Source organism: Niastella caeni (genome assembly GCF_004834005.1).
In the GTDB taxonomy this organism is placed as follows: Bacteria; Bacteroidota; Bacteroidia; order Chitinophagales; family Chitinophagaceae; genus Niastella; species Niastella caeni.
On the sequence record NZ_STFF01000014.1, the window covers coordinates 57672 to 160760 of the forward strand.

A 103089-nucleotide genomic window follows, 5' to 3' on the forward strand; every position below is an offset into this window, starting at 1 on the left:
AGCACGTCTTCCACTGTTTTTTCACGGCCGGTCAATTGTACGGGCTTCGTCAATTCCACTACCGACGAGCTATAGCTGATCAATACGCCGGGCTGGCGGTTAAGAGCGGTTAATAATTCTCCGGTGGTTCCACTCTTTTGTTGGAGTGAAACCTGTATTTTGAGCATGGATTGCCCATAACAGGCAGTATTAAATACGAGTAACAGAATGAATAGCCGCATGTTGCTATTTTTTATAGTGATGCGGTAAAAGGCTCCCGGTTGTGCAGCCGCTTTAACGCACACTAATTTTGTAATGCTGGTTATCTGTTTTTTTAATCTGGTAAGATGTAATAAGCGATAGGTCTCTTAGTACTGTCGTCAAGGGCTGGTTGTTGAATGTTACGGTTACCGTGGTATTGGCTATTTGTGCTGAATCCTGCTTGGCCAATTCAATATGCACATTGTAATAGTTACTCAGGGCAGCCGCTACCTGTTGCAGTGGTGTATTTTTAAACACCAGTTGTTTCGAATGCCAGGCATTGAAATTCTCATCAGTATTTACCTGTTTCTGTAAACGGTCCTGGATAAATACCGCTCTTTCACCTGCGCCTACATATACTTTGTTGCTCGTATCGCGTAAGGCATTGAACCGTACCAAACCTGTTTTTACGATCAGTTGCACGGAGTCACTGCCTGAAATAACCGAAAAACTGGTTCCTACCACTGTTACGCTGGTAACATCGGCCGTAATAATAAACGGTTGGGTTGTATTATGCATTACATCAAAAAATGCTTCCCCGGTCAGGATCACCTCACGTTTATTTTTACTGAAATGCGCCGGGTATTGCAGCGTGGCCCCTTTGCGCAGGGATACCTGGCTACCATCTTCCAGTTGTATGGTTTTAACGGCAACATCTGCTACTATGGTTTGCATACTATTTTCAGGACCGGTCATCCACCAAATAAGCAATACAATTACCAGGCAGGCGGCAATGGCTGCTATTCGGCCCAATGTGAACACCCGCGTTAGGCCCCTGGCCGGTGGCTGCAGTTGCAATGCCACCGATTGAAGCGCGCCTTCGGTATCAAATTCGATTTCTTCCGGTTCACCTGTTTCAAGCCATAGCTTTTGCAGTAACCGGTAATCGTTTTGATTGTCCTCACTGGCGTTGCGCCATTGCTGTATTGCCGCGGCTTCAGCTTCGGTTACATGACCGCTGAAATGTTTGGCCAGCAGATTATATATGTCTTCACTCATACCTGAAAATTTGGTAGCCGGTGATTATAACCATGAAGACGACCCAACCTGAACCTTGTACCAGCTATTGCTTACCGCATAAAAATTCCAATTTCAACATCTCTTCCGTTGTTATCTGTTTCTTCTTTGTACAAGACCAGCGTAGTAGTGGTCAGTTTCCTGATGGTATAACGCTCACCATCAACTTTTATAATAGAATCGGTTACCCATTCATAATCATATACTTCTTCATCTACACCCGTTGCCACGGTTTGGTAAGAATACACCTGGTTATCATTTTTAAAGACGACCGAATCGCCCGGTTCACCCGGTGTTTCTTCATGCGCCTTTAAAACATTCACCGGCTGGTAAAATTCGTCAATGGTTTTTTCAAGTTGCCATTTTCCCAGCAATAAGGCCTTGTTTGTGTTTGGTTGTAATGAATCTTCCCGCTCGCATGCCACCATCATAATCAATGATACACAAATTGTAATAGTCTGTAATTTTTTCATAATTGTACCTTTTAAGTTTTTAAATAACCGACTGTTATTGATGAAGAGACGCAGCGGATTTTTAAAACCCCTATCCGGTACAGAAATTTTTTTAAGTTCCGTATATCAGGTACAATAAAACGATATACGGTATGTTGTTCTGCCTTGCATAATCCCGCAAAATGCGCAGGGCCTTGCCCATCTGGTTCTCAACGGTTTTAACCGACAATCCCAATTCACTGGCAATTTGCTGGTAGGTTAAGCCGCCAAACCGGCTAAGTTTGAATATGACCAGGCATTGCGGTGGCAATAAGGCCAGCGCTTTATTAACAAGTTTTTTTATTTCGTCTTTATCTTCCTGCGAGGTGTCGGGTACTGCAGCCAGTTGCAGCTCATCGGGGTCTGTGGTAACCTGGCCGGCCTGTTTGCGTAATAATGAAATACAGCCATTTTTGGTAGCGGTAAGTAAATAAAATCTTACCTGGCTGGTATTAATTACTTCGGGTTGATTTTTCCATAATTTGATAAATACATCCTGCACTACATCCTCCGCATTCTGCCGGTTCTTTAAAATGGAATAAGCATAATTGGCCAATGCATTGTAATGTGCCCTGAAGAGGGCTTCAAATGTTGCATATGCGTGGCTGTTGGTTGGCATCCAGGTCAGTTAATCGGCTACAAAGTATAGTAAATTACAGTAACTAAAAAAAAGCTGCCCATTCTGGTTTATAAGCTTGCGGTCACACGTTCTGGCCTAAAAATTTATCAAATTTTTTGAATGAACCCATTTTTAATGCGATCAGGCAACCAAACGACTTTTTAGCCAATTGGCTGCCTGATTAAAATGAACGTGATTTGGTTGTGTGTTAAGGCTTATCTTTTCCCTCCACTAAAAATTTACGTAGGTTCTCCAGCAAGGCATCGGAAGTACTGGAGTTGGTAAAAAGCGCGTACCCCATTTTCAGGTCTTTATTTACTTCAAACTTGCATTTGAAATCGCCGTTATTACCCCCATGGCCAAATGTTTTACCAAAGGGCGTTTCCCTTATTGTAAATGCAATATATAATGAGCGGTTGTATAAACGGCATGCCAGCGATCTGGTAGAAATTGGAGTCCCGGCGTTGATTTTTATCTACACACTTATTGCCTTAATTAACACACTTATTGCCAAAATTGCACATTTATCAAATTGTTTTATAAATGCATGTCGGGTTATTTACATTCGTCCCTATTAAACAAACCAACACTACTAATATGAGATTATTTACGCGCTTATCAATAGCCGCTTTCTCTGTAATTACTTTTCAAACTGTACAGGCGCAATGGGGTATGAGTAACGGTTGTGCTTATACATCCTATACAGCCGGTATAGGCAACTCTTCTCCTAAAAACAAGTTAGACGTTTTTACTTCTGCCCATGTATTTACGACCAGGCTTTGGTCCTATAAGCCGTTTTCCGGCCTTACCCTGCAAAATAACAGTTCAAGATCGTTGGGCATGCATTTCGGATCGGATGGAGCCAGTGGTATGGGCACAAATTCCCTGCGGTTCGGATTGTATGATGTGAGTAATCCTGCTCTTGGTCCAGACGATGGATGGTTATCAAATCCATTAATATTCGATATGGATGCACCTAATAGTTCTATAGTGCTGGATGAATCGGGTTTTGTGGGTTTTGGTACTTTTCTCCCCCAGGCAAGGTTAAGCCTTGGCGCAAATGGAGCCGGTAAAAAAATTCTTGTTTATGATAATGGCGCAGGAAGTGTGCAGGCAGGTTTTGGTGTAGATATGGCTCCTGGTACTACCGGTCGTGAATTATCTGTGTTTACCAGTACCAGCGATAATACAAATGGATGCATTTCCTTTGGCAAACGCCTTGAAAGTAACGGTACTTATACAGAACTTATGAAGATCCTGGGAAATGGTAGTGTTGGTATTGGGACCAGTGATCCCAAAACTTACAAGCTGGCGGTGAATGGATCTGCTATTTTTACTTTGGTAAAAGTAAAAGCAGCAGCTACTCCCTGGCCTGATTATGTATTTCATAGTACATATAGTTTGCGACCATTGAGCGAATTGGAACAATATATCAAAAAAAATCATCACCTGCCCGAAGTTCCTTCTGCTACGGAAGTGGAGAAAAACGGTTTGGATCTGGGCGATAACCAGGCTGTTCTTTTAAAAAAAATTGAGGAACTGACCTTGTATGCCATCGAGCAGGATAAAAGACTGGAAGAACAAAACAAAAAGCAGGAGGCGCAAAATGAAAAGCTGGCGCTTTTGGAAAAAAAGCTGAATGAATTGCTGGCTGAAAATGATAAACTGAAGACTAGTTCGAAATAATTTTTGCACAAAACAGCCAGTGCTGAATAAATTGTAAAAAGGCCTATAGAACATTGTTCAGTGGGCCTTTTTATTTGGTTGAAATGGCATCGTTACATTTTCAATTTCCCTTCAATGGAATCATCCATTGTTTTACCGGTTGCTGCCCCGGCAATCATTTTTAAAAATGCGATGGCTTTGCCATGTTTGGTATCCCAAAAAAACCTTATAAAATCGTTCAACAAATATGCCGCGTGAATGGCCCGGCTATTTGTGGAGGATTTCAGCCAGATGGCCAGGTATAAATTTTGAACGTAGCATATACATGCAAAAAAATAAAACCCAAAAGGCAGACCTGAATGATCAGGTCCATAGCGAGTTTGAAACCAGTATTGGAAATAATTTCGATGTTGTACGCGAAGAAGGGGAGAAAAGAGACAAGAAAAAGGATGAAGCAGGGCCGCTCAATCAGTTGCCGGATGAAGATGCTGTTAAAAATGAAGAAGTTGCAGGGGAACACCTGCCAAAGATGGATGCTGATGAAAAAAGTTGACAGGTTAACAAGTTAATAGGTTGACAAGTTAACAAATAATTAGTGGGCTGAGCCTGAGGATTACCTTGTGTACCTGTGAGCCTGTTAACTTTTCTAACTTAACTTCGCCACTCAAATTCCTGCGGTTGAAACATCTAAAAGCGCTTAATCAGTATTTCTGGAAATACCGGTACCGGTTGTGTTTAGGTATTCTCTTTATCATTATTTCCAACTACTTCGCCGTACTGGCCCCCCAGGTCACCGGCTATGTGTTCGATGTGGTGCAACGGGCTTTTGGCATTGAACCTAAGAAGTCGGCCGTTCAATACGACTGGCTGGTGAACCAGTTCATTCATTTTGCCGAACAAAACAGGACCATTTCCGTGATCGCTCTTTGCGGTATCACCATCCTGGTGCTGGCACTCATCCGCGGCATTTTTATGTTCCTTATGCGGCAGACAATCATTGTCATGAGCCGCCATATTGAGTACGATCAAAAGAACGCCATCTTTAAACAATACCTTACCCTCGATACCAATTTTTATAAAACCCACAGTACCGGCGACCTCATGAACCGCATGGCTGAAGACGTAAGCCGGGTAAGAATGTTCACCGGTCCGGCCATTATGTATTTTATTAACCTGGTGTCGTTGATCTCACTGTCGGTTTATTATATGGTAAAGAAAGATGCGCTGCTCACCCTGTACGTGTTAGCGCCATTACCCATTTTGGCCGTAACTATATATGTAGTAAATACTATTATTAATAAAAAGAGTGAACGGATCCAGGCATTATTAAGTGATCTTACTACCAATGCCCAGGAATCGTATTCCGGTATCAGGGTAATCAAGTCGTTTGTGCAGGAAAAGGCCATGTTCGAATTCTTTGATAAGAACAGCGAGGAATATAAGACCAACGCCATTGCGCTGGCCAAAACGGAAGCGCTGTATTTTCCTTCCATGACCTTGCTCATTGGTCTTAGTACCTTGCTTACCATCATGATAGGCGGCATTTACGCCATTTACGGCGAGCATAAAATTGGTATGAGCACCATTGCCGAGTTTGTGATGTATATTAATATGCTCACCTTCCCGGTTGGCGCTATCGGGTGGACGGCCAGCATGATACAACGTGCGGCCGCTTCGCAAAAGCGCATTAACGAATTCCTGCATACCGATCCGGTTATTGTTAATCCGCCCAACCCCATTAAGCCTGCTTTGCAGGGCAGCATTGTTTTTGATAATGTTGATTTTGTTTACCCCAATACCGGAATTCAGGCGTTGACGCATTTCAACCTGCATATTAAGAAAGGGCAGAAGATTGCCATCATCGGTCATACCGGCAGTGGTAAAACCACCATTGCGCAATTGTTATTACGCATGTACGATCCTTCGGTGGGTAATATCAGCATCGATGGCACCGACCTGCGTCAAATGGACCTGCAGGAACTGCGCCGCCAGATCAGCTATGTGCCGCAAGACGTTTTCCTGTTCAGCGATACCATTAATAATAACATCCTGTTTAGCCCGGGCGGGAATACCAATTCAGAAACTGTAACCAGGGCGGCCCGTTATGCCAGTGTGGAAAGAGAAATAGAAGGTTTTCACGACAGATACGACACCATGGTAGGGGAGCGGGGTGTTACGCTTAGCGGCGGACAAAAGCAACGTATTTCCATTGCCCGCGCGCTGGCCAAAGACCCGCAGATCGTGGTGTTCGACGATTGCCTGAGCGCCGTTGACGCCCGCACCGAAAAGGAGATCCTCGGTAACTTAAGTATATATCTTCAACATAAAACCGCGATCATAATTACCCATCGCATATTCACCCTTTTTGATTTTGACACCATTGTTGTGCTCGATGAAGGCAAGATTGTTGAGACCGGAACACATAACGAATTATTATCATTGAATGGTTATTATGCGTATTTATACGAACAACAGCTTCAGCAGGAGCGGGAAGAAAGCTAAATCGAGTCACAAATGGGGATAATTAAGGGAAATTACTTCGTAAAATGCTAATGAAATTTTGTTGATTCTAAAACAATATTATATTTGTAACGCTTTTTTTTGTGAAAATTTGATAATTGTTAACTGCAAAACTTAAATGACTGTGGCGTACGAAAACAACGACAAACGTATGGAAAGCGTTTATAGCAAACGCATAAGAGCTGGGAAAAGAAGAACCTACTTCTTTGATGTGAGGGCTACCCGTGGAAATGACTACTACATTACCATTACGGAAAGCCGCAAAAAATTCAACGAAAACGGGTACGACAGGCACAAGATCTTCTTGTACAAGGAAGATTTCAACAAATTCTTAAAGGCATTGACTGAAGCGGTAGATTATGTTAAGACTGAATTGATGCCCAATTTTGATTTTGACGCCTATAACCACGATCAAGTTGCAGAAAACGATATCGATGATATTGCCGCTGAAGCTGTTGCTCCAACCCCGGCTTTACAGGTAAACACCGCTTCGAGCAATGGTGCTGGTTCAGCCGCTGATGCTGGTGAAGAAGTTGATAAATGGTAATTCATATAAAGCTATTATGATCTAGCAAGCTCCCGAAAGGAGCTTTTTTTTATTTTAAGGCAGTGAAGGTTTATGGGTGAAGCATCTCTTAAGTATGGTTCATTTTTGAATTAGTCACCGGTTTCCGGTTCCCGGGCTCTTAGAGCATATGCTGTTTGCCCATAATCAACCTGTAATTAATTTGAACCCCGGTAACTGGTACCTGGTAACCGGTAACTGAAGTAACTGGCAACTACAACCGTAATTATTATACCTATAACTAACTTCACTTTTCTTGTCATAAACCCCATATCCATTGTATTAAACCAGGTTGTCGTGATTTCCTGTCAAAATAAGCACCAATCGGGTTGATTCTTATGCCTTTATTGCACTGGCATTAAACTTGACATATATGGCAATTGCCTTCAATTCATGGTATTTTAAGCAAGAGTATGTTATTTTGTCACAGATAAACTTAGAAAGATTCGTTCCATGAACAAATTTTCATTATGCCCCTGGCAATGAAAATTCATTCATGGTAAGAGCCATCTGGCCTAAAAAAATTAATAATCACAGATGAAAGAAGCGAAAATATTATTCACGCCAGAAGATGAAATGGACTTTATTCCTATTATCCCTCTCAATGAGAATGAAGGAGATAACAGCGCCGATATAGTCATTCCGTCGGAATTGGCCTTGTTGCCATTGCGGAATACTGTATTGTTCCCTGGTGTAGTTCTGCCTATAACCGTGGGGCGCGATAAAAGCATAAAAGCCGTAAATGACGCCTATAAAGCTGACAAACTGGTTGGCGTTATAGCGCAAAAAGACAGTAATGTAGAAGATCCTGCCATTACCGACCTGGAAGATATTGGAACCGTTGCCAAGATCATTAAAATGATCAAAATGCCTGATGGCGGCACCACCGTTATCATTCAGGGTAAACGCCGGTTCAAGGTCTCTGCGATCACCACCGAAGAGCCTTATTTCAAAGCCCGGGTAGAATTGCTGGAAGAAGATGAAGCTCCCAAGAACGAAGATTTTAATGCCTATGTAGCGAATATCAAGGAACTGGCCGGGCAAATCATTCAGCTTTCGCCCAATATTCCTTCCGAAGCTTCCATCATTTTACGCAATATTGAAAACCCGTCCTTTCTTATTCATTTCATATCCAGCAATTTAAATACTGACCTGGTAGAAAAGCAGAAGCTGCTGGAATTGAATAATATCGAAACCCGGGCCGATCTGTTAATGAAACTGCTGCAACGCGAATTGCAGTTTGCCGAGCTAAAGAATAAGGTTACTACCAAAACCAAGACCGAGCTCGATAAACAACAGCGCGAGTATTTTCTGCAACAGCAAATGAAGAGTATCAAGGAAGAGCTGGGCGGCGATACCAACGAGCGCGAAATAAAGGAAATGCAGAAGAGGGCGGAAGCCAAGAAATGGCCCGAATCTGCCAAAGAAATGTTTAAAAAGGGGATTGAAAAGCTGGAGCGTATGCACCCCAGCACGCCCGATTACTCTGTGGTGTACAATCACCTCGACCTCATGCTCGACCTGCCCTGGCAGGAATGTACAGAGGACCAGTACGATCTGAAGAAAGCGAAAAAGGTGCTCGACCATGACCATTACGGTATGGAAAAAGTAAAAGAACGCCTGCTCGAATACCTGGCCGTACTGAAGTTGAAGGGTGATATGAAAAGCCCCATTCTTTGCTTTGTAGGCCCTCCGGGTATTGGTAAAACCTCTCTGGGCCGCAGCATTGCAACGGCTATTCAACGTAAATACGGCCGTGTGAGCCTGGGCGGTTTGCACGATGAAAGTGAAATTCGCGGTCACCGTAAAACCTATATCGGTGCCATGCCCGGCCGTATCGTTCAAATGATCCGCAAACTCAAATCATCGAACCCCGTCCTCATTCTCGATGAAATTGATAAAGTAGGGAACGATTTCCGGGGCGACCCGTCCTCAGCCCTGCTCGAAGTGCTTGACCCAGAGCAAAACAACTCCTTTTACGATAATTACCTCGAACTGGAATATGACCTTAGCAAGGTATTGTTCATTGCTACGGCGAATGATATCAATAACATTCAACCTGCATTGCGCGACCGGCTCGAGATCATTAACCTGAGCGGGTATGCGGTGGAAGAAAAAGTGCAGATCGCGAAAAGGCACCTGGTGCCCAAGCAAAAAGAAGCGCATGGGTTGAAGAAGTTAGATTTTAAAATAGGCGATACCGTATTGCAAAAGATCATTCAGGATTATACCCGGGAAAGTGGCGTACGTGAGCTGGACCGTTACCTGGCTTCCATCATGCGGTATGAAGCAAAAGAATATGCAATAAAAGAGCAGGTAAAAAGCACGTTAACCGAACGCGATATAGAGAAGATCCTGGGCAAGCCAAAATATAACAACGAAATATATAAGGTAGCCAACATTCCCGGTGTGTCTATAGGATTGGCCTGGACGTATGTAGGCGGTGATATTCTGTTTATGGAAACCAGCCTGAGCGATGGCAAAGGCGATCTGAAACTGACCGGTAACCTGGGCAATGTGATGAAGGAAAGCGCTACTACCGCGTTAACTTACCTGCAATCCAATGCTAAAAAGGTAGGCATTGATAATAGTTTGTTTGAGAAGAAAAGTATTCATGTGCACGTGCCCGAAGGCGCGGTACCGAAAGATGGTCCCAGTGCAGGTATCACTATCATGACCTCCATTGCATCGGCGTTAACCGGTAAACGGGTAAAACCATATCTGGCTATGACGGGTGAGATCACCCTGCGCGGTCAGGTGTTGCCGGTAGGGGGTATTAAAGAGAAAGTTTTGGCAGCCCGCCGCGCCGGTTTAAAAGAAATTGTTCTTTGCTGGCAGAATGAACGCGACATTAAAGAAATTGATACCGCATTTATCAAGGGCTTAACCTTTCACTATGTAAAGACCATGCAGCAGGTGTTGGAAATTGCGTTGGGCTAAGCTAAACGCTTAACGCAAAATGCAATTGCCAGAAGCCCTGCGTCCTTTAATAGGATTTTAATGTATTCTTTTCTGAACATCATTGAACAAATAGATATTGAACCCTGTTAATAATTATTCAACCGAGATTTTTTTTCATGTTGGTTGTTTTAAGGGTTAAAGAAATTCCTCCATGTCAATGGAGGAATTTTCGTTTATACAGGTCGCCTGTTCCCGGTTGCCAGGCATTAAGGTCCAGCATTTCCGCCAATAGTCAAGCAGTCAATTATTTCAGTCGGGTAACCGGCACCCGGTAACCGGCAACTAGTTTTTTTTAGCTATTTTCGTCAGGCGTGTCAAGACGACTGTATATATTACTTTTTTTATTTATCCTTGCCCGAACTCATGCACAAACATTGGGCGGCAGTACGGTTTATAACTTTTTACAACTTTCCAATACACCCCAGTTGACCGCTTTAGGCGGGATTAACATTTCCAATCAAACCGCTGATATTGGCCTGGCCTTTAACAATCCGGCTTTATTACGTGCTGCCATGCACACCCATACCTCCATGGTGTTTAATTCGTTTTATGCGGGTATAAAGAACTATCACGTGATGGCAGGGTTTCGCAATGAACCCCTTAAGACCACGTTTGCGGCAGGGGTTAACTATTTCAGTTATGGTTCCATGGCCGAAACAGATATTTCGGGTAACGTATTGGGCAATATGCGTCCTTCCGATTATGTAGTACAGGTAAGCGCCGCCCGTCAATATGGGGAGCGCTGGCATTATGGCGTAACGGCCAAGTTCATTCATTCTTCGTATGGTATCTATCGTTCTTCAGGGGTGGCCATGGATGCGGGTATTACCTACTTCGATTCGGCCCATTTGTGGCAGGCATCCCTGGTTGCCAAAAACATGGGGGCGCAGCTAAAGCGGTATGCCGGCAGCAGCGCGGGCGATCTGCCGTTCGACCTGCAATTGGGTATTTCAAAACGCCTGGCACATGCGCCGGTACAGTTCTCGCTTACACTATTTCAGTTGCACCGTTTTGATACTCGTTATAATGACACTTTATTTACAAACGAATTAGGCGGGGCGCAGGATAGCAAGGAAAAAAAATATATATTTGACAAGTTTTTCAGACATGTTATACTGGCCGTGCAGTTATACGTTGGTGATAAAGTTGAAATAACTGCCGGTTATAATTACCTCCGCCGCAAAGAATTAAATATAACGAACGCCGGCAACGGATTAAACGGTTTTTCAATGGGTGTAGGCGTTTTGTTTAAAAAAATCCAGATCCGCTACGCGAGGAGTTATTATCAAAATAACTCTTCATATAACCAATTCGGCTTAAACCTCAGGCTAAACGATTATTTCGGCTCAGGCGGGCTTTTTAACACCGCAGGAAATAAGTAATTGTTTCCCCTTAATTATTATTAACCGCTTTCCTTAAAGTTTTAAAATTTAAGGGATATGGAATGTTGTTTATCCCACAAAATCAGTAATCTTAATTTTTGCCATTAATTAAACCTTTTCTTAATGATCAAAGTGATTATAGCAGATGATCACAAACTGGTACGGGAGGCCTGGAACCTGCTGCTCAGCAGGGATAAACGGCTTTCTATTATTGCCATATGCGAGAACGGATTCCAGGTTATTGAAGCCTGTAAGACGCTTTCGCCAGATGTTGTTTTGATGGATATCAACATGGAGCCAATTAGTGGTATCGACGCTACCAAGGCTATCCGTGAATTTACCGATGACATCCGCATCATCGGCATTTCGGTTCATACCGATCTTCCTTATGTAAATGCCCTGATGCATGCGGGCGCTAATGGTTATGTTACCAAAAACTCTTCCGGTGAAGAAATGATAAGAGCTATTATGCTGGTGATGGATGGACAGCAGTATTTCTGTAAAGAGATTGTTGATATTTTGGGGGCGGTGTGAGGGGAAAGCAGCTGCAAGCTCCACGCAATACAGCTGAAAGCAAAAAACTGTAAGCTTAAAGCAAATGCAAAACTTACTTAAATAATAAAGTCCGAAGCCAGTTTTTTCTGTTGACTTCGGACTTTTGTATTTCTTACCTCTTACTTCGCAATGCTATTATCCAACAAGTTCTTTCTCTTCTTTAAAAGCTTCTCTCGGAGTCAACCCCAACAAATCAAACATCGCTTTGTCTTCATCGAAAGAAGGGTTGGGCGTGGTCAATAACTTCTCACCGGTAAAGATGGAATTAGCCCCGGCCATAAAGCACAATGCCTGGTCAGAAACGCTCATGGTTGCGCGGCCTGCACTTAAGCGAACCATCGCTTTAGGCATTAAGATGCGGGCCGTAGCGATCATCTTCACCATATCCCATACATCTACCTGCTGATTATTTTCCAATGGGGTGCCGGCTACCGGTACCAGTGCATTAATGGGCACGCTTTCAGGATGTTCGGGCATGGTGCTCAGCGTATGCAGCATTTTAATTCGGTCGGCATGTGTTTCGCCCAATCCCACAATACCACCGCAGCAAACAGAGATACCGGCTTTGCGCACGTTATCAAGCGTATCGAGGCGGTCGTTATAGGTGCGGGTTGAAATAATTTCTTTATAGTATTCTTTAGACGTATCTAAGTTATGATTGTAGGCATATAAACCGGCATCGGCCAGTTTTTGGGCTTGTGATTCGGTGAGCATACCCAGCGTACAGCACACTTCCATGCCCATTTCATTTACGCCCTTCACCATGTCTATAACGCGGTCGAAATCGCGGTTATCCCTTACTTCACGCCAGGCGGCGCCCATGCAAAAACGGGTTGAACCGGCGGCCTTTGCTTTGGCAGCGTATTCCAACACCTGGTCTTTTTGCATTAATGCATGTACATTAACACCTGTATTATATCGGGCTGCCTGGGGGCAATAGGCGCAGTCTTCAGAACAGCCTCCGGTTTTTATGGAAAGCAGCGTACAAACCTGTACTTCGCCGGTGTTATTATACTGCCGGTGAGCGCTGGCAGCACGATAAATGAGGTCGAGCAGCGGAGAATTATAAATTTCCTGTATTTCTTCAATTGTCCAGTCGTTTCTGATCATGCTGTTTTCAATTAATTAATGGCGAATATACACCGTTGAATCTTTTAATAAAGGTAGGGGTGCATTAAAATATTTTCGCAAAATAACCCGAAAAGTATTAACGGAAGAAATACTGTCGTACAAACCGGTATACTGCTGATCGGGAAAATATATAGCATTTAAGTTGCTGAATTCCAGTTGTTTCAGGTTTTTAGGAAATTCACGGTACCCATGATCGCTTTGAATGATGATGACCCGCGGGCGGTTGCCCGGCTTTAGTAATTGGGTTACAATATTTCTGATCACGGTGTTCGTATGCTTTAGTTGGGAAAGATAGCTTGCCTTTTTATAACTGTTGTTATGCCAGGTTGAATCAGGAGTTAAGTGCCCGGTACTGTCGAATAAATAAGGTTTGTGCGGCAACATAAAATGGGAATATACAAATGCCGGTTTTTTGTGTTGCTGACCGGCAATCTGCATTAATTGCTTGTATGTGTTTTGTAGCTGTTGCAAACTCAACCGGCTGTTTGCGGTATTTTCTTCAATAAAACGGCTGCTGTTAAAAGTTAATTGTTTAATGCCAGCCTGCCAGCCAATATCATTTATCAGACGTGATGGTAAAGTGGGGCTCATCAAAATCGCTTTCTTATTGCTCAGATAACTGATGCTTTGACGCGGCTTATCACCAGGTATAGGAAAAAAAGATTGATTTATGATGGTATAACCTAATTGCTGAAACAAACGGCACACCGGGTTGTTTTTAATGGTTTTTATTCCCTCGCAATATAACAGCAAATCAATTTTTTGATCAAATGCACGTTGGTGGTAGTCCATATTCAGTATACTGCCTATGGAAAAAGACGTATAATTATAATTGCTTTTTGCGTGGGCGACATTGTAAAATCCATGGGTGCGAAAAAATGAATCCAAAGCACTGTTGTCGTATTGCCAAAAATGTTGTAACGCATCCGAACCAGCATATCCATCAAAGACAATATAATGCACATCTGGTTTTATACAACTATCGCATGGGGGCAGTTGCGGCAGATCGCCGTTCGATTGATGAAGTGCAGTGAATGTTTTCTCAGGAAGCGTTTTTATCACCAATTGTATGCATTCCACTATTACCAATATGATCAGCAGCGTATTTAAATACAGAAAGAACCGGTATGGCGGCGCCTTCTTTTTCCGGCTGGAAATAAATAGAAAGACACCGATGGCAACTATTAATGGCAACAGGTATTTGTAATGAGCTAAAAACGGAATGTATTTCTCAATAAATAAGTAGATAGTGGAAAAAAAGAAATAAACAATTTCCAGGTAAAAGAAGGTCATGGCATATTGTACCCACGATGCCTTAATATAACGAATGGCAAGAAACAATAACACGGGCAAGCCAAGCATCCATGCTGTTACTGGTATAAACAGATCCTTCAGCGTAAGCATGGGGTAATACTCCGTTACCATGTGCAGTAAATAGAATACAGGTAAGAGTATCAGAAACAAACTGCTTTTACCAAGCCTTTCTTGTATATTTTGAATGATCTTCATGGGTTGTTTATCGGAAAGCTGGTTACCGTTTTCTTCGCATCCTGTATAAAATGCGGTGAGTGCCAGGTACAGGTACCTGTTCGATAATATCGAAATGCGTAGAGAAATAACGCTCAAAATGCGACTGATCGTAGTCTACAAAGGTATCAGGCCTGCTTTTCAGCATCTGCTGCACTTTTTCATCTTCTTTTGGTACAAATTCAATGATGAGTTCAGGGGCAATACTATTGAAATAGTCAGCCAGTACAGGTAATGAAATGTTTTTACCAATAACCAGGTGATGAACGAGCGCCAGGGCTGCTACCAGGTCAGTCTTGATTCGATCGTGAAAAGCGGCGCGTTCCTGGTTGTTGAAACCGATCGCGGGGGAGGGGTTGGCAATATCCAGGATCAGCGGCAGAATGTTGTCGATGTTATTTTTCTTCACCTCCTGGTACAGTCTCGAAATACAGCGGTTATCTGCATCGGTGGCAATCACCTGCATCTGGTAGCTCGCAAATAACCTGGAGAAATAACCATCATTGGCGCCAAGGTCCAGCACGCTACGGGCTTTGCTGTTTTGGCAAAACGCCCGTACGATCTTGTCTTTCTCCTGCAGGTAATCCTTGCTCAGGATCGTATCCTCATAATAATTGCTCCACGTGGTTTTATACGTTTTATTATTTGGGAAATTGGCAATGATGTTGGTCAAATGGCTGATCACATCCAGCAGCTTCTTTTTACTAAAAGCTGCGGTGTGTTTGTTAGCCGCCCTTGTACTGGTTGAGGTGGTGTGCTGCAGGTACACATGCAACCACACGCCCAGGCTCAGGCGGCTTTTAAGTGGCAATAGCTTGGCTATAAAGTCAACCGGTATGCCATCGATATAAGTGCTGAGTATTCTTTGTATATCGCTTTTTAAGTAATGCTCCAGGTATAAGGGAAACAAAAAACATTGACAGAACTGGCGGTAGGCGATCCAGGGTTGTTTTGGATCGTACGTATCGAACGACAGGGTGTCGATGAAGATTGGCCGCCCTTTATGAAATTGAATGTTATACGGTGTGGCGTCTTTGAGTATCATGCCATGCTGTAAAGATGTTTTCAGCACAGTAAGGGTAAGCAAAGCTGCATCCTGCAACTGTTCAAAACACCATTCGTATGGGTAAGAAATAGTTTGAAGCCGTTCGGGCAACAGGGTAGTGTACCATTCCTGCGAATTGGTCATATTTTCGACCACCTCTACATGGGGAATTAGCCGTTGTTGGCTTAGCAGTTGTTTGTACAGGCCGGATTCCATCAACTGGCGGTATTGCGCAGCATAGTACTGATTTACCTGCCGGTAAATTTTCCCTTCTGCTTCAAATACATAACCCGAGGGATCTTTAAATGATGAAGGATGACGTGTATAGCTTGTCATTTAGTAATATCTTCCCCCTCTGCATCCTCTTTTTTAGGCTTCCAGAAAAATGCTTTGATTCTCCACCAGATGTTTTTGAAATAGAACAAAGCCCCTACGATAGCGGCAATGATCATCTGTATCAGATAACTGCCACTACCGGGATCAACGTATAATAAAAAGATATTAGTGAACACCGACAAATTTTAAAAATAAAAGTAAATAAGAAAATGGTAGGTAAAAAATATTGTTTATTTTATTGATTTTTAGAAATTAAAAGAGCTATTTTGCCCGTTGGCAGGTGCTCATATTGCCGCTTTTTGTATGGTCAGGAATAAGCGATTTATACTTTGTTTAATACTATTTCTTTTAGTAGCCGCTTTGAATTTTATTGCCAGAAAAGAAATGGACTTTTCCTATGCCGTTGTGCCGGGTTATAATCACCTGTATGATTTGAATGAGCAAATAAGAATAACCCGTTTCACTCATAACGATCACCGTTCGGTTTCTATTGCCTTTAGCGGAAGTGCCATAAAAAAAGTAAACGAGTTTAAGGTTTATCATAACAATGTTTTACTCACTGAGGTTAAAGCCCCGGAGCTTACATTTCAACCATTGCCGGGTGGAAGGAAATATTATATCAAGGTTAATGATCTGCCCGGCGATGTAATTATTGAAATGGACCATACGCCCGATTCTGTATACAGAAAGGCGGGAAATTCAGGCGGCGGAGCTTTTGAAGTAACCGGTTCAAACATTCCCATTGAATCAGGACATACTTATAGCGTTAATGACTGGGCATTGACTTTTGATGATTTTAACAGCGAGGCCGACAATAAAGAGGCGGCGCTTTATTTAAAGGATTCAATGAATATAATGCCTGATGACAGTTCGGCAGAACGGGTTTTAAAAATAACCCATTTTGTTTTGCAAAGAGTTAAAGGCATGGATGGTGTTCCTAATGATGCTTTGTTTACGTTATCACCGGTTAACCAGTTAAAGTATGTTCAGGCAGGAAAATCAAAATTATGGTGTGGCAACTATACATCAATATTCGCATTTTTTGCCTGTAAAGCAGGGGTTCCTGTGCGCCTTGTCAGTTGCGGAGATGGCATAAATGGCAATATCTCTACTGGGGGGCACGTCTTTGCTGAAGTATGGTTGAAAGAAATTAACCGCTGGTCGTACGTTGATCTTTTGGCAAGAACAGTATCAATAAAAAAAGGCGATCAGTTTTTAAATGTGATCGATGTATCCCGTTTGTTGAAATACCCTGGTGATGATCCTGACCTGGTGGCGGCTTATTTTGATGGAGATAGCATAGTGCAGAAGCCATTTAGCCAGGTAGCTCATACGGCCCGGTATTATTTTCACAAAGACAATTCGTTCAGGTTCTATTTTAACGATTTCCTAAAAAGGCAAATCCCTAAAAATTTGCTTGAACGGGGAAAAAAGATCTTTTATACCAGGCCGTATTATGCTATGTATGGAGACAATCTTGCGATTGGACAATCGCAATTTATGTTCAGAATAATTACCACTTACGGGCTATTCTTATTGCTGGCGCTCTGTTTGTTTTTCGGCTTCAAAAGCTTCAGAAAACATAAAGCTGCCATCAAATAGTCGCCTCATTACTATTACAAATAGCTCAGATTTGTTTTAGGCGTTAGCGTTAATAAAGTCTCGTACATTAATTGAATGGTTTTCTCTATATCGCTTTTGTGCAGCATTTCAACAGTAGTATGCATGTAGCGTAATGGAATAGAGATCAAAACAGATGGGCAACCGTCGTTGGCATAGGCGAAGGAGTCGGTGTCGGTGCCTGTGCTGCGCGAAACCGTGCGCATTTGTACGGGTATATTTTTCTTTTCCGCTACGTCCTGTACCAGGTTCAGCAGCTTGTTATGCACGGCCGGACCAAAAGCCAGCGAAGGCCCTTTCCCGCAACTTACATCCCCTTCAATGATCTTATTGATCATGGGCGTATAGGTGTCGTGCGTAACATCAGTTATGATGGCCACATTGGGTTTTATGCGGCGGGCAATCATTTCTGCACCGCGTAAACCAACTTCTTCCTGCACGGCATTAACTACGTATAAACCAAAAGGTAATTGCTTTTTGTTTTCTTTCAACAGCCTGGCCACTTCAGCGATCATAAATCCGCCAACACGATTGTCAAAGGCGCGGCCAATTAAATAATCATAAGCCAGCTCATCAAAACCGTCCTGGTAGGTAACCACGGCGCCGACATGAATGCCCAGTTCTTCAACTTCTTTTTTCGAGCGTGCACCGCTGTCGAGGAACAGGTTTTCCACTTTGGGTTGCGGGTCTTTTGCATCGGGGTTATGTAACCGGGTATGAATAGCCGGCCAGCCAAAAACGGCTTTTACCGGTCCTTTCTTCCCATGAATAAATACCCGTTGTCCGGGCGCTATAATATGATCAACACCGCCATTGCGCTTCAGGTACACCAGCCCTTCCGGTGTGATGTAGTTTACAAACCAACTGATTTCATCAGCATGGGCTTCAATAACCACTTTAAACTCGGCTTTAGGATTGATGATACCCACTGCCGTGCCGTAAGGGTCAACAAAAGTGGTGTCAACCAGCGGAGTTATATAGTCTAACCATAATTTCTGTCCGCTGCTTTCAAAGCCAACAGGCGAAGGGGTATTGATATAGGTCTTAAGGAATTTATATGATTTTTCCGGGAGTGTGGAGGCAGCAGGAGCGGTCGATTTACTTTTAGCCATATTTACTGTATTAAAAGGTAAAACCCTGTTCTATATATGATAAAATTATTGATTTAATTGGCGCAAAACTACTTATTTGGAATGAATATAGTCAATAGCGACGAAAACATCATTAATCCATCCAGTACAAAGTAGTACAGGTAGTCGCTAAAATTCTTTTTAGCCAGGGGATATAATGCGGCTACAATAGCCCCGGGAATAAGCAATAGAACAATGGTTGCCGCAGAAAGTTGGTAGAAATATAACCCGATTGTGCTTACTGTAAACCCGAGTAACGAAAGCGCAAACAGGTTGTTGATGCCTCTTTCGTTAAAATAGGTGATCATGCTGCGAATACCCGCTTTTTTATCATAATCCCGGTCGCGGTAATCGAAAATGATGCAAATGGCATAAATCAACAGGAAACGGCTTAAACAAAATAACAAGGCTGCTTCGTTCCAGTGATGGTTGTCAATGGCAATGGGAAGAAAAGTGGTTACATACATCCATACAAAGGCCAGGAACAGCGTTTTGCCAACAGCGATCCTGCTAAGCCAGGCAAAAGGGCCAAATTGCAATTTGGGGGCAGAATAGAGAAAGGTAAGCAGTACTGCGCCACTCAGCCAGAACCAGTGTGCTATAAAATGAAAGAAATACCAGGCTGAAACCACGGCGCCAATTGCGGTCAATACCAGGTGCAGGGTTTTATGTTGTTGTGTCCATTGCACCCGCGCGTTTTCGCTGGTTGCGTTGGCGCTCAGGTACCAGTGAAAGTTATAACTGCAAAGGGTAGAAGCGAATACAAAAACCAGGTAACCGGTATAGTCGTACTGCAAATGAAGCAATTGGTTACATTGAACTACCATCAGCAAGGCACAACCGGCAATAAAACAACTGGTGAACAGGAACCAATCAAATAAATATTTAATCATCCTTCAGCCGGGAATTCAAACAGTGCTAATTAAACCGTTCTACAACAATATTGTCGGTAATTACGGTATCGCCTACGTTACCGCTTTTATCTTTCAGCACGATCTTGAAATTTAAGGTGTCTGGTTCTCTGTCATTGGGAGCGCCCGGTTGATTCCTGGCTTTTTGAGCGGTTACCAGGTATTCATTGTAAGTAAGGGTTATTTTGATGTCGCCTTTTGTTTTTTCGGGAAAATCAGGCAATTTAAAGGGCAGGTAAAAGTTGTTTAGTACCGGTACCTGAACGCTGTTGAGCCGTGATTTTATTAAAAAAATAGAATCAACATCCCCTTGTTTATCTGTGAACTCCAGTTCCATTACCATACTGCTTTGCAGGGGAACCTGGGTTGGAGTGATAGATTTTATTGTAACAGAAGGAGCGTCCTGGAACTTATCTTTGCTGCAGGCGACAAACAGTATCAGGGAAAGGGCGCTATATAAAACAAGCTTTTGCATATGTTTTAATTATCGTGTACAAATTTATAAGCCAAAAGTCTGTAATTAATTTATGATTTGTGAAATAGAAGATAAAATTTTTACCGTTGAACAGGCTGATTTTGAACAATTGGCGCTCGACGTTTTCCAATTCCAATACAATAATAATGCTATTTATCAGCATTACGTAAATGCGCTGTCAATAGTTGGGTCAAATGTGCGGTCTATTGACCAGATCCCCTTTTTACCCATCCGTTTTTTTAAGACTACCGACATAAAAACCACTGTTTTTGAACCGGAAGCCGTTTTTGAGAGCAGCGGCACCACCCAAACCGTAAACAGCCGGCATTATGTAAAAGATCTGAATATGTACCGCCGCAGTTTTTTACAGGCCTGGGAGCAGTTTTATGGACCTGTTACCGACTGGTGTGTTATCGGGTTATTGCCTGCTTACCTCGAACGCCAGAACTCTTCGCTGGTGGTAATGGTCAATGAAATGATCAAACTCAGCCGGCACGCCCACAGCGGATTTTATTTATATGAACATGAGAAGCTGGCGGCCGTTTTACAGGAACTTGAAAAGCAGGGACAGAAAACCATATTAATCGGCGTTACATTCGGCCTGCTCGATTTTGCAGAGAAATATCCCATGCCGTTACAACATACTGTAGTAATGGAAACTGGTGGCATGAAAGGCCGCCGCCGGGAAATGACAAGGGAAGAAGTGCACTTGTTGCTAACGACAGCCTTTCAAACCCATGCTATTCATTCAGAGTATGGCATGACCGAACTGTTATCACAAGCCTATTCATACGGGGATGGTGTTTTTAATTGTCCGCCCTGGATGAAAGTATTGGTGCGGCAGGATGATGATCCGCTCGATGTTCGGTTATCCGGCAGCGGTGTAATAAATGTAATTGACCTGGCTAATTTATATTCCTGTTCTTTTATTGCTACCGATGATGTAGGCATTGTTACAGCCGATGGAAGTTTTGAGGTGTTGGGGAGGGTTGATACGAGCGATATCCGTGGATGTAATTTGTTAATTGCCGGGGTGTAGATTTTAACAGCTCGTAATGCAACGATCGTACCTTGTTAACAGTCAAAAGAAAAAAAACGTATGAAGAAGATATTCTTTGTTTTGCTTGCATTGCCAATTTTTGCGTTTAAATGTAGTAAGAAGAATACCAGGGATGGTTATCTTGAGGGCAAGGTAATACGGGCTTCCTGTGCCAGCCTGGTGGTACAGGTATTGAATGACGATACCGTTGGTGAAGATGGTTGGAAGGACATGAAGAACAACAACGCTGTTTATGATAATGTGTTTTCAGTTACCAACGCATGTAAGGTCGCTGATAAATTAAGCGCTGGTACAACCTTTTATTTTAAAGTTACTCAACCGGTACCAAATGATTGTGTGTATTGTATGATGTTTGATGCGCCGCCAAATGCGAAATATGACATCACTGATATTTCCGTAACAGGAAAATAAATTGCCATCCCCGAACGTACAAAGGTGTGCCATGCTATTAAAAGTGTGGCACACCTTTGTTGTTAATGTTCATGTTAATATGAAGTTATTTTTGTAACTTCAGGAACTGCCCGTTTTAATCAAATACATTTATGGAGATCAAAGTAACTCACGGCTTTAAAATAGAAGCCGGCCAGGATCGCTTTAATGAGAAAGTAACTTTTTTAGGCGGAACATATGAATGTAAAGTGTCAGCCAATGATAGCCGGGGAGGTATTTGTGTGTACGATACTTTCAATATGGATAAAGAAGGACCGCCATTTCATTTTCACTATACGCAGGATGAGTGGTGTTACATCCTGGAAGGTGAATTTGTTTTCAAGGTAGGCGATGATATTTTTAATGCCAAAGCAGGCGATGCTGTTTTTGCACCCCGGCAAATTCCCCACACGTATTCAAGGGTCAGTGAAACAAACGGCAGAATACTCCTGGTATTTCAACCAGCCGGCACCATGGATGAATTCTTTCAGCAGGCCGGTCAGTTGCCCAACGGTACGTTACGTGATTTTGAACGATTGTACCGCATTCATGGCATGGAAATAGTTGGCCCGCCGTTGAAGTTTGAATAAAAGCCATTCCCTAACCTTCTCCGATGGAGTGGAGAAAACCCATATTACCGATAAGCAACAGGAAGTAAACCTGTACAGGAAATGGTGCTTTGTTTTTGATGGCTTTCAAAAGCCAGTTCAATCAGGCGGATCGTGTTATAACCATGTTCTATTCTTTCCCGCACCGGCTTTTTGTTTACAATGCTTTCCTGTAAATTTTTATAATACGCGGCATAATCGCCTTTGAGAGAAGGGTAGCGCTCACGAATTATTTTTCCCGCTACTTCTGTATGCAGTATGCCATAAATGTCTTCTTTTTCTTTCCCCCAATCTTCGCCAACAGGTAAAGCGCCTGCACGCAGCAGGGTTTCCTGTGGGTCTTCGCCCGATTTTACAAATGATCCGTGGGTACCATGAATTAAATAACGCGGTCCGGGTTCGCGCACCAACATACCGGCTTGCAGTATCACTTTCAAAAAACCATAATCAAGCCGCAGGTCAAAATAATCATCAACTCTGGCATGCTGGCGTTGCTTGCGAATATCTGCTGCTATTGTGTTGGGTAGGCCAAACAAGTACAATACCTGGTCAAGCAGGTGCGGACCAAGATCGAACAAAATGCCACTGCCAGGTAATTCATGTTCGCGCCAAGCCTGGGGGCGCGCTTCTGCGCGATAGCGATCGTAATGTCCTTCAAAAGTGTGTACTTCGCCCAACAGTTTTTTATCGAGGACTTCCTGGATGGTCAAAAAATCACTTACATAGCGGCGGTTCTGGTAAACGCTCAATACTTTTCCGGAGCGATGACCGATATCGGCCAATTGTTTGGCTTCAGCCGATGTATTGGTGACTGGCTTTTCCAATACCACATGCTTGCCGGCTTCCAGTGCAGCTTTTGCGTAGGGGAAATGCGTTTCATTGGGCGTAGTGATCACTACCAGGTCGATGGCATCATTTTGCAACAGCTCATCAATGCTTCTAACCACCTGAACATCGGGAAACTTCTCCTTCGACTCCTGTTTATGTCGTTCTACTACGCTTACTAATTTATAATTGGGGTTGGTAGAGATAAACGGGGCATGAAATACTTTTGCTGAAATACCGAAGCCAACGAGGCCAACTTTGATAGTATTCATGAGGAATTTTTCTTATAATGTATCATTTGTGAATTTAATATCAGTTTATGGTTTGTGGTTTATGGTTTGTTGTTCTTTTATTCGGGATAAATAATAGTAATCAATCTTCACGACTATTCTGCATTCCTTATCAGGAGCTAAGCACCAGTCTGCGGGCTTGCGTATAGAGCAAACCACAAACAACAAACCGCAAACTACAAACTAATCGTTCTGTTCCTGGCCACAATCTTCCACTCGCCACTAACCTTTCCGTTTTCAACGGTATAAGCGCTGTCGTACAAGGCTACGGTGGGGCAAACATGATGCGGGATGCCGTACAACACATCGCCAGGTTGATAGCCATGGCCTTCGCCTGCATGCAATACAAGGTGCTCTTCACTTTGCGAAACAGGTTGCAGGTTCGGTGCATCGAGGAAGTAAACCCGTTTGCTGATATCGTTTTCTGCGGCTATTGACTTATGACCGAGGTCAACACAAATATGGGTAGAATTGGGTAATGAAATAACACGCGTTACCACCAATGCTGCCGGATGAAAGGGTTGCTCCGTGCATTGATCGAGATAGCTTTGGTCCCAGAAAACAAATGTACCCGGACTGCATTCCACCCCAGCGCGTTTGGCATGAACGGGAAAGCTGGGCGTTCCGCCGGCAATGATCTTTATATCTGAATAGCCTGTCGATTGCAATGTTTTTTGCATGGCTTCTACTTTGGCAAATGCTTCATTACTGGCAGTTCTGCGTTCTTCCAACGTGCCGCGGGTATGTCCATCGTAGGCATGCAACCCCATCATCGCTAAACCGCTTGCCTGCGCACAATATTTATATAAGGCAACAGCTTGCTCCCCGGGTGCAATGCCGGTTCGGTTCTGTCCAACATTCAGATCGATATAAACGGAAATGGTAGCACCTGCAGCTACAAACTCACGGGCAATAGCCTCGGCGCTGGTTGTATTGTCAATAAGACAGGCAAAATGAGTACTGGGATATTGTTGCGTCAACTGAACAAAGCGTTGTAGTTTGGGGCCGATAGGCTGATAAGCCAGTAACACATCGGATGCTCCACACATGGCCAGCATTTCTGCTTCTGCAATCGTAGCGCATTTGAATTTGTTGATGCCGGCAGCCAGCATTAGTTGCGTTACTTCTTTTGTTTTATGGGTTTTTGCATGTGGGCGCAGTCGCTGCGGATCATCGATCATGCGCTTGATCGTATAAATGTTTTCTTTTACCCGTTCAGGATATATGACCAGGGCCGGAGAATCCAGTTCATCGATGTTCTCAATGAGATACCATTTTTTTTGCATTAGAGTTTGTTTGGATGGCGACCAAAGGTAATAAATGTGCAGAACCGGCTTTAAATAAAGATATCCATGATCAAAACGCCGATAAGCCCCGCCACCGAAACGATCGTTTCCATCATCGACCAGGATCGAATGGTATCCTTTATACTGAGGTTGAAGTATTCTTTGTACATCCAGAATCCCGAATCGTTCACATGCGAAAACAACAAGCTGCCTGCGCCGATCGATAACACCATCAGGTTAGGATTGACATGCATTTGGGGAATGACCGGTCCAATGATACCAGCGGCTGTTAAGCCGGCTACAGTAGCTGAGCCAACACATATCCTGATCATGCCGGCTATTACCCAACCCAGGATCAGCGGATGTATCTGCCATCCTTTTATGCTTTCGGCAATCGTCATACTTACGCCACTGTCGGTAAATACCTGTTTCAAAACACCTGCCCCTGCCACTATCAATAAGATCAGGGCTACATCCTTAACAGCTTCTCCATAAATGTCCATGATCGCTTTCATAGACCTCCCAGTGTGAAGGCCTAAAGTATATGTGGCAATCAGCAGCGAAAGCAACATCACCATATTGGGATCGCTTATAAAAAGAACGAATTGTTGTGAAGTGCCTGACAAAGGAATAACAAGGGGAATGATTGTGGTGATGGTTATCAGCAAAACGGGCAGCAGGGCTGTTAAAAAACTATTTGCGGCATTGGGCAACTGGTCGGCAGCGAATTGTTTGGGTTGAAAAGTTTGTAAGGGGGTACTGCGAATATGCTTCAGCGTTTTTGAGAATAATGGTCCGGCAATAATGATGGAAGGAATGGCCAGGATAATGCCATATAACAGCGTTAGCCCCATATTGGCTTTTAACTGTGTTACCAGGGCAGTAGGCGAGGGATGCGGCGGTAAAAAGCCATGGGTTACCGATAAAGCGGCCAGCATGGGCAAGCCGATATATACCGCTGGCAATTTATATTGGTAAACTACCGAAAAGATCAGCGGCACCATTAACACAAAGCCCACATTGTAATAAAGTGGTATGCCAACCACAAAACCGGTTACCATTAAAGCCCATTGCAAATGTTTTTGACCAAATGTGCGCATGAGCACCTGGGTGATCTTTTGTGCAGCGCCGCTGTCGGCTACCAGTTTACCCAGCATGGCGCCCAGTCCGATGGTAATAACGAGCGAGCCAAGCATTTCCCCAATGCCTTTTTGTACGGTGGCCGGAATTTTATCCATCGGTATGCCCAGCAAAATAGCTGCTTTTATAGATACGATCAAAAATGCCAGAAAGGGATTGAGTTTTGCCCAGGATATAAGCAAGACCAACGCTATGATGCAAGACAGGACTATTAATAATGTACTCATGGTGAATGGACGATGGTTGTAATGGTACCGGTTAAACGAATTCCCCATTGAGGGGTTTTATTTTCCCCGTACTAATATACCTAAAAAGATGTAAAGGCTCCGCGAAATGAAAAATTAGGAATGAAGAACAGAGGAATCCCTGCCTTTTCTTAATTTGGTGTTATGGATTCGATTACGCATATAGTATTAGGCGCTTGTATTGGTGAGCTTTTTATTGGTAAAAAAGCCGGCCGGCGGGCCTTGTTGATGGGCGCGGTGGCGCAGAGTTTGCCCGATATTGATTTTGTTGCTTCTTTCTGGATGTCGCCTACCCGCGACCTGATCGCGCATCGCGGCATTACCCATTCCTTATTGTTCGTATTGCTCGTTACCCCTTTATTGGCCTGGCTGGCCGACCGGTGGCGACGGCCGCATAATATTACTTTTTCTACCTGGCTTTGGTTTTTTGCAGTGGAGTTATTGACGCATTTGACGTTAGACAGCTTCAATGCCTATGGTACCGGTTTGCTGGAACCCTTCTCGCGCCGCCGGTATGCCATGCATGCCATGTTCGTGGCCGATCCGTTGTTTACTATTGTGCCTACGATTGTTGCCATTGCCTTGTTGTTCATGAAATCGGACTACAAAAGAAGACGCTGGACGGTCTTTGCCATCGGCTGGTGCTTTTTCTATTTGGCCATCGATGTATTTAATAAAGCCATTGTGGAGGGCGCCGTAAAACGCGTAACCAAACAGCATAATATTGAATACCGCCGGTATTTTATTACACCAACACCGTTGAATAACCTGTTATGGTATGTGGTGCTGGAAGATGACAAGGGCTACCATATCGGTTACAGGTCGGTGTTCGATACTAAGTCAAATATTGATTTCGCCTATTTCAAACGCAACGATTCATTGTTGAATCCCGTAAAGGACCTTGAAGAATTAAAAGACCTGTTTATCTTCTCGCAGGGGTTTTATACTATTGAAAAGGAGGATAATGTCCTAGTGTTCAACGATCTTAGGTTTGGTCAGCGGGTAGGCTGGTATAAACCCAATGCTACATTTGTTTTTCATTACTATCTGCAACGGCCTTATGACAATAACCTGGTGGTGCAGCGGGGCCGTTTTGCCAATTGGGACAAAGCGGCGTTTCTTTCTATGCTTCATAGAATTAAGGGAGAGTGATCGATGGTGAATGGTGATACAAACTAAACTATCGTTGTTTAAAATAGAAAGTAAATAAATAAAATATAATACGTACGAGCCAGTAGGAGCAGTATTGAATGGCCCGTTGAAAGAGATTGTATTTTTTATTGTAGTCTTCCTCCGTTACCTGCACACAATCATTTGCCATAATGGATTCCAGTTGCTGCTGCACATGGGTGGCAAATTCCGCATCATTTACATCAATGTTCAGTTCCACACTGGCATAGGCGCTAATGTCATTTACATTATAGGAGCCAATGGTAACCCATTTATTATCCCGCGTGGCCAGTTTACCATGTAATATCGATTTGGAATATTCATAGAGTTTGATATTGCGTTTCAGTAACCAGCGGTACATATACCGTTCGGCATGTTTGGCCAATGGAACATCCGATTTTTCCGCTACAATAACGCTGATATCGATTTTACGTTTGGCAGCTCTCGATAAATGATGCCTGATAATAGTGCCGGGTAAAAAATAGCCCGACATGATGACCACCTTCGATGTGGCTTTTTTCAACATCTCAATATAACTCCGCGAGATCTGGTTCTTCCTTTTTACCCAATCGTTTCGCCGGATGCGAACGGGGCTGTTCCCGGTAGTGGGTATCTCAGGAAGTTCATGCCGCAGGCTTCTTTTTAAAGCTATCTGACCAGGGCGGGCCCACACATTGATACATATTTTATGCAATTCAGCCGCAATCGATCCTTCCATATATAAAGCCCAGTCAAGCCAGGCGGGGTTGTTGTCGGTATCATTGTACCGGTTGCTTATATTGATGCCGCCTATCAATCCATAATAACCGTCCACCACCAGTACTTTATGGTGCATGCGGCGGCCAAAATAAAAGTGTTCGCTTTTTAACAGGGGTTCGAAAAAGCGGAAATGTACACCGTTCGATTGCAGTTCTTTTATAAACGCGGGCGACAATTCTTTTGAAGCATAGCCATCGGTCAACAGGTACACTTTCACGCCTCGTTTGGCAGCTTCCATTAAAGCGGAAGCGACCATTCTTCCGGTTTCGTCATCTTCATAAATGTACACCTGCAGGTGTACAGTATGTTGCGCCTGATCGATCAGCCGGGTAAGAACAGTGAAATACTCCTTTCCACCCCTGACCAGTTTGACTTTATTTTGCTGAACGTATGAGGATTGTTTTTTTAAACCGCGCAACATAGCGCCAAGCTACAAAAATATTTCAAGCGGCGTAGAAGTGCAATGCAATAAGCTGGTATGATTATTTTTTACCTGGATGGATTGTTATGATCCGTTTGGAGATAGTGAAGGTAACACCTCCGGTGTATTCGAGCATTTGCAGCACTTTTGTTATGTCCGACTCCCGTTGAACTTCTCCACTGAAATGTAAAGAGGGAACTCCGGGTTCGTATACAACATCCATATCGTACCACCGGGCCAGTTCGTTCATGACCATTTTCAGCGAGGTATTGCGGAAAACGAACTCGCCGTTCTTCCAGGCTATTTCCTGTTTTACATCTGCCTCTTCAACGGTAACGGTGCTATCGGACGCAACGAGTTTTTTACCGGGCGTTAGCAGCTTGCTTTGGTTATTCCGGTTTACTTTTACCAGGCCTTCCACAACGGTTGTTTGTGAACGATTGTCTTCTTTGTAAGCAGAAATATTAAATGAAGTGCCTATTGCCTGCACTTCCATATTATCTACGTTTACAGTGAATGATTTTTTTACCCCTGTATTGGGCATGGTTGCAGTTGCTACTTCAAAGTAAGCCTCGCCGGTAAGAACTACCCGGCGGTCGTTGGTGGTAAAATGAACTGGGAACTGAAGGGTTGAAGCGGAGTTCAACCATACTTTGGAGCCATCTTCCAAAACTACCTGGTACTCGCCGCCGCGGGGAGTACGAAGGGTATTAAGTCCGGATGTGGTTTCAGCGGCGCCAGATAATTTATAAACGAGTTCACCATTTTGGTTTTTAAGAATAGCAACATTCCCTTGTTGGGCAATATTACCATCATTCATTTCATTGAGTACGACGTTTGACCCATCGGCCAGGATCAACACTGCTTTTTTTGTATCGGGTTGTGCGCCCGGAGATTTTTTTTGTGCAACAATAGCGGATCTGGGCTTAGGCTTTTCCGCAGTATTTGTATTTAATGCAAAATAAGTAATACCACCTGCCACCACCAATAGCACCGCGGCAACCATATATGGCCAGATCCTGAAGTATACCCGTGTGCGGGTTACTTCAGGGGAGAAGAGCTTTTGCGCTAACTTTTCATAAGCCTGGTTATGGTCATAGGTCTGCAATTCATTGAGGTCGTAGCCCAGTTTTTCTTCATCCATCAAATCTTCATATAATAAAAAGTTATCACCATCCTCCTGAAGCCAGGTATCCAGCTCCTGCCGTTGATCAACGGTCAGTTTATCCTGCATATCCCTGACAATGAGAGAGGCGATGTGTGACGCTTTTTCTATTTGATGTTCTTTCATAAGACTAAGTTTACTTCTTAAATATGGCAAGCTAAAGGTCCGGATTTCCTCCACAACAATTGCCGGCTGCTACAAATACGCCCACCAGAAATGGTGTTGCATATTGCTATTATTGTAAGAACAACAATTGTTGTGATTTGTACTAAAGGGTTTGGATAAATTTTTAATGAATTCACAGGTTTGCAAAATATTATTCAATAATTGGGTAGGAATGCTAATGGTATAGCTATAATACCTGGGGTTTACGTTAATATATTCGTAAAGTCCTGGTAGGTTGCAGGGATGGTTTTGCCGGCTTCCTGGTGTTTACTACTAATCGGTACGATGAATGCATGTAGCCGGTTTGAAATAGACACCCCTCTAATATTATAAAACAAATTATGTTTACGTTTGGCCTAAACAAAATTGAAAAAATGTAAAAGGATATGATTGTAATCAAGCAAAGTATAGATATTGTTAATATGAACAGGTTAGAATTGACCAGATTGGGGTATTTGGGGAGAGAAGAAAAAGCCGAAAGCTATCGGAGCGAGTAGCTGGTGGGGAGGGAAGAAAGTGGCGTAGGGAAAGCGAGTGGTAAGTGGCGAGTGGCTAGTAGGGTGAAGAAAGTTATTGAGTTAATGGGTTTGTAAGTTGGTTGAAAGGGGAGTAGCGAGTAGGGGGGAGGAAGAAAGTTAATGAGTTAGTGGGGTTCGTAAGTTGGGTGAAAGGGAAAGCGAGTGGTAAGTGGCGAGTGGCTAGTAGAGTGAAGAAAGTTATTGAGTTAATGGGTTTGTAAGTTGGGTGAAAGGGAAAGCGAGTGGTAAGTGGCGAGTGGCTAGTAGAGTGAAGAAAGTTATTGAGTTAGTGGGGTTCGTAAGTTGGTTGAAAGGGAAAGTGAGTAGGAAGTTGCGAGTGGCGAGTAGGGGGAGGAAGAAAGTTATTGAGTTAATGGGTTTGTAAGTTGGGTGAAAGGGAAAGTGAGTAGGAAGTAGCGAGTGGCGAGTAGGGGGGATGAAAGTTTTTGAGTTAGTGGGTTTGTAAGTTGGTTGAAAGGGAAAGTGAGTAGGAAGTAGCGAGTGGCGAGTAGGGTGAAGAAAGTTATTGAGTTAATGGGTTTGTAAGTTGGGTGAAAGGGGGAGTAGGGGAGGAAGAGGGTCCTTTATTTTGTGAGTCTATAAGTGAGTGAAAGTTGAAGAGCTGATAGTAAGTAGAGGGTGGCGAGCAAGAAGGGAAAGCAATAGACAAATAGAAGTAACTATTGCCCGATCGCTGGTAACTGGTAACTGGTAAAAAAAGAAAAGCCGGGTAAGACTACCCGGCCGTGGGGGATTCCTGCGCCTCTTCTGTACCAGGAAGAGGGATAATTGATGCACATGAGGAATGCGAATGAGAAAAAAACTACCTAAAGTTTAGGATATAATAATGTATTGAAACCATACCAGGCAATTACTGCCTATACGGATAGACGTAACTAAACAATAAAAAGCTAATCAGAAATCCTTTGGAAATTTTTACTACTAATGAGGAGCCTGCAGATACTTGTTGTTCTTAAATACACATATATGTTTTGCGTATTTAAAGGATGGAGGTTTAATACTTGCCTAAGAAGGCGGGTAATAAGGGTAATAAATTTATAGAGATGTTCTTAGTTTTTAAAAAAAAGGGAGAGTAGAAACACTCCCTTGTAGTGACCCAACCAAACAGTCACATGAGATTCCCGCTCGACGCTCCGTCCTTCTCGTCTGGCTGAAAGAACGAAAAGTGCGGATGTATAACATCGGGCGGACAAAAAAGGCCTTTTGTAAAGGCTAACTGTTCATTTATTGTTCAGGGTTAATTTAGAAGCAATTCACACCAGCATACACATACCCGATACGTTATACTACCAGGTTGGTACCTCCCAACTTCTTTTAACCCCTAGCACTTGTAAACAATCATTTCACCATAAACAGCTATTTTACTTCTTATTTACTGTTACACGGGCTTCATCTGAATTCGTACAACAGTTGCTGTATGATCTTAAATATTATTTAATAAAATTGCCAAAGTGTTTTAAATGGCTATACTTTAATAGCAATACTCATTAAATCTATTTAAGTGTAAAGAGCTTTTTATATCCCGCACGGCCGAATAAGTAATTATCAGTTTAGTATTAAAACAACTTTTCGTGCCTTTATTACTATTCCAAATGAAAAAAAATTTAATAAATTTCTATAAATGGGTATTTACACCTATTTGTGGGTTGCAATTTTGCTGAAAACTGATGTTTAGGCAGGTAATTGCAGGTTTTGGCAGTTGTCGGAGGTGGCCCTTAAGATGGTACATAGTATGAGGAAAGTCATTAAATCGCGGTCGCGAAGCTTTATTTTTAATAATTGTATGGCCCTTGCCTTTTGATTTTTAACGGTATGCACCGATATCTGCAGCAGATCTGCTATTTCCTGGTTTTTTAATCCTTCCAGGTATCCCAGCTTTAATACTTTACCGCATTGTTCGGGCAGGTTATCAATTTCTTTCATTATTTCCTTCAACACTTCGGCCCTTATCATTTCATTCAAAACAAATTCTTCTTTTTCGCCCGTTATATAAGCCAGTTGCTTTTTACTCAGTGAATCGCGTTTGGCTTGCTTTAAATGATTGAGGCAGGCATTGCGTACGGTGATGTACATAAATGCCTTTATGTTCTGCAGGCTTTCAAAGTCGGTTCGCTTATGCCATAATTTTATAAAAGATTCACCAACAATATCTTCTGCGGCGGCTCTGTCGGTCAGCAGCCGATCGGCAAATAAACATAAAGGATTATAGAACTGCTTTAACAGCGATTGTAAAGCATCGGGATCTCCTTGCTGGAAAGATTCAATGATTTCATTGCTCAACGGAAGTGAACGCATTAGGACGATTGTTTTTTGCTAACCTAGATAATAAAAGTTCGATTAATTTACAATGAGTTACGGTAAATAATAAACGCATTACGGATATGGCATGCTTATTCTTTGTTTCTGGTTATCAGGTTGCAATTCCATGGGGATTCCGGGTAAAAATTCGATAAAATAAGATAAGGTGTAAGTTGAGATGCAGTTATTGCCGGAGAATATGGCAAAACTACCGAAAGCGATTTATGCGTCTAATGTACTGAATAAATTGAAAGCAAACACAACAAGTATAGATTAAGGTGAAAAAACAGCTATAAGCTTCAAGCCGTAAGCTGCAAGCGAATACACGCTGCAAGCCTCACGCGAATACAAATATGGCTGCAAGCTGCAGCTCCGAAAGCTAAAAGCAAATACAAATAAAACTAACAGCCATCAGGCAAAAACAATATTGCCTAACAAATTAAACGCCTTTGTTTTGCTCGTGGTGTATAGATATTTATTTTTTCTGGCAAAAATCGTGCAGAGGTAACGTGGAGATCTTCTTCGGTTTAGTCCTTGTGCTTTGTGCTTTCTTTGGCTTTAGCGTGAAGCGTGCGGCGTTCAGCGTGTAGCATATCTTCCGGCTTTGCTTTCAGTCTTGAGCTTTCAGCATTAGGCTTTGGCGTGCAGCGTGTAGCGTGCGGCTTGAGCGTATCTTCCGGCTTTGCTTTCAGCTTACAGCTTTTAGCTTGCAGCCTTCTCCCTACAGCTTACAACTAACTACGTCTATAATTTTTACTGCACTAATTAGTGGGTGTAAAGTGTTCAACACAAAATTGAATTCCTGGTTGATCATTACTGAAGGGACTTTTAGTAACAGGCATTCCTGATTCAATAATAATTCGGAACCCATATCCCGGCTTTTATTATTATGCGGTCGTTGAAACCAGTCGGCTGGTAATTCATCGATGGTGAGTTGCCGCATGGAATGTTCGGGTACATCAATGGTAGTAAATGAAAGGGCAGGTGGCAGGGTTTCTATGGTTGAATGAGACACATATTCCAATAACGACAAAGCCCGGCTTTCTGCCAGGTAAATACAAGGGGTGCCCTCATGGTTCCATCGACCACCATTCAATTTGGCGCCCATTCCTGTTAGGTCATGGGCATGTTTTGTCTTTCCAATCCGGTAAAGCCGCATAATACAAAAGCCGTTATATTAATTTACACCGTATTCAATACGGCCTAATTCTTTTTTTACTTCTTCAATACCGTATAAAGTATCCAGCAGCTCCAATGGCGCTTTATTGCCCAGGGCAATGCTTGGTTTTTTTAGCCAGGTGTTAAAAAGGTCCTTGCTTTCAAACACATCCTGACCATAGCAAATGAGTTCCGCTAAAAGCATTATGCGTTCGCTGGTAGGCAGGTCGAATTTATCATCGCCTTTCTTTTTAATAAGCGTAGTGCGGGAAACAGATAACAGGTTACTTAAGGTGTGGTAATCGAGATCGGTTTCCGATTTAATGGCTTCCAGTTGCTTTTTGGTGATGCCATTTCGAACGATGCCGATCTTATACTGAGAAGTTAATGACTCAAAGTTGAATGGCCCGTTTTGGGCTTGCCTTTCCCGGGTAGTAAAAACCGGTGAAGGCACTGAGAGGGTACTTGTTTCCGTATGTTCATCCGGTAATGGTTGGCCGGAATTTTTACCAATAAGGAGAGGGGTATTTGCGTGGGGGTTTTTGTTGCCTGCCATAAGGTTAATGGTTTTAACCAAAGCTAGGTAACTTTTTTCCCTTTATGAATTTATAATGAAGCTTCCCGCTATTTTTTGATTTAAAGCAATTTATTTGATGTCCTTAGTCTGTTCGTTATAGTGATAACCTTTGTGTAAGGTAGAAGGGGATTTCAATATGCTCGGTAGATTGCTCCAGTATAAGCTGTGCTGTTTTTTCTCCCATCATCTGAAAATCAGTTGAAATGGTGGTGATGCCATTCAGGATGATCTTCTTGAGCGGTGTTTCGTTATACGATATCACGCCAACATGCTTGCCTACCTTTAATTTAGTGGCCAGTATTTTTTCAATCAATATCACCAGGTCGTTTTCCATGAGGTTGATAAATACTTCGCCTTCCTTGATAGGTTCATTGGCAATGTCGTGCACTACCTTATAATTAAATGCATACTGCTGGCAGAAGCGGTAAAAACCCTTTAATATCTCAACAGGGTGATACGTGTATTCGGGGAAGATGATCTTTATGGTATGGTATTTACTCAGCGGTTCCAGCGATTGTTCCAGTGCTTCATAAATATCTTTTTCAAAATTTTCATACACCGCACCGTATTTGCCTTCCACGCCCGGTACCAGCTTATCCATCAGGATAAGCTTTTCTTTTGGCAGGGTATTGATGATCTCCACGGCGTTTTCGCCTCCGTCGAGGAAATGCGGGATGATCACATAATGACTGTAGTCGTTTTTCTTATTATGAATAAGCCGTTTGAAAAAAGCAAAGTCGTTATTATATATATAGAAGTCGATGGAAGCCATTTCGCCCAGGGAGGCAACAAAGGCATCGTATATAATTTTCTTGTGCGGGCTCAGTTTATTAAAAAGCAGGAAGATCTTCAGGTGTTGCCCAACTTCTGTATTCTTTACAAAGTAACCTTTACCGGGCACCGAACCCAGGATGCCGATCTTTTTCAGGTGTTTATACCCTTTTTCCGCAGTATCACGGGAGATCTCAAATTCAAAACTCAGCTCATTGATCGAAGGCAGCAGTTCGTCTTTCTGGATCTTACCCTCGCCGATAGCCTTGATAATGGAATTGGCAAGCTGCAGGTACTTGGGGGTGGCAGAGTAATAATCGATAAATAAGTGCTGAAATATGGAATCTTTCTTCATTGTGCAATTACTAAATGGCGCTATGGCTTGGATGGTTCGATGGCCTGATTGTTTGATGGTTATTCCTTCAATTTTCAGGTCGTTGATTTTTGGCAAGCTGCCGGAAATTCGAAAACACAACCCTTGAGCAATCAAACAATCAAACCATCAAAATTAGGCGGTTTTCATGAAAAAAGACCATGATGGTGCATGACGGGCTAATAATCGGTATCTTATACTTTCACCTTTTTAATCCGGCATAGGCTGGCCATATTGAAAAAACGCTACAAATGAATGCTATTCTTGGAGTTATATTCCATTTTTTAGGAGGTTTCGCGTCTGGAAGTTTTTATATACCGTACAAAAAAGTTAAAGGTTGGGCCTGGGAAAGTTACTGGATTGTGGGAGGGCTTTTTTCGTGGTTAATAGTGCCACCGTTAGCAGCCTGGCTTACCATCCCTAACTTTTCAGAAATTATCAGTAAGGCTGGTGGTGCAGTGATAGGGTATACGTTCTTGTTTGGGATCCTGTGGGGAATTGGTGGTTTAACGTATGGCCTTGGGGTTCGTTACCTGGGGGTTTCATTGGGCAGCAGCATTATCCTGGGCCTTTGCATGGTGTTCGGTTCCCTTATCCCTTCCATATATTATGATATTTTCCCTGCTGAAGGTAAAGATACTTTTAGTGCATTGGTCGGTAATAGCTGGGGCCAGACCGTTTTACTTGGATTGGCTGTATGTATTATAGGTATTATCATTTGTGGAAAAGCCGGAACCCGTAAAGAAAAAGAGTTGTCGAAAGGCGGTACCGATCCACATGGCATAGCGGCAAAAACGGAATACAAATTCGGGTTGGGCTTACTGGTATCCATCATTTCCGGCGTATTGAGCGCCTGTTTCAATTTTGGGTTAGAAGCCGGTAAACCCATGGCCGATGTAGCCAATACATTATGGAAGGCTGGCCATGCCGGTGAGGGCGAATTCCTGTATCAGAACAACGTGACATATGTGGTGGTGTTATGGGGCGGATTGACCACCAACTTTATATGGTGTATGATCCTGAACGCCCGTAATAAAACTTTTGGCGATTATGCCAATAAGAAAACACCGCTGCTAAGCAATTATGTGTTTGCGGCACTGGCCGGTACAACATGGTTCCTGCAATTCTTTTTTTATGGCATGGGAGAAAGCAAACTGGGCAATGGCCCCAGCAGTTGGATCCTGCACATGGCCTTCATCATTTTAACAGCCAATGCGTGGGGATTGATCTTGAAAGAATGGGCTGGCGTAAGCAAAAAAACTAAAACAACGGTTATTACAGGCATTATTACCATCATCTTATCTGTATTACTGGTTGGATATGGTAATTCGCTGAAGTGATAACGGAGGTGTGCCACCACGGTTATCCTGGCCGTAACAAACGAACCGTGACACGCCTAAGAAAACATTTAAACGAATAAATAAAGATCAGACTATGTCAGCAACAAGTGCAGTAAAGTTTAAGCATGTAAGCTATTTGTGGGACGATGCCAAAGCGGCTTCCCTGAAAGGTGATGAAGTAGCATTGTTAATTTACCGGAGTAATTTGCTGGGCGCCGATCTGCGTCTTACAAATTACGGTGGTGGCAACACATCTTGCAAAGCCATCGCCAAAGACCCCCTGACCGGAAAAGAAACCGAAGTAATGTGGATCAAAGGATCGGGGGGCGACCTGGGCACTATGAAGAAGAGCGGCCTTGCTGCCTTATATGTTGATCGTTTACGCAGCCTGAAAAATGTTTATCGTGGTATTGATCATGAAGATGAAATGGTAGAACTGTTTAACCATTGCATTTTTGACCTGGCGTCAAAAGCGCCCTCTATCGATACCCCGCTGCATGGGTTCCTTCCATTTAAACACATCGATCACCTGCATCCTGATGCAGCCATCGCTATTGCTGCTGCTAAAGACGGTAAAAAAATAACACAGGAATTATTCAATGGTACTATAGGCTGGGTTGAATGGCAACGTCCTGGTTTCGACCTTGGGTTGAAACTGGCTAAATGCCTGGAAGAAAACCCCGGCATCCGTGGCATTATGCTCGGTTCGCATGGTTTGTTCACCTGGGGCGATACGGCGTATGAAAGCTACATCAACACCCTGGAGGTAATTGAACGTTGTGCAGAATTCATTGAAGAAAAAGTAAGCAAACAGAAAGCTGTTTTCGGTGGCGCTAAAGTTACTTCGCTGCCTAAGGAACAACGTACAGCACAAGCAGCCGCGCTGGCGCCTGTGTTGCGCGGTTTCTGTTCGAGCTACCAGAAAATGGTTGGCCATTTTACCGACGATGAAAGAGTATTGAATTTTATCAATTCTAAAGATCTCGACAGGCTGGCGCCCATGGGTACAAGCTGTCCCGATCACTTCCTGCGTACCAAGATCAGTCCGCTGGTGTTGAGCCTGACACCTGGCGAAGACCTGAGCGACGTAAGCAAAATAAAAGAGAAACTGACGCCGCAATTCGAAGCATACCGCGCTATGTATGCCGACTACTACAATACCTGCAAACATCCTGACAGTCCGGCTATGCGCGACCGCAACCCGGTGGTGATCCTGTACCCGGGTGTAGGTATGTTCACTTTCTCAAAAGATAAGCAAACTGCCCGTGTGGCCGCAGAATTCTACATCAACGCCATTAACGTAATGCGTGGCGCAGAAGCCATTTCTTCTTATACTTCATTGCCCCGTCAGGAGGCTTTTAATATCGAATACTGGTTACTGGAAGAAGCCAAGCTGCAACGTATGCCCAAACCCAAAGCATTATCGGGCCGCATTGCGCTGGTTACGGGTAGTGCCGGTGGTATAGGCAAAGCTATAGCCAAAAAATTCGCCGACGAAGGCGCTTGTGTTATCATCAACGACAACGATGCTGCCCGCCTCGAAGGTGCTAAAGAAGATTTCAATAAATCATACGGTAAAGACGTATTTGCCGCTGTTGTACTGGATGTTACCAGTGCAAAAGATATTAAGAATGCAACCGATGCTGCGGCGCTCGCTTTTGGCGGATTGGATATTGTGGTGAACTGCGCCGGTCTGTCAATTTCAAAACCCATAGAAGAGCATACCGAAAAAGACTGGGACCTGTTGTACGATGTATTGGTGAAAGGCCAGTTCTTTGTTACGCAGGCTGGGGTAGAAGTGATGCGCAAACAGGCTATAGGTGGCGATGTGATCAACATCGTGAGCAAGAATGCTTTGATGAGCGGTCCGAACAATGCCGGATACGGTTCTGCCAAAGCTGCCCAGTTGCACCTGAGCCGCCTGAATGCAGCCGAATTAGGAAAAGACAACATTAGGGTGAACGTAGTGAACCCCGATGCGGTTATCAGTGACAGTAAAATATGGGAAGGTGCATGGGCTGAAGGCAGAGCCAAGGCCTATGGCGTTAAAATAGAAGAATTACCTGCTTACTATGCCAAACGTACCTTGCTCAATGAAATTATCTTACCCGAAGATATTGCTAATGCCTGCTTCGCCGTTACAGGAGGTTTGTTGAATAAATCGACGGGGAATGTAATTAACGTTGATGGCGGTGTTGCTACAGCGTTTGTACGATAAATTACAGTTTGTGGTTTATGGTTTGTTGTTGCTCCGCGCTTTGAGATGATCGATTAAATTCGGTCTCTCGCAATTCGAATGTTTGAATGGTGTAAGATTGCCATTGTTCGAGGAGCCGCACCTGAAATAACCACAAACCACAAACTACAAACCACAAACTACAAACCAGAAACAATTACCATGCGTGTTGCATTCAAAATGAAGTTATTCCCGGGAAACGAAGCTGAGTACAAAAAACGCCACGATGCTTTATGGCCCGAACTGGAACAGTTACTGCATGCAACCGGCATCAGCGAATATTCCATCTTTTTAGATGAAACCACCAACAGTCTGTTTGGCGTTTTGAAAATTCAGGACCCGGCCGCATTGGATAATTTACCAGCTCACCCCGTTATGCAAAAATGGTGGGCGTATATGAAAGATATTATGGAAAGCAATGCTGATAATTCACCTGTTTCTACTCCACTTAAGGAAGTTTTTTATTTGCCTTAGCCATTGGTGCATGTAGCAACAGATTTTGGGATTTCGGGATTTGGGGATTTTGAGATTTGTCGCGAGGTTTAATTCAAAAGAGATCTCAAAATCACTAAATCTCAAAATCAGAAATACCCAGTAAGTATCTTTGTTGCTCAAATGTTTCAGGTCATTAACAATCATCTCTAAAAAAACGATTGCATATGCAGATCGAAAAATATAAAATAGACGAACTTAACAATAGCCTCCTCAAAGAACATAAACGCCGGTTCGATTTTGCCGCAGAAGGTGTTACCGGTTTAGATAGCATTCTCAAGAAATTAGTCGACTTTCAAATAGCCATTCCCAGTTGGGCATTAGGCACAGGGGGAACCCGCTTCGGTCGTTTTTCAGGTGGCGGCGAACCGCGCACGCTCGAAGAGAAGATCGAAGACGTAGGCCTGCTGCACTCGCTCAACAAGAGCGGCGGCGCAATTTCCCTGCACATTCCCTGGGATATTCCAAAAGACGCCAAAGCAATTAAAGCGCTGGCAGCCCAACACGGCTTGCGTTTTGATGCCGTTAATTCCAACACGTTCCAGGACCAGCCCGATCAAAAGCTGAGCTATAAATTCGGTTCCCTGCAACACGTTGATAAAGCAACCCGCAAGCAAGCCATCGAACATAACATAGAAGTAATTAAACAGGGGGTAGAACTGGGCTCAGATTCTATCACGGTTTGGTTATCGGATGGTTCCTGCTTCCCTGGTCAGTTGAATTTCCGCAAAGCATTTCAACGTACGCTGGAAAGCCTGCAGGAAATTTATGCCGCATTACCCGGGAACTGGAAGATGTTTGTAGAGTACAAAGCGTTTGAACCTAATTTTTACTCAATGACGGTGGGCGACTGGGGGCAATCCCTGCTGTATGCCAGCAAACTGGGGCCCAAAGCGTATACGCTGGTCGACCTTGGCCATCACCTGCCCAATGCCAACATTGAGCAAATTGTAGCCCTGTTGCTGAGCGAAGGAAAGCTCGGTGGATTCCACTTCAACGATTCCAAATACGGCGACGACGATTTAACGGTAGGCAGCATTAACCCTTACCAGTTGTTCCTCATATTTAATGAGCTGGTGGAAGGTATGGATGCCCGTGGCATGCAACATGCTACCGACCTCGGCTGGATGATCGACGCATCGCACAACGTAAAAGATCCGCTTGAGGACCTTTTACAATCAGTAGAAGCCATCAAGATCGCTTATGCACAGGCGTTGCTGGTTGATACAAAAGCATTGCAAGCCGCCCAGGATGCCAGTGATGTGGCAAAAGCACAGGAAATTCTGCAACAGGCATATCGTACTGATGTACGTCCATTAGTAGCAGAAGCCCGTTTGCGTGCCGGAGGCGCTTTGCAGCCATTGCAATTGTACCGTCAGTTGAAAGTAAGGGAGAACCTTATTAAAGAGAGAGGACAGAAGACAGTAGCTACAGGATTATAATTTTAAGTGGTTTGATTGTTTAATTGTTTGATGGTTAGGTTCCCGGAATTCGGGCAGCTTACACAGGATCGGCGATCTGAATTTTCAGCAAAGAGCCATCGAACAATCTAACCCTCAAGCCATCTTTTTTGAATTTCGACTTTCACGAATGAACAAAATCCCCGTCATAGCAATATTTGATATTGGCAAAACCAATAAGAAGTTATTTCTGTTTGATGAACAGTATAACATTGTGCTGGAGAAAAGTGAACAGTTTGCTGAAGTTACCGATGAAGATGGAGATGCCTGCGAAGATCTGGCAGCCCTCACCAAATGGGTATATGCATGCTTGCAGGAGGTATTTAATGAGAAGAAATACCTGGTACGCGCACTTAACTTCAGTACCTATGGCGCCAGTTTTGTACATATTGATAAAGAAGGAAAGGCAGTAGCTCCTTTATACAATTACCTGAAACAGTTTCCTGCCGACCTGCAGGAAGGCTTCTACAAAAAATATGGCGGTGAGATCTCCTTTTCCATCCATACCGCTTCACCGGTGTTGGGTAACCTGAATTCAGGCATGCAGTTATACCGCCTGAAGTATGTTAAACCCGAACTGTTCGATCGTATTCATTATTCCCTCCATTTACCGCAATACATGAGCTACCTGGTAACAGGCCGCGCGTATTCAGATATTACCAGCATTGGCTGTCATACCGGCTTATGGAACTTTCCGCAGAACCATTACCACGAATGGATCTATCGCGAAGCCATCAATGAAAAGCTGGCGAACATTTTTCCGTCAGATCAATTGATGCCCTCGCAATGGCAGGGACAGGCCTTGCTGACGGGCGTAGGCTTGCACGACAGCTCTGCCGCATTGATCCCATACCTGTTTCACTTTTCTGAACCTTTTGTGCTGTTATCAACCGGTACCTGGTGCATTAGCCTGAACCCGTTCAATCAAACCAGGTTGACGTATGAAGAATTGCAGCAGGATTGCCTTTGTTATATGGAATACCGTGGCAAACCGATAAAAGCATCGCGCCTGTTTGCCGGGTATGAACATGAACAACAAACGAAGCGGCTGGCTGCTCATTTCAATGTAGCCCCCGATTATTATAAAACGGTGGCGTTTAACGCCGACCTGTTACCCGGATTGGTCAACACAGCCGAAACTACAGCCGACAGCAAAGCCGGTAAAACCGCCATGGTGCAGGAATCGGCATTTGGCGCACGCAACCTCAACAGCTTTGCCACTTACGAAGCCGCGTACCACCAGTTTATGGCCGACCTTATGACGCAGCAGGTAGCTTCCCTGAACCTTGTGCTGCATAACAGTCCGGTTAAAAAAATATTCGTCGACGGTGGGTTTAGTAAAAATCCGCTGTACATGAACCTGCTGGCAAATGCATTCCCCACGCATGAAGTATACGCCGCCTCTATGGCGCAGGCATCGGCGATGGGCGCCGCTTTGGCGGTTCATTCATCCTGGAACAAAATTTCTCCCTCTTCTGATTTGATTGAATTGAAGGCATATAGTGAGAAGGCAACGAGGCAACAAGGCATAAATGCTTAGAGTAGGCAAAAAGAATCCCGGCGGTACCGCCGGGATTCTTTTTGCTGATATATGAAAATCTGGAATTTTTACAATCAATAGCCTGCGTTTTGCTGCGATTGTTTTTCATCTGGGGTCAAAGGCTTGCCATTTGAATGTATTCCATCGAGGTAAGTTTGTGGAATAGGTCTTAGTAAATGGTAATCCTTGATGTTAGGTGCAGCCTGCGAGTTAAATGCTTTTACTCTTTGTACCAGTGTTTTTGTTCTTGAAAGGTCTTCCCAGCGCTTATACTCACCGCAAAGCTCACGTGAACGTTCATTCAATACAAGCGCCAGCATTCTGTCATATGTGCCACTTATCCCTAACGTGGAGATCACATATTCATCACCGGCCGGCAATGCGTTAATGTCTGTAATAACCAGGCTGGCCGAGGCGGCCGTGGTTACTGGAATATTGTTCGATTCATAATAGGAATTCTCGGCCATGAAAGAGTTGATCGTTGGGCTTTGACCTGAAGTGGAGGCACCCAGCGCGCCACCGCCATCATAATATCCGGCCCGGTCTTCTCCGCTTACAAACTGGGCTCTTGCACGAACTGTATTAATATAAGGCAATGCATCGGTATAAGCGCCGGTGCCTGCTTTTGCAAGCCTGATCTTTGCTTCGGCAGCAATTAAATAAGTTTCTGCACTGCGGGCGAGGTTCAGGTCACGCAATCCCCGGGTTTCATTAAAACCTATTCTTGAACCATCCATATGTTTGCTGCACGAAGGAAACCGCACGTCTGCCTCCATGGCGCCGTTTGTTGTTCTGCCTGCAGGGAAAGCAATATAGGCGTTCGGAATTGTTTTGCCTGTTTTAGAATATACAACAACGTCATTCAGTTTAAAACTGGCGAAGCGATTATCCCCGGGTTGATTGATAATGTAGATGATCCCCAGATCGCCGTTGACATAATAATTGCCTGCAGACTTGTTCAACCTGCTTTTTGTTCTAAAGCTTTTCCAGAACCGGGAGTCGTTTACCTGGTCATATACTCTATACAAATAATAATTGGTGCGCAAACGGCTGAATGGTCTGTCGCCTGTAACATCACGTTGCATTTGGGGTATATCGTCATAACGCGATGCCCAATATAGGTGTTGCTGGTTTGTGCCGTTGGTAGAAACATCTGCAGTGAATTGCGCCGAAAGGATCAGTTCTGGCAGCCTTTCGTTGGCGCCATCGGGGCCGGTATATTTCCACAGGTCGGCAAAATTAGCCGTCAACGGATGCCGGGAAATAACTTCATCACACAAAGGTACGATGGCAGCAAGGTCGGCTGCTTTAGTAGATGAATTCCATGAATCATTGATCTCACTGGCGCGGAAAAGATAAGCTTTTGCCAGATAGTGTGCTACCGCATCTTTTGTGATCTTTGCAGGTGCATTGGAATTTGGCAACAGATTATAAGCCTGTTTAAAATCATCGATGATCTGTTTGTAAATTTCTTCAGGCGAGGCCCTTGTAAATTCCTTTTCAACAGTTGTGCTGGGTACGGTCTTCAGTGGTACGGCGCCATACTGCGAAACCAGTCGCAGGTAACAGTATGCCCTAAGAAAATATCCTTCTCCCAAAGCCACTTTTTTTATGGCATCTGATCCGGAAGCACTGGCTGTTGCATTCTGAATAAGCAGATTTGCATCGCCTATGCCAATATACAGGTTATCCCACTGTGCGTTGGCGAACTGGGTATTTCCGTTATTTATGGTAACAATAGACCTAAAGCCACCATCATAGTTATTCCATACGCCATTCGACCCATCGCCACCTACCATAAACTCATCAACACCGTAGGTTTGGGTACAATATGCCCACTCAGCGCTAAAAGGCAGATTGAATACCTGGTAATAAGTACCTGTGGCCAATTGCAGAATACCGGCATCGGTTTTATAAAACTCCATACCTCTTGCCGTAGTAAGTTCCTCTTTCAGAAAGTCTTTTTTGCAGGATGACATAAAGATCAAACCCGAAAAAAGAGATATATTAATTATCAGCTTTACTTTTTTCATTTTCTTGATTTTTAATGGTAAGCGTTGAGGTTAAAATGATGCGTTCAATCCAAAGGTGATACCCCTGTTGAAAGTAGCGCCATTAAAAGCAGGAGTAACTGTAACTACATCCATATCGAGCTGGTCGATCTTCGAAAACAACATGCCCGGGTTAGCGATCTGTACATACGCTTTCAAATTCGACAGGCCTGTTTTTTTCAACGCATTGCCGGTTAAACTGTATCCCAAGGAGATATTACGGATCTTAATAAACGAAGCATCTTTATAGCCCAACACCACAGAGTAGGGATCACCAGTTGCTTCAGTATGTATGGGCTTCTGGTAGTCAGCATTCATATTGTTCTCATTATAATAATTGATCTTCCGCTGTGTGCCACGCGCAGTTTGGGCTTCGCCGCCCGTGTTATACAGGTATTTCAAACGGCCGTATAGAAAAATGGAAAATTCAAATGATTTATATGAAACCGTATTGGTCATTCCAACTATCCATCTGGGTCTTGTATTGCCAATGATCACCCGGTCATTATTGGGGTCTATCTTTTTGTCGTCATTGATATCAACTGGTCTGGCGCTTCCTGCGGTGAAAGTACTTCCATTTGCGTTAAACTGCCTGTAAGCAGCTGAATCTGCAAGATGCCAGATACCGGCACCCTGGAAATTGTAGATCACTTCAATAGGCTGACCTATGAACCAGTTATTAACAATGTCATCCTGCTTTCCGTTCGACAATGAAACGATCTTGTCTCTTTGGTAAGAGATATTGGTAGTTGTTATCCAGTTAAAATTTTTTGTTCTGAAATTAACAGTTGTTAAACTCAGGTCGATCCCTTTATTGGCAGTTTCGCCAACGTTTGCAAATGTTGTTGTATAACCGGTAACAGTAGGGATAGACATTTGCATTAACAGGTCTTTTGTGCTTGATTTATATACATCCAAACTACCGGTGATCCTTCTGTTCAGCACGGAAAAGTCGATACCTACATTATATTGAGTCGTTTTTTCCCAGCCTAACGACTGGTTGGCCAACGTTAGTGAAGGAATGGCGCCGGGCGTTATTGTTGATGTGTATGGGTAAAAGAGAGAGGTAAGAGGCCCCTGTGTGGCATATGGATTGATTGCCGAGTTACCGGTAACGCCCACCCCAAATCTTAACTTGAGGTCATTTACCCAGGTTGTATTTTGCATGAAATTCTCTTCGTTCATTTTCCAGGCAACAGCCATAGAAGGGAACCAGGAATATTTATGTCCTTCGGCGAGTTGGGAGGCGCCATCACGCCGGGCAGATACTGTAAGCACATATTTGTCGTTAAAAGTATAGTTTATACGGGCCATAAAAGACTGCAACTGGCTCTCAGTAAGATTCGACGAGTAAGCGGTGAGGTTACTAGCCGGAATATAGCTTTTTGACAATGCATTCCACCGCTGGCTTCCAAACGCGATACCGTTTGCAGCGATAAGACTACTGTCTGTTTTAAATTTAGTCTGGCTCCCCAGTAACGTGAGCCCGAAATCATGTTTGCCGATGGTTTTATTATAATATATCAAATGATCGAGGGTATAGGAGAATGTTTGCGCCTTTGCCAGCGAAGCAGAATTTGAACCACTACTGATAACAGAATTAGCGTCTATATACGTTCCATCGCGATAGGTAGAAAAGTCTGGCCCGAAATTCACCCTGTATTTCAAACCCTTCAGAGCAGAATGAATGGAGCCAAAATCAAGCTGGCCATAAAAGCTACCGAAAGCGCGAAGGGTTGTTCTTTGGTCCTGGTTCATTGTCCACTCTTCAGCCACATTCTTAAAGGCGATATCCCCGCCCGGGTTAATGATCCTTACCCCGTTGGAATCATATGGCACCGCATAAGGGAACAGCGCCCTCGCGGATTCAAAGATGCTTTGCGACGACTGTACCGTTGTGGCGCCTGTTCTTGATTGGCCGTATTCCTGTACACTGTAGGCAACTGTAATGTTAGTACCGAACGAAAACCATTTGGTAGCATTTACGTCAACATTTACGTTTGCATTATATCTTCTAAAGCTTTGTCCCTTTTGGGTGCCAGTATTGTCCAGGTATCCGAATGACCCATATGCTTTTGCTTTTTCACTTCCGCCACTAACGCTCAAGGTCAGGTTCTTTGTAATACCCGTTTGGCTTACCATCCCGAACCAGTCGGTTGTTTGCACCTGGGATCCATCCCATTTTCCCGAAGCCCAGCCCCTGGCAATATTTGCCCAGGCCGAAGGGTCGCTGGTGGCAAGGAAAATGGTCCTGTCGAAATTAATATTGGGTTGATCGCCACGGGGATTTACAGCCGGGTTCTTGTAATAATAGGCCCAGCGGCGAAAGGTGATATATTCTTCGGCATTGAACATTTCCATTCTGTTCACAATCTTCTCTGCAGTAGTAGCCAGGTTCAAATTCAATGATGTTTTACCGGCCTTGCCCTGTTTGGTAGTAACGATCACCACCCCATTGGCGCCACGCGAACCATAAATGGCCGTGGCAGAGGCGTCTTTCAGCACATCGATCGACTCTATATCATTAGGATTTAAGTATTCGATGCCGCCGGTCATCAACGGAATTCCATCTACAACATACAATGGCGAATTGGAGGCTGTTAAAGAACGTACCCCCCTTACATTAACGGTTGCCATGGTGCCAGGACGTTCACTGGAGGTAATATCAACACCGGCAACCTTTCCCTGCATCGCCTGCAGGGCATCATTTACAGGTCGCGACTTGATGTCTTTTTCATTGATGCCCGCAACGGCGCCTGTTACGTCCCGCTTTTTTACGGCGCCATAACCAATAACCACTACCTGGTCCATGGTGTTGTCAGAAGCGCTCAAAGTTACATTTACCTGGGCTTTGTTCTCTATTGGCACTTCTTTGGCAGTGAATCCAACAGAACTAAATACAAGTACTGAACTTCCTGACGGAGCATTAATGGAGAATGTTCCCGCCCCATCTGTTACGGTGGCGATTTTGGAACCCTTAACCTGTACCGTTACACCTTGTAACGGAGTACCTGCATTGTCAGTTATTTTACCGGTTACTGGAAAATTGCTTTGTGCAAAGGAGAAGATGGCAAAAATGTTAAGTAGCGAAATGAGAAGGACATTTCGCCTGATAGCGATAGAATTTTTCATCATGGCAGCATGAATATTTAATTAGTCAGCGTAATTTATCTTATCCAGCCCCTAAAATCATCCTGCGCCATCCTGTTTGAATAAACGCTGTTCAGGATAGAACAGGATTGTGATGATAGAGTGGGCTTTTATTTTTAATGTTTCCGTTGCAGGTTCCAGGTTTCAAGTTTCAGGGGGCATAAACTTGATTTTGAGTTTTTGGAATAAACCCCTGTAACCTGTATCTTGTAACCTGTAACATATTGTTTATAACGTGATATTATTCACCATTCACCATTGACCATTCACGATAAGCAACCATATGAACAAAATAACAAGCTCACTTCTCGTATCAGTGTTTATAGCTACGACGACTTTCTCCCAGGGCAAACCCGGCACCGACGTTACCGCACCATTACATGCCTTACAACCCGATTATCCCGTGCCATATAATGCAATGAGTGAAGGCGACATCAAAAAAGTGCTGGATAAAGTATATACGTATCTCGATGCTGTTACCCCGGCGCACATGATCAACCGGCAAAACGGACAGGAAGTGACCGATGCTTCTCAATTTGATACAACGTATGGTATAAAACCCGGCGATTTCCGGCTTACTGCTTACGAGTGGGGCGTTACTTACAGCGGGATGTTACTGGCGGCTGAAACCAGCGGCGACAGCCGGTACAGCGAATACGTAAAACAACGCTTGTCGTTTATCGCCAAATGGGTACCTGCTATAAAAAAGAAAGTGGCCGATGGTTCCTTAAAAGGCAATTATGTATTTCGTCAACCCATTGAACCGCATGCGCTGGATGATGCCGGCGCCGTATGCGCAGCAATGATCAAAGCTACGCGCAGCGGTTTGAATACAGAGCTTCGCCCGCTTATTGATAATTTCATCAACTACATAAGCACGAAAGAATTTCGTTTGCCCGATGGTACGCTGGCGCGCAACCGGCCGCAGAAAAATACCATCTGGTTAGATGATCTGTATATGAGCGTGCCCGCGCTGGCGCAAATGGGAAAGCTCACAGGTAAAACAGTGTATTATGATGATGCAGTAAAACAGATCCGCCAGTTTACCCAGCGCATGTTCGATAAAGAAAAGGGATTGTACATGCATGGCTGGGTACAGGATATGAACCCGCATCCGATGTTTTACTGGGGGCGCGCCAATGGCTGGGCTATTATGGCCATGGTAGAATTGCTGGATGTACTGCCGGAGAATCATCCCGGCCGTTCATTTGTATTACAGCAATTACAGGCGCATGCAAAAGGATTGGCGGCGCATCAATCGGGTTCAGGCTTCTGGCACCAGTTGCTGAACCGCACCGATTCGTACCTGGAAACATCGGCCACCGCTATTTATGCATACTGCATTGCACATGCCTGCAACAAGGGTTGGCTCGATGCAAAGGCATATGCGCCTATGGCAATGCTGGCCTGGAATGCAGTGACTACGAAAGTAAATGCAACCGGACAGGTAGAAGGAGTTTGTGTGGGAACAGGCATGGCGTTCGATCCGGCGTTTTATTATCATCGCCCGGTGAATGTGTATGCTGCGCATGGCTATGGACCGGTGTTGCTTGCGGGAGCGGAGATGATAAGACTCGTTAAGAATAATCCATTCAAGATTAACGACAGTTCACTGCAGTATTATAAGTAATTAGTTCGTAAGTTATTGAGTTATTAAGTTCATAAGTTCTTTGGTTCATTACTTACTAACTCATTAACTAAATAACTCAATAACTAAGAAACGGTTGCTATGAAATTGATAGGTGTCTCACTATTGCTGATTACAACTATAATTGCTAAATCCCAAACCACAAGCTACAAATTCGACTTTGGTATTAACAAAGCAGCCAAAGGGTATATCGCCGTTACACCAACTACTACCTTCTCATACAAGACCGGTTATGGTTTCGATCAGGGATCGGAAGTACAAGCTATCGATAGGGGCGGCAACGCATTGACCGGTGATTACATTACCAGCTCAAAGCCTTTTTATTTCTCTGTAAAATTGCCCGACGGTAATTATGATGTAAAAGTAATGCTGGGCGATACCAAAGGAAATTCAGCTACCACCGTTCGTGCAGAATGCAGACGTTTGATGCTGGAAAACATTCGCACAGACTTTGGTAAACTGGTTACAAAAACTTTTACAGTTCATGTAAAAGACAGCATGATCCGCGATGCGAAACAGGCTGTGATCAGTAATGTGAAGCTGAAACCACGTGAAGGCAGTTACCTGCATTGGGACAACCTGCTTACACTTGAATTCAACGACTCAGTGCCTAAAGTATGTGCGGTAGAGATAACACCAAATAAAAAAGCAACGACCATCTTTCTGGCAGGGAACTCAACGGTTGTTGATCAAAGCCGCGAACCCTGGGCGGCGTGGGGGCAAATGATCCCGCGTTTTTTTGAACCCGGAACTATTGCCGTTGCCAATTATGCCGAATCGGGTGAAACGATGAAAGCCTTTGCAAGGGAGCGTCGCCTTGAGAAAATATTTAGCTTGTCGAAACCCGGTGATTATTTATTTATCGAATTCACGCACAATGATCAGAAACCTGGCGGCAATCATTTAGACCCGTTCACAACGTATAAACAAACCATCAAAGAATGGGTTGCCGGGGCCCGCAAAAGAGGCATGACGCCGGTGCTGGTGACCTCTATGCATCGGCGGAACTTTGATTCAACCGGGCATATTATAAATACACTGGCCGATTATCCGGAAGCTATGCGGCAAACGGCGGCTGAAGAAAAAGTAGCGTTGATAGATCTGAACGCCATGAGTAAAACATTATTCGAAGCCTGGGGACCGGAGCAATCGCTCAGGGCTTTTGTGCATTATGCTGCCAATACGTTTCCCGGTCAGGACAAGGCATTGGCCGATAACACGCATTTCAGCCCGTATGGCGCGTATGAGCTGGCGCGATGTGTTGTAAAAGGAATGGCTGAAGCCAGGTTGCCTATTGCAAAATACCTGGTGAAAGAAAAGATCGCGTTTGATCCGGCGCATCCCGATGCTGTAGAAAGTTTTTATTGGCCATTGAGCAGCTTTGTAACTGCTGTGAAACCGGATGGAAATTAGGGGAGTAAAGAGAATGAAAAATGAAGAATGAAAAATAAGAAATGAGAAAGTGAAATCCATTGCCGAATAGAGAACAGAAAGTACAAGTGAGTGACACAACAGGCGGCGATAGTAGTACCGTAAGCCGGCAAATAACCAATATGCAATAAGCAATAAATAATAGGGAACAATTGGCATCTGGAAACTAAATGGTAACCGGCAATTGGTTTCACGTTTGCCGTTTCACGTTTCACGATTCATCCCGATAGCTATGGGGACCGATTCACGACCTATTTGCCGTTTCCCATTTTTCTTCTTACTTTGACCTCGCCCAGCGGGGAACAGTCCCCAACATTATTCCCCTGATATTATTACTATAGGTGTATTCGTATATTTACGAATGCCAATTTTGCTTTAATATAATAATGGTTAACTTATAGCGTTTTCTGTAGAGGATTTCGCAATTAGTCCATAAAACAAAATCCGTTCAATATCTTATAAGGCATTATGAAAAAAAGTACACTCATCACCTCTTTCTTAGTGTTGGTTGGTATAGTACCCGTTTTCTCACAAACTGCAAAACCCGTCGTGGTAAATCCGCGTGTTGAAAACCTTACCAATCCAGCAGGTATTGAAACACTGCAACCCCGGTTAAGCTGGCAAATAACAAGTACTGGAAGAAGCGTTATGCAAACCCGGTATCGCATCCTGGTGGCCGACGACCCGTCGAAACTAACGTTGGCTACGGGTAATATGTGGGACACAAAGGAAGTGAACAGCGAACAGTCGCTGTGGGTACCTTATGCCGGCAAACCCCTGCAGGCTGGCCAAACCTATTACTGGAAAGTAATGGTATGGGACAACCAGGGTGGTATGTCGGAATGGAGCAGCGATACGGCCAGGTTTCAAATGGGATTGATGCAACCCGCCGACTGGAGCAATGCACAATGGATCGGCTATGATGAACTGGATGCGGCCAAACGGTATGTACCCGGTATTCATATGCCAGGTAATAGCAAAGAATATAAGTCAATAGTTAGCGGAAATCACGTATTGCCTTTATTACGTAAAAACTTTGCTGTAAGCAAACCGGTTAAAAAAGCAACTGCTTTTATTACCGGTTTGGGACAATATGAATTGCATATCAATGGTGTTAAAGCAGGCGATCAGTTTTTATCGCCCGGCTGGACCAATTACGATAAACGCGTTTTGTATAATGTGCTGGATGTAACCAGCCAGGTAACCAATGGCAACAATGCCATTGGCGTTATGCTTGGTAATGGATTTTTCAACGTGCCCAATGAGCGTTACCGCAAAACATTGCTGGCTTATGGAAATCCAAAGCTCATTATGAAATTAGTGGTGGAATATACAGATGGCACGAAGTCGGAAGTTATTTCAGATAATAGCTGGAAAACAGCGCCAGGCCCGATCACATTTTCGAGTATCTATTCCGGTGAAGATTACAATGCCACCCTTGAACAGGATGGTTGGGATAAAGCCACTTTCAACGATGGCGCGTGGAAAGCTGCCGTAGTGGTTAAAGCGCCTGCTGGCAAGCTGGTTGCTGAAACCGGTGCCCCGGTGAAAGTGATGACCACGTTTGCGCCACAAACCTGTGCGAAGAATAGTGATACAACCGTACTGTTCGATTTTGGTCAGAATGCAAGCGGTATTATAAAAATTACTGTACGTGGACAAAAAGGGCAGGTGATCCGCATTCATCCCGCTGAACTGCTTACCCAGGAAAAAAGGGTGAACCAAAAGAACAGCGGAAAACCTTATTACTATTCTTACACCTGTAAAGGAACCGGTGATGAAGAATGGACACCCCGCTTTTCATACTATGGTTTCCGCTACGCAGAAGTTTCGTATGCTGCACCGGATACTATTAAAGGGAAAAAGCTGACGGCTGTAATTACTGATATAAAGATGTTGCATACACGCAATGCTGCACAGCAGATCGGTAAGTTCGAATGCCGGGATGATCTGTACAATGAAACCTATGCACTGATCGATTGGGCCATTAAAAGCAATATGCAAAGCGTGCTGAGTGATTGTCCGCACCGCGAGAAGTTAGGTTGGTTGGAACAAACGTACCTGATGGGCGAATCGATCCATTTCAATTATGATATTTACGCCTTGTATAAAAAGATCGTAGCCGATATGATGGCCGATCAGGTGGCAGATGGACTGGTGCCTGCCATTGCACCCGAGTATGTGCTGTTTGATAAAGACACAAAAGACTTCCGCGATTCACCGGAGTGGGGTAGTGCTTCGGTAATTCTACCCTGGCTTATTTACCAATGGTATGGCGACAAAACCGTCATGCAGGAAGCCTGGCCCATGATGACGAAATATGCGGCTTACCTGAAAAGCAAATCCAATGGAAATATCCTGTCGCACGGTTTGGGCGACTGGTACGACCTGGGACCGAATCCGCCCGGATTGTCGCAGTTAACACCAAAAGAGCTCACCGCTACAGCAATCTATTATTATGATCTCACTTTGCTATCGAAGATGGCGAAGATGTTAGGAAAAGGAGCGGAAGAAAATCAGTATGCATCTCAGGCTGCCGAAGTTAAAAAAGCCTTCAATGCCAAATTCTATAATGCAGGTTCTAAAAAATATGCAACTGGCAGTCAAACGGCAATGACCATGCCTTTGGCTGTAGGACTGGTAGAAGATGCCAATAAAGCAGGCATAATTGATGCCTTGAAAACCGACATCATTGCCAATGAGAGCGCGCTGACAGCCGGCGATATTGGCTTTCACTTCCTTGTAGACGGGTTGACAAAGAACGGTAATGCACAAATGATATATGATATGACCAGTGATCGAAAGACGCCGGGTTATGGTTTTCAGTTAGACAAAGGCGCCACTGCATTGACCGAATCATGGGCTGCGTTGCCAGAAGTATCGAACAACCACCTGATGCTGGGGCACCTGATGCAATGGTTCTTCGACGGGGCCGGTGGTATTAAACAGGAAGATACCTCTGTTGCCTATAAGAATTTCATCATTGCACCCGAGCCGATCCTGGGATTGGATAAAGGAAATGTTTACTTTAATTCGCCCTACGGAAGAATTTATTCTGAGTGGGACCACCAGTACTCATTCCACGTATTTACCATACAGATCCCTGTAAATACAACGGCTACCGTTTACCTGCCCACACCGCCTAACAAGACCATTTTGGAAAGCAATACGCCATTGGCGATGCACCGCGAAATAAAACCGCTGGGTTATATGAATGGACGGCAGGTGTTCAAACTGGGATCGGGGAAGTATAAGTTTATTATAAGATAAGCTGCAAGCGAAGGCAAGAAAAGAAATTTTAATTAATATAAAGCGTTCCGGTTAGCCGGGACGCTTTTTTTTTGTGGCTATAAAAAAACTAACCGATAATCAATTACTTTATCGGCAACAGATCCTTTTCTATTCGTTTTCTCAATGTTTCATAATCCTGTTCGGTGTGCCATTTGGCTTTTTGTGCAACCAAAATATTTACGCGTGTGCCTTGTTGTATGGTAACTTTGAACAATTTTTCCTGCAGTTCCCATTTGCGTGTTTTCGGATAATTATTGGAGGTAAGAATTAGGATGTCCCAGTCGCTTTGCGCGTCATAAGCGCCTTTTGCGCGGTTGCCGAAGAGCATTAATTCGGCGTCGGGGATCTCAGTGGTTATTATGGCTTTTAAAGTGGCCAACGTTTTTTTATCGAGTATTTCCTGTTCGGTTTCTTCAAATATAGACCCATACCCATCTGTAAGCAGGAATTTTTTTACAATAGCCCGGAATACTTTATTAGGCGGCACTTGCAGCAATTCGCAGGCACGCTGCTTTAGCCTGGGGTCTGCGGTAATTTTTTTGGCGGATATGATGGCAAATTGCATTCGTTCGTTAGCGTCCTTTTGTTTTTGGGAAAGCTTCCTGCCACTCATATCTGGTACAGCAGTTACTACAGTTTTATCCTTGTACTGCTTTACGACCAGGTTCTTCAACTTTCCTGAGACGCCGGTTAATAAAGGGTTACCTGTTACGATCATGGCTTGTTAGTTTTAATAGAATATAAGCAAAAATCATTATATAATCATCGAAAATCCATGATTATTCCATTTATCCTTCATTATTTAATGGAAGATGAATGGAGAATGAATGGAGAAATAATGGGAATATAATGATAAAATAATGATGGTATACACCCTGAACCTTACAAGGTAAAAGAATTCCTGGCCTATAAATTATCCGTATTTTGTAAGCATGTTGAACCCAACCATTGTTGTGCCGGCTGCGGACATGCAGCAACTTTTCAATTCCATTTTATTAAAGCAAGGTTTTACGGCCGAGCGCGCGCTGGCCTGCGCCGAGCTGTTTACCAATAACAGTATCGACGGCGTATATACCCATGGCGTTAACCGCTTTCCCCGGTTTATAGAATATATTCAGAAAGGATACATCGATATCCATGCAACCCCTTCTTTAAAGCACCAGTGGGGTGGGGTACAGCAATGGGATGGCAACCTGGGACCGGGTCCGCTGAATGCCATACATGCCACGAACAGCGTTATGCAACTGGCGCAACAGCATGGCATCGGTTGTGTAGCGCTCGCCAATACCAACCACTGGATGCGCGGGGGAAGTTATGGCTGGCAGGCGGCCAAAGCAGGTTTTGCATTTATCGGCTGGACTAACACCACCAACCTGATGCCTGCCTGGGGAGCGGTGGACAATAAGCTCGGGAATAATCCACTGGTAATGGCATTGCCGTATGAGCAGGAAGCCATTGTGCTGGATATGGCTATGTCGCAATATTCGTTTGGCGCCCTGGAGCTGGCCGATATGAAACAGGAACAGTTACCGGTATACGGTGGGTTCGATATCAAGGGTCAGCTCACGACCGATCCCGGCGCCATTCGCGCCTCCCGCCGGCCTTTGCCTATCGGTTACTGGAAAGGCGCCGGATTGGCCTTGTTGCTGGATATACTGGCGGCGGTTCTTTCGGGCGGATTATCGGTTCATGAAGTGGCAAAACAGCAATCAGAAATGTCGGTCTCACAGGTATTCATTGCCATTGATATCAACAAGCTGGGCAATCATTCGGCAATAGCGCAGGTGGTTCAAAATATCATTGCAGATTATCATCGATCAATACCAGAAAACAACAGGTCCATCACGTTTCCCGGCGAACGGGTAATGCAAACGCGGCAGCGAAACCTGCAACACGGTATACCGGTGGTAAAGGAAGTTTGGGAGCAGGTGAAGGGATTGTAAGCTGAATATTTTTGTCGTATTCGCTGCATGCCTTTGCAACAAGTTTTCCCCATTGTCATGAACAGGAACAATATTTGGTTTTATATTAAATCACGGATGGTGTGATATTAATTTAAAATTTAATTTAATCGCTATGAAACCTTACCAGTTTCTTCCGTTGTTGTTAAGCGCTTTGTTTGCCTGTGGCAGAAGTGATAAAAAGCAGGCGCCGATGCCCATTCAGGCCCCGCCCACCATCGCAACGATCAATAACATTCCCGGCGCAGAATCATTCGACAGCTTCAATACGCAATTTCATTCCGATTCCAGCTTCCAGCTTACAAGAATTCCCTTCCCCATAGATGGACAATGTGTTAACGACCTGGAGAATACCAGATGGTCAAAAAAGAACTGGGAGTTTTTAAAAACACCGGTCAGTCTTACCCCCGATACAACAGAATGCAGGCATAGCCTTACCATGACCGATTCAATGGTCACTGAAAAATTCTGGATCGATCAGAGTGGCTTCAAAGTAGAGCGCCGGTTCAAGCTCAAAAATGGCAAGTGGTTCCTGGTGTATTACGACGACATTAACATGTAGCTATTCAACCATTATTTTATAACCTGTCACATCTTCCTCCCATGCGAAACAATTGGCCTTATTTTATCGTAGCGTCTTTTCTCAATACCTTATTGGTAACCGGAGCTTTCATCGAATTCAAATTACGCGGTATTGCCGTTATTGACCAGCAACCAGGTTCTGTATGGCGCGATATCGATCCCTTTCAGTTTGCTTCCTGTATGTTTGTACTGAGCTTCCTGGTAATAGTAGCCATTATTGGTATAAAAGACCTCGTTACCAGGATCATTTCCAAGCTGCATTCCTTTAATGAAAGTCTGGCTACTACGCAGCCAACAGCTAGTCAATTTGCAATTGACAATGGGCAATAAAGCAAGTAAAGACAATTAGTTAGTAAGTTATTAAGTTTGTAAGTTAATAGGTTAAGAACTCAAGAACTAAATAACTCAATAACTAACTAACATAATGAAAATATCTTGTTGGTTTCTCCTCCTCGTGGCCCAGTTCTCCATCGCCACTGCACAAAATAAAAAATCCATATATCTTTTTTCCTATTTCAAAGGCAATGGTGAAGATGGTCTGCACCTCGCGTACAGTACCGATGGCTTACAATGGCAGCCATTGAATAATGACAGTTCCTTTTTAACACCAACTGCCGGAAAAGACAAGTTAATGCGCGACCCATGCATCATTCGCGGAGCCGATGGCTTGTTCCATATGGTTTGGACGGTAAGCTGGAATGAACGCACCATCGGCTACGCCAACTCAAAGGACCTGGTGCATTGGAGCGAACAACAGGCCATCCCGGTGATGGAGCATGAACCAACCGCACTCAACTGCTGGGCGCCTGAGATCTTTTATGATGCCGATACAAAGCAATATATGATCTATTGGGCCACTACCATTCCCGGGCGTTTTCCCAAGGGCGATTCTACCGGCGACAACAAATACAACCACCGCTTATATTATGTAACTACCAAAGACTTTACCACCTTCAGTAAAGCCGCTGTTTTGTACGACCAGGGCTTTAATGTCATTGATGCCACCATTCAGAAAAGTGATAAGCAGTACGTGATGTTCCTGAAAGATGAAACGCGCTATCCGCCGCAGAAGAATTTGCGCATTGCCTACAGCGACTCCTTAACGGCAGGCTACGGCACGCCTTCCAGCCCCATTACCGGTCAATATTGGGCAGAAGGGCCCACCGTATTAAAACAGGGCGACCAGTGGATCGTATATTTTGATAAGTACACTCAACACCAATACGGGGCCATTACCTCAAACGACCTGGTTAACTGGACGGAGATCTCAGATAAACTGGTGATGCCGAAAGGAATTCGCCATGGAACGGTATTAACAATTACTAAGAAAGAATTGCGTAAGTTACTTAGATAGTGGTCTTAACAATAAGTTTATGGTTTATTGTTTGTTGTTTATGGCTGCTGGCGCGCTTTGAGCCTGCTGACTGGGCATATGAGTTTCGCCCTAATGAACCACAAACCATAAACCACAAACCACAAACTGAACTTTATAGCTCAAAAGCAACAATTAAGAACATAAGGGGCTCAGGATGCAACAGGATAGTGGGCGACCCGTTTCACCTAATTTTACAAGCCTTAATGGTTGCGTAGCTCATGATGAAACGGTTGACTTTACTGAAATTTGCCATATTGGCCTGTATCGCCTGTAATATTGTGATTCCCGCAATCGGTCAGCCGGTTGCCAAACAAGACAAATTACTGCCGGGCAACAAAGAACCTGCCTGGATTAAGCAAACAGGCGCCCGTAAATTCCCTTCCTCCAAAAAGAAATTCTCCGTTGATCAGTTCGGGGCCATACCCGATGGACAAACGCTGTGCACGAAAGCCATCCAGGCTGCCATTGATGCCTGTGCCAAAGCGGGCGGTGGTATCGTGGTGTTTGCCCCCGGCAGCTATGTAACCGGTGCGCTTTTTTTGAAAAGCAATGTGCAGTTGCAGATCGATAAAGAGGTTGTGCTGCTCGGCAGCCAGGACTTTGCCGATTACCCCGAGATCAATACCCGTATTGCAGGTATTGAAACGCAATGGCCAGCGGCGCTCATTAACGTCATCAATCAAACCAATGCGGCCATCACCGGCAGTGGAACCATTGATGCCCGTGGTAAATTCTGCTGGGATAAATACTGGGCCATGCGCAAGGAATATGAGCCCAAAGGCTTGCGCTGGATTGTTGATTACGATTCCAAACGCGTACGCACCATTCTCGTACAAAATGCAACAGATATTTCTATTAAAGGAATTACTATTAAGAATGCCGGCTTCTGGACAGTGCAATTGCTGTATTCATCGCATCTTACCGTGGATGGAATTGTTATTCGCAACAATGAAGATGGAAAAGGTCCGAGTACCGATGGGGTAGATGTAGATTCTTCTTCATGGGTGCTGATCGAGAACTGTGACATCGATTGCAATGATGACGATTTCTGTTTAAAAGCCGGCCGCGATTGGGATGGACTACGGGTGAACAAGCCGACAGAGTATGTGGTAATTCGCAATTGTTTGGCCCGTAAAGGGAGCGGCTTATTAACCCTGGGTAGCGAAACTTCGGGCGGCATTCGCCACGTGTATGCTTATAATTTATATGGTAAAGGCACCAGTAATGGATTACTTATAAAGTCGGCTACCACCCGGGGAGGAACCATAGAAGATATACATTTCCGCAACATACAAATGGATAGTGTAGGCACCGCCTTCTCATTTACCATGAACTGGAACCCTGCCTACAGTTATTCTTCTTTACCGGCAGGATACAACTATGATTCATTACCGAAGCACTGGAAAGTATTGCTTACCAAAGTAGAACCGGTTGAAAAAGGCATTCCACATTTCAGGCAGGTATATATCTCTGATATAAAAGCAGTGGGGGTGAAAAGGGTGGTAACTGCAACAGGATTAAAAGAATCTTTGTTACAGGATTTCCATTTTAACAATGTGCAGGTGCAGGGAAATACAGCAGGTTCGGTAAATTATGGCGGCGGCTGGGTCTTTAAAAATGTATCTATAAAAGGCGCGGATGGTGAGAAACTGCTGGTGAATAATTCGAATGGCATGCAACTGGAAGAAATGAAGAATGAAAAGTAAGGAATGAAAAATGAAAAAGTGAAGCCTGCGCAACGGCCAGGAGATAAATGCAGGGTCCACAATTGGGATATTTGAAAAATTGCGGCCATGTGGAACGAGTGAACCACAAACCATAAACTACAAACCATAAACTGAAAGATGCTTCGCCCATATAAAATATTATTTCTCCTGCTATTAATGTTGCCAATAGCCACTTTTTCTCAACGGCAAATGGAATTTCTCAACAGGGGTATTGTTGCTTCGCCCGATGGAAAAGGAAATATGTTTGTGAGTTGGCGATTGCTGGCGACAGATAAAGAAAATATTGCCTTTAATTTATACCGTTCGGCCAATAATGCCAAAGCTGTTAAATTAAATACAACGCCCATCACTGCAGTTACTTCATGGCTCGATGAAAAAACAGATTCTACTCAATCATATACATACCAGGTTGCAGCCATAGTAAATGGCAAAGAAATTACAGATGCCCGCATCTGTACAGTGAAGGCCGCTGCACCAGGTTATATTTCCATTCCTTTAAGAACGCCGGCAGGTTATACGCCCAATGATGCCAGCGTAGGCGACCTGGATGGCGATGGTACATACGAGATCATCTTACACCAGGCAGGCAAGGGCCATGATAATTCACATCATGGTATAACCGATCCGCCCGTCTTCCAGGCGTATACATTAGATGGTACTTTCCTGTGGCAGATAAACCTTGGTAAAAACATTCGCGAGGGCGCGCATTATACCCAGTTCATGGTGTATGACCTCGATGGCGATGGTAAAGCCGAAATAGCTATGAAAACGGCGGATGGCACCATCGATGGACAGGGAAAAGTAATAGGTGATTCCACAAAAGATTATCGCAATAAACAGGGCCGCATTTTAGAAGGCCCTGAATTTCTGACCATATTTGATGGTCAAACGGGTGCTGCTGTGTTCACTACTGAATATGTTCCCTTACGTGGCCGTATAAACGGTTGGGGAATTGGAAGGACCGATAATTATGGCAACCGTGTCGACAGGTTCCTGGCTTGCGTTGCTTACCTCGATGGCGTACATCCCAGTTTGGTGATGTGCCGCGGATATTATGGTCGCAGTGTGCTGGCCGCCTGGGACTATAAAGACAAAAAACTAACCCAACGCTGGGTGTTTGATACAGAAAAAGGCTATCCTGCCTTTGCCGGGCAGGGCAATCATAATTTATCGGTATCAGATGTTGATGGCGATGGCAGAGATGAAATTGTATACGGACAAATGACTGTTGATGATAATGGCAAAGGATTGTATACTACTGGCATTGGTCATGCCGATGCACTGCATGTATCTGACCTCGATCCTGAACGACCCGGACTGGAAGTGTTTGGTACGCAGGAGCGTTTTGGTGATGCCGGCGCTAATTTCCGGGATGCCAAAACAGGCGACGTGATCTGGAAGAAGCCATCTATTGCGGCCGGTGAAGATGGCGAAGGCCCTGGCCGTGCGCTGGCGTTGGATATAGATCCCCGTTATAAAGGGTATGAATGTTGGGTAGCAGGCGCGGGCATTACCGGCTTGTTCGATTGCAAGGGAAATCAGATCGCTGAAAAAACGCCTGCATGTAATATGGGGATTTTCTGGGATGGCGATGTGTTGAGTGAGATCCTCTCCGGTTCATTCGTTGGTAAATGGGATTATGCAACCAGCAGTACCCGTAAAATGTTTGATGCAAGAGATTTTGATTGTATGCATAACAATGGCACCAAGGCCAATCCTTGCTTGTCTGCTGATATATTGGGCGACTGGCGCGAAGAAATTATTTATCGTACCAGAGATAATCAGCAGCTCCGCATTTTTACAACCACTATTCCCACTACGTATAAGTTTTATACCTTAATGCAGGATCCGCAATACCGGCTCAGCATTGTATGGCAGAATGTTGCTTATAATCAACCGCCGCATACAGGTTTTTATATGGGCGAGGGAATGAACCCTCCGCCTCATCCGTCAATCACTATCATTGAACCCCGTAATAACGACAATGCAAAAAATAAATAGCATGGCTACCAACAATAAGCGCAGGAAATTGATCCGTTCATTCGTCACCGGCGGATTGCTCGTTCTTTTAACTTCTTTTATTTTATTGACAGCACCCAGGCCAACCTTATACATTATTGGCGACTCCACCGTGAAGAATGGTGATGGGAGAGGTGGAAAAGATATGTGGGGTTGGGGAAGCTTTATGGCCGATCGTTTTGATACCACCCGCATCCAGGTGCAAAACCATGCTATCGGTGGCCGAAGCAGTCGCACCTTTATTACAGAAGGCCGTTGGGACCGCATTCTGGAGCAATTGAAACCCGGCGACTTTGTGATCATGCAGTTTGGGCACAATGATGCGGGGCCGCTCGATGATACTGCGCGGGCAAGAGGCACCATAAAAGGAATTGGTGAAGACAGCACTGCTATTTATAATCCAATTCGTAAAGTGAATGAGGTAGTGCATACCTACGGCTGGTATATGCGAAAATATATAAATGAGGCAAAAGCCAAAGGGGCTATTCCCATTGTATGTTCACCTGTGCCGAGGAATAATTTCAAGAATGGGAAAACAGAGCGGGCAAATGGCAGCTATGGCAAGTGGGCCGGGGAAGTAGCCAAAGCAGGTGATGCGTTCTTCATTCCGTTAAACGATCTTATTGCCGATCAGTACGACGCGCTGGGCGCTGATTCGGTAAAGCATTTCTTCCCTGTAGATCATACCCATCCCAATAAAAACGGATCTACGTTGAATGCCGATCTGGTGGTAAAAGGGATCAAAGAATTGAAAAAATGCGAGCTTAAAAAATTCCTGAAGTAATGCCGATAATACAAAAGCTTGCCTGTACACTGATTATAATCACAGCATGGGTAAATGCCGCTGTTGCGCAATCGGTTTCCCTGGCCGGCAAATGGCAGTTCCAGATCGACCGGAACGATGTGGGTATAAAGGAGCAGTGGTTCAATAAAAAGCTGGAAGATAATATTCAGCTACCCGGTTCCATGCTCACCAATGGCAAAGGCGATGACGTGACTGTGCAAACAAAATGGACCGGCAGCATTTACGATAGTAGTTGGTTTTTCAATCCGCGCATGGAGAAATACCGGCAACCCGGCAACCTGAAATTTCCTTTCTGGCTCACCCCGGCAAAGTATTATGTGGGAGCTGCCTGGTACCAGAAAGAAGTAACCATTCCCGCCAACTGGGGGGGCAAACACATTGAGTTGTTCCTGGAACGATGCCATACCGAAACCACTGTTTGGATAGACGGGAAAGAAGCAGGAATGCAGAACAGTCTCGTAGCGCCGCATGTATATGATCTTACAAAATTGTGTGATCCCGGGGATCATGTGATTACCATCCGGGTCGATAACCGCATTAAAGCGATCAATGTAGGTCCTGATTCGCATAGCTTAACCGATCATACCCAGGGTAACTGGAATGGTATCATTGGAAAAATAGCATTGAATGCAACACCGATGGTGCATATTGAAAATGTTCAGGTGTATCCTGATGTGCCCAACAACCAGGCGATAGTGGAAGTAAAAGTAAAGGGATATCAGGCTGGTAACGCTAAAGTAACGCTGACCGCTTTATGTTTTAACACGAAAAAGGTCCACCGCGTGCCCATCGTAACCGGAATAGTTCCATTGAATAAGGATACATCCACTTCGCAACAGTTTACGTTGCCCATGACTGAATTTGTTCAATTATGGGATGAGTTCAATCCGGCTTTATATCAACTGAAGGTTTCCCTGCAAGCGCCCAATGGTGAGAAACACCAAAAAGTAGTGACGTTTGGAATGCGGTCATTCAAGATCGTTGGTACCGGCTTTACCATCAATGACCACCCGGTATTCTTACGTGGCACCGTTAATAATTGTGAGTTCCCGTTGACCGGTTTTCCGCCTATGGATGAAGCCGGCTGGATCCAACAGTTCAAAACGGCCAAAGCACATGGCCTGAACCATATGCGGTTCCATAGCTGGTGCCCGCCCGAAGCGGCATTCATCGCGGCTGATAAAACAGGGTTCTACCTGCAACCCGAAGGACCGGGTTGGGTGAACCATGGCACCTCATTAGGTGATGGCCGTCCGGTTGATAAGTACATGTATGATGAAACCAACCGCATGGCCAACTGGTATGGCAATTATGCTTCGTTCTGTATGGAAGCGCCCGGTGGTAATGAACCGGCAGGCCGCAACCAGGTAAAATTCCTCACTGATTTTATTCACTACTGGCAGTCGAAAGATAAGCGGCGCGTATATACCGGGGCGTCAGTGGGCAATAGCTGGCCCCTGGTGCCTGAAAACGAATATATGGTAAAGGCCGGTGCGCGTGGATTGAGTTGGGTGAACGCCCGTCCGGAAAGTGATTCGGACTATCATAACACCGTTCAGAAATTCAATGTGCCCTACGTGGTGCATGAGATGGGACAGTGGTGCGCGTTCCCTGATTTTAACGAGATCACCCGGTTCAACGGTGTATATAAAGAAAAGAATTTCGAATTGTTCAGCGAATTGCTGGCCGACCACGGCATGTCTCACCAGGCAAAACAGTTTCTGATGGCCAGTGGCAAACTGCAGGTGCTGTGTTATAAGAATGAAATTGAAAAAGCCATGCGCACCAAAGGATTGGCCGGCTTTCAATTGCTGGGCTTGCAGGATTTTCCAGGTCAGGGTACGGCGTTAGTTGGGATGTTGAATGCCTTATGGCAAAATAAACCGTATGCAACGCCGCAGGAAATAAAGCGCTTTTGTAATGCGGTGGTGCCGCTTATTCGAACATCTGAATTTGTTTACACCAGTAATCAACTATTGTCGGCGCAGATAGAGTTGTTCAATTATGGAAGCAGTGTATTGAAAGATGCATTGATCAACTGGGTGTTAAAAGACAGCACAGGTAAAGTGATCACAAAAGGAAGGTTTGATAAGAAGGATTACGCAATAGGAAACTGCGTGCCGGTTGGCAGTATTGCTTATCCATTATCAGGAATAAAAACGCCTATGCGCCTGAACCTGGATATATCTATAGCCGGTACCTCTTACGGCAATGACTGGAATATTTGGGTATTCCCGCCTGCTGTACCGGAAATCGCGACCAGCAGCGAAGTATATTATTGCGATACGCTGGATGAAAAAGCGGCTTCTCTGTTGCAAAGCGGTGGTACGGTGTTTTTACAGGCCGCGGGAAAGATCGTAAAAGGAAAAGAAATTGTAAATTACTTTACTCCTGTATTCTGGAATACCAGTTGGTTCAAAATGCGCCCGCCCCATACCTTAGGTGTTTTATGTGATCCCAACCATCCGGCCTTTGCTGATTTTCCCGCAACCTACCATAGCGATCTGCAATGGTGGGATGTAGTGAATAAAGCACAGGTCATGCACCTGGAAGATTTCCCGAAAGAGTTCAAGCCGGTTTTACAGCCGATCGATACCTGGTTTTTAAACCGCAAGCTTGCGTTGTTACTGGAAGCCAGAGTGGGGAAGGGCAAACTGTTATTGTGCAGTGTTGATCTGAAGAACGATCTGGCCAACCGCCCCGCTGCGCGGCAATTGTTGTTCAGTTTACAGCGCTATTTACAATCCAAATCGTTTGATCCAAAAGCAACGATCGAATTGTCGGCTGTACAGGCCCTGTTCACGCAGCCCTCCCGTGAAACCTGGGATGGGCATACGAAAGACAGTCCGGATGAGCTGAAGCCGAAATTGAATTAATCCTTCGACTCCGCTCAGGACTCGACTCCGCTCAGGACTCGACTCCGCTCAGGAATCGACTCCACTCAGGACTCGACTCCGCCCAGGACTCGTTTTCACAACCCTGAGCGTAGCCGAAGTGTCGAAACGCTGCATTAAATAAGTAATTCGCTAATCAGGTAATTATGTCATATAAAATGAAATTGTTGTTAGCTGGTGCATTGATGTTGGCGACTGCGTTACAGGCGCAAAAAGCGCCTTCAAAGAAAAGCGTATTGAAAGTAATGCGGTTGACCAACCAGTATTTCATGAACAAATGGCCTGACCCCGGAAAAAGCATTATCACCAATAGAGAACGGCCCAGTAACATCTGGACCCGCGCCGTGTATTACGAAGGGTTGATGGCCTTGTATGCTATTGATAAGAAGAAGGAATACCTTGATTATGCCATTGACTGGGGCACAAAGCATAAATGGGGCCTGCGCGATGGTATTCAAACCCGTAATGCAGATAACCAGTGCTGTGGTCAAACTTACATTGACCTGTACCTGATGGATAAAAAAGAAGAACGCATCAAAGACATAAAAGCGTCTATTGATTTAATGAAAGGTACAGAGAAAGTGGATGACTGGAACTGGATCGATGCTTTGCAAATGGCTATGCCGGTATTTGTACGCCTGGGAGTAATTTATAATGATACCAGCTATTTCAGCCGTATGTATGAAATGTATGCGTTCAGCAAATACAAACATGGCGAGAAGGGGTTGTACAATACCGCCGAAAAGCTGTGGTGGCGCGATAAGGATTTCGATCCGCCTTATAAAGAGCCGAACGGCGGTAATTGTTACTGGAGCCGGGGTAATGGTTGGGTAGTGGCGGCGTTGGTGCGCACTATGGAGATGCTGCCAAAAACAGATCCTCACTATAATGAATATTTGCAGGATTATAAAGACATGCTGAACGCCCTGATCCCATTGCAACGCACCGATGGTTTCTGGAATGCGAGCCTGGCCGATTCAACCAATTATGGGGGCAAGGAATTGACCGGCACCGCGCTGTTCGTGTATGGTATGGCCTGGGGCATTAATAATAATGTAATCGATGCAGCTACCTATAAACCCATTATGCTGAAAGCATGGGATGCCATGATGAAGGATTGCATTCACGCCAATGGTATGCTGGGCTATGTGCAGGGAACAGGTAAAGAGCCAAAGGATGGCCAACCGGTTACCTATGATAAGATCCCCGATTTTGAAGATTACGGACTGGGCTGTTTTTTATTGGCAGGCAGTGAGGTGTATAAATTGAAGAACAAGGAACGGTATTAAACAGTGAACTTTTGAACTATGCATATAGTCAACGATCACGCATAAAAAACCAGAAACAATAAACTATAAACCAGAAACCAAGTTGCATGATCAGGAGAATGTTGCTGGTATTGACAGGTATGGTGTTTTCATTGGTGCTCTCAGCCCAACAAAATGCAGGCAATTATCAGTCGGGTTTTAAACAGGAAGGCAATCGCTTTTATTTCACCAATACCAATAGCAGGGCGATCATTGAGTTTTGTACGCCTGCCATGTTCCGGGTAAGGGCCAGTTGGGCAGACGGTTTTGCCGCCAACGAACCCTGGATGGTTACGCAATATAATTTTCAACCGGTGGCTGTAACTGCTCAGCAGAACGCCGGTTTTTTTTTATTGACCACTTCTCAGTTGAAAGTAAAGGTGCTGCGATCACCTTTCCGCGTGGAAGTGTATAATGCAAAAGGAGAATTGTTGTCGGCCGACAACAGCCTATACAAAAATGCAGATACGATCGGCTGTGTAAAGAAGCTGGGCGCCGATGAACATTTCTTTGGCTTTGGCGAGCGGATGGATTTTCTGGATCGCCGTAAAAAGAAACTCACGCTCAATGTAGGCCGTGGTAAAGGATTGCCGCATGCCGTGGGCGCCTATAATGTGCTGGAAGCAAATTATAGTCCCATCCCGTTCTTCATGAGCAACAAAGGCTATGGTATCTTCTTTCACAATGCACATCCTACCAGGTGGGATATGGGCGCTACCGATGCCAATGCCTACCGCTTCAGTGCCGATGGGGGAGAACTGGATTATTACTTTATATATGGGCCTGCATTTCCTGCGTTGCTGATGCAGTATACTGCCCTTACCGGTCGCTCGCCTTTGTTACCCAGGTTTGCATTAGGACTGCATGTGGGCACGTACTCCGGCGGCACCTGGGGACATGAACAAAATACTTCTGATCAATACGTCATTGAATTGGCCAGGAAGCTGCGCGAAATGGGTATTCCTGCCGATCTGTTGTGGCTCGATAGCACCTGGCGCATTTTTGGCAAAACCGGCGGTAAAGGCGCTACTTCTTTTGAATGGCGAGAAACCTTTAAGGATCCTGCTGCCATGTTCGATAGTTTGTATGCGATGAACTACAGCATGGTAGGCTTGCACTTGCGGCCTCGATTTGATAATGGTAACCGGCTTCAATTGCTGGATACCGCCCAGAAATTAAAGTATACATACCCTGAAGGCAATTATGCCGGCGAGTTTGTGAACTTCTTCGACTCGAATGCCGTGAACTGGTGGTGGCAGCATGGCGTAATGCGGGTAGCTTCTATTGGCGCCAAATTCTTAAAGACCGATGAAGGCAGCGCTTTTGGCGCTTTGGCCAATGAAAGTGAAAAAACAGGTCCTCAGGGAAAAGACATATCAGCACTGCACAATGTATTTCCAATCGCGTATGCAAAAGCGCCTTTTGAAAAATTCCAGCAATTCAATCGGCTCCGTGGCCTGAACCATACTCGCGAAGGCTATGCCGGCATCCAACGCTATCCGTTCATTTTTGCGGGTGACTGGCCCAGCGAGTGGCAGTATTTTGCCCCGGTAATTGCAGCGGGTTTAAATATTGGACTTTCAGGTGTGGGCTATTGGTCGCACTGTATGGGCGGGTTTGAGCACAATGCTGATCCCGAATTGTACATCCGCTGGGTGCAGTTTGGCATGTTGAGCCCGCTCGCAATGGTGTTCGGGATGGACCATCCCGGTTATAAGGAACCCTGGAGCTATGGCAATGACGCCTTGCGTAATTTCAGGAAATACGATTCGCTACGGTATACTTTATTACCTTATCTGTATAGCAATTCATACCAACTGTACAAGACCGGCTTGCCCTTAATGCGTGCGTTGGTATTGCATTACCAGAACGATGAAAACGTTTACAATATTGCCGACCAATATTTACTGGGCGAAAACCTGCTGGTTTGTCCGGTCACTACCAAAGGCGCTCAAACAAGAACGGTTTATCTGCCTCAGGGTGACTGGTTTAATTACTGGACTGGAAAGCCGGTAGCTGGTGGTCGTTACTGGAATGTAGTAACTCCGCTGGATTCATTGCCGCTGTTTGTAAAAGCAGGTAGTATCATTCCAATACAGCCTGTTATGAATTACGTGGGTGAGAAGCCGGTAGATGCTATTACGCTGGACATATATCCCGGTGCAACAACTGAATTTGAATTGTATGAGGATGATGGCAAAAGCCTGGCATACCAGGAGGGCGAATTCACCACTACCAAAATTTCCTGCCAACTCAATAACAAAGGATTTGTTGTAACCATGAACAAGCCGGTTGGGAAATTCACCCCGCCAGCACACAACTGGTTAATAAAGTTGCATGTAAATGAGGCGCCCACCGGTATTGCCGAGAACAATAAGCCGGTTAATAAGGTAGACAATGAAAATGCATTAAATACGGCTGCCGGCTGGTATTATGACGTAGCCAGGCAGGTAGTTTATATAAGGTCTTCCGGTAATAACCGCAATGAGGTTGTTATAAAAGTCAATTAGCCCTTACTGTTTTATAAAATAGCAAAACCTGTCAGGATAAGTATAAAAAGCTTTGATTCTGACAGGTTTACTTATTTTAAATAAGACAGAATCGCATGTGCATTTTAGGTAGCTTAAAAAAATTTATCTTCTTGTTGATCCGAGTCAATAATATGATGGATAATAACAGCGTTTACAATAATTTTACGGCATAACGTTCATACATACTATTTATACCCAGTTATTAATTCCTTATCCCCCTATGATCACCAAGGCCCTTGTAAAATCAATTGCAATTGCGCTAGCCGTGCTGTTTTCTTATGCCGCTGTTGACAAGCTGGAGCATTATGCGCAGTTCAGTTTACAGTTGCAAAGATTTCCCCTAGCCATACCTGTTCTGTTTCAACAGCCATGGATAATACCGGTAGTTGAACTTCAAATAGCTTTATCACTGTTGCTGCCTTTTTCGCGTTTGAAAGGATTGTTTGCTTCGCTGTTTCTGCTGAGTTTGTACGCGATTTACCTGAGCTGTATGCTCGAAAGCCGGCTTTTGTTCACCTGCCAGTGCGGGGAGCCATTCCAGTCGCTTTCGCTCAAAGTGCACATTGTACTTACGCTTGGTTGTGTTTTTGTCACCGGGGTGGGAGTGGTGCTTTCAGGGCGGATAATGGGACCCTCGTTACGCGATTTGAAGAAATTTCCGTTCGTACGACCTTATTACGGTCAAATAGATACTTCATTAGTTAGCTCGAAGAACTAAACAGGGCCTACTAAAAAGCTGGTCACGCCTCATTTTCATGGTTATATGGTTTGATTGTTTTGATAGCCGGGCTGCGGATTTTCAGGAATTCTGCGAATATTGGTTAAGCAGATCGATCAACGATTACCCATCAGGCAAAAATAAAAAAGGCTAACCTTTGGGGTCAGCCTCTTTCGTTTTTTTCGTTTCCGTAATTGTAACTACCAGAACTTGACGTACAGGGCAGCCAGTAACATTAATGTAACTACGATCAATGCAATGGTGCGAGGCTCAAGTTTCAATAAGCTTTTATCGGTAATGAATGCTTTCGGGTTTACTTTCGGTCCGGCCAGGCTGATACCAACCATGACAGCCACAGTAATAACAAATGACCAACCCATGTTAATGAGGAATGGTATTTCTGTAACAGTGTGCACCACGCCCTTTTCCAACTTCTCATAAGTATAAGCAGTGTATAACCAGGTCTCTTTTCCGAAGATGTCAACTGCCTTACTATTGAAGAAGATAGCGAGTACAAAACCCAATACCACACCTACAATAGCTGCTGTACCGGTTGTACGTTTCCAGAACATACCCAACAGGAACATCGCGAATACACCCGGGCTAATGAAGCCGGTGTATTTTTGAATGAAGGTGAAACCACCTTCACCGCCGATACCCAGCAGGTCGTTCCAGGTAAAGAGAATGGCCAGGATCATGGCGGCCACTACCGTATAGCGGCCCATCATCACCAGTTTCTTTTCGTCGTCGTTTTTGCCGAAATACTTCTTATATATATCCAGGGTGAAAATGGTGGAGATACTGTTTGCTTTTCCTGCCAGGGAAGCTACGATGGCAGCTGTAAGCGCGGCAATGGACAATCCTTTCAGGCCAGAAGGCAAAAAGCCCAGCACGGCAGAATAAGCGCCGTCTTTTACGCCGTTGAAATTAGGCAGGGCATTGTGTTTGTGCAATACGTAAGCAGCAATACCAGGCAGCATTACGATCACCGGCATCATTAATTTCAACAGACCTGCGAAGATGAGACCGGTACGGGCTGTTTTCAGATCGGCGCCCAATGCACGCTGTGTAATGTACTGGTTGCAACCCCAATAATTGAGGTTCACGATCCACTGACCGGCAAAATACATGGCAATACCGGGTAACACCACATACTTTTGAATATCCAGGTTATGCGCATCATTGATGGTAGCTGTATTGGAGGCCGGTTTGGGTAAGATCATTTTGAAATGTTCCGGCGAATCCGACATCAGCGCTTTGAAACCCGCGATGGCGCTTTTGCCCAAGCCGAATTGTTCACTAACAACTGTTAAGGCCAGGTAAGTAGTGGCCAAACCACCCACGATCAGAACGGCCACCTGAATTACGTCGGTATAACCGATCACCTTCATACCACCCAGGGTGATCACCAGCGCAAAAACCGCCAGTCCGATCATGATGAGGTGCAAAATATTTTGAAACTCCGGCGTACCTGCGGTTGCATCGCCCACCAGACCGGTGATAGCGGTTGCGCCCAGGTAAAGAATGGAAGTAAGGTTAACGAGGATGTACAGGAATAACCAGAAAATGGCCATGATCAAAGCCACGGTTTCGTTGTAACGTGTTTTCAGGAACTGTGGCATGGTGTAAATGTGGTTCTTCAAATACACCGGCATAAACCAAACGGCAATAATTATAAGGGCTATGGCAGCGATCCATTCATAAGCTGCAACTGCAGTACCTACAAAAAAGCCTTCACCACTCATCCCAATGAACTGTTCGGCAGAAATATTGGAAGCGATCAGCGAGGCGCCGATGGCCCACCAGGTTAAAGACCCTTCGGCCAGGAAGAATGCCTTCGAATCATGTTCCGCAGTCTTTCTTTTTCTGTAAACATAGTATCCGTAACTGGCCACTAACACAAAGTAAAGAACAAAAATAATGTAGTCAACTGAAGCAAGCGTATTCATAGCGGGCTGCAATAGTTTTTAAAGAGTGAATGAATGTTGGTTGTTTAGCGATTTTCGAGCTGTTATTTGCGAAAACTTCACCAATTTGGTGAAGTTTTCGCAAACGATGCTGCAATATGTGGAATTATTTTTAAATAGAATGACGATAATAAAGATCATTCCATCTTAATTGGTTCTTAATGTCGTATAAATTGCTGTTTTTGCCGATCAATACGTATTCTACGCCTGCCATTTCTGCAAAATCTTCCAGGTGTTCTGATGTCAGGTTCTGACTGTAGCAGGTATGGTGAGCGCCACCAGCCAAAATCCAGGCTGCACAACCTGTTTTCATGTCGGGGTAGGGTTTCCACAATACGCGCGCTACCGGTAATTTGGGCAGGTTTTGAATTGGATCAACCGCTACAACTTCATTCACAATTAAACGGAAGCGATTACCCATATCAACGATAGAGGCGTTCAGCGCAGGGCCGGAACCTGCATTGAAAACCAGGCGTACGGGATCTGCTTTGCCACCGATGCCGAGCGGATGGATCTCAACAGTTGGTTTGTCATTGGCAATAGAAGGACAAATTTCCAGCATGTGAGAGCCCAGTACCAGTTGATTGTTGGGGTCGAAATGATAGGTGTAGTCTTCCATGAAGGAGTTACCACCTTTTAAACCGGTTGCCATAACTTTCATGGCGCGAACCAGGGCGGAAGTCTTCCAGTCGCCTTCGCCGCCAAAGCCATAGCCTTCGGCCATGAGGCGTTGAGAAGCGATGCCTGGCAATTGCACCATGCCGTGCAGATCTTCAAAAGTGTCGGTAAAGCCTTTAAAATTGCCTTCTTTCAGGAAGTTGCGCATCCCGATCTCGATCTTTGCCGCATCGCGCAATGCAGGGTGGCGGTCGCCGCCTTTGCGCAGCGGACCTGCTACGGTGTATATTTCTTCATATTCTGCTACTGTTTGGGCAATGGCGCTGTCGCTCACATCATTTATTCTTTTAACCAGGTCGCCAATGCCATAGCCATTTACAGAGTAGCCAAATTTCAATTCAGCTTCTACTTTGTCGCCTTCTGTTACCGCTACCTGGCGCATGTTATCGCCAAAGCGGCAGAAGCGGGCATTTTGCCAGTCGTTCCAACCGGCGGCAGCGCGCATCCATACTGCTACGCTTTTTATTACTTCGCCTTCCTGCCAATGACCAACTACTACTTTTCTGTTCATCCGCATCCGGCTAACCATGAAACCAAACTCGCGGTCGCCATGGGCGCTCTGGTTCAGGTTCATGAAGTCCATATCGATGCTGCTCCAGGGAATATCGCGATTAAACTGGGTATGCAGGTGTAATAAAGGTTTTTGCAACACTTTTAAGCCGCCGATCCACATTTTGGCGGGGGAGAAAGTGTGCATCCAGGCAATGATACCAATACAGGTGGGAGTAGTATTGGCTTCTACGCAAACCTGGTAAATTTCTTCGGGCGTTTTTACTACCGGCTTAAAAACTACCCGTACCGGTATACCTGCATCTTTATCTAACGATCTCGCGATTTGTATAGAGTGATCGGCAACCTGTTTGAGGGTTTCTTCGCCATACAGGTGTTGACTTCCTGTTACAAACCAGACTTCCAGTTTTTTCAAATCTTCCATAAAAGGGTGTTTTCGTCAATCGTCATTGGGCAATCGGAAATGGTTATTGTTTGAAGGGATTTCCAGTGACGGGACTTTTTTAATGTGATAATTTGATAATTTGATAATGAAATACAAGCCGAAAGCCGAAAGAGTTTTGAGTTCTGAATTGTACTTACTTTTTCATTTCTCATTCCTCATTCTTAATTTTTCATTTATCCAGCCTTCAACATTCAACATTCAACATTCAACATTCGATATTCAATATTCAATATTGGCCTACTGTCCATAATAAGCATCCTTGCCATGCTTACGCTGCCAGTGTTTGTCAATGAGCGCATCCTTTAACCGGGGTGCTTTCGGATTGATCTGTTCGGTGAGGTAGGCCATGCGGGCTACTTCTTCCAACACAGCGGCGTTATAAACGGCTTTGTCGCCATGCTGACCCCACGCAAACGGTGCGTGATTGCCAACCAGGATCATCTCTACTTCTTCGTACGACAATTTTCTTTCGTTAAAGCAGTTGATGATCTGGTAACCGGTCTCAAACTCATAATTCCCTTTTATCATGTCATCGCTCATTGGCGGTGCGCATGGAATATCTACTGTGTTATGATCGGCGTGGGTAGTACCGAAAATAGGAATATCGCGCTGAGCTTGCGCCCAGGCGGTAGCATAGGTACTATGTGTATGTACAATAGCGCCTATCTTTTCCCATTCTTTATATAATACCGCGTGTGTTTTGGTATCGCTCGAGGGACGAAGATCGCCGGTGATGATTTTGCCATCGAAATCAACGATCACCATTTTGGCAGGTGTTAGATCCTTGTAAGGCACGCCACTGGGCTTAATAGCAAAAACGCCAAGGCTTCTGTCGGCTACACTTACATTACCAAAAGTAAATAAAACCAGGTTCAGTTCTGGAAGTTGCATGTTGGCTTTATAACATGCTTCCTGTATATGTTGATACTTGCTCATGATAGAAAAATGTTACCAGTTGCCAGTTACCAGTTCCCGGGAACTGGTAACCGGTAACCGGGAACTGGTTATTAATTCGATAATGCTACTTCTTTTTCTTTTAGCTTAGTTGAATGCTCAATGAACCCACCCAGTGCAAGGTATTTTTTATAGCGCTGTTGGTAAAGGGCTACTTTTGTTTTATCGGGATAATACGTAGCGTCAAAACCTTGTCCCATCGCGTTCATGGCATCTTCCACTTTATCGTAAATGCCTGCAGCAGTAGCCGCAAACATTGCAGCGCCCAAAGCACAGGTTTGTTCCGATTTATGAATGCGGATAGGCATATTCATAACGTTGGCCATCATTTGCATAATGAACGGCGATTTTTTAGCTACACCACCCAGTCCTATCAATCCTTTTACAGGAACGCCTTCGTGGTTGAAACGGTCAACAATGGCTTTAGCGCCAAAGCAGGTCGCTTCAACAATAGCGCGGAACATGCGCGGCGCATCGCTGCCGAGGTTCATGCCGCTGATGGCGCCTTTGAGTTCCTGGTTGGCATCGGGTGTACGACGGCCATTGAACCAGTCAACCGCCAGTTCGCTGTTCTCATCAATTTCAATCAACGCAGCCTGTTTGCTGAGCTCCGGGATTAGCTTGTCGGCAGTTTCGTCAATGATGGCTTTGGCGGTTTCGGGATTGAGGAGGGTACTTTGCGCTAATACCTGTTGCAACGGCCAGGTCAGCACCTTTTTGAACCAGGCGTAAGCATCACCAAACGCACTCTGACCTGCTTCCAGTCCCATCATGCCGGGGATCACCGAACCGGGAACCTGTCCGCAAATGCCTTTCACCAGCTTGCCTTCTACTTCTTGCAGCGGAGCAACCAGCATATCGCAGGTTGAAGTACCCATTACCTTACTTAAATGGTAGGGTTCAATTTGTCCGCCTACGGCGCCCATGTGGGCGTCAAAAGCGCCAACACCGATCACTACGTCGGTAGAAAGGCCCAGCTTGGTGGCCCATGCTGCACTCAGCGTACCGGCTGCTTTATCAGCAGTATATGTATTGGTAAAAAGTCTTTTGGTATAACCAGCTAACAACGGATCTAACTCAGTAAAGAAGGGCTCAGGTGGTAACCCTCCGAATTCTGCGGCCCATAAAGCTTTGTGACCTGCCGAGCATACTCCCCGTTTCATGGCGGAAACATCTGTGCCGCCGGTTAAAACGAAGGGGATCCAGTCGCAATGTTCAACCCAGGAATAGCAGGCTTCGCGCACTGCCGCGTCTTCGCGCAAAATGTGCAGCAGTTTTGCCCAGAACCATTCCGACGAGTAAATACCGCCTACATATTGCAGGTAGTTGATTTCGTACTTTTCTGCATGCGTGTTGATCTCAGCTGCTTCCGGAACGGAAGTGTGGTCTTTCCACAGCACGAACATGGCATTGGGGTTTTTTTCAAACTGCGGCAACAAGGCGAGGGGAGTACCGGTTTTGTCAACGGCTACCGGGGTAGAACCTGTAGTGTCAACCGAAATGGCCCTGATGTTGGCCGTTACCGAAGGGCCTGCCTGCTGTAAACATCTGACAATGGTCTGTTCCAGGCCTTCCAGGTAGTCAAGCGGATGTTGCCTGAACTGATTGGTGACAGGATTACAATACAAACCATCTTTCCAGCGGGGATAATAAAAAACGGCTGAGGCTACTTCCTGCCCATTGGCAGCGTTGGCGATGATTGACCGCACGGAGTCTGTGCCATAGTCAACCCCTATTACATAATTTTCTTTTTTCATATCGGCAACTAAACAAATACTGAGTTTATAATGAGAAACCGATTCAAACAAAGACTGGTGTTCTGCCAATCAAAGATACGGCCTGAAACGCGCTTTGTTTCCAGTTCGTGTCAAAATAACACTTAAAGTACGAATTCACAAAAAATTACTTATACCGTCGGTGCGAATATATAGGGTAAACCTGTAGGAAGGGGTAAGGGGGAGTTAAGAAGCTAATTCGTTTAGCGTCAATCTTACAATTTAAAGACGCAAAACCGGGGTCTGACGCTGCAATGATATGGTAAAATCAGCTAAAACATTAAAAGAGAATGGTCAAGGGTGAATGGTCAATGGTGAATCCCCGGCTTCATCGGGGCAGGCTGTGAAACGGCAAACAGCAAACGTGAAAATGCTTTCTGGTACTTCGAAACTCTCCCTCCACCCTAGGGGGAGGCCGGTAACCGGAAACAGGCAACCAGTAACTTGTCTCCAAAAAACGCCCGGTTGCCGCCTGAAAACGGCCGGTTGTCATTTGCGATAATCCCGTACCGGTAAAAAATTTACATTCGTGGTTTCAATTTTTTTATGCCATCAAGAAAACTGGTTTACATACTACTGCATATTTTGTGCACCGCTTTGATCGTGGTAGTGCCTATTTTTATAATGCCACTGAAAGATGCTGAAAAGCCCAACTACCTGCAATGGCATACCATCATTTTTACAGCTTTGCAAACAGTTGCCTTCTATTTTAACGCTTATGTGTTATATCCACGATTATTATTAAAAAAGCGGGTTGCCGCATACATTTTAGCTGTATTGGGCATCAGCGTTTTATTTGCCCTTGTACCGGGTTGTATTATGGTTTTTTCAGGGGAAATGCCGATGTACGCCATATTTGCCGGTATTGTGGTAAAAATATTTATCGGGTTGTTTGTGTCGGGTACGGCTACCAGCTACCGGTTTATGGTGGATGTGATCAGGGACCAGCGGAAACAACAGGAAAGCCTGGCTATGGAGTTGTCGTTCCTGCGGTCGCAGGTGAGTCCGCATTTTATGTTCAATGCGCTCAATAGCATGGTTTCGCTGGCGCGGAAAAAATCAGATCTGCTGGAGCCGGCCTTGCTCAAGATGTCGAACCTGATGCATTACATGCTGTACGATTCGGATGAAGAAAAGGTAAGCCTGCACAAAGAAGTGGAATACATCCGCAGCTATATCGATTTGCAAACCATGCGCTTTGGCGATTCGGTGAAGGTATTGTTTATGGTGCAGCCGGGTAATTATTCGCATGTTATTGAACCCATGTTGCTGATACCGCTTATTGAAAATGCATTCAAGCATGGGGTGAATGTGGCCGAGGAACCGGAGATCAATATTCGGTTAGCCGTCAGTGAAAAGGAAGTGTCGTTGTCGGTTTCCAACAAAACCATACACTATAATACGCAAGTGGCCGATAAAACAAAAGGCATTGGTTTAGTTAACCTGGAGCGGCGGTTAAAGATCCTGTATCCGGGCAAGCATCAACTTTATGCTCAAAAGAATAATAACTGGTTTCATGCCTCCCTTAAAATTGTAACGCATGATTAAATGCCTGGCTGTTGATGATGAACCTTTATCGCTCGATCTGCTGGAAGATAATATCAAACGCATTCCCTTCCTGCACCTGGTAAAGCGTTGTAAGAACGCTTACGAGGCCATGGATGTATTGCGGCAGGAACCTATTGATCTTATTTTCCTGGATATTCAAATGCCGGGTGTTACCGGTACACAATTTCTGCAGTCGCTTACCTATAAGCCGTTAGTGATCTTTATTACGGCGTTTAAAAAATATGCTTTGGAAGGATTTGAGCTCGATGTGCTCGATTACCTGGTAAAACCGGTCACCTTTGAACGCTTTTTAAGAGCGGTGAATAAAGCGGCCGATTTCCACACGCTGAAAAAACAAGGCGCGCCGGCGCCGGTTTTACAACCCACCAATGATTACTTTTTTGTAAATGTAGAATACAGCCTGGTGAAGATTGCCGTACAGGAGATCACCCATATTGAGTCATTAAGGGATTATATGAAGATCTATCTGCTGCAAAATGATAAGCCGGTGCTTACCAAACTGGCTATGAAATCACTGGCCGATAAGTTGCCGCCCAACCGCTTTGTTCGGGTACACAAATCGTTTATGATAGCCATTGACAAGATCACTTTTATTCGCAAGAACCGCGTGCACATCAATGATCATATTATTCCGGTAAGTGATTTTTATAAGGAGGAACTGTTAAAAGCAATCAGTCATAAGTTGTAAGGAAAGCTAGTAGCAAGTGGTAAGTAGCGAGTAGGAAGCCACATTGTTCATTTCCCTACTAGCCACTTACTACTAGCTACTAGCCCACATATTCATTACTTGAATCTGTCTCATCTACTCAATTCGCTGTGTTGTCGAAACAATATTCAACGTGGCCTACTTCGTTTTTACAGGTTTTGCCGATCGATCATCTTTGCAGCATAAAGTAACATCCTGTTTATGCAATTACATTTTTCTATCCTATTTCAAAAAAAGACTGTATTCATTGCTGCTTGGTTCGTAATATGCTCATTAATGACCGTACGCCTGCAGGCACAGAACAATACACAAACTGTGAAAGGTATTGTTATTGACAAAGCATCTGAAAAACCATTGGCCGGTGTAAGTGTAACGGTGGCTGGTATGTCAATAGGCACCACTACCGATTCTACCGGCAGTTACAAACTGGCCAATGTGCCGGTTGGCCGCCAACGCGTTTCATTTACATCTGTAGGCTACAAACCGGTTTCTATCCCCGAAGTGCTGGTGACCATCGGCAAACAGGTGATCCTGGATGTGTCGCTGGAAGAATCGATCCGCACGCTGAACAAAGTAAGTGTAACTGCCCCGCGGGCACGAAAAGGAATGGCGCTGAATGAATTTGCCGGCAGCAGCGCCCGCTCGTTCAGTATGGATGAAGTAACGCGGTATGCCGGCGGACGAAACGACCCGGCCCGGTTGGCCAGCAATTTTGCCGGCGTATCTTCTACCAACGATTCGCGCAATGATATCGTTGTGCGCGGTAATTCACCCACCGCAGTTTTGTGGAGAATGGAAGGCATTCCGATTCCCAACCCCAACCACTTTACTACTTTAGGTACTACAGGTGGTCCGGTAAGTGCGTTGAACACAAATGCATTAAAGAACTCTGATTTTTATACCGGCGCTTTTCCTGCCGAATATGGAAATGCCAGCGGCGCCGTGTTCGATCTGTCGTTGCGTTCCGGGAATAAAGATAAAGTTGAAAAGACCCTGCAATTGAATTTGTTCAGCGGGTTGGAAGCCATGATCGAAGGGCCTTTGAGCAAAAAGAAGAATGGTTCTTCGTTCCTGGTGGGTTACCGGTATTCCTTTGCCCAGTTGGCACAGGGGGTTGGATTGAGATTCGGTACGGAAGCAGTTCCCAAATACCAGGACCTTATCTTCCACATCAATTTTGCCAACTCGAAGCTCGGCAGATTGGGCATTTTTGGTTTGGGCGGCACCAGCAATATTGATTTCATTGGCGCCGATCTGGATTCTACCGACATGTTTGCCAATAAAGATGAGGATACGTACTTTAAATCGCGTATAGGCATTGTGGGTATCAAGCACACCATTGATGTGGGGCGCAATGCGTATATCCGTTCCGTATTATCGTATTCCTATACGAGCAACGAAGGCGATGTTTACAAATATTACGATTCCTTACCCGACCGGCAATACCTTATGCGACAGAAAACCAGGAATACCGGGTTGCGTTTTTCTACCTATATCAATTCAAAAATGAACACGCGGTTTTCCCTGCGCGGTGGATTTTTAGCCGAACAGAATGGGCTCGACACCTATCTTAATACCCGCGATGGCCGTCCTGACTGGGAAGTCATCCGCGATTATGACGGCAGTTCCTGGTTATTGCAGCCCTATGTACAAGGTAAATACCGGTTTACAGAAAAGTTATCGCTCAATACCGGTGTGCATGGCATGTATTACACATTTAATGATGCTACGGCTATTGAGCCCCGTGCTTCGTTGAGCTACGCGTTGGATAATACAAAAACCATAACGGTGAGCTATGGCTTGCATAGCCAATTGCAACCTGCACCTGTGTACTTACATCAGCAAAAATTACCAAACGGCGCCTACGATCAAAGCAATCGCGACCTGGGTTTTACCAAAGCCCATCATTACATTCTTGGGTACGACTGGGCCTTTGCCAAAGACTGGCGCCTGAAAGCGGAAGCCTACTACCAGCATATTTTTGATGCGCCGGTTGAAAGAACAGCCAGCGGTTTCTCCATCCTGAACAGTGGCGCCGATTTTACATTTCCTGAAAAGGCCGCTCTTATTAATAATGGAACCGGTTCTAACAGAGGCGTAGAAATGACCATCGAAAAGTTTTTCAGCCGGGGATATTACCTGCTTACCACCGCTTCGTTGTTCGATTCGAAATACAAAGGCAGCGACGGCATTGAGCGCAATTCAACTTTCAATAACCACAGCGTATTGAATGTACTCGCCGGTAAAGAATGGAAAATGGGCAGCAGTGGTCGCAACGTTTTTACGGTGGACATCAAGATGGCTTATTCCGGCGGCCGGTATTATACACCGGTTGATCTGGCTGCTTCTGCATTGACCGGCACAGAAAAGCTGGATGAGAATCGTTATAACACAGAACAATTCCCTGATTATTTCCGGCTCGATACCCGCTTTGGCTTCCGGTTGAACAGCGGCAAACGCAGGTTGTCACAAACGCTCTACCTCGATCTGCAGAACGTTACCAATCGCGATAATGTGTTCGTACGCCGCTACAACCAGGTGCAAAAGCAGGTGGGAACGGTTTACCAGGTCGGTTTCTTCCCGGATATCATGTATAAGATTCAATGGTAGAGGAAGCTGCAAGCCACAAGCTGCAAGCTGTAAGCCCAAAGTCTAAAGCCAAAAGCTCAAAGCAAGGAAGTTATATGTTTATAAACGTTTTATGTTATATACTAATTGACCTATTTGATATGTTCGGCGTCATTGATATTATTAATTGTTATCTGTCATTTGACGAACCAGGCATTTCGGACCTCTTTGAATCAGAATAAACATAAAAGCAAACGAGCCGCCGTTACAAACGAGGCTCGTTTTTTTTTAACTTCAACAATCAGCTTTTGTATTTACTTTCTCATTTCTCTGTTTTTAATTCCTCATTTTCTTCCTGCCTTATAACCTTTCATAGCATAATACAATATGTATATATAGCACGGCAGCATGCAAATAAAGAATGCCAGGTGGTTGGGAATTTTATCTTTTAACGCCCCATAGATTAATGGTATTATAGCGCCACCGGCAATGCCCATTACCAGCAGGGCAGAACCTGTCTTGGTGAATTTACCCAGTTTGTCAATCGCCAGCGGCCAAATGGCTGGCCACATCAGGGCATTGGCCAATCCTAACAAGGCAATAAAAGTAATTGCCGTATACCCATCTGTGATATATACTGCAATGGAAAAAAGAATGCCCAGGATGGCAGAAATTTTGAGCGCTGTTTGTTGTGAAATGATCTTTGGTATGGTAATAATACCGGCCACATAGCCCACTAACATGGCTACCAGGGTGAAGGTGGTAAAGTATTTGGTCTCATCCAGCGGCATGCCTATCGCCTTGCCATAAATGCCAATGGCATCGCCGGCCATTACTTCAACCCCAACATATAAAAAGATGCACAAAGCGCCCAGCACCAGGTGCGGGAACTGCCAGATGCTTGATTTATTATCAGCGACTTTTTGTGATGCATTTGTTTCTTTTTCTTCAATCACCGGTTCGGGCAGGGGCGACTTGAGTAACATAAATGCCAGGATCGCCAATACTACGGCCAAGATTATATAAGGGGTAACCACCCGGCTTGATAGGTCATTCAATAATGCTGATTTAACTGCGGTGTCGGTGGTGGCTTCTATCTTTTTTTCAATTTCAGTAGCATTGCTTAATATAACAGCGCTTAATATCAACGGACTGATGATACCCGCTATTTTATTACAAATGCCCATGATGCTGATGCGTTTTGCCGCGCTTTCAATAGGGCCTATGATACTGATATAAGGATTGGATGCAGTTTGCAATAAAGCGAGCCCCATACCTTGTATGAACAGGCCGGTCAAAAACAAGGCAAAGCTTCTTTCTTTAGCGGCGGGAATAAAAACAATTGACCCAATTGCCATAACCAGCAAACCTAAAGCCATTCCTTTTTTAAAGCCGGTCCGTTTCAAAATAACAGAGGACGGCATGGCTAAAAAGAAATAGGCCATATAAAAAGCGAAGGTTACAAAAAATGCCTGCACATCGGTTTCCAACTGGCATACCAGTTTTAAAAACTGTATGAGGCTGCCATTTAACCAGGTAACAAACCCGAAAATGAAAAACAAAAAGCCAATGATGAAAATGGCTGTTGTGTTGCTTCGCTTTGCGCTCATAGAAACAACCGGCGTTTTAGCAGTAGTCATATTATAATGTTGAAATGATTTGATTGAACAAGCTTTCTTTCGCATTATACTGTTGCAAAAGAACTACCTGGTTTTGTGCCCTTATAAAATTATGGCCTTCGTACCGGGCGCCGTAATATATATCATCATTTAAATGATCGGTCAAAAACCGCAGGGCCTGCATGTAGATCATAAATTGTCCGGCATACGTAAAATGCTGTTTTTCGGTGGGGGTCAATTCATGTTGAAGTTCACCAATATAGCCACGGGCAATGGCGGTAAAGAATTCTTCCCGTACAATTATCTTATCAAAATCCTTTTCTTCTTCATTGGCCGGCGATAAATAAGTGCGCATCATATCACCTACATCACTAATGAAATAACCCGGCATTACGGTGTCGAGGTCAATAACACACAAGCCTTTTTGTTGATCGTCGAAAAGCACATTGCTGATCTTGGTATCATGGTGAATAACGCGCCACGCGAAACCGGGACTAATTATAATGCGCTCATAAGTTTTAACAAGGTCTTGCTGTTGCTGTAAGAAATGAATAAGGTCCCTGGCTTCCTGAATACGCACGGGATTGCCGTGGGTCAAAGCATAGGTAAACTGCTGGTATCGCAACGACAGGTCGTGAAATTGCGGGATGGTAATTTTTAACTGGTTCGCATCAAAGCCGCTCAACAGGTAAGTGAACCGGGCAAACTGGCGGGCTGCTTCAAAAGCCTGCTCAGGTGTATGCACCATGTCAACAGAATGTGATTGGGCAATAAACGGGAATAGCCGGAAGTACTGTTGTTCTTCATTTATAAACAAATAGTTGCCGGTAGTAGTAGGTAAGGCGCCGGCAAACAGGTAATCAGGGTAATGTTGTTGTAAATAACTACCCAGGCTGCTAATGTTCAGGGCAATATCCTCCGGATGTTTAAAAACGGCCGTATTGATCTGTTGCAGAATGTAGCAAGGCTGGCCTTCGGGGGGGCAGATCTTCCAGGTATGATTGATCAGTCCGCTGCCAAAGGATTGTATGCTGTATGTTTCAGGGTTAAGTCCGTACCCGGTTAATATATCATTGAACATGGATAATCTATTGATTCAAAGACATTCAAACTTACAATGTTACAACGGAAAAGGAACACGCAAACGGTTGTGCCTTTTTTGAATACAGCTCAAAGCTATAAGCTATAAAGCTTAAAGCGAATACAGGGTATTCTGCTTTTGGCGTTCCGCCTACCGCTTACGGCTTACTGCTTTCGGCTTACCGCTTACTGCTTGCAGCCGCATTTTAGTAATATATGAAGGGCTTTTCCACAAAAGTGCTTTGCCTGTTACGTGTAGGGAAATAATATTTAGTAAAATATTCCATCATTTCAGTTAAACCTGACATTGATGCCCCTGCCTAAAATGTGTAGCTTTCCACTTTAAAGCGTTCAGTGTTGGTTATTTAGCAAAAGCAGCAAGGACGAGGCGTGCCACGTTGTGCCTGCATTGTTTTTGTATCTACAAACGACGATAAAGGCCAGTTAACAATTACCTGAAGTTCTCAAAAGCGACTGTCTCAAACTGACGTGGCACGTCTTTCCATCAACCCCGAATGTGATAAAAGACAGTTCTTAACAGGCATCCGATTAATGGAACTGGTTGTAAAACGCCTGACACCTATTTACGATTGAAATAGTTGCGCTTATGAAAAAACGTATGGGAGCCATATCAGCCAATTCAACCTGCCTGTGCTATATAATTATAAGGACATCACTTCCGACCATCGTCCTGTTTTAATGTAATAAATTGATTGAAGATCATCAGCTAATTCCACATCCTGTATGGGTATCACTAAATATTTTGAAGAATTTAAACTGAATGAGAAGCGGCAAACCGGCGGACGCACGGTTACCGAAACCGATATTGTTATTCATGCAGGACAATCGGGCGATTTCTTTCCTCATCATATGGATGAAGAATGGTGCAAAACCCAACCCTTTAAAAAACGCATTGCACATGGCACTCTCATCTTTACCATCGCAGTTGGCTTGACCGCGCATGTTATCAATGAAGTGTCTATGACCTATGGATACGACCGCCTCCGTTTTATTAAGCCTGTTTTTATTGGCGACACTATTAAAGCTACCGTTACTATTTCAAATATAAAAGATCATAAAAAGCCGGGATTTGGCCTGGTTACCGAACTGGTAGAAGTGTTTAACCAGCACGGTGAGTTAGTGATGGTTTGCGAACACGTATTGTTAGTGCATAAAAAAGAAAGTTAGGAGATATGTCTGAAATTGTTTTGAATGGAATTACCTGGGGACACAGCAGAGGCATCACACCTTTGCTGGCTGCTGCACAACGCTATTCGGAACTGTATCCGAATGTGACAATACAGTGGAAGAAAAGAACATTACAGGAGTTTGCCGATTTCCCGCTCGAAAAACTGGTAAATGATTATGATCTGTTGATCATCGATCATCCCTGGGTGGGCTGTGCCGCTGCTACCAACAGCGTATTGCCGTTGGATGAATATTTACCAGCCGCTTACCTCCAGGATCAATCGAGGAATACGGTGGGCGATTCGCATATAAGTTATTACTTCGATAACCATCAATGGGCACTGGCTATTGACGCAGCTACACCTGCGGCCAGTTATCGGGCCAACCTGTTGCAACAACACCGTGTGAACGTGCCCGATACCTGGGATGCATTGATGGCGCTGGCCAAAGAGGGGAAAGTGGCCATTCCAGCTATTCCCATCGACATCCTCATGAACTTTTATATGTTCTGTATTGCGCTGGGGGAGGAACCGTTCAGGCAAACCGGTCAGGTGGTAAGCAAAGAAATTGGCGTACAGGCATTGCAAACTATGCGTGAGCTGTATTCGAAGATCGATAAAAAATTGTTCGCCTGTAATCCTATCCAGGTCGCTGAACTCATGTCTTCCACCAATGATTACTGGTATTGTCCCTTCGCGTATTGCTATTCTAATTATTCCAGACTGGGATATGCGAAATACCCGCTTACCTATGCCAACCTGGTTTGGTTTGGCAAAAGAAGGTTCCGCAGCACTATTGGCGGAACAGGATTAGCGGTGTCGTCATATACTAAACATAAGCAATATGCCGTTGACTTTGCGGCCTGGGTTTGCAGCGAGGAATGCCAGCGTACTTTTTATGTGCAGCATGGCGGACAGCCGGGGCACCTGGCTGCCTGGACGAACAACATGGCTAACGTGCTTACCAACAGTTTTTTCCATACCGTATTACCGGTTATGAAGAACGGGTACATGCGTCCGCGTTATAATGGGTATCTTCATTTTCAGGACCATGCCGGCGACCCGGTTCAACAATATATGCTACAGGGCGGAAACCCCGAAACTGTACTGGAAGAAATAGACCGTATTTATCAACAAAGCCTTGTAGGCGAAAAAATGAGCTTGTCTTTATGAGTCGATTGCCTTTGCAGGGATTATTGGTGCTGGAGTTCAGTCAGTATCTGTCTGGCCCATCTGCCGGTTTGCGCCTGGCCGACCTGGGGGCGCGTGTCATTAAAGTGGAACGTCCGCAGACGGGTGATGCCGGCCGCCGATTGTCTATCAAAAATCTCTGGACAGACGACAGCTCGATGTTGTTTCATACCATCAACCGCAATAAAGAAAGTTATACGGCCGATCTGAAGAATGCAGATGATCTGGCATTGGTAAAAAAACTGATCGAAAAAGCGGATGTGCTTACCCATAACTTCAGGCCCGGTATCATGGAGAAAGTAGGGCTGGGGTATTCTGAAGTAATAAAACTCAATTCACGTATCATATATGGCGCCATCAGCGGCTACGGCAAAGAAGGACCCTGGAAAAACAGGCCGGGCCAGGATCTGCTGTTGCAATCGATGAGCGGCCTTGCATACACTACAGGTAACGCCAAAGACAATCCCATGCCTTTTGGCCTGGCCATTGCCGATAACTTATGCGGTTCGCAACTGGTGCAGGGCATTCTGAGCGCATTGATAAGAAGGCATAAGACCGGCACGGGCGCTTTAATTGAAGTGAGCCTGCTTGAATCGTTGCTCGATTTCCAATTTGAATTATTAACTACTTATCATAGCAGTGGTAAATTGCCAAAGCGCAGTAATGTAAATAACGGTCACCCGTTATTGCATGCGCCTTATGGTATTTACGCTACCACCGACGGTCATATTGCCATTGCCATGGTCGATATAAACCAATTGGCGAAAGCCATTGGCTGTAATGAACTGATGGCTTACGATCAAAAAGTAGCGTTCAGTTTGCGTGATGAGATCAAGACGGTACTGGCTAAACACCTGTCGACCCAATCGGCGGCGTACTGGTTAGAAAAATTACATGCCAAAGACCTGTGGGCGATGGAAGTGCTCGATTGGGAAAGATTGACAAAACTGGAAGCGTATAAATGTTTGCAAATGGAGCAAACGATCACTACTACGCAGGGAAAAAATATTACAACCACCCGTTGCCCGATACGCATCAACGGAGAAAGGATCTTTTCTCCCAAACCGGCGCCGCAATTGGGGGAGCATACGGAGGCGATAAATAGAGAGTTGATTGGAAGAAAGGTGTGAATGTAAGTGGTGAATGGTCAATTTATTCGGTTGCCGGTTACCTGGTACCAGTTACCAGGTAAAAAAATCGGAGATCCCGACAATAGGTAGAGCGATCGCTAATCAAGGCCCGGCAACTGGCAACCGGTAACTGGTAACAGTTACATATTCCACAAATCTTAAAACAAAGAATGAAGCCGCTTCAGGACATAATCGTTGTTGATTTCAGCCAGTTTTTATCTGGCCCTTCGGCTGGTTTACGACTGGCCGATATGGGGGCGCAGGTAATCAAGATAGAGCGAACGGGCATTGGTGATATCTGCCGGCAGCTATATGTATCGAATGTGATGATAGAAGGGGAGTCAACCATTTTTCATGCCATCAACCGCAACAAACAATCGTATGCCGCTGATCTTAAAAATGCGGAAGACCTCGAAAAAGTAAAAAAGATCATAGCCCAGGCAGATGTATTGATGCATAATTTCCGCCCTGGTGTAATGGAAAGGCTGGGACTGGATTATGAAACGGTAAAAGCCATTAACCCGCAGATCGTATATGCCGAAGTAAGCGGTTATGGCAATGAAGGGCCCTGGAAAGACCTGCCCGGTCAGGACCTGTTGTTGCAAGCCGTATCAGGGTTAACCTGGTTAAGCAGCAACCGCAGCGATAGTCCAACCCCCATGGGCGTTGCCGTGGTAGATATTTTGGCCGGAACCCATATTGCGCAGGGTATCCTGGCCGCTTTACTGCAACGCACCATTACCAATGAAGGAAGCCTGGTGCAGGTAAGTATGCTTGAATCGATACTCGATTTTCAATTTGAAGTACTAACCTGTTTTTATAACGATGGGCGCGAACTGCCCGTGCGGAGTGAAATAAATAATGGACATGCTTATCTGTCGGCTCCATATGGTATTTATAAAACAGCCGATGGATACCTGGCGCTGGCTATGGGAAACATTACCCAACTGGCCACGTTGCTTCAGTGCCACCCGCTGAGGAATTTTACCAATACCGCAGAGTGGTTTGAGAAGCGGGATGAAATAAAAACCATCCTGGCCAATCATTTACTGGCCCGCGATACAGATGCCTGGCTGGCCGTGTTGGAACCTGCGGATATCTGGTGTGCCAAGGTATTGGATTACGATACGCTGGTTCAGGAGAACGGCTACCAGATGCTGAATATGGAATTGAAAGTAAAGACCAGCAATGGGCTTTCGATAACAACTACCCGTTGTCCTATCAGGATAGATGGCGAGATCTTTACTTCAGGGATTGGTGCGCCGCTGCTGGGCGAGCATAATGAACAGATAGAAGAACAGTTTGGCCTCAAAAAAGAGCCAATATCCGATTATGAAGTGTAATTGAAGGAAAAGCGAGTAGTAAGTAGTAAATGGCGAGTAGGGAATACAAATAAATCTCGCGAGACTCGAATAGAAGCCCCACTAGCCACTAGCTACTAGCCACTAGTTTCTTCAGTAATGGTTAATGGTGAAAATGTTATAGCTATATTTTTTAGCATGTATCTTGTGCCGCGCATTAACATTATTCACTATTTGGTATTAAACGGATTGCCATGGAAATGATCGACACCCATGTTCATGTTTGGAATTTCGAAAAAGCAGCGTACGAGTGGTTAAAGAATGATACGTCGATTCTTAACCGTAATTACAATATTGAAGAATTGCAGGCAGAAGTAGAAAAGACCGCTATTACCGGCGGTGTGTTGGTACAGGCAGCCAATAATTTTGAAGATACCAACTGGATGTTGCAGGTTGCCAATGCAACCGGCTTTATAAAAGGGGTAGTAGGCTGGATGCCGTTAAAAGACCCTACGTTCACAGCAACCGCCCTCAAAGAATACCTTGGCAATCCTTATTTTAAGGGAGTTCGCCACCTGATTCACGATGAACCCGATCCGCAATGGTTGTTACAGTCAACGGTAACCCAAAGTCTTTCTGTACTGGCTGCATATGATGTACCGTATGATGTAGTAGGCGTAACGCCGCAGCATCTTATTACTACGCTTGAAGTAGCACAGAAAGTACCTGAGTTACGATTGATGCTCGATCACATGAACCAACCGCCCATTGTTACCGGCGACCGGTTTGGGGTATGGGGAGAATTGATGAAGGCCGCGGCATCGCACAGGAATATTTATGTAAAGATCTCCGGACTGGGTACCTGCGCTAAAAAAGGCACTGCCTGGACGGCCGACGATATTCAACCGTATATTGAATTTGTGCTGGAACATTTTGGTGAGAACCGTTGCGTAACAGGAGGCGATTGGCCGGTATCATTACTGGCGGGCAGTTATCAGCAAACCTGGCAGCAGTATTTGAAAGTATTATCAAAGACGTTGAATGAGGCGGCGCTGCAGAAAGTGGTGAACACCAATGCGGTAACGTTTTATAATCTGTAATAACGAGTGCTTTAACCAATGGAAGTAATAACCGGAGTCATATATCATTCAGTAGGGGCCTCTTGCGCAGCCATGTGTTACACGCCGCAACGAAAAGTGGCGCAATGGTCGTGGCAAACGTATTGGCTGGCCCAGGCAGCCATTTGCTGGTTGTTATTACCACTGGTGATAGCATGGCTTACCATTCCTGAAATAGGCAGCGTATTACGCGAAGCGCCTTCCGATGCTATGGTAAAAACATTCGTTTTTGGCGTTGCTTACGGTATTGGCGGAACGGCGTTTGGCATGGCCATCAGGTATGTAGGTTTTTCATTGACCTATGCCATTGCGGTTGGCATTTCCTGTGTGTTAGGTACGTTGCTGCCACCGCTGGTACATGGGCAATTGGCTTCGTTGTTTAGCCAGAACGGCGCGAGCTGGGTCATGGCAGGGATCGTGATCGGCGCATTGGGAATAGCGTGTTGTGGCGTGGCCGGCAGGTTTAAAGAACATGATCTGAAGATAAACCAAACAATAGGGCATTCATTTTCGCTGGCCAAAGGATTGCCGCTTTGTTTACTGGCGGGCGTACTGTCGGCCGTGTATGGGTTTTCGATAGATCAGGGCGAACCTATTGCAGCAGTAGCGGCCAAATATGGCAGTGGCAATTTCAAGATCAATATTGTTTATATTTTTTCAAATACCGGAGCTTTTGTATCTACCCTTATATATTGCATATACCTGCACCGCAAAGAAAAAACGTTTGGCGAGTACCGGCAAAATGGCCCGAACAACCGTTTACTGGTTAATTTTGTCATGGCTGTGCTCACCGGCTTGTTGTGGTATTCACAATTCTTCTTTTATGGGTTGGGGCATGTGCGCATGGGAAAATATCAATATAGCAGTTGGGCCATACACATGATCATGCTGGTATTGTTCAGTTCGGTAGCCGGATTGTTGTTGAAAGAATGGGTGAAATGCCGCCGAAAAACAATTGGCACGCTTGTATTGGCCCTGGTTATTTTGGTAGCAGCGGTGCTTGCCTTAACGTATGGAAACTATTTAGGTAGTTTGTAGCCTGCCTGCCGGCAGGCAGGTTTGTTGTTTGTAGTTTGTTGTTTGAAGTTTGTTGTTGCTTCGCTATTCGGGAAGCAGAATAATTTATCGGCGTGCTGAACATGCAGAACCACAAACCATAAACTACAAACCATAAACTGCTACATTTGTCACTATGTACAATTTATAAGTGAAAGAACCATTATCATATAAGGCCCCCATCGTTATCATTGGCGCAGGTGGTATTGTAAACGATGCCCATTTGCCGGCTTATCAATTGGCCGGTTTTGATGTGGCAGGCATTTACGATGTTGATAAAGATAAAGCCCATGCCACAGCGCAGCAATTCAATATACCATTGGTGTTTGATAGTATGGAAGACATTGTGCGGTTAAAATTATCACCTGTGGTGTATGATATTGCGGTACCGGCTTCAGCCATGATGAAGGTGCTGGAATACCTGCCAGCCGGTTCAGCCGTGCTGATGCAAAAGCCAATGGGTAATAATTATGCAGAAGCAAAAGCAATACTGCAATATGCCCGCGAGAAGCAATTGGTAGCAGCCGTCAACTTTCAGTTGCGGTATGCACCCTTTATTACCGCAGCCAGAAAATTAATACAGCAGGGAGCGTTGGGACAATTGTGCGATATAGAGATCAATGTGAACGTATTTACTCCCTGGCATTTATGGACATTCCTGTATGAATCGCCCCGCGTAGAAATTTTATACCACAGCATTCATTATATCGACCTGGTACGGTGGTTCCTGGGCAACCCCGCCGGCGTATATGCCAAAACGGTGAAACATCCGGAGATGGACCAGTTGGCCTCTGTACGCAGTAATATCATCATGGATTATGGCGATCTGGTAAGAGCTAACATACTTACGAATCATTGTCACCAGTTTGGTTTGGAGCAACAGCAGTCCTGGATAAAATTGGAAGGAACGCAGGGCGCTGTTAAAATAGAAATGGGATTATTGATGAACTACCCGCATGGCGTGGCCGATCAGTTTAAATATATAACTCGAACAGGCAACGAGCCGGGCCAATGGAAAACACTGGCAGTAGAAGGAAGCTGGTTCCCGCATGCCTTTATAGGCAGTATGGAGCAGGTGATGCAAGCGGCTGCCGGCAATATTCCCAAACCCGATAACTCGGTAGAAGATTGCATTTATACGATGGCTTGTGTGGAGGCGGCGTACCGATCAAGTGAAAGGGGAGGTGTGGGATTGAAAGACATAATGTGATAATGCTTTTCCCGCCGAAGCTTTGGTGAAGGTGGATGCTGATGAAATACAAAAACTTAATTGCACTGATAAATATCTAAACCGTTAAATTTCTTAAATCACAATATCTAAATGAAAGGCTTTCTTGTTTTGGTTGTAAGTGTAGTAACCCTGAACACAACTTGGGCTTTTGACAAACCGGCGAATAAGAGTGTAACTATTGTTTCGGCAAATAACTCCCCACGGATCAAATATGGAACTGAAAAACTCGCAGTGGCTTTACGCACCGCCGGGTATAAAGTAGTGATTTTGCCAGATGCAAAATTACCGGCTGGTGGTTTTACCATTCTGGCAGGTAATTATGGCGATGCGCTCATTAAAAAAGCAGCTACTACCTGGCGCCTGCAACCAGATACAACAGGCAAAGAAGGATTTTCTATAAAAAGCAACACCAAAGCCGTGATCATTGCCGGAACTGATGCATCGGGTGCACTATACGGTTGTATGGAACTGGCAGAGCAGGTAAGTCTTCAAAGATCGATCCCCGCTAATCTTTCAATAGTCGATAAACCAGAAATGGTGTTACGCGGAACCTGTATTGGCGTACAAAAACCTTATTATTTACCGGGAAGGACCGTATATGAATATCCGTATACGCCGGAAACCTTTCCCTGGTTATACGATAAAGCGCTTTGGGTACAATACCTCGATTCATTGGTGGTGAACCGCCTGAATTCATTGTATTTATGGAATGGCCATCCATTTGCTTCGCTGGTACGCACTACTGAGTATCCCTATGCAGTGGAAGTAGACGATGCCACCTTTAAGAAGAATGAGGAGCTGTTTGCATTTCTTACTAAAGAAGCCGACAAGCGCGGAATATGGGTGATACAAATGTTCTATAATATTATTGTATCGAAGCCCTTTGCCGAGAAGCACAATATCAAGACGCAGGACCGAAACCGGCCCATTATACCCTTGATAGCCGACTATACCCGGAAATCAATAGCTGCATTTGTGGCCAAATATCCCAATGTGGGTTTAATGGTGGCGCTTGGTGAAGCCATGGAAGGAGTGGGGCAGGATGATGTAGACTGGTTTACAAAAACCATTATACCCGGTGTGCAGGACGGGTTACAGATCCTGGGCAAGAAGGAAGAGCCGCCGATTGTTTTGCGTGCACACGATACCGATGCACCGCGGGTAATGAAGGAGGCGTTGCCGATTTACAGGAACCTGTATACAGAAGCAAAGTTCAACGGTGAAGCGTTAACTACATATGAACCACGCGGGCCCTGGGCCGAACTGCATCGCAGCCTTAGCCGAATTGGGACCGTTCAAATAGAAAACGTGCACATTCTGGCTAACCTGGAGCCATTCCGTTATGGGTCGCCCGACTTTATACAAAAATGCGTGCAGTCGATGCACACTATTTATGAAGCCAACGGATTGCATTTGTATCCCCAGGCGTCGTATTGGGATTGGCCGTACACTGCCGATAAAACCACGCCCCGTTTGCTGGAAATTGAGCGTGACTGGATGTGGTACAAAACCTGGGCGCGGTATGCCTGGAAGAGCGATCGTAACCGCCAGCAGGAAATAGATTACTGGGCTGGCAATCTTGGTACAAAATTTGGTTGCACAGCGGCGCAGGCAAAAAATATCGTGGAAGCGTATGAACAATCCGGTGAAATTTCTCCCAAAATATTGAGGCGCTATGGCATTACCGATGGTAACCGGCAGACCATGACGCTGGGCATGCTGATGACGCAGTTGATAGATCCCAAACGGTTTGGATTGTTCACGTTGTTGTATAATTCAGAAAGTCCGGAAGGGGAGATGATCATTGAGTATGCGGAAAAGGAAGCCAACAAGCAGGCGCATGTGGGCGAAACGCCAACGCAGGTAGCCGATGAAATTATAGTACATGGTGATAAAGCGGTAGCAGCCATTGAGCAGGCTGCACCTTATATCAAAGAGAATCGATCAGCGTTTAACCGGTTAAAGAACGATATGTATTGCTACCAGGCAATGGCGCAATTTTATGCGTGGAAAGCGAGAGCAGCGATACAGGTATTGAAGTTCAAGTACTCTAAAAAGGTGAGCGACCTGGAGCAGGCAGTTCCGTTACTGGAGAAGAGCGTAGCGTATTTTGCGGATCTGGCGGCACGCACAGATACCACTTATTTGTATGCCAACAGTATGCAAACGCAGCAGCGGAAGATCCCGGTAAATGGAAAAGACACGAAGAACAAGACCTGGAAAGAATTGTTGCCCTTCTATCAAAGGGAGCTGCAGAACTTTATAAAACATATTGACGTGTTGAAGAAGCAGGGCGCCGGAGCAGGTATTGCGGGCTTGAAACCATTAAAGAGCGTACCGGTACAGATCCTCACAGAAAACATAAAAACATATACAGTACAAAAGAACGCCATTGTATTCCCTGATCTTAATGTGGTGATCAACGATTTGCCAGCATTGATAACCGGGTTACAAGGTATACATTACAGTCAGGGCCGGCAGATAGTAGAAGGAACAACATTGAATTTCAAAACAGCAACACCGGTTAAATTACTGGTAGCCTACTTTGCAGAGAAGAACAGTGCTTATTTGCCAGAGCCAACGTTAGAGATAGATGCAAGTGCAAACGATTTCGGTCAGGCGGAAGTGAAAGTGGCCAATGCTATAGCAATAGATGGATTCCCTGCAATAAACATACATGCATTTTCGTTTGAAGCCGGGACACATACACTTACGTTAGGAAAGGGATCTTGTTTATTATTGGGATTTATCAATGATAATGATCCGTTACCGGTAGTAGATGCCGGGTTAGGCGTTACAGAGAACGCCGGCGCGTTGGATTGGTTATTCGAAAAATAACGATTGCAGGTCAACGTGCTATGAGATGAATGATTGTATTAAATAATCATTATTACATAAGGAAAATTTTTCAAGTAGAGCATGCCATAATGTTACCGTTATATTAATAATGGTAATATCTTTCAATGGAATACACGTAATATTTAGCAATTATGGGTATGCATATACGAAATAGTAAGATATTCCATCATTTTAGAAAGAAATGACATTGTTTCGCAAGGTATGAGGCCGTTTCTTGTGGCCTGTTATCTAATATCCTGAAAAACACAATCCCCCATCTCTATGCACGTAGATATTTTACGTTGTTGTTCCTTGGTTATACATAGCTCCTCTCAATTGTTAAAACATAAATCTTAAACAACTGTTGTATGATTGGAAAACCGTCGTCCTTGAAATGCCTGATGGCGTTTTTTTTGCTGCTTAATTGCACGTACCTGATCGCACAGGAAAGAGTTGTTACAGGAAAAATCAAAGATCCTTCGGGGAATCCGCTTCCCGGGGTGAATGTAAATGTGTGGGGCACCCGAATAAGTGTCACCGCCGATGTAACAGGTACTTTCCGCCTTCCAGTTCCTTCTGAAAATTCCGTTCTTGTATTCAGCTTTGTAGGCTTTTTACAGAAAGAACAACGAGTAGGAACTGATTCCACATTTAATATAAGCATGGCCTACGACAATGCCGACCTTGACCAGGTGGTGGTAGTAGGTTATGGTACGTCAAAAAGAAGAGACCTTACCGGTTCCGTGTATTCGGTAAAACCCGGTATGGTAACTGCTACGCCTACCTTTAATGCGTTGGAAGCATTACAGGGTAGAATACCCGGTATGGATATCCAACGTTCTTCCGGTACCGCCGGTGCCGGCGTTAACGTACAGATCCGTGGTATAAGAACTATCAATGGAACCGACAAAGGTCAGACCGGCGCTCCCAGCGCACCCTTATATATTATTGATGGTTTCCAGGGAGGAAGTATTTCCGACCTGAACCCCAACGATATTGAGTCGGTGGAAGTGTTGAAAGACGCCTCGGCCACCGCCATTTACGGATGGATGGGCGCCAATGGTGTGGTTATTGTTACTACTAAAAAAGGTAAAGAAAGGCCCCGCATTTCCTATAATGGCTTCTATGGTGTGAATGGATACACCCAATATCCCAAAGGAAGAACGGGCGAAGATTATGTGGCACTGAGAAGGGAAGCCTGGCGTACAACCAATGGTACTAACCCTGTATCTGATGATCTGCTGTTCTCCGATGCTGCAGAACTGAACGCCTTCAAGAACAATCAATGGGTTGACTGGTATGACCTGGTTAACCGCAATGGTGTTCAACAAAGCCATACAGCCTCTATACAATCAGGTGGTGATAAAACAAAAGTATTCTTTTCTACAGGTTATTATAAAGAAGAAGGTATGTTACGCGGTAATGATTTCACGCGTTTCAATACCCGTTTAAACTATGATCAGCGCATTAGTAATTCGTTTAAAGCCGGTTTTTTAACCCAGGTAACCTATACCAACACCAATTCGCGGTACGATCCTTTGACCCAGATCAACAGCGTCGGCCCGCTGGGACAAGTATATGATAGCCTGGGAAATATTAAATTGTATCCCCAGCAAACTGCTGCACTGGCAAGTACAAAAATAAGCCCGTTGGCCGATGAAAGACCAGGTGTATATAAAGACAACAATATTCGCGGTAACATTAATGCCAATGGTTATTTTGAATTTATTCCGATTGCCGGATTATCGATCAGGACCAACCTGGCAACTACGTTGTCTTTCAACAGAAGAGGTTACTACTACGATTCATTGTCGATCCGCCGCCGTCTCAGTGGTTTGCCTAACTATGCAGAGCAGGAAACTGGTTTCAGCCGGTTCTATGCATGGGAAAATGTAGTTAACTATACCCGTAAAATTGAAGACCATTCTATTACGCTTACAGGTATTACCTCTTATACCCGTTCAGATGATGATGCCCTGGAAGCTTTTGGTACCAGATTGTTATTACCTTCTAACCAGTTTTACAGATTGGATGCTACTGAACAAATCAGCCGTAGTATCTCATCTACCTTAATAAGAACCACTACCATGTCTTATGCCGGACGTATTAATTACTCATACAAAGGCAAGTACCTGTTGACCGCATCATTACGTGCGGACGGAGTATCGCGCCTGGCGCCCGGACAAAAATGGGATTACTTCCCCTCTGCAGCCGTGGGTTGGAATATTCACCAGGAAGAGTTTATGAAAGATGTGATCTTTGTAAATAACTTCAAGATCCGCGCCAGCTATGGGGTAGCCGGTAATGCTACTGTTCTTCCTTATGCTACGCAAAACCTCATCGATCCGTTCTCTTATGGCCAGGGTTTTGGGGATATTTCGGCATACCAGTATCGATTTGCTTTAACTACAGGTACTGCTGATTTAGGTTGGGAAAAAACTGCGACCAGGAACCTGGGTATTGATTTCGCCTTCCTGAAAAGCCGCGTTTTCGGTACCATCGATGCTTATCATTCAACAACCACTGATGTATTGTTAAGACGTTCTTTACCCTTATCAACCGGTATAGAGAACATTTGGCAGAACGTGGGTGAAACGGAGAACAAAGGTATTGAGGCTGCCATTTCAGTGGTGCCTGTTAGCACCCGCGATCTCAGATGGACCAGCACCGTTACCTATACAGCTGCAAAAGAGAAGATCACCAAACTGATCGATGGAAAAGATATATTTGGAAACCCGATAGAAAGTAAAACTTTATTACTGGGACGTCCGGTGAATTCATACTATGGGTATAAGAAAGAAGGTATTTGGCAAACAGATGAAGCTGCAAAAGCTGCCACCATTTTTGTAGGTTCCACTCCATTCAGACCAGGTGATATTAAACTGACTGATATGGATGGAAATGATACTATTAACACGAAAGACTATACATACCTGGGGTCGAACGTACCCAAATGGTTTGCCGGCTGGCAGAATACTGTCACCTATAAGGGGTTTGAGCTGAGCGTATATATGTTTGCCCGTTGGGGTCAAATGATAGAAGCTAAATTTATGGGCCGTTATAATCCCTCAGGTTTAGGTAATGGTCCGGCTAATTTTAACTACTGGACCCCGGAAAATCCTTCAAACGATTTCCCCCGTCCACGTAAAGATGCCGCAATAAGCTCTTATACCGGTTACACTGCTTTGAACTTTATCGATGGTTCTTATCTGAAAGTTAAAACGGTGACGCTAGGCTATACTTTACCGGTTGCAGCAACCAGGAAAGTATATTTGGAGAAGCTGCGTATTTATGCAACCGCTAATAACATCTTTACCCAGGCAAAAAATAAATTACTCAAAGATTACGATCCTGAAAGAGGCGGTGATGAGAATGGTCCTTTGAGCCGTCAGATAGTAATTGGTATAAATGCAGATTTTTAATTTATTCTTTATCCTCAAACACAAGATTTTATGAAGATATTAAAATATATGCCTCTTGCTGCAGTTTTAGCCTCCTCGGCCACGATCACATCCTGTAACAAGAAGTTGGAAGAATATAACCCAAGTGGTTCTACTTCTGATGCTGTATGGTCAACGCCTGCCGGTTTTTTAACCGCTGTTAATGCAGCCTATTATGAAACGCGCTCCTGGTATGGAAAAGAAGATGGGACCATACTGTCTGAAGGCGGAACCGATATCTGGTTTTCCTCGGCAAAGGCCCCTTATGCCAAAGAGATAATAAAATATGAAGCGTTTACCGCTGCGCAGGGTACAAACAATAATGCCTGGAAATCGATATGGAAAGGTATTAACCAGTGTAATGCCGGTATTAACCGCATTGACCAGGCTGGTTTTACTGATCCGGTTGAAAAGAATACCCGTTTGGCTGAGTTGCGTTTCCTGCGCGCTTTTTATTACTATCATATCGTGGAAACATGGGGTGGTGTGGCATTGCGTACTACTGAAACAGATGGTGCATTACTGACTGCAAAACGTAGCACACCAGAAGAGTTTTATGATGTAATGATCGGTGACCTGGAATTTGCGAAAGATAACCTGCCCAACAAATGGGGTGCTGATTATAGCCGCGCTACTAAAAAGGGCGCTTTAGGCTTGCTGGCCAGGGTATATCTTGCCAGGGGATACTATTCAGGTGACGCCAATAGCTGGTTTACCAAAGCCAGCAATACCGCCCAGGAAGTAATTAATCGTAAAGCAGAATTTGAGGTTGATCTGTGGGCCAGCTATGCCGACATGTGGAAGCCTGCTAATAATAAGAGAAATAAAGAGGCCTTATTTATTCTGAGTAACTCGGCCACTAATACGCAATCAAGTTATGATGGTAATGCAAGCCGGATGCACATGTTTTACATGTCGCAATATACTTCAAGGCCTGGTATGGCCCGCGATGTGGCCAATGGCCGGGAAGACGACCGCAAGTTTATGCCTACGCGTTATTTGCTGAGTCTGTATCAAGATGCAGATAGCAGGTATGAAGGTTCATTTAAGGAAGTATGGATCTGTAACAAAGCGTATACCTGGGATGGTCCCACTGCATTGCTGTATGGTAAAGATTCTACCGTCTTTAAAAATACAGTAATGAGAGTTGGCGATACTGCCCTGGTGGTTACCAAGAATATAGTAGCACCAGCCATTAAAGCTTCAAAGCCTTACGTATTATTAGACCGTTATGATATTTATAGTCCTGCCAACGATACCATCCTGCCTAAGTTTGCAAACACTTATGTACAGTTGAATAAATTTGTGGATCCCAATCGTACGAACGCTGATCAGCGTCAGGGTTATAATGACATTTTCCCGATACGGTTAGCCGAAATGTACCTGATCGCTGCAGAAGCAGAGTTCAAACTGGGTAACAATGGCGCCGCTGCAACATATCTCAACGTGTTAAGGACAAGAGCTGCCAAACCGGGTCAAACTGCTGCTATGCAATGTTCAGCAAGCGACATCACTATGAAATACATACTGGAAGAAAGGGCCCGTGAAATGTGTGGTGAGTTCCAACGCTGGTTCGATCTGAAACGGACCTTAAAGGGAAATAATGGCGGTACCTGGGTTAGTTATATCAAGGACGCGAATCCTGATATCATGGCCATCCAGGGATTTCATATGCTGCGTCCTGTACCACTTAATGAACTGAGTGGATTGACGAATAGAGATGAATTCGGTCAGAACAATGGTTATTAATGAAATAAAAATTCTTTTAAATAGTTACTTGTCCTCTGAAGATGTGTCCATCCGTACCCGGAAGCCTTGCAACGGCTTCCGGGCAGGATACAAAGAAGTAAAAGTAATTGTAACAACACATAGCAATAATTCGATCTAGTAACCTTTAAGTCATGGAAGAAAAAAGATCCTGTCCCGGTTTAACCGGTGACGGGATTTTTGTTTTAAGATATGTTATGGAAATCCTTTATGTGAGATATGGCTTTTTGAGAAATTATTAGCGTGTCAAAGATAATTTTGGAAATTAAAAATGATTATTGATTTTTACATGTAATCGGTCCTTTCCGAATGCCTTATCAAATGCCGCCAAAACTAACTTGTGTCTTAATTATTGCTGTATTCCTGTGCCATTCAGGCAGGGCGCAGGATAACCTTTCCCCAATCGATAAGGTTATAAATTTCCCATCTTCATTTTTTACAAAGGTCAATAAGAAAACGGCTCAACTGGAAGAGCGATTAACGAAGCAAACGGAAAAATACCTGCAGAAGCTGGCCAAACAGGAACAACGCCTGCAACGGAAGCTTTCCAAAATTGATTCTACGGCTGCAAAACAGCTATTTGCCAATAGCGAATCCCAGTATACAAAATTACGAAGTGAGATAGCGGGAGATTCTGTTGTTACCGGAAGGTCGGGAGCATATATACCGGGAATGGATTCTCTTAAAACCTCTTTATCTTTTATTGAACAAAATAGTTCACTGCTTTCTTCGGCAAAAGAAGCTAAGAAGAAGGCGCAGGAGTCGCTGGCAGGTGTAAGCGGGTTGCAAAGCAAGTTGCAGCAAACTGAACAGGTAAAAGCATTTATCCGGCAACGTAAGCAACTGATTAAGGAGTCGTTGAGTAAGTATACAAATCTACCCAAGGGGCTTACCAAAGGGCTGGCTGATTTTAACAAACAGGCATATTATTACAGTGCGCAGTTAAAAGAGTATAAAGAAATGCTGAATGACCCTGATAAAATGATCCAAAAAGGGTTGTCGTTACTCAATAAACTGCCGGCATTTACCCAATTCATGAAGCAGCACAGCGAGCTGGCCAGCCTTTTCAGATTGCCGGATAATTACGGTACGCCCCAAAGCCTTGCCGGACTGCAAACAAGGGCGCAGGTACAACAACAGATACAGTCGCAACTGGCTGGTGGCGGTCCCAACGCCCAGCAATACCTGCAACAAAATTTGCAGGCAGCGCAGTCGCAATTAAACCAGTTAAAAGACAAGATCAACAAGTTGGGCGGAAGCAGCAGCGGCGATGCCGACATGCCTGATTTCAAACCCAATAACCAAAAGACAAAATCTTTCTGGCAACGCCTGGAATACGGCACCAACTTTCAAACAGCAAAGAATAATTTCTTTCCCACTACTACCGACATGGGCTTGTCGGTTGGTTATAAATTAAACGATAAAAGCACTGTAGGTGTAGGCGCCAGTTATAAAATGGGGTGGGGAAAGGATATTAAACATATTGCCATCACGCACCAGGGTATGGGCCTGCGTTCTTTCCTGGATATAAAACTCAAAGGCAGCTTTTTTGCCAGCGGTGGATTAGAATATAATTATCAACCATTGAAAGCCGATAGCGTGAATACCCCCTCCACCGGAGCGCACTGGGATGAGATCTCCAGTTGGCAAAAGAGTGGTTTAGTTGGTATCAGCAAGATCATCTCCATAAAAAGTAAATTCTTCAAAAAGACCAAACTGCAGTTGCTGTGGGATTTCCTCAGCTATCAGCAAGTGCCGCGCACCCAGCCGTTGAAGTTTAGGGTGGGGTATAATTTTTAGATTATACGGCTGTTCCATGCTTGGTGTGTGTTCCATCAAGGGCTTTAATTATCGAAACCGATTTTTATGTTTTTTAGATGCCTGCAGTGTAGTTCGTTGTTGCAATGTACTCAATACGCCTACCTGATAGCCGGAAGAACTGATACTTCCTGCACCTACCTACCACCGGAATTACATGGTATAATTCAAATTCTATGCACTTCCTATACACTTCCTATGCAATTTCCAGGCAGACTTGTGAGCATGTTTTATACTGTCTTGTACAGAAAAACCTTTACAGGTGGGGAGGTTAATACTGGAATAACTTTACACCTGATGCTAGGGTAATAGTAGCCTAATTGCCTAAGTATTGTACCGGTATTCTCTGAAACCCCTACAGAGACACTACAGGGATTCTCCAGGAACACTACTCCTGCATGAGAATCCTTAGAGAGTCCTTAGAGAATACCCAGAGAGTACCCAGAGAGTACCCAGAGAGTACCCAGGCAATCCGACACGCATTCTGGTAGCACATTTCTTGGCAGGCCTTCCCGCATGGGTTCTACCTGAATTGGTGTCGGGTTGTGGGGGAGTGGTCAGAGAGTGGTCAAGCAGTGGTCTGTAGCACTACAGGTTCCTGAGAACACCTATAGGGTCTGCAGACATTAGTTAGGCCACTACACTACCAGTTTACCACAACACCGGTACCAGACTATATATGACCGAAACGGAGATCAGGTTGAAAAGTTGGGAGAGCGGGTGGGTGTTGGGACAAGAGAAAAGGCAAATGCTGGATTTTTCTATTTAGAAAATCTTATAAGTATTTGATTATCAATATTATGTGCCCTTTTATAAGATTTTCAGGTTGTTTCCCTGCCTATTTGAATTCTTCAATGTCACTCAACGATTAAAAAGGTAGATAACATCCTCGGTAATTTCATCAAATTTTAGTAATCTCGGTGTCAGGAGATCGTTAGGTTAACATCTACACTCTTGTAGTATTCCAAAGGTTTTGATTAGTTGCTACTGTGACTGATGTGGCGAAGGCGTGACACGAACGAAGGCTTTTACGAGTATAATTAATAGTTAGTACATTGAATAATAATGTTTTGTAAGTTCTTTATGGATATAGACACTATACAGACCATATATT

Annotated in this window: 74 protein-coding genes (1 of these 74 cut by a window edge); 45 read left to right on the plus strand and 29 right to left on the minus strand. The window is 44.5% G+C overall.

The window, feature by feature from the left end:
* The 4 genes from FAM09_RS28990 to FAM09_RS29005 form a co-directional block, all read right to left on the minus strand.
* A protein-coding gene (locus FAM09_RS28990) for a TonB-dependent receptor (protein WP_136580670.1) crosses the window boundary here: on the minus strand, positions 1-221 show its beginning. The gene continues 2362 nt to the left of window position 1, outside the view; the window shows 221 of its 2583 coding nt (coding positions 1-221); its start codon is at positions 219-221; its stop codon lies off the left edge, out of view.
* Positions 222-273: 52 nt separating this feature from the next.
* Entirely contained in the window at positions 274-1239 is a 966-nt protein-coding gene (locus FAM09_RS28995) for a FecR family protein (RefSeq protein WP_136580671.1), read from the minus strand.
* Between the two features lie 71 nt (positions 1240-1310).
* Positions 1311-1730 carry a hypothetical protein gene (locus FAM09_RS29000; RefSeq protein ID WP_136580672.1) on the minus strand — a complete coding sequence of 140 codons (420 nt, stop codon included), beginning with the start codon at positions 1728-1730 and terminating at the stop codon, positions 1311-1313.
* 91 nt (positions 1731-1821) lie between these two features.
* Positions 1822-2367 carry an RNA polymerase sigma-70 factor gene (locus tag FAM09_RS29005; RefSeq protein WP_136580673.1) on the minus strand — a complete coding sequence of 182 codons (546 nt, stop codon included), beginning with the start codon at positions 2365-2367 and terminating at the stop codon, positions 1822-1824.
* 597 nt (positions 2368-2964) lie between these two features.
* Between FAM09_RS29005 and FAM09_RS29015 the strand changes: the two genes are divergently transcribed.
* The 7 genes from FAM09_RS29015 to FAM09_RS29050 all read left to right on the plus strand — a co-directional run bounded on the left by FAM09_RS29015 (position 2965) and on the right by FAM09_RS29050 (position 11994).
* Positions 2965-4053, plus strand: a complete 1089-nt coding sequence (locus tag FAM09_RS29015; protein ID WP_136580674.1) for a hypothetical protein — start codon at positions 2965-2967, stop codon at positions 4051-4053.
* A 304-nt stretch (positions 4054-4357) separates the two neighbouring features.
* Positions 4358-4585 carry a hypothetical protein gene (locus tag FAM09_RS29025; RefSeq protein ID WP_136580675.1) on the plus strand — a complete coding sequence of 76 codons (228 nt, stop codon included), beginning with the start codon at positions 4358-4360 and terminating at the stop codon, positions 4583-4585.
* A 125-nt stretch (positions 4586-4710) separates the two neighbouring features.
* Positions 4711-6534 carry an ABC transporter ATP-binding protein gene (locus FAM09_RS29030; RefSeq protein WP_136580676.1) on the plus strand — a complete coding sequence of 608 codons (1824 nt, stop codon included), beginning with the start codon at positions 4711-4713 and terminating at the stop codon, positions 6532-6534.
* A 136-nt stretch (positions 6535-6670) separates the two neighbouring features.
* A complete protein-coding gene (locus tag FAM09_RS29035; protein WP_136580677.1) occupies positions 6671-7099 on the plus strand; it encodes a DUF3276 family protein in 429 nt (142 codons plus the stop codon).
* A 555-nt stretch (positions 7100-7654) separates the two neighbouring features.
* Complete coding sequence (lon, locus tag FAM09_RS29040) at positions 7655-10057, plus strand: endopeptidase La (RefSeq protein WP_136580678.1); 2403 nt, start codon at positions 7655-7657, stop codon at positions 10055-10057.
* Between the two features lie 332 nt (positions 10058-10389).
* Positions 10390-11460, plus strand: a complete 1071-nt coding sequence (gene porQ, locus FAM09_RS29045) for a type IX secretion system protein PorQ (RefSeq protein WP_136580679.1) — start codon at positions 10390-10392, stop codon at positions 11458-11460.
* A gap of 123 nt (positions 11461-11583) precedes the next feature.
* On the plus strand, positions 11584-11994 hold the full coding sequence (locus FAM09_RS29050) for a response regulator (RefSeq protein ID WP_136580680.1): 411 nt from the start codon (positions 11584-11586) through the stop codon (positions 11992-11994).
* A gap of 156 nt (positions 11995-12150) precedes the next feature.
* Here FAM09_RS29050 and bioB read toward each other — a convergent pair whose 3' ends face one another.
* Genes bioB through FAM09_RS29070 form a run of 4 tightly spaced genes read right to left on the minus strand, consistent with a single transcriptional unit; the run spans position 12151 to position 16230 of the window.
* Positions 12151-13125 carry a biotin synthase BioB gene (bioB, locus tag FAM09_RS29055; protein WP_136580681.1) on the minus strand — a complete coding sequence of 325 codons (975 nt, stop codon included), beginning with the start codon at positions 13123-13125 and terminating at the stop codon, positions 12151-12153.
* Positions 13126-13140: 15 nt separating this feature from the next.
* A complete protein-coding gene (locus FAM09_RS29060) occupies positions 13141-14772 on the minus strand; it encodes a sulfatase-like hydrolase/transferase (protein WP_166437308.1) in 1632 nt (543 codons plus the stop codon).
* Complete coding sequence (locus FAM09_RS29065; RefSeq protein WP_136580683.1) at positions 14678-16054, minus strand: class I SAM-dependent methyltransferase; 1377 nt, start codon at positions 16052-16054, stop codon at positions 14678-14680. The genes FAM09_RS29060 and FAM09_RS29065 overlap by 95 nt, the downstream gene beginning before the upstream one ends.
* On the minus strand, positions 16051-16230 hold the full coding sequence (locus FAM09_RS29070) for a hypothetical protein (RefSeq protein ID WP_136580684.1): 180 nt from the start codon (positions 16228-16230) through the stop codon (positions 16051-16053). Before FAM09_RS29070 ends, FAM09_RS29065 begins: the two co-directional genes overlap by 4 nt.
* A 208-nt stretch (positions 16231-16438) precedes the next feature.
* Here FAM09_RS29070 and FAM09_RS29075 point away from each other — a divergent pair, with 208 nt between their 5' ends.
* Positions 16439-17656 (plus strand): transglutaminase-like domain-containing protein, encoded by a 1218-nt coding sequence (locus FAM09_RS29075; protein ID WP_136580685.1) that lies wholly within the window; start codon positions 16439-16441, stop codon positions 17654-17656.
* Positions 17657-17670: 14 nt separating this feature from the next.
* Here FAM09_RS29075 and FAM09_RS29080 read toward each other — a convergent pair whose 3' ends face one another.
* The 3 genes from FAM09_RS29080 to FAM09_RS29090 form a co-directional block, all read right to left on the minus strand.
* The gene (locus FAM09_RS29080; RefSeq protein WP_136580686.1) at positions 17671-18786 is read right to left on the minus strand and encodes a M42 family metallopeptidase; all 1116 of its coding nucleotides are present in this window, start codon (positions 18784-18786) and stop codon (positions 17671-17673) included.
* Between the two features lie 68 nt (positions 18787-18854).
* Complete coding sequence (locus tag FAM09_RS29085; protein ID WP_136580687.1) at positions 18855-19697, minus strand: UbiA family prenyltransferase; 843 nt, start codon at positions 19695-19697, stop codon at positions 18855-18857.
* Positions 19698-19722: 25 nt separating this feature from the next.
* Positions 19723-20190 carry a hypothetical protein gene (locus FAM09_RS29090; protein WP_136580688.1) on the minus strand — a complete coding sequence of 156 codons (468 nt, stop codon included), beginning with the start codon at positions 20188-20190 and terminating at the stop codon, positions 19723-19725.
* Between the two features lie 52 nt (positions 20191-20242).
* Here FAM09_RS29090 and FAM09_RS29095 point away from each other — a divergent pair, with 52 nt between their 5' ends.
* The 3 genes from FAM09_RS29095 (at position 20243) to FAM09_RS29105 (ending at position 22269) form a co-directional block, all read left to right on the plus strand.
* Positions 20243-21229, plus strand: coding sequence for a LuxE/PaaK family acyltransferase (locus FAM09_RS29095; RefSeq protein WP_136580689.1), 987 nt, complete (start codon positions 20243-20245; stop codon positions 21227-21229).
* Between the two features lie 60 nt (positions 21230-21289).
* The gene (locus tag FAM09_RS29100) at positions 21290-21661 is read left to right on the plus strand and encodes a hypothetical protein (protein ID WP_136580690.1); all 372 of its coding nucleotides are present in this window, start codon (positions 21290-21292) and stop codon (positions 21659-21661) included.
* Positions 21662-21792: 131 nt separating this feature from the next.
* Entirely contained in the window at positions 21793-22269 is a 477-nt protein-coding gene (locus FAM09_RS29105; protein WP_136580691.1) for a cupin domain-containing protein, read from the plus strand.
* Between the two features lie 44 nt (positions 22270-22313).
* Here FAM09_RS29105 and FAM09_RS29110 read toward each other — a convergent pair whose 3' ends face one another.
* The 3 genes from FAM09_RS29110 to FAM09_RS29120 all read right to left on the minus strand — a co-directional run bounded on the left by FAM09_RS29110 (position 22314) and on the right by FAM09_RS29120 (position 26055).
* Positions 22314-23384: an oxidoreductase gene (locus tag FAM09_RS29110; RefSeq protein WP_136580692.1), complete on the minus strand. Its 1071-nt coding sequence runs from the start codon at positions 23382-23384 to the stop codon at positions 22314-22316.
* 194 nt (positions 23385-23578) lie between these two features.
* Positions 23579-24688 carry a D-TA family PLP-dependent enzyme gene (locus FAM09_RS29115; RefSeq protein ID WP_136580693.1) on the minus strand — a complete coding sequence of 370 codons (1110 nt, stop codon included), beginning with the start codon at positions 24686-24688 and terminating at the stop codon, positions 23579-23581.
* A gap of 50 nt (positions 24689-24738) precedes the next feature.
* Positions 24739-26055: a gluconate:H+ symporter gene (locus FAM09_RS29120; RefSeq protein WP_136580694.1), complete on the minus strand. Its 1317-nt coding sequence runs from the start codon at positions 26053-26055 to the stop codon at positions 24739-24741.
* Between the two features lie 162 nt (positions 26056-26217).
* Between FAM09_RS29120 and FAM09_RS29125 the strand changes: the two genes are divergently transcribed.
* Positions 26218-27225: a metal-dependent hydrolase gene (locus tag FAM09_RS29125; protein WP_136580695.1), complete on the plus strand. Its 1008-nt coding sequence runs from the start codon at positions 26218-26220 to the stop codon at positions 27223-27225.
* 28 nt (positions 27226-27253) lie between these two features.
* Here the strand turns inward: FAM09_RS29125 and FAM09_RS29130 are convergent, their stop codons facing one another.
* The 6 genes from FAM09_RS29130 to FAM09_RS29155 form a co-directional block, all read right to left on the minus strand.
* Complete coding sequence (locus FAM09_RS29130; RefSeq protein ID WP_136580696.1) at positions 27254-28423, minus strand: phospholipase D-like domain-containing protein; 1170 nt, start codon at positions 28421-28423, stop codon at positions 27254-27256.
* 61 nt (positions 28424-28484) lie between these two features.
* On the minus strand, positions 28485-29714 hold the full coding sequence (locus FAM09_RS29135; RefSeq protein ID WP_136580697.1) for a FecR family protein: 1230 nt from the start codon (positions 29712-29714) through the stop codon (positions 28485-28487).
* Between the two features lie 2249 nt (positions 29715-31963).
* Complete coding sequence (locus FAM09_RS29140; RefSeq protein ID WP_136580698.1) at positions 31964-32587, minus strand: RNA polymerase sigma-70 factor; 624 nt, start codon at positions 32585-32587, stop codon at positions 31964-31966.
* Between the two features lie 724 nt (positions 32588-33311).
* Positions 33312-33749, minus strand: a complete 438-nt coding sequence (locus FAM09_RS29145; protein ID WP_136580699.1) for an RES family NAD+ phosphorylase — start codon at positions 33747-33749, stop codon at positions 33312-33314.
* Between the two features lie 18 nt (positions 33750-33767).
* Entirely contained in the window at positions 33768-34304 is a 537-nt protein-coding gene (parS, locus tag FAM09_RS29150) for a type II RES/Xre toxin-antitoxin system antitoxin (protein WP_136580700.1), read from the minus strand.
* A gap of 115 nt (positions 34305-34419) precedes the next feature.
* On the minus strand, positions 34420-35547 hold the full coding sequence (locus FAM09_RS29155) for a GntR family transcriptional regulator (protein WP_243751803.1): 1128 nt from the start codon (positions 35545-35547) through the stop codon (positions 34420-34422).
* Between the two features lie 173 nt (positions 35548-35720).
* On the opposite strand from FAM09_RS29155, the gene rhaT reads away from it, so the two are divergent.
* The 5 genes from rhaT to FAM09_RS29180 all read left to right on the plus strand — a co-directional run bounded on the left by rhaT (position 35721) and on the right by FAM09_RS29180 (position 42537).
* Positions 35721-36809 carry an L-rhamnose/proton symporter RhaT gene (rhaT, locus tag FAM09_RS29160; RefSeq protein ID WP_136580701.1) on the plus strand — a complete coding sequence of 363 codons (1089 nt, stop codon included), beginning with the start codon at positions 35721-35723 and terminating at the stop codon, positions 36807-36809.
* A gap of 94 nt (positions 36810-36903) precedes the next feature.
* A complete protein-coding gene (locus tag FAM09_RS29165) occupies positions 36904-39027 on the plus strand; it encodes a bifunctional aldolase/short-chain dehydrogenase (protein WP_136580702.1) in 2124 nt (707 codons plus the stop codon).
* A gap of 180 nt (positions 39028-39207) precedes the next feature.
* Positions 39208-39519, plus strand: coding sequence for an L-rhamnose mutarotase (gene rhaM / locus FAM09_RS29170; protein WP_166437309.1), 312 nt, complete (start codon positions 39208-39210; stop codon positions 39517-39519).
* Positions 39520-39704: 185 nt separating this feature from the next.
* Positions 39705-40979, plus strand: a complete 1275-nt coding sequence (locus FAM09_RS29175) for a TIM barrel protein (RefSeq protein WP_136580703.1) — start codon at positions 39705-39707, stop codon at positions 40977-40979.
* A 148-nt stretch (positions 40980-41127) separates the two neighbouring features.
* The gene (locus FAM09_RS29180; protein WP_208025677.1) at positions 41128-42537 is read left to right on the plus strand and encodes an FGGY-family carbohydrate kinase; all 1410 of its coding nucleotides are present in this window, start codon (positions 41128-41130) and stop codon (positions 42535-42537) included.
* 74 nt (positions 42538-42611) lie between these two features.
* Here FAM09_RS29180 and FAM09_RS29185 read toward each other — a convergent pair whose 3' ends face one another.
* Both FAM09_RS29185 and FAM09_RS29190 read right to left on the minus strand, forming a co-directional pair.
* On the minus strand, positions 42612-44570 hold the full coding sequence (locus FAM09_RS29185) for a RagB/SusD family nutrient uptake outer membrane protein (protein ID WP_136580704.1): 1959 nt from the start codon (positions 44568-44570) through the stop codon (positions 42612-42614).
* Positions 44571-44600: 30 nt separating this feature from the next.
* The gene (locus FAM09_RS29190) at positions 44601-47723 is read right to left on the minus strand and encodes a SusC/RagA family TonB-linked outer membrane protein (RefSeq protein ID WP_243751804.1); all 3123 of its coding nucleotides are present in this window, start codon (positions 47721-47723) and stop codon (positions 44601-44603) included.
* A 298-nt stretch (positions 47724-48021) separates the two neighbouring features.
* On the opposite strand from FAM09_RS29190, the gene FAM09_RS29195 reads away from it, so the two are divergent.
* The 3 genes from FAM09_RS29195 (at position 48022) to FAM09_RS29205 (ending at position 54087) form a co-directional block, all read left to right on the plus strand.
* The gene (locus FAM09_RS29195) at positions 48022-49368 is read left to right on the plus strand and encodes a glycoside hydrolase family 88/105 protein (protein WP_136580705.1); all 1347 of its coding nucleotides are present in this window, start codon (positions 48022-48024) and stop codon (positions 49366-49368) included.
* A gap of 99 nt (positions 49369-49467) precedes the next feature.
* Complete coding sequence (locus tag FAM09_RS29200; protein WP_136580706.1) at positions 49468-50799, plus strand: rhamnogalacturonan acetylesterase; 1332 nt, start codon at positions 49468-49470, stop codon at positions 50797-50799.
* 486 nt (positions 50800-51285) lie between these two features.
* Entirely contained in the window at positions 51286-54087 is a 2802-nt protein-coding gene (locus FAM09_RS29205; protein WP_136580707.1) for a family 78 glycoside hydrolase catalytic domain, read from the plus strand.
* Positions 54088-54190: 103 nt separating this feature from the next.
* On the opposite strand, the gene FAM09_RS29210 is transcribed toward FAM09_RS29205, so the two are convergent.
* A complete protein-coding gene (locus tag FAM09_RS29210; RefSeq protein WP_136580708.1) occupies positions 54191-54826 on the minus strand; it encodes a nucleotidyltransferase domain-containing protein in 636 nt (211 codons plus the stop codon).
* 214 nt (positions 54827-55040) lie between these two features.
* Between FAM09_RS29210 and yiaK the strand changes: the two genes are divergently transcribed.
* The 11 genes from yiaK to FAM09_RS29265 all read left to right on the plus strand — a co-directional run bounded on the left by yiaK (position 55041) and on the right by FAM09_RS29265 (position 70027).
* Positions 55041-56051 (plus strand): 3-dehydro-L-gulonate 2-dehydrogenase, encoded by a 1011-nt coding sequence (gene yiaK, locus FAM09_RS29215; protein WP_136580709.1) that lies wholly within the window; start codon positions 55041-55043, stop codon positions 56049-56051.
* A 133-nt stretch (positions 56052-56184) separates the two neighbouring features.
* A complete protein-coding gene (locus tag FAM09_RS29220) occupies positions 56185-56631 on the plus strand; it encodes a hypothetical protein (protein ID WP_136580710.1) in 447 nt (148 codons plus the stop codon).
* Positions 56632-56672: 41 nt separating this feature from the next.
* The gene (locus tag FAM09_RS29225; protein WP_136580711.1) at positions 56673-56981 is read left to right on the plus strand and encodes a hypothetical protein; all 309 of its coding nucleotides are present in this window, start codon (positions 56673-56675) and stop codon (positions 56979-56981) included.
* A gap of 94 nt (positions 56982-57075) precedes the next feature.
* Entirely contained in the window at positions 57076-58005 is a 930-nt protein-coding gene (locus FAM09_RS29230) for a glycoside hydrolase family 43 protein (protein ID WP_136580712.1), read from the plus strand.
* Between the two features lie 239 nt (positions 58006-58244).
* Complete coding sequence (locus FAM09_RS29235) at positions 58245-59732, plus strand: glycoside hydrolase family 28 protein (RefSeq protein ID WP_243751805.1); 1488 nt, start codon at positions 58245-58247, stop codon at positions 59730-59732.
* 138 nt (positions 59733-59870) lie between these two features.
* Positions 59871-61754 carry a rhamnogalacturonan lyase gene (locus FAM09_RS29240; protein ID WP_136580713.1) on the plus strand — a complete coding sequence of 628 codons (1884 nt, stop codon included), beginning with the start codon at positions 59871-59873 and terminating at the stop codon, positions 61752-61754.
* 1 nt (position 61755) lies between these two features.
* Positions 61756-62556 carry a rhamnogalacturonan acetylesterase gene (locus FAM09_RS29245; protein ID WP_243751806.1) on the plus strand — a complete coding sequence of 267 codons (801 nt, stop codon included), beginning with the start codon at positions 61756-61758 and terminating at the stop codon, positions 62554-62556.
* Positions 62556-65453: an exo-beta-1,4-galactosidase gene (locus FAM09_RS29250; protein WP_136580715.1), complete on the plus strand. Its 2898-nt coding sequence runs from the start codon at positions 62556-62558 to the stop codon at positions 65451-65453. The genes FAM09_RS29245 and FAM09_RS29250 overlap by 1 nt, the downstream gene beginning before the upstream one ends.
* A gap of 164 nt (positions 65454-65617) precedes the next feature.
* The gene (locus tag FAM09_RS29255; protein WP_136580716.1) at positions 65618-66760 is read left to right on the plus strand and encodes a glycoside hydrolase family 88/105 protein; all 1143 of its coding nucleotides are present in this window, start codon (positions 65618-65620) and stop codon (positions 66758-66760) included.
* 86 nt (positions 66761-66846) lie between these two features.
* Positions 66847-69288 carry a glycoside hydrolase family 31 protein gene (locus FAM09_RS29260; RefSeq protein WP_208025678.1) on the plus strand — a complete coding sequence of 814 codons (2442 nt, stop codon included), beginning with the start codon at positions 66847-66849 and terminating at the stop codon, positions 69286-69288.
* Positions 69289-69529: 241 nt separating this feature from the next.
* Positions 69530-70027, plus strand: a complete 498-nt coding sequence (locus FAM09_RS29265; RefSeq protein ID WP_136580717.1) for a MauE/DoxX family redox-associated membrane protein — start codon at positions 69530-69532, stop codon at positions 70025-70027.
* A gap of 200 nt (positions 70028-70227) precedes the next feature.
* On the opposite strand, the gene FAM09_RS29270 is transcribed toward FAM09_RS29265, so the two are convergent.
* The 4 genes from FAM09_RS29270 to FAM09_RS29285 all read right to left on the minus strand — a co-directional run bounded on the left by FAM09_RS29270 (position 70228) and on the right by FAM09_RS29285 (position 76338).
* Complete coding sequence (locus tag FAM09_RS29270; protein WP_136580718.1) at positions 70228-71976, minus strand: sodium:solute symporter family transporter; 1749 nt, start codon at positions 71974-71976, stop codon at positions 70228-70230.
* A gap of 130 nt (positions 71977-72106) precedes the next feature.
* Positions 72107-73606 carry an L-arabinose isomerase gene (gene araA / locus FAM09_RS29275; protein WP_136580719.1) on the minus strand — a complete coding sequence of 500 codons (1500 nt, stop codon included), beginning with the start codon at positions 73604-73606 and terminating at the stop codon, positions 72107-72109.
* Between the two features lie 258 nt (positions 73607-73864).
* The gene (locus FAM09_RS29280; protein ID WP_136580720.1) at positions 73865-74563 is read right to left on the minus strand and encodes an L-ribulose-5-phosphate 4-epimerase; all 699 of its coding nucleotides are present in this window, start codon (positions 74561-74563) and stop codon (positions 73865-73867) included.
* A gap of 71 nt (positions 74564-74634) precedes the next feature.
* A complete protein-coding gene (locus FAM09_RS29285; RefSeq protein ID WP_136580721.1) occupies positions 74635-76338 on the minus strand; it encodes a ribulokinase in 1704 nt (567 codons plus the stop codon).
* A gap of 564 nt (positions 76339-76902) precedes the next feature.
* Here FAM09_RS29285 and FAM09_RS29290 point away from each other — a divergent pair.
* From FAM09_RS29290 to FAM09_RS29300, 3 genes are all read left to right on the plus strand, one after another.
* The gene (locus tag FAM09_RS29290; RefSeq protein WP_136580722.1) at positions 76903-77904 is read left to right on the plus strand and encodes a sensor histidine kinase; all 1002 of its coding nucleotides are present in this window, start codon (positions 76903-76905) and stop codon (positions 77902-77904) included.
* Complete coding sequence (locus FAM09_RS29295) at positions 77897-78613, plus strand: LytR/AlgR family response regulator transcription factor (protein ID WP_136580723.1); 717 nt, start codon at positions 77897-77899, stop codon at positions 78611-78613. Before FAM09_RS29290 ends, FAM09_RS29295 begins: the two co-directional genes overlap by 8 nt.
* 294 nt (positions 78614-78907) lie before the next feature.
* Positions 78908-81241 (plus strand): TonB-dependent receptor, encoded by a 2334-nt coding sequence (locus FAM09_RS29300; RefSeq protein WP_208025679.1) that lies wholly within the window; start codon positions 78908-78910, stop codon positions 81239-81241.
* A gap of 302 nt (positions 81242-81543) precedes the next feature.
* Here the strand turns inward: FAM09_RS29300 and FAM09_RS29305 are convergent, their stop codons facing one another.
* Both FAM09_RS29305 and FAM09_RS29310 read right to left on the minus strand, forming a co-directional pair.
* Entirely contained in the window at positions 81544-82839 is a 1296-nt protein-coding gene (locus FAM09_RS29305) for a sugar MFS transporter (RefSeq protein ID WP_136580725.1), read from the minus strand.
* A 1-nt stretch (position 82840) separates the two neighbouring features.
* Positions 82841-83899 (minus strand): phosphotransferase enzyme family protein, encoded by a 1059-nt coding sequence (locus tag FAM09_RS29310; RefSeq protein WP_136580726.1) that lies wholly within the window; start codon positions 83897-83899, stop codon positions 82841-82843.
* A 743-nt stretch (positions 83900-84642) separates the two neighbouring features.
* Here FAM09_RS29310 and FAM09_RS29315 point away from each other — a divergent pair.
* From FAM09_RS29315 to FAM09_RS29365, 11 genes are all read left to right on the plus strand, one after another.
* Positions 84643-85086 carry a MaoC family dehydratase gene (locus FAM09_RS29315; protein WP_136580727.1) on the plus strand — a complete coding sequence of 148 codons (444 nt, stop codon included), beginning with the start codon at positions 84643-84645 and terminating at the stop codon, positions 85084-85086.
* Between the two features lie 5 nt (positions 85087-85091).
* Positions 85092-86258: an ABC transporter substrate-binding protein gene (locus FAM09_RS29320; RefSeq protein WP_136580728.1), complete on the plus strand. Its 1167-nt coding sequence runs from the start codon at positions 85092-85094 to the stop codon at positions 86256-86258.
* Positions 86255-87406, plus strand: coding sequence for a CaiB/BaiF CoA transferase family protein (locus tag FAM09_RS29325; protein ID WP_136580729.1), 1152 nt, complete (start codon positions 86255-86257; stop codon positions 87404-87406). The genes FAM09_RS29320 and FAM09_RS29325 overlap by 4 nt, the downstream gene beginning before the upstream one ends.
* A 170-nt stretch (positions 87407-87576) precedes the next feature.
* Positions 87577-88749, plus strand: a complete 1173-nt coding sequence (locus tag FAM09_RS29330) for a CaiB/BaiF CoA transferase family protein (RefSeq protein ID WP_136580730.1) — start codon at positions 87577-87579, stop codon at positions 88747-88749.
* Positions 88750-88961: 212 nt separating this feature from the next.
* Positions 88962-89807, plus strand: coding sequence for an amidohydrolase family protein (locus FAM09_RS29335; protein WP_136580731.1), 846 nt, complete (start codon positions 88962-88964; stop codon positions 89805-89807).
* A gap of 18 nt (positions 89808-89825) precedes the next feature.
* On the plus strand, positions 89826-90863 hold the full coding sequence (locus tag FAM09_RS29340) for an L-rhamnose/proton symporter RhaT (RefSeq protein ID WP_136580732.1): 1038 nt from the start codon (positions 89826-89828) through the stop codon (positions 90861-90863).
* A gap of 169 nt (positions 90864-91032) precedes the next feature.
* Positions 91033-92091, plus strand: a complete 1059-nt coding sequence (locus tag FAM09_RS29345) for a Gfo/Idh/MocA family protein (RefSeq protein ID WP_136580733.1) — start codon at positions 91033-91035, stop codon at positions 92089-92091.
* A 111-nt stretch (positions 92092-92202) separates the two neighbouring features.
* Entirely contained in the window at positions 92203-94950 is a 2748-nt protein-coding gene (locus tag FAM09_RS29350) for an alpha-d-galacturonidase (RefSeq protein WP_136580734.1), read from the plus strand.
* A gap of 368 nt (positions 94951-95318) precedes the next feature.
* Positions 95319-98372 (plus strand): SusC/RagA family TonB-linked outer membrane protein, encoded by a 3054-nt coding sequence (locus tag FAM09_RS29355; protein ID WP_136580735.1) that lies wholly within the window; start codon positions 95319-95321, stop codon positions 98370-98372.
* Positions 98373-98402: 30 nt separating this feature from the next.
* Complete coding sequence (locus FAM09_RS29360) at positions 98403-100139, plus strand: RagB/SusD family nutrient uptake outer membrane protein (RefSeq protein ID WP_136580736.1); 1737 nt, start codon at positions 98403-98405, stop codon at positions 100137-100139.
* Positions 100140-100466: 327 nt separating this feature from the next.
* Positions 100467-101957, plus strand: coding sequence for a hypothetical protein (locus FAM09_RS29365; RefSeq protein ID WP_243751807.1), 1491 nt, complete (start codon positions 100467-100469; stop codon positions 101955-101957).
* Positions 101958-103089 lie beyond the last annotated feature (1132 nt).

Excerpts from the sequence above, each read along its gene's own strand:
- FAM09_RS29250 (WP_136580715.1), top strand. The coding sequence starts at position 62,556 with ATGCCGATAATACAAAAGCTTGCCTGTACACTGATTATAATCACAGCA.
- FAM09_RS29095 (WP_136580689.1), top strand. The coding sequence starts at position 20,243 with ATGATTTGTGAAATAGAAGATAAAATTTTTACCGTTGAACAGGCTGAT.
- FAM09_RS29320 (WP_136580728.1), top strand. The coding sequence starts at position 85,092 with ATGTCTGAAATTGTTTTGAATGGAATTACCTGGGGACACAGCAGAGGC.
- FAM09_RS29255 (WP_136580716.1), top strand. The coding sequence starts at position 65,618 with ATGTCATATAAAATGAAATTGTTGTTAGCTGGTGCATTGATGTTGGCG.
- FAM09_RS29355 (WP_136580735.1), top strand. The coding sequence starts at position 95,319 with ATGATTGGAAAACCGTCGTCCTTGAAATGCCTGATGGCGTTTTTTTTG.
- FAM09_RS29005 (WP_136580673.1), bottom strand. The coding sequence starts at position 2,367 with ATGCCAACCAACAGCCACGCATATGCAACATTTGAAGCCCTCTTCAGG.
- FAM09_RS29210 (WP_136580708.1), bottom strand. The coding sequence starts at position 54,826 with ATGATCGTAACAGGTAACCCTTTATTAACCGGCGTCTCAGGAAAGTTG.
- FAM09_RS29335 (WP_136580731.1), top strand. The coding sequence starts at position 88,962 with ATGGAAATGATCGACACCCATGTTCATGTTTGGAATTTCGAAAAAGCA.
- FAM09_RS29205 (WP_136580707.1), top strand. The coding sequence starts at position 51,286 with ATGAAAAAAAGTACACTCATCACCTCTTTCTTAGTGTTGGTTGGTATA.
- FAM09_RS29300 (WP_208025679.1), top strand. The coding sequence starts at position 78,908 with ATGACCGTACGCCTGCAGGCACAGAACAATACACAAACTGTGAAAGGT.
- FAM09_RS29000 (WP_136580672.1), bottom strand. The coding sequence starts at position 1,730 with ATGAAAAAATTACAGACTATTACAATTTGTGTATCATTGATTATGATG.
- FAM09_RS29110 (WP_136580692.1), bottom strand. The coding sequence starts at position 23,384 with ATGAATACTATCAAAGTTGGCCTCGTTGGCTTCGGTATTTCAGCAAAA.
- FAM09_RS29245 (WP_243751806.1), top strand. The coding sequence starts at position 61,756 with ATGGCTACCAACAATAAGCGCAGGAAATTGATCCGTTCATTCGTCACC.
- FAM09_RS29125 (WP_136580695.1), top strand. The coding sequence starts at position 26,218 with ATGGATTCGATTACGCATATAGTATTAGGCGCTTGTATTGGTGAGCTT.
- FAM09_RS29265 (WP_136580717.1), top strand. The coding sequence starts at position 69,530 with ATGATCACCAAGGCCCTTGTAAAATCAATTGCAATTGCGCTAGCCGTG.
- FAM09_RS28995 (WP_136580671.1), bottom strand. The coding sequence starts at position 1,239 with ATGAGTGAAGACATATATAATCTGCTGGCCAAACATTTCAGCGGTCAT.
- FAM09_RS29360 (WP_136580736.1), top strand. The coding sequence starts at position 98,403 with ATGAAGATATTAAAATATATGCCTCTTGCTGCAGTTTTAGCCTCCTCG.
- FAM09_RS29365 (WP_243751807.1), top strand. The coding sequence starts at position 100,467 with ATGCCTTATCAAATGCCGCCAAAACTAACTTGTGTCTTAATTATTGCT.
- FAM09_RS29260 (WP_208025678.1), top strand. The coding sequence starts at position 66,847 with ATGATCAGGAGAATGTTGCTGGTATTGACAGGTATGGTGTTTTCATTG.
- FAM09_RS29105 (WP_136580691.1), top strand. The coding sequence starts at position 21,793 with ATGGAGATCAAAGTAACTCACGGCTTTAAAATAGAAGCCGGCCAGGAT.
- FAM09_RS29135 (WP_136580697.1), bottom strand. The coding sequence starts at position 29,714 with ATGAAAGAACATCAAATAGAAAAAGCGTCACACATCGCCTCTCTCATT.
- yiaK (WP_136580709.1), top strand. The coding sequence starts at position 55,041 with ATGTTGAACCCAACCATTGTTGTGCCGGCTGCGGACATGCAGCAACTT.
- FAM09_RS29175 (WP_136580703.1), top strand. The coding sequence starts at position 39,705 with ATGCAGATCGAAAAATATAAAATAGACGAACTTAACAATAGCCTCCTC.
- FAM09_RS29115 (WP_136580693.1), bottom strand. The coding sequence starts at position 24,688 with ATGCAAAAAAAATGGTATCTCATTGAGAACATCGATGAACTGGATTCT.
- FAM09_RS29340 (WP_136580732.1), top strand. The coding sequence starts at position 89,826 with ATGGAAGTAATAACCGGAGTCATATATCATTCAGTAGGGGCCTCTTGC.
- FAM09_RS29290 (WP_136580722.1), top strand. The coding sequence starts at position 76,903 with ATGCCATCAAGAAAACTGGTTTACATACTACTGCATATTTTGTGCACC.
- FAM09_RS29225 (WP_136580711.1), top strand. The coding sequence starts at position 56,673 with ATGCGAAACAATTGGCCTTATTTTATCGTAGCGTCTTTTCTCAATACC.
- FAM09_RS29220 (WP_136580710.1), top strand. The coding sequence starts at position 56,185 with ATGAAACCTTACCAGTTTCTTCCGTTGTTGTTAAGCGCTTTGTTTGCC.
- FAM09_RS29185 (WP_136580704.1), bottom strand. The coding sequence starts at position 44,570 with ATGAAAAAAGTAAAGCTGATAATTAATATATCTCTTTTTTCGGGTTTG.
- FAM09_RS29240 (WP_136580713.1), top strand. The coding sequence starts at position 59,871 with ATGCTTCGCCCATATAAAATATTATTTCTCCTGCTATTAATGTTGCCA.
- FAM09_RS29330 (WP_136580730.1), top strand. The coding sequence starts at position 87,577 with ATGAAGCCGCTTCAGGACATAATCGTTGTTGATTTCAGCCAGTTTTTA.
- FAM09_RS29195 (WP_136580705.1), top strand. The coding sequence starts at position 48,022 with ATGAACAAAATAACAAGCTCACTTCTCGTATCAGTGTTTATAGCTACG.
- FAM09_RS29065 (WP_136580683.1), bottom strand. The coding sequence starts at position 16,054 with ATGACAAGCTATACACGTCATCCTTCATCATTTAAAGATCCCTCGGGT.
- FAM09_RS29350 (WP_136580734.1), top strand. The coding sequence starts at position 92,203 with ATGAAAGGCTTTCTTGTTTTGGTTGTAAGTGTAGTAACCCTGAACACA.
- FAM09_RS29090 (WP_136580688.1), bottom strand. The coding sequence starts at position 20,190 with ATGCAAAAGCTTGTTTTATATAGCGCCCTTTCCCTGATACTGTTTGTC.
- FAM09_RS29080 (WP_136580686.1), bottom strand. The coding sequence starts at position 18,786 with ATGGCTAAAAGTAAATCGACCGCTCCTGCTGCCTCCACACTCCCGGAA.
- FAM09_RS29100 (WP_136580690.1), top strand. The coding sequence starts at position 21,290 with ATGAAGAAGATATTCTTTGTTTTGCTTGCATTGCCAATTTTTGCGTTT.
- FAM09_RS29015 (WP_136580674.1), top strand. The coding sequence starts at position 2,965 with ATGAGATTATTTACGCGCTTATCAATAGCCGCTTTCTCTGTAATTACT.
- FAM09_RS29075 (WP_136580685.1), top strand. The coding sequence starts at position 16,439 with ATGGACTTTTCCTATGCCGTTGTGCCGGGTTATAATCACCTGTATGAT.
- FAM09_RS29180 (WP_208025677.1), top strand. The coding sequence starts at position 41,128 with ATGAACAAAATCCCCGTCATAGCAATATTTGATATTGGCAAAACCAAT.
- FAM09_RS29145 (WP_136580699.1), bottom strand. The coding sequence starts at position 33,749 with ATGCGGCTTTACCGGATTGGAAAGACAAAACATGCCCATGACCTAACA.
- parS (WP_136580700.1), bottom strand. The coding sequence starts at position 34,304 with ATGGCAGGCAACAAAAACCCCCACGCAAATACCCCTCTCCTTATTGGT.
- lon (WP_136580678.1), top strand. The coding sequence starts at position 7,655 with ATGAAAGAAGCGAAAATATTATTCACGCCAGAAGATGAAATGGACTTT.
- FAM09_RS29165 (WP_136580702.1), top strand. The coding sequence starts at position 36,904 with ATGTCAGCAACAAGTGCAGTAAAGTTTAAGCATGTAAGCTATTTGTGG.
- FAM09_RS29280 (WP_136580720.1), bottom strand. The coding sequence starts at position 74,563 with ATGAGCAAGTATCAACATATACAGGAAGCATGTTATAAAGCCAACATG.
- FAM09_RS29130 (WP_136580696.1), bottom strand. The coding sequence starts at position 28,423 with ATGTTGCGCGGTTTAAAAAAACAATCCTCATACGTTCAGCAAAATAAA.
- FAM09_RS29035 (WP_136580677.1), top strand. The coding sequence starts at position 6,671 with ATGACTGTGGCGTACGAAAACAACGACAAACGTATGGAAAGCGTTTAT.
- rhaT (WP_136580701.1), top strand. The coding sequence starts at position 35,721 with ATGAATGCTATTCTTGGAGTTATATTCCATTTTTTAGGAGGTTTCGCG.
- FAM09_RS29235 (WP_243751805.1), top strand. The coding sequence starts at position 58,245 with ATGATGAAACGGTTGACTTTACTGAAATTTGCCATATTGGCCTGTATC.
- FAM09_RS29120 (WP_136580694.1), bottom strand. The coding sequence starts at position 26,055 with ATGAGTACATTATTAATAGTCCTGTCTTGCATCATAGCGTTGGTCTTG.
- FAM09_RS29050 (WP_136580680.1), top strand. The coding sequence starts at position 11,584 with ATGATCAAAGTGATTATAGCAGATGATCACAAACTGGTACGGGAGGCC.
- bioB (WP_136580681.1), bottom strand. The coding sequence starts at position 13,125 with ATGATCAGAAACGACTGGACAATTGAAGAAATACAGGAAATTTATAAT.
- FAM09_RS29140 (WP_136580698.1), bottom strand. The coding sequence starts at position 32,587 with ATGCGTTCACTTCCGTTGAGCAATGAAATCATTGAATCTTTCCAGCAA.
- FAM09_RS29310 (WP_136580726.1), bottom strand. The coding sequence starts at position 83,899 with ATGTTCAATGATATATTAACCGGGTACGGACTTAACCCTGAAACATAC.
- FAM09_RS29285 (WP_136580721.1), bottom strand. The coding sequence starts at position 76,338 with ATGAAAAAAGAAAATTATGTAATAGGGGTTGACTATGGCACAGACTCC.
- FAM09_RS29230 (WP_136580712.1), top strand. The coding sequence starts at position 57,076 with ATGAAAATATCTTGTTGGTTTCTCCTCCTCGTGGCCCAGTTCTCCATC.
- araA (WP_136580719.1), bottom strand. The coding sequence starts at position 73,606 with ATGGAAGATTTGAAAAAACTGGAAGTCTGGTTTGTAACAGGAAGTCAA.
- FAM09_RS29025 (WP_136580675.1), top strand. The coding sequence starts at position 4,358 with ATGCAAAAAAATAAAACCCAAAAGGCAGACCTGAATGATCAGGTCCAT.
- rhaM (WP_166437309.1), top strand. The coding sequence starts at position 39,208 with ATGCGTGTTGCATTCAAAATGAAGTTATTCCCGGGAAACGAAGCTGAG.
- FAM09_RS29085 (WP_136580687.1), bottom strand. The coding sequence starts at position 19,697 with ATGATTAAATATTTATTTGATTGGTTCCTGTTCACCAGTTGTTTTATT.
- FAM09_RS29190 (WP_243751804.1), bottom strand. The coding sequence starts at position 47,723 with ATGATGAAAAATTCTATCGCTATCAGGCGAAATGTCCTTCTCATTTCG.
- FAM09_RS29305 (WP_136580725.1), bottom strand. The coding sequence starts at position 82,839 with ATGACTACTGCTAAAACGCCGGTTGTTTCTATGAGCGCAAAGCGAAGC.
- FAM09_RS29200 (WP_136580706.1), top strand. The coding sequence starts at position 49,468 with ATGAAATTGATAGGTGTCTCACTATTGCTGATTACAACTATAATTGCT.
- FAM09_RS29295 (WP_136580723.1), top strand. The coding sequence starts at position 77,897 with ATGATTAAATGCCTGGCTGTTGATGATGAACCTTTATCGCTCGATCTG.
- FAM09_RS29325 (WP_136580729.1), top strand. The coding sequence starts at position 86,255 with ATGAGTCGATTGCCTTTGCAGGGATTATTGGTGCTGGAGTTCAGTCAG.
- FAM09_RS29315 (WP_136580727.1), top strand. The coding sequence starts at position 84,643 with ATGGGTATCACTAAATATTTTGAAGAATTTAAACTGAATGAGAAGCGG.
- FAM09_RS29270 (WP_136580718.1), bottom strand. The coding sequence starts at position 71,976 with ATGAATACGCTTGCTTCAGTTGACTACATTATTTTTGTTCTTTACTTT.